Annotated in this window: 104 protein-coding genes and 1 tRNA gene (2 of these 105 only partly in view); 68 read left to right on the top strand and 37 right to left on the bottom strand. The window is 63.0% G+C overall.

What is annotated here, in order from left to right; translation table 11 throughout:
* Positions 1-1345, top strand: partial view of a malate synthase A gene (gene aceB / locus AC3IQ7_RS17985; protein ID WP_099377399.1) — the 3' portion only. 254 nt of this gene lie to the left of the window's left edge; 1345 of the gene's 1599 nt are visible here — the last part of the coding sequence; the start codon falls outside the window, past its left edge; it ends in the stop codon at positions 1343-1345.
* Between the two features lie 79 nt (positions 1346-1424).
* Here the strand turns inward: aceB and gloB are convergent, their stop codons facing one another.
* On the bottom strand, positions 1425-2234 hold the full coding sequence (gene gloB, locus AC3IQ7_RS17980) for a hydroxyacylglutathione hydrolase (RefSeq protein ID WP_489206886.1): 810 nt from the start codon (positions 2232-2234) through the stop codon (positions 1425-1427).
* A gap of 19 nt (positions 2235-2253) precedes the next feature.
* On the opposite strand from gloB, the gene AC3IQ7_RS17975 reads away from it, so the two are divergent.
* The 4 genes from AC3IQ7_RS17975 (at position 2254) to AC3IQ7_RS17960 (ending at position 4432) form a co-directional block, all read left to right on the top strand.
* Positions 2254-3030, top strand: a complete 777-nt coding sequence (locus AC3IQ7_RS17975; RefSeq protein WP_099377397.1) for a class I SAM-dependent methyltransferase — start codon at positions 2254-2256, stop codon at positions 3028-3030.
* A complete protein-coding gene (rnhA, locus tag AC3IQ7_RS17970; RefSeq protein ID WP_099377396.1) occupies positions 3023-3472 on the top strand; it encodes a ribonuclease HI in 450 nt (149 codons plus the stop codon). Before AC3IQ7_RS17975 ends, rnhA begins: the two co-directional genes overlap by 8 nt.
* An 87-nt stretch (positions 3473-3559) precedes the next feature.
* Positions 3560-4276 (top strand): DNA polymerase III subunit epsilon, encoded by a 717-nt coding sequence (dnaQ, locus tag AC3IQ7_RS17965; protein ID WP_099377395.1) that lies wholly within the window; start codon positions 3560-3562, stop codon positions 4274-4276.
* An 81-nt stretch (positions 4277-4357) separates the two neighbouring features.
* A tRNA-Val gene (locus AC3IQ7_RS17960) sits at positions 4358-4432 on the top strand.
* A gap of 103 nt (positions 4433-4535) precedes the next feature.
* Here the strand turns inward: AC3IQ7_RS17960 and AC3IQ7_RS17955 are convergent.
* Positions 4536-4694 carry a tyrosine-type recombinase/integrase gene (locus tag AC3IQ7_RS17955; RefSeq protein ID WP_233516087.1) on the bottom strand — a complete coding sequence of 53 codons (159 nt, stop codon included), beginning with the start codon at positions 4692-4694 and terminating at the stop codon, positions 4536-4538.
* Positions 4695-4711: 17 nt separating this feature from the next.
* A complete protein-coding gene (locus AC3IQ7_RS17950) occupies positions 4712-4978 on the bottom strand; it encodes a hypothetical protein (protein ID WP_233516086.1) in 267 nt (88 codons plus the stop codon).
* A gap of 150 nt (positions 4979-5128) precedes the next feature.
* Here AC3IQ7_RS17950 and AC3IQ7_RS17945 point away from each other — a divergent pair, with 150 nt between their 5' ends.
* Positions 5129-5830 carry a major capsid protein gene (locus AC3IQ7_RS17945; protein WP_324847114.1) on the top strand — a complete coding sequence of 234 codons (702 nt, stop codon included), beginning with the start codon at positions 5129-5131 and terminating at the stop codon, positions 5828-5830.
* A 16-nt stretch (positions 5831-5846) separates the two neighbouring features.
* Here AC3IQ7_RS17945 and AC3IQ7_RS17940 read toward each other — a convergent pair whose 3' ends face one another.
* Positions 5847-6509, bottom strand: a complete 663-nt coding sequence (locus tag AC3IQ7_RS17940; protein WP_233516084.1) for a PEP-CTERM sorting domain-containing protein — start codon at positions 6507-6509, stop codon at positions 5847-5849.
* Between the two features lie 102 nt (positions 6510-6611).
* Between AC3IQ7_RS17940 and AC3IQ7_RS17935 the strand changes: the two genes are divergently transcribed.
* Positions 6612-7124 carry a DnaT-like ssDNA-binding protein gene (locus AC3IQ7_RS17935; RefSeq protein WP_099377394.1) on the top strand — a complete coding sequence of 171 codons (513 nt, stop codon included), beginning with the start codon at positions 6612-6614 and terminating at the stop codon, positions 7122-7124.
* Between the two features lie 681 nt (positions 7125-7805).
* Here the strand turns inward: AC3IQ7_RS17935 and AC3IQ7_RS17930 are convergent.
* The 9 genes from AC3IQ7_RS17930 to AC3IQ7_RS17890 all read right to left on the bottom strand — a co-directional run bounded on the left by AC3IQ7_RS17930 (position 7806) and on the right by AC3IQ7_RS17890 (position 20336).
* Positions 7806-8195: a hypothetical protein gene (locus tag AC3IQ7_RS17930; RefSeq protein ID WP_099377393.1), complete on the bottom strand. Its 390-nt coding sequence runs from the start codon at positions 8193-8195 to the stop codon at positions 7806-7808.
* 691 nt (positions 8196-8886) lie between these two features.
* On the bottom strand, positions 8887-9162 hold the full coding sequence (locus AC3IQ7_RS17925) for a PEP-CTERM sorting domain-containing protein (RefSeq protein ID WP_489206885.1): 276 nt from the start codon (positions 9160-9162) through the stop codon (positions 8887-8889).
* Positions 9072-10235, bottom strand: a complete 1164-nt coding sequence (locus AC3IQ7_RS17920; protein WP_099377390.1) for an MFS transporter — start codon at positions 10233-10235, stop codon at positions 9072-9074. Before AC3IQ7_RS17920 ends, AC3IQ7_RS17925 begins: the two co-directional genes overlap by 91 nt.
* Positions 10236-10326: 91 nt before the next feature.
* Positions 10327-10908, bottom strand: coding sequence for a violacein biosynthesis enzyme VioE (gene vioE, locus AC3IQ7_RS17915; RefSeq protein WP_489206884.1), 582 nt, complete (start codon positions 10906-10908; stop codon positions 10327-10329).
* Between the two features lie 10 nt (positions 10909-10918).
* Positions 10919-12037 carry a flavin-dependent violacein biosynthesis monooxygenase VioD gene (vioD, locus tag AC3IQ7_RS17910; protein ID WP_489206883.1) on the bottom strand — a complete coding sequence of 373 codons (1119 nt, stop codon included), beginning with the start codon at positions 12035-12037 and terminating at the stop codon, positions 10919-10921.
* Positions 12037-13326: an NADP-dependent violacein biosynthesis oxygenase VioC gene (gene vioC, locus AC3IQ7_RS17905; RefSeq protein WP_489206882.1), complete on the bottom strand. Its 1290-nt coding sequence runs from the start codon at positions 13324-13326 to the stop codon at positions 12037-12039. Before vioC ends, vioD begins: the two co-directional genes overlap by 1 nt.
* Before the next feature lies 1 nt (position 13327).
* Complete coding sequence (gene vioB, locus AC3IQ7_RS17900) at positions 13328-16345, bottom strand: iminophenyl-pyruvate dimer synthase VioB (protein WP_489206881.1); 3018 nt, start codon at positions 16343-16345, stop codon at positions 13328-13330.
* Positions 16342-17652: a flavin-dependent violacein biosynthesis tryptophan-2 monooxygenase VioA gene (gene vioA / locus AC3IQ7_RS17895; RefSeq protein WP_322428824.1), complete on the bottom strand. Its 1311-nt coding sequence runs from the start codon at positions 17650-17652 to the stop codon at positions 16342-16344. The genes vioB and vioA overlap by 4 nt, the downstream gene beginning before the upstream one ends.
* Before the next feature lie 530 nt (positions 17653-18182).
* A complete protein-coding gene (locus AC3IQ7_RS17890; protein WP_489206880.1) occupies positions 18183-20336 on the bottom strand; it encodes a TonB-dependent receptor in 2154 nt (717 codons plus the stop codon).
* A 364-nt stretch (positions 20337-20700) separates the two neighbouring features.
* Between AC3IQ7_RS17890 and AC3IQ7_RS17885 the strand changes: the two genes are divergently transcribed.
* Positions 20701-22932 carry an NADP-dependent isocitrate dehydrogenase gene (locus AC3IQ7_RS17885; RefSeq protein WP_489206879.1) on the top strand — a complete coding sequence of 744 codons (2232 nt, stop codon included), beginning with the start codon at positions 20701-20703 and terminating at the stop codon, positions 22930-22932.
* 95 nt (positions 22933-23027) lie between these two features.
* Here AC3IQ7_RS17885 and AC3IQ7_RS17880 read toward each other — a convergent pair whose 3' ends face one another.
* The 3 genes from AC3IQ7_RS17880 to AC3IQ7_RS17870 form a co-directional block, all read right to left on the bottom strand.
* Positions 23028-23471: a DUF411 domain-containing protein gene (locus tag AC3IQ7_RS17880; protein ID WP_099377381.1), complete on the bottom strand. Its 444-nt coding sequence runs from the start codon at positions 23469-23471 to the stop codon at positions 23028-23030.
* Positions 23472-23541: 70 nt separating this feature from the next.
* Positions 23542-23928, bottom strand: coding sequence for a hypothetical protein (locus tag AC3IQ7_RS17875; RefSeq protein WP_099377380.1), 387 nt, complete (start codon positions 23926-23928; stop codon positions 23542-23544).
* 47 nt (positions 23929-23975) lie between these two features.
* Positions 23976-25319 (bottom strand): sensor domain-containing protein, encoded by a 1344-nt coding sequence (locus tag AC3IQ7_RS17870; RefSeq protein WP_489206878.1) that lies wholly within the window; start codon positions 25317-25319, stop codon positions 23976-23978.
* A 256-nt stretch (positions 25320-25575) separates the two neighbouring features.
* Here AC3IQ7_RS17870 and AC3IQ7_RS17865 point away from each other — a divergent pair, with 256 nt between their 5' ends.
* Positions 25576-27198, top strand: a complete 1623-nt coding sequence (locus AC3IQ7_RS17865) for a hypothetical protein (protein WP_489206877.1) — start codon at positions 25576-25578, stop codon at positions 27196-27198.
* A gap of 78 nt (positions 27199-27276) precedes the next feature.
* Here AC3IQ7_RS17865 and AC3IQ7_RS17860 read toward each other — a convergent pair whose 3' ends face one another.
* Entirely contained in the window at positions 27277-28641 is a 1365-nt protein-coding gene (locus AC3IQ7_RS17860) for an amino acid permease (protein ID WP_322428819.1), read from the bottom strand.
* Between the two features lie 153 nt (positions 28642-28794).
* A complete protein-coding gene (locus tag AC3IQ7_RS17855) occupies positions 28795-29235 on the bottom strand; it encodes an acyl-CoA thioesterase (protein ID WP_489206876.1) in 441 nt (146 codons plus the stop codon).
* Between the two features lie 136 nt (positions 29236-29371).
* Between AC3IQ7_RS17855 and AC3IQ7_RS17850 the strand changes: the two genes are divergently transcribed.
* On the top strand, positions 29372-30094 hold the full coding sequence (locus tag AC3IQ7_RS17850; RefSeq protein ID WP_489206875.1) for a GntR family transcriptional regulator: 723 nt from the start codon (positions 29372-29374) through the stop codon (positions 30092-30094).
* Positions 30087-30824 (top strand): SDR family NAD(P)-dependent oxidoreductase, encoded by a 738-nt coding sequence (locus tag AC3IQ7_RS17845; RefSeq protein WP_489206874.1) that lies wholly within the window; start codon positions 30087-30089, stop codon positions 30822-30824. The genes AC3IQ7_RS17850 and AC3IQ7_RS17845 overlap by 8 nt, the downstream gene beginning before the upstream one ends.
* Before the next feature lie 41 nt (positions 30825-30865).
* Here AC3IQ7_RS17845 and AC3IQ7_RS17840 read toward each other — a convergent pair whose 3' ends face one another.
* The gene (locus AC3IQ7_RS17840) at positions 30866-31339 is read right to left on the bottom strand and encodes a heme-degrading domain-containing protein (RefSeq protein ID WP_116744637.1); all 474 of its coding nucleotides are present in this window, start codon (positions 31337-31339) and stop codon (positions 30866-30868) included.
* A 94-nt stretch (positions 31340-31433) separates the two neighbouring features.
* On the opposite strand from AC3IQ7_RS17840, the gene alkB reads away from it, so the two are divergent.
* The 6 genes from alkB (at position 31434) to AC3IQ7_RS17810 (ending at position 37116) form a co-directional block, all read left to right on the top strand.
* Positions 31434-32096, top strand: a complete 663-nt coding sequence (gene alkB, locus AC3IQ7_RS17835; protein WP_489206873.1) for a DNA oxidative demethylase AlkB — start codon at positions 31434-31436, stop codon at positions 32094-32096.
* Between the two features lie 90 nt (positions 32097-32186).
* Positions 32187-33107 (top strand): GTP cyclohydrolase FolE2, encoded by a 921-nt coding sequence (folE2, locus tag AC3IQ7_RS17830; RefSeq protein WP_489206872.1) that lies wholly within the window; start codon positions 32187-32189, stop codon positions 33105-33107.
* Between the two features lie 24 nt (positions 33108-33131).
* Positions 33132-33290 (top strand): hypothetical protein, encoded by a 159-nt coding sequence (locus AC3IQ7_RS17825; RefSeq protein ID WP_158301156.1) that lies wholly within the window; start codon positions 33132-33134, stop codon positions 33288-33290.
* Positions 33291-33377: 87 nt separating this feature from the next.
* Positions 33378-34196, top strand: coding sequence for a class D beta-lactamase (gene blaOXA, locus AC3IQ7_RS17820; protein ID WP_489206871.1), 819 nt, complete (start codon positions 33378-33380; stop codon positions 34194-34196).
* Positions 34193-34588, top strand: coding sequence for a hypothetical protein (locus AC3IQ7_RS17815; protein ID WP_322428812.1), 396 nt, complete (start codon positions 34193-34195; stop codon positions 34586-34588). The genes blaOXA and AC3IQ7_RS17815 overlap by 4 nt, the downstream gene beginning before the upstream one ends.
* A 74-nt stretch (positions 34589-34662) precedes the next feature.
* Complete coding sequence (locus AC3IQ7_RS17810; protein ID WP_489206870.1) at positions 34663-37116, top strand: penicillin-binding protein 1A; 2454 nt, start codon at positions 34663-34665, stop codon at positions 37114-37116.
* 188 nt (positions 37117-37304) lie between these two features.
* Here AC3IQ7_RS17810 and AC3IQ7_RS17805 read toward each other — a convergent pair whose 3' ends face one another.
* Together AC3IQ7_RS17805 and AC3IQ7_RS17800 are read right to left on the bottom strand one after the other, a co-directional pair.
* Positions 37305-38039, bottom strand: a complete 735-nt coding sequence (locus AC3IQ7_RS17805) for a hypothetical protein (protein WP_489206869.1) — start codon at positions 38037-38039, stop codon at positions 37305-37307.
* Complete coding sequence (locus tag AC3IQ7_RS17800) at positions 38036-38602, bottom strand: hypothetical protein (protein ID WP_489206868.1); 567 nt, start codon at positions 38600-38602, stop codon at positions 38036-38038. The genes AC3IQ7_RS17805 and AC3IQ7_RS17800 overlap by 4 nt, the downstream gene beginning before the upstream one ends.
* A 156-nt stretch (positions 38603-38758) precedes the next feature.
* Here AC3IQ7_RS17800 and AC3IQ7_RS17795 point away from each other — a divergent pair, with 156 nt between their 5' ends.
* On the top strand, positions 38759-39709 hold the full coding sequence (locus AC3IQ7_RS17795; protein WP_489206470.1) for an IS481 family transposase: 951 nt from the start codon (positions 38759-38761) through the stop codon (positions 39707-39709).
* Between the two features lie 14 nt (positions 39710-39723).
* Here the strand turns inward: AC3IQ7_RS17795 and AC3IQ7_RS17790 are convergent, their stop codons facing one another.
* Positions 39724-40011, bottom strand: a complete 288-nt coding sequence (locus AC3IQ7_RS17790) for a putative quinol monooxygenase (RefSeq protein WP_489206867.1) — start codon at positions 40009-40011, stop codon at positions 39724-39726.
* A 93-nt stretch (positions 40012-40104) separates the two neighbouring features.
* On the bottom strand, positions 40105-40677 hold the full coding sequence (locus AC3IQ7_RS17785; protein WP_489206866.1) for an FMN-dependent NADH-azoreductase: 573 nt from the start codon (positions 40675-40677) through the stop codon (positions 40105-40107).
* A gap of 162 nt (positions 40678-40839) precedes the next feature.
* Between AC3IQ7_RS17785 and AC3IQ7_RS17780 the strand changes: the two genes are divergently transcribed.
* Positions 40840-41235 carry a winged helix-turn-helix transcriptional regulator gene (locus AC3IQ7_RS17780; RefSeq protein WP_489210475.1) on the top strand — a complete coding sequence of 132 codons (396 nt, stop codon included), beginning with the start codon at positions 40840-40842 and terminating at the stop codon, positions 41233-41235.
* Positions 41236-41241: 6 nt separating this feature from the next.
* Here the strand turns inward: AC3IQ7_RS17780 and AC3IQ7_RS17775 are convergent, their stop codons facing one another.
* Positions 41242-42138 (bottom strand): LysR family transcriptional regulator, encoded by an 897-nt coding sequence (locus AC3IQ7_RS17775; RefSeq protein WP_489206865.1) that lies wholly within the window; start codon positions 42136-42138, stop codon positions 41242-41244.
* 145 nt (positions 42139-42283) lie between these two features.
* On the opposite strand from AC3IQ7_RS17775, the gene AC3IQ7_RS17770 reads away from it, so the two are divergent.
* From AC3IQ7_RS17770 to AC3IQ7_RS17745, 6 genes are all read left to right on the top strand, one after another.
* On the top strand, positions 42284-43498 hold the full coding sequence (locus AC3IQ7_RS17770) for a 3-hydroxybenzoate 6-monooxygenase (RefSeq protein WP_489206864.1): 1215 nt from the start codon (positions 42284-42286) through the stop codon (positions 43496-43498).
* Complete coding sequence (gene gtdA, locus AC3IQ7_RS17765) at positions 43495-44547, top strand: gentisate 1,2-dioxygenase (protein ID WP_489206863.1); 1053 nt, start codon at positions 43495-43497, stop codon at positions 44545-44547. The genes AC3IQ7_RS17770 and gtdA overlap by 4 nt, the downstream gene beginning before the upstream one ends.
* Before the next feature lie 21 nt (positions 44548-44568).
* Positions 44569-45276 carry a fumarylacetoacetate hydrolase family protein gene (locus AC3IQ7_RS17760; RefSeq protein ID WP_489206862.1) on the top strand — a complete coding sequence of 236 codons (708 nt, stop codon included), beginning with the start codon at positions 44569-44571 and terminating at the stop codon, positions 45274-45276.
* 64 nt (positions 45277-45340) lie between these two features.
* Positions 45341-46702, top strand: coding sequence for an MFS transporter (locus tag AC3IQ7_RS17755; protein ID WP_489206861.1), 1362 nt, complete (start codon positions 45341-45343; stop codon positions 46700-46702).
* Complete coding sequence (maiA, locus tag AC3IQ7_RS17750) at positions 46699-47343, top strand: maleylacetoacetate isomerase (RefSeq protein WP_099377359.1); 645 nt, start codon at positions 46699-46701, stop codon at positions 47341-47343. Before AC3IQ7_RS17755 ends, maiA begins: the two co-directional genes overlap by 4 nt.
* A gap of 24 nt (positions 47344-47367) precedes the next feature.
* The gene (locus tag AC3IQ7_RS17745; protein ID WP_489206860.1) at positions 47368-48459 is read left to right on the top strand and encodes a porin; all 1092 of its coding nucleotides are present in this window, start codon (positions 47368-47370) and stop codon (positions 48457-48459) included.
* 4 nt (positions 48460-48463) lie between these two features.
* Here the strand turns inward: AC3IQ7_RS17745 and AC3IQ7_RS17740 are convergent, their stop codons facing one another.
* Entirely contained in the window at positions 48464-49504 is a 1041-nt protein-coding gene (locus AC3IQ7_RS17740; RefSeq protein WP_489206859.1) for a helix-turn-helix transcriptional regulator, read from the bottom strand.
* A gap of 222 nt (positions 49505-49726) precedes the next feature.
* Between AC3IQ7_RS17740 and AC3IQ7_RS17735 the strand changes: the two genes are divergently transcribed.
* Positions 49727-51718, top strand: coding sequence for a glycoside hydrolase family 3 protein (locus AC3IQ7_RS17735; protein ID WP_489206858.1), 1992 nt, complete (start codon positions 49727-49729; stop codon positions 51716-51718).
* An 11-nt stretch (positions 51719-51729) separates the two neighbouring features.
* On the opposite strand, the gene AC3IQ7_RS17730 is transcribed toward AC3IQ7_RS17735, so the two are convergent.
* On the bottom strand, positions 51730-52917 hold the full coding sequence (locus AC3IQ7_RS17730) for a phytanoyl-CoA dioxygenase family protein (protein ID WP_489206857.1): 1188 nt from the start codon (positions 52915-52917) through the stop codon (positions 51730-51732).
* Between the two features lie 114 nt (positions 52918-53031).
* Between AC3IQ7_RS17730 and AC3IQ7_RS17725 the strand changes: the two genes are divergently transcribed.
* From AC3IQ7_RS17725 to AC3IQ7_RS17690, 8 genes are all read left to right on the top strand, one after another.
* Positions 53032-54081, top strand: coding sequence for a LacI family DNA-binding transcriptional regulator (locus AC3IQ7_RS17725; protein WP_489206856.1), 1050 nt, complete (start codon positions 53032-53034; stop codon positions 54079-54081).
* Positions 54082-54248: 167 nt separating this feature from the next.
* Positions 54249-54704: a homoprotocatechuate degradation operon regulator HpaR gene (gene hpaR / locus AC3IQ7_RS17720; protein WP_233516081.1), complete on the top strand. Its 456-nt coding sequence runs from the start codon at positions 54249-54251 to the stop codon at positions 54702-54704.
* A gap of 365 nt (positions 54705-55069) precedes the next feature.
* On the top strand, positions 55070-56236 hold the full coding sequence (locus tag AC3IQ7_RS17715) for a porin (RefSeq protein ID WP_489206855.1): 1167 nt from the start codon (positions 55070-55072) through the stop codon (positions 56234-56236).
* Positions 56237-56264: 28 nt separating this feature from the next.
* A complete protein-coding gene (locus tag AC3IQ7_RS17710; RefSeq protein ID WP_489206854.1) occupies positions 56265-56789 on the top strand; it encodes a sugar dehydrogenase complex small subunit in 525 nt (174 codons plus the stop codon).
* Between the two features lie 9 nt (positions 56790-56798).
* Positions 56799-58409 carry a GMC family oxidoreductase gene (locus AC3IQ7_RS17705; protein ID WP_489206853.1) on the top strand — a complete coding sequence of 537 codons (1611 nt, stop codon included), beginning with the start codon at positions 56799-56801 and terminating at the stop codon, positions 58407-58409.
* A complete protein-coding gene (locus tag AC3IQ7_RS17700) occupies positions 58406-59806 on the top strand; it encodes a cytochrome c (protein ID WP_322428793.1) in 1401 nt (466 codons plus the stop codon). The genes AC3IQ7_RS17705 and AC3IQ7_RS17700 overlap by 4 nt, the downstream gene beginning before the upstream one ends.
* Positions 59807-59919: 113 nt before the next feature.
* Positions 59920-60372: an RrF2 family transcriptional regulator gene (locus AC3IQ7_RS17695; RefSeq protein ID WP_489206852.1), complete on the top strand. Its 453-nt coding sequence runs from the start codon at positions 59920-59922 to the stop codon at positions 60370-60372.
* Entirely contained in the window at positions 60359-61348 is a 990-nt protein-coding gene (locus AC3IQ7_RS17690) for an NAD(P)/FAD-dependent oxidoreductase (RefSeq protein ID WP_489206851.1), read from the top strand. The genes AC3IQ7_RS17695 and AC3IQ7_RS17690 overlap by 14 nt, the downstream gene beginning before the upstream one ends.
* Here the strand turns inward: AC3IQ7_RS17690 and AC3IQ7_RS17685 are convergent.
* On the bottom strand, positions 61276-62043 hold the full coding sequence (locus AC3IQ7_RS17685) for an SDR family oxidoreductase (protein WP_489206850.1): 768 nt from the start codon (positions 62041-62043) through the stop codon (positions 61276-61278). The two genes, AC3IQ7_RS17690 and AC3IQ7_RS17685, sit on opposite strands and share 73 nt — an antisense overlap.
* Positions 62044-62166: 123 nt before the next feature.
* Between AC3IQ7_RS17685 and AC3IQ7_RS17680 the strand changes: the two genes are divergently transcribed.
* The 4 genes from AC3IQ7_RS17680 (at position 62167) to AC3IQ7_RS17665 (ending at position 68267) form a co-directional block, all read left to right on the top strand.
* Entirely contained in the window at positions 62167-63090 is a 924-nt protein-coding gene (locus AC3IQ7_RS17680) for a LysR family transcriptional regulator (protein WP_322428789.1), read from the top strand.
* A gap of 289 nt (positions 63091-63379) precedes the next feature.
* Complete coding sequence (locus AC3IQ7_RS17675; protein WP_489206849.1) at positions 63380-65572, top strand: hypothetical protein; 2193 nt, start codon at positions 63380-63382, stop codon at positions 65570-65572.
* Positions 65573-65583: 11 nt separating this feature from the next.
* The gene (locus AC3IQ7_RS17670; protein ID WP_489206848.1) at positions 65584-67539 is read left to right on the top strand and encodes a hypothetical protein; all 1956 of its coding nucleotides are present in this window, start codon (positions 65584-65586) and stop codon (positions 67537-67539) included.
* 29 nt (positions 67540-67568) lie between these two features.
* A complete protein-coding gene (locus tag AC3IQ7_RS17665; RefSeq protein ID WP_099377343.1) occupies positions 67569-68267 on the top strand; it encodes a hypothetical protein in 699 nt (232 codons plus the stop codon).
* A 41-nt stretch (positions 68268-68308) separates the two neighbouring features.
* On the opposite strand, the gene AC3IQ7_RS17660 is transcribed toward AC3IQ7_RS17665, so the two are convergent.
* The 7 genes from AC3IQ7_RS17660 to AC3IQ7_RS17630 all read right to left on the bottom strand — a co-directional run bounded on the left by AC3IQ7_RS17660 (position 68309) and on the right by AC3IQ7_RS17630 (position 75614).
* On the bottom strand, positions 68309-69436 hold the full coding sequence (locus AC3IQ7_RS17660; protein WP_489206847.1) for a metallophosphoesterase: 1128 nt from the start codon (positions 69434-69436) through the stop codon (positions 68309-68311).
* Positions 69437-69508: 72 nt separating this feature from the next.
* On the bottom strand, positions 69509-71023 hold the full coding sequence (locus AC3IQ7_RS17655; protein ID WP_489206846.1) for an ATP-binding response regulator: 1515 nt from the start codon (positions 71021-71023) through the stop codon (positions 69509-69511).
* The gene (locus AC3IQ7_RS17650; RefSeq protein ID WP_489206845.1) at positions 71010-72833 is read right to left on the bottom strand and encodes an ATP-binding protein; all 1824 of its coding nucleotides are present in this window, start codon (positions 72831-72833) and stop codon (positions 71010-71012) included. The genes AC3IQ7_RS17655 and AC3IQ7_RS17650 overlap by 14 nt, the downstream gene beginning before the upstream one ends.
* Positions 72830-73915: an ATP-binding SpoIIE family protein phosphatase gene (locus tag AC3IQ7_RS17645; RefSeq protein WP_489206844.1), complete on the bottom strand. Its 1086-nt coding sequence runs from the start codon at positions 73913-73915 to the stop codon at positions 72830-72832. The genes AC3IQ7_RS17650 and AC3IQ7_RS17645 overlap by 4 nt, the downstream gene beginning before the upstream one ends.
* A complete protein-coding gene (locus AC3IQ7_RS17640) occupies positions 73912-74346 on the bottom strand; it encodes an ATP-binding protein (protein WP_322428783.1) in 435 nt (144 codons plus the stop codon). The genes AC3IQ7_RS17645 and AC3IQ7_RS17640 overlap by 4 nt, the downstream gene beginning before the upstream one ends.
* Before the next feature lie 10 nt (positions 74347-74356).
* Positions 74357-74719 (bottom strand): STAS domain-containing protein, encoded by a 363-nt coding sequence (locus tag AC3IQ7_RS17635; protein WP_034785745.1) that lies wholly within the window; start codon positions 74717-74719, stop codon positions 74357-74359.
* A 7-nt stretch (positions 74720-74726) separates the two neighbouring features.
* Positions 74727-75614 (bottom strand): STAS domain-containing protein, encoded by an 888-nt coding sequence (locus AC3IQ7_RS17630; protein WP_099377339.1) that lies wholly within the window; start codon positions 75612-75614, stop codon positions 74727-74729.
* A gap of 219 nt (positions 75615-75833) precedes the next feature.
* Here AC3IQ7_RS17630 and AC3IQ7_RS17625 point away from each other — a divergent pair, with 219 nt between their 5' ends.
* From AC3IQ7_RS17625 to AC3IQ7_RS17610, 4 genes are all read left to right on the top strand, one after another.
* Positions 75834-76247, top strand: a complete 414-nt coding sequence (locus AC3IQ7_RS17625; RefSeq protein WP_099377338.1) for a hemerythrin domain-containing protein — start codon at positions 75834-75836, stop codon at positions 76245-76247.
* 35 nt (positions 76248-76282) lie between these two features.
* Positions 76283-77464, top strand: a complete 1182-nt coding sequence (gene hmpA, locus AC3IQ7_RS17620; RefSeq protein WP_489206843.1) for an NO-inducible flavohemoprotein — start codon at positions 76283-76285, stop codon at positions 77462-77464.
* A gap of 128 nt (positions 77465-77592) precedes the next feature.
* Complete coding sequence (locus AC3IQ7_RS17615) at positions 77593-77901, top strand: DUF485 domain-containing protein (protein WP_225241489.1); 309 nt, start codon at positions 77593-77595, stop codon at positions 77899-77901.
* Entirely contained in the window at positions 77898-79580 is a 1683-nt protein-coding gene (locus tag AC3IQ7_RS17610; protein WP_402718432.1) for a cation acetate symporter, read from the top strand. The genes AC3IQ7_RS17615 and AC3IQ7_RS17610 overlap by 4 nt, the downstream gene beginning before the upstream one ends.
* A 62-nt stretch (positions 79581-79642) precedes the next feature.
* On the opposite strand, the gene AC3IQ7_RS17605 is transcribed toward AC3IQ7_RS17610, so the two are convergent.
* A complete protein-coding gene (locus AC3IQ7_RS17605; RefSeq protein WP_219309648.1) occupies positions 79643-80098 on the bottom strand; it encodes an RrF2 family transcriptional regulator in 456 nt (151 codons plus the stop codon).
* A 351-nt stretch (positions 80099-80449) separates the two neighbouring features.
* Here AC3IQ7_RS17605 and ppc point away from each other — a divergent pair, with 351 nt between their 5' ends.
* From ppc to AC3IQ7_RS17545, 12 genes are all read left to right on the top strand, one after another.
* Complete coding sequence (gene ppc / locus AC3IQ7_RS17600) at positions 80450-83203, top strand: phosphoenolpyruvate carboxylase (RefSeq protein WP_489206842.1); 2754 nt, start codon at positions 80450-80452, stop codon at positions 83201-83203.
* 165 nt (positions 83204-83368) lie between these two features.
* Complete coding sequence (gene gap, locus AC3IQ7_RS17595) at positions 83369-84379, top strand: type I glyceraldehyde-3-phosphate dehydrogenase (RefSeq protein WP_070291450.1); 1011 nt, start codon at positions 83369-83371, stop codon at positions 84377-84379.
* A gap of 86 nt (positions 84380-84465) precedes the next feature.
* Complete coding sequence (gene pyk / locus AC3IQ7_RS17590; RefSeq protein WP_199534285.1) at positions 84466-85926, top strand: pyruvate kinase; 1461 nt, start codon at positions 84466-84468, stop codon at positions 85924-85926.
* Positions 85927-86047: 121 nt separating this feature from the next.
* A complete protein-coding gene (locus AC3IQ7_RS17585) occupies positions 86048-86257 on the top strand; it encodes a hypothetical protein (protein WP_489206841.1) in 210 nt (69 codons plus the stop codon).
* Positions 86258-86341: 84 nt separating this feature from the next.
* The gene (locus AC3IQ7_RS17580) at positions 86342-86617 is read left to right on the top strand and encodes a hypothetical protein (RefSeq protein ID WP_489206840.1); all 276 of its coding nucleotides are present in this window, start codon (positions 86342-86344) and stop codon (positions 86615-86617) included.
* A gap of 81 nt (positions 86618-86698) precedes the next feature.
* Positions 86699-87259 carry a sigma-70 family RNA polymerase sigma factor gene (locus tag AC3IQ7_RS17575; protein ID WP_489206839.1) on the top strand — a complete coding sequence of 187 codons (561 nt, stop codon included), beginning with the start codon at positions 86699-86701 and terminating at the stop codon, positions 87257-87259.
* Complete coding sequence (locus AC3IQ7_RS17570) at positions 87256-88236, top strand: FecR domain-containing protein (protein ID WP_489206838.1); 981 nt, start codon at positions 87256-87258, stop codon at positions 88234-88236. The genes AC3IQ7_RS17575 and AC3IQ7_RS17570 overlap by 4 nt, the downstream gene beginning before the upstream one ends.
* A gap of 136 nt (positions 88237-88372) precedes the next feature.
* Positions 88373-90832 (top strand): TonB-dependent siderophore receptor, encoded by a 2460-nt coding sequence (locus tag AC3IQ7_RS17565; RefSeq protein ID WP_489206837.1) that lies wholly within the window; start codon positions 88373-88375, stop codon positions 90830-90832.
* A gap of 74 nt (positions 90833-90906) precedes the next feature.
* A complete protein-coding gene (locus AC3IQ7_RS17560) occupies positions 90907-91275 on the top strand; it encodes a hypothetical protein (protein ID WP_489206836.1) in 369 nt (122 codons plus the stop codon).
* Positions 91272-91928: a hypothetical protein gene (locus AC3IQ7_RS17555; RefSeq protein WP_322428773.1), complete on the top strand. Its 657-nt coding sequence runs from the start codon at positions 91272-91274 to the stop codon at positions 91926-91928. The genes AC3IQ7_RS17560 and AC3IQ7_RS17555 overlap by 4 nt, the downstream gene beginning before the upstream one ends.
* A gap of 359 nt (positions 91929-92287) precedes the next feature.
* The gene (locus tag AC3IQ7_RS17550; RefSeq protein WP_489206835.1) at positions 92288-95995 is read left to right on the top strand and encodes a PAS domain S-box protein; all 3708 of its coding nucleotides are present in this window, start codon (positions 92288-92290) and stop codon (positions 95993-95995) included.
* 13 nt (positions 95996-96008) lie between these two features.
* A complete protein-coding gene (locus AC3IQ7_RS17545) occupies positions 96009-97004 on the top strand; it encodes a response regulator (RefSeq protein WP_489206834.1) in 996 nt (331 codons plus the stop codon).
* 149 nt (positions 97005-97153) lie between these two features.
* Here the strand turns inward: AC3IQ7_RS17545 and AC3IQ7_RS17540 are convergent, their stop codons facing one another.
* Together AC3IQ7_RS17540 and AC3IQ7_RS17535 are read right to left on the bottom strand one after the other, a co-directional pair.
* Positions 97154-99019 (bottom strand): esterase/lipase family protein, encoded by a 1866-nt coding sequence (locus AC3IQ7_RS17540; RefSeq protein ID WP_489206833.1) that lies wholly within the window; start codon positions 99017-99019, stop codon positions 97154-97156.
* Between the two features lie 13 nt (positions 99020-99032).
* Entirely contained in the window at positions 99033-99803 is a 771-nt protein-coding gene (locus tag AC3IQ7_RS17535; protein ID WP_099377321.1) for a DUF481 domain-containing protein, read from the bottom strand.
* Between the two features lie 257 nt (positions 99804-100060).
* Between AC3IQ7_RS17535 and AC3IQ7_RS17530 the strand changes: the two genes are divergently transcribed.
* The 14 genes from AC3IQ7_RS17530 to AC3IQ7_RS17465 all read left to right on the top strand — a co-directional run.
* Entirely contained in the window at positions 100061-100747 is a 687-nt protein-coding gene (locus tag AC3IQ7_RS17530) for a winged helix-turn-helix domain-containing protein (RefSeq protein WP_099377320.1), read from the top strand.
* The gene (locus AC3IQ7_RS17525) at positions 100740-102092 is read left to right on the top strand and encodes a sensor histidine kinase (protein WP_489206832.1); all 1353 of its coding nucleotides are present in this window, start codon (positions 100740-100742) and stop codon (positions 102090-102092) included. Before AC3IQ7_RS17530 ends, AC3IQ7_RS17525 begins: the two co-directional genes overlap by 8 nt.
* A 165-nt stretch (positions 102093-102257) precedes the next feature.
* Positions 102258-103160 (top strand): VirK/YbjX family protein, encoded by a 903-nt coding sequence (locus AC3IQ7_RS17520; RefSeq protein ID WP_489206831.1) that lies wholly within the window; start codon positions 102258-102260, stop codon positions 103158-103160.
* Positions 103161-103272: 112 nt separating this feature from the next.
* Entirely contained in the window at positions 103273-104247 is a 975-nt protein-coding gene (hemB, locus tag AC3IQ7_RS17515; protein ID WP_099377317.1) for a porphobilinogen synthase, read from the top strand.
* 76 nt (positions 104248-104323) lie between these two features.
* Positions 104324-105667 carry an MBL fold metallo-hydrolase gene (locus tag AC3IQ7_RS17510; protein WP_489206830.1) on the top strand — a complete coding sequence of 448 codons (1344 nt, stop codon included), beginning with the start codon at positions 104324-104326 and terminating at the stop codon, positions 105665-105667.
* A 66-nt stretch (positions 105668-105733) separates the two neighbouring features.
* A complete protein-coding gene (gene msrA, locus AC3IQ7_RS17505) occupies positions 105734-106243 on the top strand; it encodes a peptide-methionine (S)-S-oxide reductase MsrA (protein ID WP_489206829.1) in 510 nt (169 codons plus the stop codon).
* A 10-nt stretch (positions 106244-106253) separates the two neighbouring features.
* Positions 106254-107072 carry a helix-turn-helix domain-containing protein gene (locus AC3IQ7_RS17500; protein ID WP_489206828.1) on the top strand — a complete coding sequence of 273 codons (819 nt, stop codon included), beginning with the start codon at positions 106254-106256 and terminating at the stop codon, positions 107070-107072.
* Between the two features lie 175 nt (positions 107073-107247).
* Positions 107248-108576 (top strand): MFS transporter, encoded by a 1329-nt coding sequence (locus AC3IQ7_RS17495; protein WP_489206827.1) that lies wholly within the window; start codon positions 107248-107250, stop codon positions 108574-108576.
* Positions 108577-108597: 21 nt separating this feature from the next.
* Positions 108598-110277 (top strand): FAD-dependent oxidoreductase, encoded by a 1680-nt coding sequence (locus tag AC3IQ7_RS17490; protein WP_489206826.1) that lies wholly within the window; start codon positions 108598-108600, stop codon positions 110275-110277.
* Positions 110278-110289: 12 nt separating this feature from the next.
* A complete protein-coding gene (locus tag AC3IQ7_RS17485) occupies positions 110290-110475 on the top strand; it encodes a DUF2783 domain-containing protein (RefSeq protein WP_099377313.1) in 186 nt (61 codons plus the stop codon).
* Entirely contained in the window at positions 110472-111776 is a 1305-nt protein-coding gene (gene hmgA / locus AC3IQ7_RS17480; protein ID WP_489206825.1) for a homogentisate 1,2-dioxygenase, read from the top strand. Before AC3IQ7_RS17485 ends, hmgA begins: the two co-directional genes overlap by 4 nt.
* Positions 111777-112093: 317 nt before the next feature.
* Positions 112094-113776 (top strand): amidohydrolase family protein, encoded by a 1683-nt coding sequence (locus tag AC3IQ7_RS17475; protein WP_489206824.1) that lies wholly within the window; start codon positions 112094-112096, stop codon positions 113774-113776.
* Between the two features lie 53 nt (positions 113777-113829).
* Entirely contained in the window at positions 113830-114693 is an 864-nt protein-coding gene (locus tag AC3IQ7_RS17470) for a hypothetical protein (RefSeq protein ID WP_489206823.1), read from the top strand.
* A gap of 179 nt (positions 114694-114872) precedes the next feature.
* On the top strand, positions 114873-115343 hold the beginning of the coding sequence (locus AC3IQ7_RS17465; RefSeq protein ID WP_489206822.1) for a sigma-54 interaction domain-containing protein. Its footprint extends 720 nt past the window's final position; the window shows 471 of its 1191 coding nt (coding positions 1-471); the start codon lies at positions 114873-114875; its stop codon lies off the right edge, out of view.

Raw genomic sequence — 115343 nt, 5'->3', positions numbered from 1 at the left:
GAAGGCGCTGGAATGCCGTCGCGTGGAAATCACGGGCCCCGTCGAGCGCAAGATGGTCATCAACGCCTTCAATTCCGGCGCCGACAGCTACATGACGGACTTCGAGGATTCGAACACGCCAAACTGGGATAACCAGCTGACGGGCCAGATCAATATGTTCGATGCCGTGCGCAAGACGATTTCGCTGGAGCAAAATGGCAAGTCCTACAAGCTGAACGACAAGATCGCGACACTCGTCGTGCGCCCGCGCGGCTGGCACCTTGATGAAAAGCACGTGCTGGTCGATGGCAAGCGCATTTCCGGCGGCATCTTCGATTTCGCCCTGTTCATGTTCCATAACGCCAAGGAACAACTGGCGCGCGGCGCCGGCCCGTACTTCTACCTGCCAAAGATGGAATCGCACCTGGAAGCGCGCCTGTGGAACGATATTTTCGTCATGACGCAAAACGAATTGGGCTTGCCACAAGGCACGATCAAGGCGACCGTGCTGATCGAAACCATCCTGGCGGCCTTCGAGATGGATGAAATTCTGTACGAGCTGAAAGAACACAGCTCGGGCCTGAACGCGGGCCGCTGGGATTACATCTTTTCGTGCATCAAGAAATTCAAGCTGGACAAGGATTTCTGCCTGGCCGACCGCGCCAAAGTCACGATGACGGCGCCCTTCATGCGCGCCTACGCCTTGCTGCTGCTGAAAACCTGCCACAAGCGGGGCGCGCCAGCCATTGGCGGCATGGCAGCCTTGATCCCGATCAAGAACGATCCGGAAAAGAACGACATCGCCATGGGCGGCGTGCGCAACGACAAGGCGCGCGATGCCACCGACGGCTACGACGGCGGCTGGGTTGCCCATCCGGGCCTGGTGGAACTGGCCATGGGCGAATTCACCAAAGTGCTGGGCGACAAGCCGAACCAGATCGAGAAGCAGCGTCCCGACATCGACGTGAAAGCGTCGGATCTGCTGAACTTCCAGCCGGAAGCGCCGATTACGGAAGCGGGCTTGCGCTACAACATCAACGTGGGCATCCACTACCTGGGCAGCTGGCTGGCTGGCAACGGTTGCGTGCCCATCCACAACCTGATGGAAGATGCGGCTACGGCCGAGATCAGCCGCTCGCAAGTGTGGCAGTGGATTCGTTCCAGCAAGGGCGTGCTGGAAGATGGCCGCAAGGTGACGGCCGAGATGGTGCGCGCCATGATTCCGGAAGAGCTGGCCAAGGTACAGCGCGATGCGCCGGGCGGCAACGGCCCGACCTATGTGCGTGCCGGCCAGATTTTCGAGGAAATGTCGACCTCGGAATCGTTCGCCGAATTCCTGACCTTGCCGCTGTACGAAGAAATCTGATCCTGATCAAATAGCAGCATAAAAAATCCCGGCGATGCCTTAGGCATCTGCCGGGATTTTTTATTGTGGAAGAGTTCGCCTAAAAATTATTCTTCCACATTCGCAAGGCTGCAAACGCTTCCACGGGCGAGGCGTCCGCCGTCAGCTTGCCTTCCACCTTCAGGCTGCTCAAGATCGCCGGTTCGCGATAGCGCAGGAAAGGATTCGTGGCTTTTTCCAGGGCAATGGTCGACGGCACGGTCGACAAACCCTGCTGGCGCTTTTCCGTGTCGATGGCGATGCGTTCCTGCAAGGCCACATTGCCCGGCTCGACAGCGTTGGCGAAGCGCAGATTGGACAAGGTGTACTCATGCGCGCAAAATACCTCGGTATCGTCGGGCAGGGCGGCCAGTTTGCCCAGCGAGTCGGCCATCTGGCCCGGCGTGCCTTCGAACAGGCGGCCGCAGCCGCCCGCAAACAGGGTGTCGCCGGAAAACAGCCACGGTGCGCCGCTGCGCTCGTCGCGCTGGCGCACATAGGCAATATGCCCCTTCGTGTGGCCGGGCACGTCGATGACGGTCATCTGCAAGCCGAGCTCGGGCACATGGGCGACATCGCCTTCGGCAAGCGGTTCCGTGATGGCTGTGATAGCCTCATTGCGCGGGCCGAAGACGGGGATGGCGAAATGCTGCAACAATTCAGGCACGCCACCCGTGTGGTCGGCGTGGTGATGCGTGAGTAAAATGGCGGACAAGGTCAATTGATGGGCTTGCAGCGCATCGAGGATGGCCGTCGCGTCGCCGGGGTCGACCACGGCGGCATGGCGGCCGTCATGGATCAGCCACAGGTAATTGTCGGCAAAGGCGGGCACGGCAAGTACCGATAAAGCGTGTTCAGGGGATTGTGTCATGAGCAAAAGAGAAAACTGAATGGACAGTGTGGCATCCGAAAAATCCATTATAGCGCTTGACGGCTGGCTGCAGACGCCGGCCGGTCTGTATGTGCGTGCCTGGGAGCAGCAATGCCTCGACAGTCTGACGGTCGATATCTTCGGTTTTAATGCCGTGCAGATCGGCTTGCCCCAGCTCGATGCGCTGGCGGCCAACCGCATGCCGAACAAATGGTTGCTCGATGCGCGCCTGCCGTCGCGTCCGTCACAAGAGAGCCGTTTGACCCTCGTGTCGGCCTTCGACGAGTTGCCGTTCGACTCGCAAAGCCTGGACCTGGTGGTCTTGCCGCACGTACTCGAATTTGCCGCCGAGCCGCACCAGGTCTTGCGCGAGGTCGAGCGCGTGCTGATCCCGGAAGGGCGCGTGATCGTCTGCGGCTTCAATCCGGCCAGCCTGTGGGGCATGCGCCAGGGGCTGGGACGGGTCACGGGACGCCATTACCTGCCGCAGGCAGGCGAGCTGATCTCTATGCCGCGCATGAAAGACTGGTTAAAATTGCTCAACATGGGCGTCAGCCAAAGCTACTTCGGCTGCTACGCACCTGCCTGCAGGACAGAAAAATGGCTGCGCCGCAACGCCTTCATGGACAAGGCCGGTGCGCGCTGGTGGCCATATCTGGGCGCAGTGTATATAGTGCAGGCGATCAAGCGCGTCAAAGGGATGCGTTTGATCGGTCCGGCGTGGACCAAGAAACCGGCGACGGCGCCCGCAGGCGCACCGGTCACGAATAAAAGGCGGGAACAGCAAGATGGCTAAGTTTGAAGATAAGGTAGAGATTTACGCCGATGGCGCATGCAAGGGCAATCCCGGCACGGGCGGCTGGGGCGCGCTGATGGTGGCCGATGGCGCCAAGAAAGAAATTTACGGCGGGGAACTCAATACGACGAATAACCGCATGGAATTGAAGGCCGTGATCGAAGCCTTGACGGCGCTCAAACGTCCCTGCCAGGTGGTGCTGTATACCGATAGCCAGTACGTGCAAAAGGGCATCAGCGAATGGATCCACGGCTGGAAGGCGCGCGGCTGGAAAACGGCGGCCAAGGCGCCCGTGAAAAACGTCGACCTGTGGCAAGCCCTCGATGCGGCCCAGGCCGTCCATGAAGTGGAATGGCGCTGGGTGCGCGGCCACAATGGCCATCCGGGCAACGAGCGGGCCGATCAGCTGGCCAACCTGGGCGTGGAAACCGTGCGCGCGTAAGAACACCCAAGGTCGCTAGTTGTAATCGCAGGGCACAGGTTTGCTATACTGTGCCCTTCGCTTTTTGCTTTTACGAATGAATCCGCCATGCGTCAAATTGTTCTCGATACTGAAACCACCGGCCTGAACCCGCGCACGGGCGACCGCATCCTGGAGATCGGCGCGGTCGAACTGAACAACCGCATGTTGACGGGGAATAATTTCCACCATTACATCAATCCCGAGCGCGACTCGGAAGAGGGCGCATTGGCCGTCCACGGATTGACGACGGAATTCCTCAGCGACAAGCCGAAATTCGCGGAAATCGCCGAGGAGTTTCGTGCCTACATCGCTGACGCCGAACTGATCATCCACAACGCCCCGTTCGATATTGGCTTCCTGAACGCGGAATTCAAGCGCCTGAACCTGCCGCCCGTGCATGAGCAAGTGGTTGGCGTGATCGACACCCTGGTGCAGGCGAAGGAAATGCATCCGGGCAAGCGCAACTCGCTGGACGCCCTGTGCGACCGCTATGGTGTCTCGAACGCCCACCGCAAGCTGCACGGCGCGTTGCTTGACTCGGAATTGCTGGCCGACGTCTACCTGGCCATGACGCGCGGGCAAAACAGCCTGAGCATGGAAGAGGAAGTGGAAGTGGCCGCCGATGGCGCCGCCCTGGAAATCGTGCCGCTGGCCGAAGTCATCTTCCAGAGCGCCACGGCCGACGAACTCGCCGCCCACGAAGCCACCATCGCCGGCCTCGACAAGGCCGCCAAAGGCCAGTGCATCTGGACCGCCGTCATGGCCCCGCCAGCGGCCGCCTGAGAAAAAGCGCGGGTATGGTAAATTTCCTCTCGCCAGCCCTTGCAGATGCCGCAACACCTATGCGATAATTCGCCTCGCTTCGGGAGGTTAGCTCAGGGGTAGAGCACTGCATTCACACTGCAGGGGTCGCAAGTTCGAAACTTGCACTTCCCACCAAGAATTCGCAATACAATCAAGTACTTATATTAAAGCCGACACATTTATGTAGTCGGCTTTTTTATTGGGTGTAATTTACTTCGCCACCACCAGCGCCGATAGCTTATCCAGCGCCAGGCGCTGAGCATCCACACTGCAAGTGTGCGTAACGCTGGGTTGTTTGCACATTGGCATGACCGAGAATTTTGCTGATGGTGTACAGGTTCACGCCCAGGCCCAGCATGATGCTTGCGCAAGAATGGCGCAGGTCGTGGAAATTCACGTGAGGTATGCCTGCCTTCACGCGCGCGCGGCGCCACGACGACTCGCACACCGTACAAAGTCATATTCAATGGAAAATACTTCAGCCATGGCCGCCAACGCCGGAATGATCGGCACCACGCGCATACGAAGTGTTTTAGTATTGCTGGCAGGGAAGGTGGTCGAATCCTTCCCAATATGCTCACGCTGAATCTGGAACAGTTCTCCGCGGCGCGCACCGGTCAGTAGCGCCGCCCATATCGCAGCCTGCGCGATCGGCGTGCAGAAGGCGGAGATCTTCCTCACTTGCTCACCTGTGCCGCCGCAGGAGCTGCATAGCGCGCGCATTTCGGCGCAGGTGTCGGTACCGATGGTTCCGACATCATCAGCAACCTCAACACGATCAACGGCAAAGATTGCATCGAAACGACGATGCAGGTCGACTAAACCTTCGGCCTGGGCTTGAAGGGCTACACCTGGGACGAAGCTTCAGGCGGCAAATCGCCATCCGATGCTGCGCTGGGCACCGGCGCCAACTGGGACCAGGTGGCCACCAGCGACAAGCATACGGCTGGCGTGATCACCATCGGCGACGCGACCAAGTTAGCCACCGCCGCGCCTTTACACGGGGCGCGGCTTCTTCCATCAAGAAAAAGAACTGAGTTCCAAATGGAAAAAGTGCCGGCAAACATCTGGTATTTGGCAGGACCGATGTTTCAGTACAACGAGGACGTCAAGGCGCTCGCACGCCAGGCTGGCCTCAAAATCATCGATGCAAACATGGCTGTTGGCCGCGCCAATGCCGCTGAAGACATGCAGGAAGTCACGATTAAGGCTGAATACACTGATCAGGGCGCGGGAGAGCGCATGCCGACCGCAGCCGAGTTAACGGCTGCCCGTGCTGATCTGCTGGCCGCGCACGATGACCTGCAGCAACGTGAACGAGAGCTAGCAGCCGAGAAAGAGCGCGTTGCCAAGCAGGCGCATGAAAATGAGCTTGCCGCGACCTGCAACGCGGAGCAGGCTGCAGCGAACGAAGCCGAAGCCCAGCGCCTGCGCGACGAAGCCGTGAGTCTTCAGGCCGCCAAGAGCGCTGCGGCTACTGCCACTGTTGCTGCTGCCTCCGCCGAAAAGCCAGCTAAAGCGGCCAAGAATTAAGTTTTGGCCGTCACCATCAAGCCGACTTAAGCCTGCGTCGGCCAGCGAAACCGACTATGCCCAAGCCGGCCAGTAACATGGCGTAGGTTTCTGGCTCAGGAACAGGAATGGTGTTATTTGTGAAATTTGCCGTAAATCTCATGTAAACCGTCTTGTCCACACCCCAAGGCTGACTCGCGTTAAGGGGATCCTTGGCATTCGAATAAACGTGGTTCCCTGTTAAACCGCCATTGTTGTTGGATCCTTGCGGCCTAATGAAATGAACTGGATTCTCGATGCCTGCAACTGTTAAGTATGCTACGTATTCTTTATTAAGTGGCAATGCCAGATTGAGTCCAGTTGCTTCAAATGCTGCATTTTTGCCACTGTATGGCATTGGAGCACTCGTGTACAAGGCGGGACCGACGGCTTTGGTTCCGTCCCATGCTGCAATCCCGAATCCGATATAGCCGGTGCCATAATTTGAAGTGCCATAACCTGAAGACGCATAGAGGGTGAAATCGTTCAGCACTCCGCCCGGAGAAGTGAAAGTTTCTCCATAAGTAACCACACCTATTGCGCCCAAGTAACCTAATTCGCCAGAGTTGAACTCGTTGGAAAAGGTTGTTGCTTGCACGTGGAAGGAGGCGCACAAAGCAATGTTCGTAAGTGCAATTTTGATAATTGTATGTAAGCTCATCATTTTCCTTATATTGATGCAAAAAAGATATGAAAATTAATTATACGATAATTTTTTCTAAATTGCAGCAATTGAATATTTATTAAAAATGTAGGATTTCTTATGCTTACGATTGAAACTGGCGCAGGTCTGGCCGAAGCCGAATCCTATGCCAGTGTCGCCGCAGCTGATGCGCGTTGCGCCAGCCTGGGCCTGACCGCTTGGGCTGCGCTGACCGAGGCCGATAAAGAGATCGCCTTGCGCAGGGCTACGCTGTTCATGGCGACCTACCGCACGCGCTGGGCCGGCCGCCGGGTGTATCAGCACCAGGCGCTGGACTGGCCGCGTTACAACGTGGCAGTCGACGGCTTCATCGTGCCCAGCACCATCGCGCCGCTGGACATCGTCAATGCCTGCATCGATCTGGCCGTGCGCGCCGGCAGCGGCGAGGATCTGCTGCCCGACCTCGACACTGGTTCCAACGCCATCAAAAAAGACAAGACTGGCCCACTGGAAACGGAGTATTTCCAGAACACCACTGACGCACGCGAGCGCTTCGTGGCAGTTGATACGTTGCTCGCGCCTTATTTGGGCTCGGCCGGCTGCGGCAACGCGATGAAGTTGATACGAGCATGAGCGCATACCCCGCCGTGAAGATCGATGGCTGTTTCGTCGCCGATAACACATACAGTTCCGATGGAAAGGTATGGAACGTCACAAACCCGATCGCGCGCGCCATGAATTTGGAGCCGTTCGACCTGCCACTGGCGGCGATCTACTCCGCGAGGTCTGGACTCCTGTCGGTTCGGCCTAAGGCATCGCGCACGACCAGCAATTGCTGCTGTTGCCGTTGCAGCGCAAAGGGGGCGCCAATGCCGGCACCGACGGCGGCCGAGGTGCTAGATCGCACCTTTAGAGCGTTTTTTTGAGGGGAGAGGTGATCCGGCTTACTCTGCAGCAGGCGGTGCGCTTGGCGCGGGCTGAGCGGCAATGCATGGCGGACGAAGAATTCAGGCGCTCGGCTTGCAGGCGCTGGACTGCTCCAAGGTATGAGTCTTGGCCAAGATCGAGGCAGGTATATCCGTGCTTCCGTTTCAGTTAATGATGCTTACTCTGCTTATGAATTCTTTAGAAGAGTCAGAGGCATATCACATCTTGATCAGCTGCCAATGGAGAATATTTTATTTTGGAAATAATTGCTATAGGGTGGTAAGTTAATCATCACTAAATATAACGATTTTTTATGCGACTGATATTGTCTATCTTGGCTGAGCAGTTACATAAAATAACTACTTTATTTCGTTCTGCCGCTGCTAATTAGCCGATTGCGAAACGCAAGGTACCCAGGCTGCGTACCTGGACCACGCCATCTTGATTGACGAATGAACGAACGCCTTCTGCAAGGATGCTATTGTCGGTCTGGTATGCCCCGTTCCACGCATCGCTGATGCAATATGGCCGACCGTTAGGACGAGCACTTCCGCCAAAACTGATAACGAATGGCGCCACGCCATCCTTGCCTTGGGCCTTGTTAAATACCCATGAATAGTGTCCGATATTGCCTTCGGCGGTCAGTGGGCCGACAGGACTATAGCTTGCGTTATACACGCCGCTGATGACGCCATTCGAGGAATCGGCCGAACTGATTTTAAATGTAAAATTCTTATCTTCAGAAACATAGTTTCCGGGTACTGGTACATTGCTCATGATAAATTACCTTTCAATGTAAAAGAAAAGAAATGTAAATGCTCAGCTGAATGGAATGCTACACCACATTATTGTTGCAAAACATTATTTTTGAAAATAATTATATTTATTGCTGATGCGCTTCTGAAAATGTCACGTAAATACTCGCTTTGTCACCAAATATAACTGCCACAGCTTAAAATTATGTCCAGTGATGCGGAATAATCCGGATGATAGTATTTTCCATGATAATCTCCAGCGCCTGATGAGGTTCCCGAACGTTCTTGTTCCAATTCATCAGAGTTTCTTTACTATTGAAACCAGGCTTGAGATTGCTAGTGCACGCTTTGATAATCTTTCCGCTTATCAACTCGGCGCTGAATGTGCGAATCTTGTGTCTGACACATATTGAGGATTGTGTGTTTTCGCTAAACGCGAAGTCCGCCAACGGCACGCTTAACTGCATGTGAGAGGGCAAGTAACAGAATCTGGCGCAGCTGGACTGTCGAGGCGATCGAGTGCGGCCGGGAAGTCGCTGGCACACCGGCTGGACGGCAAGTGCAAGGGCTGCGCTTTGCGCCACCGATAGCTGGAACTCGCGACAGTACTGGGACCCAGCATTGGATCTGCTCGCCCTGCATGTGCCGTTCACCACGCAATATGGTCGTGGCAGCAAAAAAAAGAAGCCACCTTTTGGGTGGCTTTGCCATTGTTACGCTTGATTCTTGCTACGCCATAGTATGAAGCCCAGCAGGCCTAGGCTCGCCAGCAGCATGCCGTAGGTTACTGGTTCTGGGACGGGGGTAACAGTGCCATCGTCGACGTTAAATGCCTGAATCAGCGTTATCGGACGGGTTTCCCCAAAGAAAAATGAATCTGGCCCAACCGCCCCAACGATCAATGCGACAGCACCGAACCGCGCGACCTGTGCCCCAGGTAGGGCAGCAAGCTGATGAGGCCAAGCACGGCCAGCGCGACACCGACCCACAACGGGGAGCGCAAGCCGTAGCCGGCGGCAATGCCGAGGCCGCCGAGCCAGGAGCCGGCGCCCAGGCCGATGTTGATGACGGACGTGTGCACCGTGTTGACCAGCGGCCCTGGGTGGGCGGTCTTCATCACGCGGGCGATGATGGCGGGATTCATCGACATGCCGACCAGGCCCGTGACGACCAGCAAGGCGACGCTGATGGTTTTGTCGTGCGCGAAGACGGCGAATAGCGCCAGGCTGATGCTCAGGATGATCATGCCCCAGACCATGATGACGGTGGTGTAGCGGTCCGCATAACGGCCGACTACGCCATTGCCCACCACGTTGGCGACGCCGTAGATACCCAGCAGCCAGGGGATGTCGGAAGCTTGAAATCCTGTAATTTCCGTCAGGATGGAGGCGAAGTAGCTGAAGGCCGCGAAGATCGCGCCGATGATGAGACCGCTGCTGGCATACGCTGCCCACAGGTGGCGGTTGCGGAATTCCCCCAGTTCATTGCCGAGGCTGACGACTTCGGATGGCTTGGCGCGCGGCACCAGTACGGTGATGAGTGCCAGGCACAGGAGCGCCAGCAGCACCACCAGCCAGAAGCTGGCGCGCCATCCCAGGTGCTGGTCGATCAGCGTGGCGACCGGCACGCCAACCACGGAAGCGAGCATGAGGCCGCCGATCACGACGGCGGCGGCGCGTCCGCGCGCATTGGGAGCGACGATGTCGGCACAGATCGCCAGGGACAGGCCAAAGCAGGTGGCGGCGACCACGCCGGTGACCACCCGCGCGATGGCCAGGATGTCATAGCTGGTGGCGGACGCGGCAACGGATTGGGCAAGGACATAAAAGCCCAGCAGCCACAGCAGTCCCTGCTTGTTCGGCACGCGCAGCTTGAGCAGGGCGATGGTGCTCAGCGGTCCGCCGATGACCATCCCCATGGCGTAGAGCGAGATCAGATAGCCGATCCGTGTCACCGGTTCGTCCATGGCCAGGGCCAGCGACGGCATCATGCCCGCCACCATGAATTCGGAGGTGGTTAACGAAAAGATCGTCAACCCCAAAATGTAAACAACCAGCGGCATAGCAATATCCTTCGAGAGTAATAACAAAAACGCCAGCCAGGCGTGGCGCGGGCCTCGGCCTCATGCGGCCCTTGCGCGCGCCACGTCCTGGTCAGGTGTTGCAAGACGTAAAGACGCTGTCCGGAATATCACCGACAAACAGGTTGGGAAAGTCGCGTACCGACCGGTGCTGCGGGTCGTTGCCTGTGACCATGCGCAGCAGGCGGTTGCCACCGGCCTCCAGGTAAAAGACCGATGGCGGCTTGCCCGTCCGCTCCACTACCCAGGCGTCCGCCTCCCGGCCCAGCACGCTGTGGCGGCCGTCGTGACGGGCACCGCCGTCCAGCAGCACCGCTTGCGGCAGGAACAGGTCATGGAACGGGATCACCTCATCGGCCAGTGCCGTGCTGTGCAGCTGCTCGCCACTGGCCTCCGCCTGCCTTGTGTAGGCCACTTTCTGCTTGCGGCTTTGTTCGCGCCTGGCGTCACCGATTTCCGACATCCACAGCAGGTGTCCATGTTCCTTTTCCGGCCAGGGATTGAACAGACCATCGATGCGGCAGATGTTGCGCGCATAGTCGAACCAGCAATAGCCGGACGTGACCTGGTCGTCCTCCCGCATCGGCGTCCAGTAGGAAATATAGGCGCTGCTCCATTGCAGCGGCAGCAGCGGCGGGGCGAGGTGTGTCGGCATGGTATCTTCCTTAGCGGCCCAGTGCGTAGCCAAGACTGGCCATCAGAGTTTCTTGCAGCGACGGCAAGTCCTTGCGGCGGGCGTCGAAGCTGGCGGTCAGCTCTTCATTGCTCAGTTCGATACGTTCGCCCACGCTTTCAAACCACAGGCGGCTGCTGTTGGCATGCTCCTTGAATAAGTGCACCAGGGGCACGGCGCGGGCATTGAAGCTGTCCAGGGCGGCGGACGTGTTGGCTTCGGTATTGAGGACTTTGACCAGCAGCAGGGCCGCCACCACGGCCATGGTGGTGCCATGGCCGATGGAAAAATGCCCCGATTGCAACGCATCGCCGAGCAGGACGAACTTGCCGTCGCAGGCCCGGTCGCGGCTGAGGGTCATGAAGTTGCGCCAGCCCTGGCCCGGTTGGCTCTGCAGTCCGTGCTCGCCGAGTTCGGCTTTGAACGTCTTGGCGATATACGCGGCGGCGTCGTGCTCGGACAGCGCCTCCAGCCCGGCCTTCGCGTACGTTTCTTCGCTGCATTCGACGATAAAGGTGCTCATCGTGTCCGAATATTTATAGGCATGGCCGATGAAAATGCCGTGTTCATTGCTGCGGAACACCAGGTTCATCTGGTCGAACAGCTGGGTGGTGCCGTACCAGATGTATTTGTTGCGGCCGAAATCGATGTGCGGCGCCAGTGCTGGCGGCAAGTCCAGCGATTTGTAATTGACGCCATTCGACACCACCACCAGGTCGTACTCGGCTTCCAGTTGCGCCTTGTCCGCCGGCGGCGTTTCGTAGCGGATATCGATGCCGGCTGCTACGCACTTGGCGCGCAGGGCCTGCACGAGGGCCTGGCGTCCGACGCCGCACAGCGTCACGCCGGTGCCCATCAGGTTGGGCTGCTCGTGGTGCACGAGCTTGAATTCTTCCAGGAACTGCGGATTGAGCCGTTCCGGCTGCTCCAGGTAAGAGAGCGGATTGGCCGGATGGCGCGGCGGCCGTCCCGGCAACACCACGCCCCAGCCCAGCACTTCTTCCGGGGTATTCTTTTCCGTAATGCGGATATTCCAGCCGGGCTGGGCCTGTTTCATCTGACTGGCGAAGAGCAGTCCTGCGGGACCGGCGCCGATGACGAGAATGTTCATTAATTTACCCTCCCAAGTTTGTACCAAACGTTTTGTTTTTTCTGAATTTGCTGCAGTTCATCGTAAGGAATCGATGTAAAGAACAATTTATCCGCCATGTCGGGTGGATAAATACGGGGGAATTTCTGGTGCATAAAGCGGTTGTAGCGCGTCTGCAGGAAGAAAATCAGATTGGGGTTGCTCAGCGCTTCGTAGTTGGCGATCGCCATATCCTGCATGGCGTCGGCCTGTACCTTGCGCTGCTGCGTGAACTCGGCCAGGGCGGGCACCAGCGCATTGCCGTGCTTTTCCAGCAAAGTGACGAAGATATAGGTGTCTTCCAGCGCCATGTTCATGCCCTGGCCGAGGAAGGGGGCGGTGGCATGCGCCGCATCGCCGATCAGCAGGACATTGCCCTTGTAATGGAAGGTGCTCGAGCGGACATTGATGAGGTCGTTGCTGGGCAGGGCGATGAACTGGTTCACCATCTCTTGCCGGCTGGCCGCCGGCAGCTTGTCGTAATAGCGGTCGAAGAAGGCCGCCATGGTTTCCCGGTTCAGCGTGTTCAGGCTGGGCGTGCCGGAGTAGGGCAGGCAAATGACAAAGCTGACGCTGCCGTCCGGAATGGTGGCTGCGCGGCCGGCAAACTGGCCCTTGGAAGCCATGCCGAAGAAATACAGCAAATCCTTCCTGAAACCCAGGCCCTCCGCATTCGGTAACACGAGGGTCTTGTAGCCATGGCGGAAGAAGCTCTGCTTGAATTCAAAGCGCCGCATGCCGCTCTGCATGGCGCGCCGCACGGCGGAATGGGCGCCATCGGCGCCGATGATCAGGTCGCCATCCAGGTGCTGCAGGGCGCCGTCCGGACCCTGGATCAGCACGACTTTTCTTTCCAGGTCGACATCCAGGCATTTATGCTCGAAGTAGTATTTCACTTCGTGCCTGGCGGCGTAGGTGTTTAACAGGCGCTGGAAGGCGGACCTGTCCAGCGATAGTGGGAACAGGCCTTCGCGCTGGTCCAGTTCGCGCACCTTGAATGTACCGCCGACGGAAAACGCCATGCCAAGGATGCGTTCGCCGCACAACTCCAGCTCTTGCCTGCTGATGCCGGCCGCCAGCACCGCCTTGACGCCGCGCACGGTCATGGTGACGCCGATGGCGCGCGAGTTGACCGGATCGGCGTTGGCGTAAGCTTGCTGCAGCGGATCGCCGCGTTTTTCGACAACGTGGACTTCGTGTCCCCGTTGCGCCAGATAAATGGCGCTGAGGCTACCTGCCAGGCCTCCGCCGACGATAATGATTTTATGCATTTCAGGCCTCTCTTGACATCTTTCCCCGAGATAAATCGGTAAGTTGCTGATTAAAAAACTCCAACATTTCTATCGGCGCCATGCCGATGACATCGCTCTCAAGGCCGCGCGCGTACCGTGCCAGCGCCAGGCATTTCTGCGCCAGCATGTCGCAACCCAGGCTGTAGTCGCTGCTGACCCGGCTGCTGACCGGCTCGGGCACGGGCGGTCCCGCATGGCGGCCGGGCACGCCCGATGGTATGTTCATCAGGGCGGCCGACAGAGGGCGCAACAGGCCGGTCATGATGTCGATGGAGGCGTTCATCAGGCGCGAGCGGCGCAGGCTGCCCAGCGGCTGCTGCGCGAAATGGTGCGCCATCATCAGGAAGGTCAGTTCGTAGCAGCCCTGATACAGCTGCATCAGCGCGCGCGCCTTTTGGTCGGTTACCACCGTGCAGTCCGCGCGTGCTTCCAGCACGGGATTCTTCAGCGCCGGCACGGCCGGCTCGAACGGCTTGCCGCAGGCCGCAAACTTGCCGGCGATGGCGCGCAGCCGCTGGAAGTGCGACGAGGCGAAGTGCGGCGAATCGACGGCCACGCCTTCCCCCTGTTCCGTGACGAAGTCGATGGCGAACAGCGCGCTGTCGCGGTCCGACACTTCCAGCTGGTAGCCGGGATAGGCGCGGTTGGTCAATTCTTTCAGGAACAAATGGTGCTCGCCGCCGCGCTTGCCGCCGCCGCTCTCGAACAGGCCGGGCAGCTCGGCCACGGCCTGGCGGATCGCGATATAGAAGGTGGCAATCGATTTGCCCGGCGTGGGAAGGTAGTCGGGCCATTCGAAACGCACGAAGCGGGCCAGCACGTGTTCGGAAAATGGTTCGAACGCAAATTCCGTGTCCAGGCCGAAGCGCCGGCGCGCCTGCAGGCCCAGCAGCGGGGTACCGCTATAAAACGCTTCGCCTAGCGCCATCAGCACATTGTTGACTAATAAGTAGTGAATCATTTCTTCATGCGCGATTTCCAGCAATGCGCCGCGCGTGCCACTGTTGCGGCGCCGGTCTTCGGCGCCGCAGGCCAGTTCCAGCTCGGCCGGCAGCCAGCGGCCGGCCTGCACCAGCGCCGCACCCTGCGCGTAATTGGGAATCGAATACGCGGCATACAGGTATTGCAGCATCAGCGACAGTTCCAGGTCGATGGCCTTTTTCAGCTCATCGATCAACTCCGCCTTGCAGCCGATGACATGCGGCGTGGCCGCTTCCGGCACCGCCGCCTTGGCCGCGGCTGCCGCCTCGACCTGGGTCAGGTATTTGAGGAACAGGCGCGACTTTGGCAGCGACAGTTCGCGGGTGCTGGGCATGTAGTAGCTTTTTTCGCGGTTCTGCGGATCGCACATCTGCCACATCAGGCGCGAATACGTTTCGCACTTGCACTGGTCCGCCAGGCTGAAGACCTTGTCCGACATGAAGGGATACACGAGCTCGTAGTAGCTCATCACATGCCTGTAGAGAAAGGCGTAGTCGACCTGTTCGGCCGGTACGTCGTCGAGGTCCCAGTCGTCGGGCAACACGCGCACGCCGAGGTATTGTTTATCCTGGCCTGTGCTCAGCACGATGCGGGTCGCGCCCGGCTGGCGTCCCGTCAGGGTCAGCGCCGTGTAGCCATGCCCGAGCGGCGACGGCTGCTGCTGCACGGCCAGCAGCGCGCCGTCTTCCGCTTCCGCCAAGGATGGGGGGGCCGCCAGCTCGCCGCGGAAGCGGCTTTGCACGGTGATGGTCTGCGGAAATTGCTCGTGCTTTTTATGGTTCGGCGCTTCCAGGTACAGCTGGTTGCTGTCCGATTGCAGCACCCAGTCGGCTTCATCCCACTGCGCCTGCGCGCTGCCCAGGCTGAGCGAACCCGGGGCGGGGGGATGTTGCAGCGGCACATCGAAGACGCCGTGGTGGCGCCAGTAGTCGCGGTACAGCGATTCCGGAATCCGTGCCAGCAAGGTGCCTGTGTCATCATGCAGCAGCAGGTCGCCGAGCGCCTGCTTGCCGCCCAGCGCATGCGTGGGATGCTGTTCCGAGACGGCGCCCGCGTCGCGCGTGGTGAATGGGATGGCGGTCGGCATGTTGAACGCGACGCGATCCGCATGCAGCTTTACCAGCACCGGTCCCAGGCTGGCCTGGCGCGGCTGCAGCAGGCGGCCGGCCGGATAGGTGGCCAGCTCGTCGCGTCGCCACAGGCCGATGCTGCCGGCCAGGTCATAGAACACGGGCGAGTCGGGTTTTTGCGGCGTCGACATATTGAACAGGCAATACTGCACCGTCAGGCCCAGCACGTCGTCATCTGCCAGGGCTTGCTGCAAAGCACGCATACTTGCCGGCAGCGGCAGGTCCGCATTGAACAGGAAATGCGGGTCTTGCTTGGCCACGGAAAACTGGAACAGCCTGGAGCGGCCGAATTCCTCGTCCAGGAAATGCCCGCTGCGTTCCGTGATATGGCCGCTGCCGAGCCAGCGCACCGAGTGCGCCTGCGCGATGTCGGCGGTAAACAAAGTGGGCGTGTTGGGCGTGGCCAGCTTGTCGCTCAAGGTGAACTGGCCGGCGTAGATCAGCGTGGTGTCCGGCTGGGCCGGGTTATTGTCGATCCACCTGGCGCGGTTGAACGTCGTGCGCAGGTACTCGTTGTAGTGGCCCCACAGGCCCAGCTTGGCGCCCACCAGCGGATCCTGCGTATCGACCTCGCCATGACGCAGCTGGACGCCCGTGATCCTCGCGTTTTCCCAAGAGAAATGATTATTCCCGCCAAAATTGTGACCTGCCGCCAGGCTGAAGATACCGTCCGGATCCGGCTTGCCCTCCGCATTGAAGCGGGGGGCAAGCTGTTTCAGGTGTGCATGGAATTCGGCCGGCGGCCGGCTCAGGTCGACAGCTTCGCCCGCCATCGATACCGCATTCGTGGCGATATCGATGTTGCCGTGCGTATTGCGATTCCCGGTCGGCACATTGGCGCGGGCAAAACCCCGAAAATGCAGGCGGGGGAAGTCAAGTAGGCTCATGCGCGCTCGGTCGAGGAAGTGATGAAGGTATCGTTGGCGGCGGCGACCACGTCTTCCCGTTGATCGAGCCGCTGCAGCAGCAGGCCGCTGGCGTGCTGGGCGCTGATCAGGCTGCCTTCCATCCAGCCGCAGTGCGCGGTATACGCATCCGAGCAGGAAATGATGCCGTCCTGGTGCAGCAGGACGGCCGGGTGCTCGGCTTCCGGCTCCACGCAAAACTCGACGCCATGCGGCCAGAACTTGTGGAAATGCGCCTTGATCGGCGGCAGCGGCTGGCCATCGAGCGGCAGGATTTCTTCCAGGTGGCTGCGGACACGCGCCAGGTACACGTCTTCACCGAGTTCCAGGCTGTCCCGCCAGTAGGTGGCGCTTTTGCTGTCGGTGTAGAACAGCACATATTTGTCGCTCTTGAAGTAGACCTTGCGCAGGGGATTTTCCGCCATCAGCACCTTGTCGGTCAGCCCCAGCGCATCCCACCAGGCCGTGTCGAAGGTGAAAAATCCCTTGAACAGGGGCAGCGAGTCGTACTGGAACGGACTCCAGGCGGCAGGAAAATCCAGGTTCAGGCGCGGCATGGCGGACGGCGGAATGGTCATCACCAGATGGCGTGTGCGGTGCATATGCGTGTCGCCGTGGTGGCTGAAGGCAAGCACATGCTCGGCGCCCGATTTTTCAACGGACAGCAAGCGATGTTCGAGCCGGAATTCCACCCCGGCGGCCTGGGCCTGGTGCTGCAACTGGCATAGCAACGCGTGGTAGCCATCGGTGGCGTAGTGCCACTGGTTGGCGGCGTTCTCCGTAAAGTGCTGCGTTTCCGGGTGTTTCTTGATGATGTCGTAGGCCATGGCCGCCGACACCATCGGCAGCAGCAAGGCGTCATAGCCGGTCGCCTTGATGATGTGGGTGGCCTTGGCGGCGCCCAGGTAATGGCTGACGAACTCGAGGAAGGAGTCGTTCGGATGCTCTTTCAGCATCGGGCTCAGGTCATCGAGCGTTGCCTTCAGCTCTTCCAGCACGCTGTCGTGCGAGATGACCTTGGTGAACGGGTAGACGGCATGCGGCAGTCCGCTGCCCTGCATCAGTTGCTGGAAATGCGGATGCAGCTGCGGCGAGTAGCGGGCGGCGCCGAGTTCGGCGATTTCCTCGCCATCTATTTTTCGCGACTGGATGCGGCCGCCGACGGTGGGATTCAGGTCGAAGACCCGGATGCGCAGCTTCCTGCTGGCGGCGGCGTCGATCAGTTGATTAGCGCAAGTCAATCCGCCTATGCCGGCGCCAACGATGCAAATGTCAGAATACGTGCTCATACGAAATTCCTTTTTAACGTGCATTAATCAAAAAGCTGCAAAATCGCTAGCAAAAGTTTCCCCGGCACGTACAGGCAAGGGAGGGGGAACGCTGGGTGTTACCGCACTTGGCGAGCGTTATCGGCTGGGGAATGAAGAGCCTGGCGAGAACTGGCGTTGTGTCTGGAATGGTCGATTCTTGGCAGCAGAGTTTCTGTTTCAAATCAAAGATGGCACCGACAGTAGCCCACGCATCGGGCAGTCAATTTGATAAATATCAATGTAGTTGTCGTTCGTGGCTGCACCGCTGCTGATGCGGCGATGCATGCGCGATGGCGGCGGCAGTGTGCCGGGCGGTAGCCGGGAGGACTGGAATGCGGTGTGGTGCGGCTTCTCCGGCCACTGCCCTGGTCTGTTAGACCGCAGTCATGCGGGGAGTTCCGCCGTGTGCGATGGCGACAGGACCAGCAGTGGGTTCTGTCGCCATCCATGGTGAGATGGTCTGCTTTTTTGCTATTTTTTGCTGTTTTTTACTTTGCTACCGGTGCCCGTCAAAAATCCACGGCGGCCGACAGTTGCACGCTGCGGGGCGCTGATTGCGAGACGGTGCCATACGAGGCCACGCCGGCCCAGTAGTGGCGGTCGAAGGCGTTCATCAGGCCGCCGCGCAAGGTCGCCGCCTTGCCGGCGATGGCCGTGCGGTAGCGCAAGCCCAGGTCGACCTTGGTCCATGACGGCACCGATTGCTGATTCGTCTGGTCGACAAACTGTTTGCTCGTGTAGCTGACGGCGCCCGTGGCTGTCAAGCCCGGCCAGTACGGCATATCCCATTCGCCGCCCAGGTTGGCCATGGACGTGGGCACGCCGACGGGACGCTTGCCCATGGTGGCGGCGTTGTTGGTCTTTACCAGGCTGCCATCGAGCAGGGTGATGCCGGCCAGCAGGCGCACGGCCTTGCTGGCGGCGCCGGACAGGTTCAGTTCCAGGCCCCGGTTGCGCTGTTCGCTATCCATGCTGTACACCTTGCCATACAGCTGGCCGCTGGGTTTACTCACCTGGAACACGGCCAGGGTCGCCAGCACCACGCCGAAATCGGCCTTCGTGCCCACTTCATATTGCTTGCTCTTGTAGGGCGCGAAGACCTGGCCCGCGTTGTCGGCGATGTTCGGCGCGATATCGCCCTTGCTCAGGCCCTCGATATAGTTTGCGTACAGCGACACGTGGCGCAGCGGTTTGACGACGATGCCAGCCAGCGGCGTCAGGGCGCCCTGTTTGTAATGCGTGGTCAGCGCGCCGCTGGTGGCGTGGTAGTTTTTCGATTCGACCAGCTGGCGGCGCACGCCCAAGGTCAGTTGCACGCGCTGGTCCAGCATGTCCAGCGTATCGGCCACGGCCAGGCTGGAAAGCGTGGAGGCCGACAGTTTCGGCGCGCGGACCGGAGCGGGAATTCCTGGGTCGGCCACGGCGACAGGGTGGTAGATATTCGAGGTGATGAGTTTGCCGGAATTGCTCACGCTGCCAAATTCATCGCGGTAGACATTGCCCATCACGACCAGCGCATGCTCGATGCCGCCCGTGCGAAAACGCGTGCGTACGCCCGTGTCGCCGCTGGCGCGCCGCACGCGGAATTTCCAATTCATGGGCGTGACCGTCATGTCGCCCGCCGCGCTGGTGATGGTCGGCGTCTGGTCCGAATAGCGCGACACGTCGGAGCGCGTGCCGCCCACGTCGGCAAAGATGGTGACCTTGTCGTTCAGGTCATATTCGAGCTTGCCCAGGGTGGCCAGGTCGTTCGACTTCCACCAGCCCCAGGACTGGGCGATGTTGCGCCGGCCATCGGGCGCTTGCGGCACCGGCAGGCGCGCGGCCACGAGGAAGGGGCGCGTGGGCGCGTCGATCCACTGGTATTGCTCGATCACGTCGAGCGAGGCGCGCAGCCGTTGCCCCTGGTAATCGAGGGCGATAGCGGCCACTTCCGCGCGCGAGGTCTGGTGGTCGAGTGGCGTGCGTCCTTGGCGGTGCAAGCCATTGAAGCGCACGCCGAAGCGCCGCTCTTCGCCGAAGCGGCGGCTGACGTCGATGGCCGCGCCAGCCTGCGAGCCCGAGCCGTAGTCAAAAGTCAGTCGCGTCAGGTCGCGCGGCAAGGAGCGTTTCGGCACGGCATTGACGACGCCGCCCACGCCGCCATTCGGCGACATGCCGTACAGCAGGGCGGCCGGTCCCTTGAGCACTTCCACGCTCTGCAGGTATTCCGTAAACAGGTGGTAATTGGGCGACACGCCATACACGCCGTCGAACGCCACTTCGCTCAGATTGCCCTCGTTGAGGGGAAAGCCGCGGATGAAGAAGGAATCCGTGACGCCGCCGATCTGGCCCGTGAAGCGGGTCGATGGGTCGCCGCCCAGCACCTCGGCCAGGGTCAGCGCTTGCTGGTCCAGCATGCGTTGGCTCGTGTAGCTGTTGACGCTGAATGGCGTATCGAGCAAGTCTTTTTCTCCCAGCATGCCGGCGCGCGCGCTTTTGGCGATCTGTCCGCCGGCATCCGCTTCGGCCTGGCCATTCACCAGCACGGTGGCGAGCGGGGTCGATGCATCGGCCGCGGCCTGGGCGAACGCCTGCGGCGTGACGCTGGCAACGAGCAGGCCGGCGAGGATCAGCCGGGTGGTGAGGTGGGGATGGGCGAGTGGGGAATGTGGAATGGGCATCAAGGGCAGCGTATAAAGTTAGTAGGGAGGAATTGCATGCACGACATTATAAATGAGAATCATTACGATTTATAATGATTAAAATAGTCGTTGCTGCCAGGCTCATGACCATGCCGTGCGCGGGCCTGGAGGGCATTTCAGCGTGGAAAATGGCCATCCTGGGCCTTCAGATCCCGATATTTGCTGTCTTATATAAGATTCGTCGCCATCGGATACACAAACAGCGGCAGGACAGTCTAAAATACGTGGTGGGCAAGCACGGCGTCACCGCCGGCACACTAGCCGTCCAAAGCAAGGCTAACCGTCCTGTGTTTGGAATGAAGAAAGTTAACCACCAGGCATCACCGCATACAAGGGAATGAACATGGCAACACAAAAATCCAAAATCATCTACACGCTGACTGACGAGGCGCCGCTGCTCGCGACGTATTCCCTGCTGCCAATTATCAAAAAATTCACCGCGCCGGCTGGCGTGGACGTGGTCGCCAGCGATATTTCGGTGGCGTCGCGTGTACTGGCTGAATTTCCAGAATTCCTGACGGACGCGCAAAAAGTCCCGAACACCCTGGCTGAACTGGGCAAATTGACCCAGAATCCGGACACCAATATCATCAAGCTGCCGAACATCAGCGCTTCCCAGGGCCAGTTGATCGCCTGCGTGCGCGAATTGCAAGGCCGTGGCTACAAGCTGCCGGACTACCCGGAAGATGCGAAGACGGACGAAGAAAAAGCCCTGAAAGCCCGCTACGGCAAGTGCATCGGCAGCTCGGTCAACCCGGTCCTGCGCGAAGGCAATTCCGACCGCCGCGCACCGAAGGCTGTCAAAGAGTACGCACGCAAGCACCCGCATTCGATGGGCGAGTGGAGCCAGTCGTCGCAGACGCACGTGTCGCACATGCACCATGGCGACTTCTACCATGGCGAAAAATCGCTGACCCTGGAAAAAGCGCGCGACGTCAAGATGGAACTGGTCACGGCCTCGGGCAAGACCATCGTGCTGAAACCGAAGGTTTCCCTGCAGGCGGGCGAAATCATCGACAGCATGTTCATGAGCAAGAAAGCGCTGTTGGAGTTCTACGAGAAAGAAATCGACGACGCCTTCAAGACGGGCGTGATGTTCTCGCTGCACGTCAAGGCGACCATGATGAAGGTCTCGCACCCGATCGTTTTCGGTCACTGCGTGCGCATCTTCTACAAGGACGCGTTCGCCAAGCACGCTGCCCTGTTCGACAAGCTGGGCGTGAATGTCAACAATGGCATGAGCAACCTGTACGACAAGATCGAGACCCTGCCGGCGTCGCAAAAAGATGAAGTGCTGAAAGACCTGCACGCCTGCCACGCTAACCGTCCGGAACTGGCCATGGTCGATTCGGCCAAGGGCATCACCAACTTCCATTCGCCGAACGACATCATCGTCGACGCGTCGATGCCAGCCATGATCCGTATCGGCGGCAAGATGTGGGGTGCCGATGGCCGTCCGAAAGACGTCAAGGCAGTCATGCCGGAATCGACTTTCGCGCGCATCTACCAGGAAATGATTGGCTTCTGCAAATGGCATGGCAACTTCGATCCGAAGACCATGGGCACCGTGCCGAACGTGGGGCTGATGGCGCAGCAAGCGGAAGAATACGGTTCGCACGACAAGACGTTTGAAGTGCCTGAAGGCGGCATCGCCAACATCACCGACCTGGAAACGGGCGAAGTGCTGCTGACGCAAACGGTGGAAGAGGGCGATATCTGGCGCATGTGCCAGGTCAAGGACGCGCCGATCCGCGACTGGGTCAAGCTGGCCGTCACGCGCGCGCGCAACTCGGGCATGCCTGCCGTGTTCTGGCTCGATTCCTACCGTCCGCACGAGAACGAAGTCATCAAGAAGGTACAGGTTTACCTGAAAGAGCACGATACCAAGGGCCTGGACATCCAGATCATGTCGCAAACGCGCGCCATGCGTTACACCCTGGAACGCGCCTTCCGCGGCCTGGACACCATCTCGGTGACCGGTAACATCCTGCGCGATTACCTGACCGATTTGTTCCCGATCCTGGAACTGGGCACGTCCGCCAAGATGCTGTCGATCGTGCCGCTGATGGCCGGTGGCGGCATGTACGAAACGGGCGCCGGCGGTTCGGCACCGAAACACGTCAAACAGCTGGTGGAAGAAAACCATTTGCGCTGGGATTCGCTGGGCGAGTTCCTGGCCCTGGCCGTGTCGCTGGAAGACATGGGCATCAAGACGGGCAATGCGAAGGCGAAAATCCTCGCGAAAACCCTCGACGAAGCCACCGGCAAGCTGCTGGACAACAACAAGTCGCCATCGCCACGTACCGGCGAACTCGACAACCGCGGCAGCCATTTCTACCTGGCCATGTACTGGGCGCAAGCCCTGGCTACGCAGAAGGACGATGCGGAACTGGCAGCGCATTTTGCGCCAGTGGCCAAAGCCCTGGCTGACAACGAAGAAAAGATCGTTGCCGAGCTGAAAGCAGTACAAGGCAAGGAAACGGATATCGGCGGCTACTACCTGCCAGATCCGGCGAAGACGGAAGCGGTCATGCGTCCTAGCGCCAGCCTGAATGCAGTGCTGGACACCATCTGATGCAGTCTTGACAGGCGGCAGGTTTTTTACTGCTGCCTGACACAAAAAACGCCGCCGGAAGCGATTCCGGCGGCGTTTTTCATTGCCCTTCAGTGTTATTGGTAGTGCTTGTAGACACTGGTGCTGCCATTGTTCTTGACCAGCAAGACGTCATACGCATCCTTGCGCGGTCCTTCCATGCCTGGCGAGCCCATCGGCATTGCCGGGACGGCCAGGCCCTTGGCCTTGGGTTTCTCGCGCAGCAGCTGCTTGATTTCGCTGGCCGGCACGTGGCCTTCGATGGCGTAGCCGTTGACGAGGCCCGTGTGGCAGGAGCCGAGCGCGTCGGGAATGCCGGCCAGCTTGCGGTATTGCGCCGGCATCTCGACATTTTTCGCGCGCACCGTAAAGCCGTTCGTTTCCAGGTGCTTGATCCAGTCGGCACAGCAGCCGCAGGAGGCGCTCTTGTAGACTTCGATGACGGGCAGGGCCGCCATGGCGAACGTGGGCAGGCCCAGCATGGCGGCGCAGGCGCCGCGCAGCAATAAATGTTTGATCATGGTGTTGCTTTCAGACGAATAAGGTCTATCGTGGCCACTTTGGTGGCCTGCTTGGTATTTAAACTGCTAGCTAAGCGGAAAGCGGTCTCGGCGGCCGGCGCGGGCCGTCGGGAATGAATCCCGTCAGCAAGGTGGCCGTTGCGATGGTGACTTGTTGCGCGCCGCTGCAGGACGCGGCGGGCGGGGTAATGCCAGGTGGCATCAGCGCGCCCAGGCAAAAGCTGGAGCAGGCGCCGCATGCGGGATGCTTGGCTGGGGTCTTGTTTTCTTCCGGTGTGCTGGCGCTGTCCGGAACGGCGGAGGATTGCGTGGCGTCATGCTGGCAAGCCGCTGTCATCGCGGCGGCAGGCGCGGCAGCGAACGGCGCGCACGCCAGCATGGCGCCCGCAGCGGCCGCCTGCAGCGGCACCGCCGTGATCAACAGCAGTATCAGCCATGTTTTGAAGAGTCTCAGCATCGCCGGAAAGTATAGCATGCGGGACTGTCGCCAAGGGCGGGCATGGGCTAGCGCGAGGCGGCGGCCAGCACCTTCGAGGCGTACATGGCCCGGTCCGCATGGCGCAGCAACTGCTGCATGGTATCGCCATCTTCCGGATAGTGGGCCACGCCGATGCTGACGGCGATCTGCAATTGTTGTCCGTTGCCCAGGTGCAGCGGTGCAGCCAGGGCCGCGTGGATCTTTTGCTCGATCAGGCTGACGTCCCCCGGCGTGGCATTGCTTTCCAGAAGCACGACGAATTCATCGCCGCCCATCCTGGCAAGGGTATCGGTTTCGCGCATGCAATCGCGCAGGCGGCTCGCCACCGTTTGCAGCAGCAGGTCGCCACAGGCATGGCCGTGCTCGTCGTTGACCCGCTTGAAGTTGTCGAGATCGAGGAACAGCAGTGATAGACGACCTTCCTGGCGGTGCGCGCGCGCGAAGGCCGTATGCAGGCGGTCGTGGAACAGGCGGCGGTTTGGCAATCGGGTCAGCTCGTCGTGCATGGCCATGAACTGCATTTGCGTCTGCAACTGGCGCCGCTCGATGGCGGTGGCAAGTTGCTTGGCGACAAATTGCAGCAAATCCTGGTCTTGCGCCGAGCCGATGACGGCATCCTGGCCCCCTTGCAGGGCCAGCGCGCCGATGCTGCCCAGAGAAGAGTACAGCGGCACGGCCAGCCAGCACGAGGACAGGGCGCAGGCCGCCGTTTGCAGCGCCGCCGGCAGGCCGGCCAGTTGTCCCGATTGCAGCAGCAGGGGACGGCCGCTGCGCAGGACTTCGTCGCACAGCAGGCTGGCCAGGGACGATGTTGGCTGGGGCGCGCTGTCGTCGGCATGCGAGGTCATGGGAGCCTGGGCGCCGTGTTCGTCATGCAGCAGCAAGGTCAGGCTGCGTGCCGGCAAGTGATCGCCGATGATGTGCTGGATGCGGTGCAGCAAGGCGGGCAAGTCTTGCGTCGCCTGCATGGCTTCGGAGATGGCGTACAGCGCGGCCTGCTTGGCCTGCGCCTGTTTCAGCAAGGTGACGTCGCGCGCCACGGCCACGCGCAGCTGGTCGGCGGCGGACCAGCGGGCCGACCACATGATGTGCGCCAGGCTGCCATCCTTGCGCAGGTAGCGGTTCTCGAAGTGCGTCTGCGCATGGCCATCCATGATGGCACGCGCGGCGGCCAAGGTGCGCGCGCGGTCGGCGGGGGCGACCATGTCGAGCATGAGCTTGCCGATCATTTCCTGCTGCGTGTAGCCGAAGATGCGTTCGCAGGCGGCGCTGACGAAAACAAAGCGCCCCTCCACGTCGACCATGCACACGGCATCGAGCAACAAGTCGGTAAAGCTGGCCAGCGGCGCGCGCAGAATCTTGTGTTCCATAGTGGCATTTTAATGGACATTCCCGGCTGTGATTCAACTTGTTGGGGCAGGCGAGGTCTGCGGCATGAAAATGTTTCATTTCCCCGACGCTCATGCTTTTCCGTTTCTTGCCGTTAATGCAGTATTGCCATGCAGTACTTGCCTTCACGCCAGATAACGTGAGGCCAGGTTTGCCTAGCGCCAGGAAATTGCAAAAAAACTAACCATATCGAACTTTTATGATGCATCTTCTCTCCATTTGCAAGGTGACAGCGCCATGACCTCCATTTCTCCACTGTCCAGCTGGAATAGCGCCCCGTCACGGGCTTCCTCCGCCGCGTCGAACCGCACGGAGGCGCCGTCCCCGTCGCCCGCATCCACGCCGTCTGCCATCGTTGCGCTCAGCCCAGAGAGCGTGAGCGACAGCAAGCCGGCAGCGTTCGTGAAACCGCCGATGGTGTGGGAAAGCGCTACGCGCGACAAAGTGAGCGAGGCGATGACGAAGAGTTTCTCTTCGTACGCGTTTGGCGGCCGCTTCAGCGGCCTGGGCGCGGCCATGCTGGGACAGGCCAAGCTGGGAAACTATAATTTCTCGCAGGCGATGCGGCAGCCGCCGCCAAGCACCACGCCGAATATCTATGGCGCATCCGGCATCGCGCCCGGCAGCCTGCATGGCAATGGCGAAGACCGGGTGTCCCTCAGCATCACCACCAGGAGCGGCGTGGAAGTCAAGCTGTCGCTCGACAGCCAGGGCGACGGCCTGGCCGTGAACATGACGACCAGCGGCGAGCTCAGCGACGCTGAGGCGAGCGCCCTGGGCGAACTGGCGAAAGGTTTTCAGGAAGCCATCGATGGCATGGGGCAGAGCACGCCGAAAATCAAGCTGGAAGGCTTGATGCAGTTCGACCAACAGGTGCTCGAGTCGGTGAAGCTGCATGCGGAAGTGAAGGTGCGCGGCGAGCCGGAAAGTGTTCAAACCCTCGATTTCCAGGCTGATGGCGCGCAGCGCAAGGTCAGCTTCAGCGGCGAGGCCGGCAGTCTGGACCTGAAGGTCGACGCCAGCCAACTCAATACCTTGGGCAGCAAGGAAAAGCAAGCCAAGGCGCTGGACAGCTACATGAAGCAGTTCGACCAGGCGGCGTCGCGCGGCCATGGCGACGCGGGCCTGGTGGCCATGCTCAAGGATAGCTTCACTGCCTTGCACAGCAATGCCGCCGCGCCGCAAGTGGCCACGGACAATCCCGCAACGGGCAAGTGGCGCCTGGCGGCCGAGGACAAGTCCATCCTGACGGGACTGGCCGATTTCAGCGCCTCCGTGTCGCAAACCGTGAAATTCAGCAATCCCATGCGCAGTGCGGAAAGGGATGGCTTCAATTATGAAGTGTCGCAAAAGACGGAGCAGGCCGGCGCCAGCCAGGACGAGCGGTCGATCAGGCAGCAGCAACAATCGAAGCTGAGCGCCAGCTTCCATGAAACACTCGTCCCCGGCGTGCCGCTGCGCCTGCTGGACAATACGGAATCGCAGAACTACACCTATCACCAGATCGAGGATACGGCCAGCAGCGATGCGCAAGTGGCGTACAAGGATGGCAAGATGGTCAAGGCGAGCTTGCGGCAGGAGGGCAACCAGTCCGAGCGCGTCATGAAGTATTTCCTGGGCAAGCTGGAATCGGACAAGACCACGCCGGGCAATTATTCCGTGCTGCGCGACCTGCTGCCCGTGCTGGGGCCGTACAAGTCGGGCGAAAAGGAGATGACGCCCGAGGCGCGCCTGGAACAGCGCAAGCAGGCGTTGCTGACCTTGAACGACGATGTGCTGCTGCAGTCGTATGCGGGCCGGACCATCAGCCTGTGGCAAGCCGATGTGCTGCCGGAGCGGGACAAGGCCGTCGTCGCTTAGCGATTGAGCACGCTCAATGCAAAAAGCCCGCCTTCCTGCGAAGACGGGCTTTGTGCTTTTGATGCGGCGCGAGGCAGTCTAGGCCTTGGCCCTACTTTGCTTGATCCAGTAACCGACGCCCAGCGCGGCGAGCCACACGGGTATGAGGTAGACGGAAATCCGCAGGCCCGGCGTCAGGTACATGATCACCAGGATGCCTGCCAGGAACACCAGGCACAGGTAGTTGGTAAACGGGTAGCCAAGGCTCTGGAACAGGGTCGTCTTGCCTTCGATTTTTTTCTGCGCGCGGAAGCGCAAATGGATCCAGCTGATCATGGCCCAGTTGATGATCAACGCCGACACGACGAGCCCCATCAGCACTTCGAACGCTTCGCCCGGCATGAAGTAATTCACCACCACGCAGGCACCCGTGGCCAGGGCCGAGACGCCCAGTGCCACCAGCGGCACGCCGCGGCGGTTCAGGTGCAGCAGCGCGCGCGGCGCATTGCCTTGCTTGGCCAGGCCGAACAGCATGCGCGTGTTGCAGTACACGCCGCTGTTGTAGACGGACAGGGCGGCCGTCAGCACCACCACGTTCAGGGCCGTGGCCACCAGGTTGCTGTCGAGCGCATGGAAGATCAGCACGAAGGGGCTGCCGCCGGTGACGACGTTTTGCCACGGGTACAGCGACAGCAAAATGCCCAGCGCGCCGATGTAGAAAATCAGGATGCGGTAGATGGCCTGGTTGGTGGCGCGCGGAATCGTCGTGCTCGGGTCATCCGCCTCGGCCGCCGTGATGCCCACCAGTTCCAGGCCGCCGAACGAGAACATGATGACGGCCATGGCCATCACCAGTCCCTGCCAGCCATTCGGGAAGAAGCCGCCGTGCTGCCACAGGTTGGCTACCGAGGCTTGCGGACCGGCGTCGCCGGAGGCCAGCAGCCAGGCGCCGAAGACGATCATGCCGATGATGGCGACCACCTTGATCAGGGCGAACCAGAACTCCATCTCGCCGAAGGCTTTGACATTCAACAAACTGATGGCGTTGATGACGCAAAAGAAGATCAGCGCCGAAACCCAGGTGGGCACGCCGGGCCACCAGTATTGCACGTAGATGCCGACGGCCGTCAGTTCGGCCATGCTGACGAGCACATACAGCACCCAGTAATTCCAGCCCGACAGGAAGCCGGGCAGGTGGCCGCAGTATTTGTCGGCGAAATAGCTGAAGGAGCCGGCGACGGGTTCGTCGACCACCATCTCGCCCAGCTGGCGCATGATCAGAAAGGCGATGACGCCGGCGATGCCGTAGCCCAGCAGGACCGAGGGGCCAGCCATCTTGATGGTTTGCGCGATGCCCAGAAACAGGCCGGTGCCGATGGCACCGCCCAGGGCGATGAGCTGGATGTGGCGGCTTTTGAGGCCGCGCTTGAGCTCTTGTGGTTCGGTATTCCCGACTGCCGTCATATGTTTTATCCTGTTTTTACGGGGCTGAGGTCGCTGATTCTAAAGCATGCACGGGCAAAGCAGGAGCGAAATGCATGTTGCACTGCGGAGGCGCAAGAAAAGCCCCGCATCTTCGCCGAACGGCGCGCAAAACGGCGCTCCAGGCGTCCGCTTTTACGCGCCGGCCGCGACGATGGCTGGTTCGTACACGGCCAGAAACTCGGGCGGCAGGCGGCGCGCGCGGCCGCTGCTCAATTCGATGCAGATCAAGTTCCAGCGTCCGCGCACGACGGTGGCGCCGTCGCTGTCGCGGATCAGCTGGAAGCGCCGTTCCATGCTGGAGCGGCCATCGCTGGCGCACAGCCAGGTGGCCAGGGTCAGCGCTTCGCCGGCCCGCGTCGGCAGCAGGTAGTCGTATTCGCCGCGGCGTATCGCCATGGCCCGGTCCAGACGCCGGTAATCGTCGAGGTCCAGCCCCAGGGTGGCCGAGTGGTGCCAGGCGATATGTTCGCACCAGCGCACATAGACGGCGTTATTCGTGTGCTGCAAGCCGTCGATGTCGCCCGCTTCGGGCGTGACGGGCAGGGTATGGGCGTGCGGATAATCCCAGTTCAAGTGCATTCCTTTCGAGACGGTGGCGGCTGATTGTACGGTCTGGCAGCGCGTCCTGTCTTCTGTGCACGCCATGAAAAACACTGTTTTTCACATTGATGTATGATGCATCATAATTTCTCAACGATCAAGAACACGTATGAACCATCAATTGGACAGTCTGGTGCACGTCAATCTGGGCAAGTCCGTGTACGCCATGCTGCGCGAAGCGCTGGCGGCCGGGCGCTTCCAGCCGAATGACCGGCTGCGCATCCGCGAACTGGCGCTGCAGCTGGGCACCAGCGTCACGCCCGTGCGCGACGCGATGCTGCAGTTGGTGCAGGAAGAGGCGCTGGTGCTGCGTTCGCCACGCGACTTCCGCGTGCCCGTGCTGAGCGTGGCGCGCTACCTGGAAATCCGCGCGCTGCGCCTGGAACTGGAAGGCTTGGGCGCGTTTGAAGCGGCGCAGCGCATCGACGCCACCACCCTGGCCGACCTGGAGCGCCTGCTGCAGGCGAATGAAGAGGCCATCGCGCGCCACGACCTGGCAGCGGCCCTGCAATGCAACCAGGCGTTTCACCTGGGGCTGGCGCAGGCGGCCGGCATGCCGACCTTGAAACGCTTCGTCGACCACCTGTGGATGCAGACGGCGCCGCTGATCGCCGCCGGCTACGCCAGCTTTTCGCCCGACATGCGGGTCGGCCACCACCATGCCATCATCAGCGCGCTGCGCCAGCGCGACGGCGCGGCCGCGCGGCGCGCCATCGAACAGGACATCCTCGACGGCGGCACGCAGATGCTGGCCTATGTCATGCGCCAGGAGCGCCTCCACGCCGGCACAACCGGACAAGAACAGGATAAGGAAGAACAGGAACATGAGTGAACAAAAAACCGCCATCGTCACGGGCGCCAGCCGCGGCATCGGCCACGCCGTGGCGGAACGCTTCCGCAGTCTGGGCTGGAGGGTCATCACCGTCTCGCGCAGCCCGATTCCCGGCGGCTGCCCGCGCAGCCAGGAGCACAACACGCATGTGTGCATGGATTTGTCGGACCTGAGCCAGATCGGGCAGATGGTCGAGACGCTGCGCCCCATGCTGGGCGACTCGAAACTGCACGCCCTGGTCAACAATGCGGGCGTGTCGCCGAAAGGACCGGGCGGCTCGCGCGTCAATTCGCTGACCACCGACATGCAGACGTGGCAGGAAATGTACAACACCAACTTTTTTGCGCCGCTGGCGCTGACGCGCGGCTTCGCGCAGGAATTGTCGAACGCGCGCGGCTCCGTCGTGAACCTGTGCTCGATCGCCGGCTACCGCGTGCACCCGTTTGCCGGCTCGGCCTATGCCAGTTCGAAGGCGGCGCTGGCGTCGCTAACGCGCGAAATGGCCAACGACATGGCGCCGCTGAATGTGCGCGTCAACGCGATCGCACCGGGCGAGATCGACACGGCCATCCTGTCGCCTGGCACTTCGCACATCGTCGACACGCAAATCCCCCTGCGCCGCCTGGGCACGACTGCCGAAGTGGCCGATTTGGTGGAGTTTTTGTGCAGCGAGCGCGCTTCGTACATCACGGGGGCGGAAATTCCCATCGACGGCGGCCAGCGCATTTAGAGCCTGTCCCGGTTGCCGGCGCGGATGGCGCCTGCGAGGCGTCAGTGCGCGTCCAGCTGCGCCTGCAGCGCGGCCACCACCAGCGCGTGGTCGTCCGCCTGCGCCAGGCCGGAAACGGTGACCGTGCCGACCAGTCCCACGCCGCGTATCAGCAGGGGGAAAGCGCCGCCGTGGCCCGCGTACTCGATGTCATCGAGGTATTTCACGTCTTCGAAGGTGCTGCCGCGGCTTTTATACGAGATGCCCATGTAGTAGGAGCTGCGGCAAAAGCGCTGTACCGTATTGTTCTTGCGGCGTATCCAGTCCGCCTGGTCCGCCGTGGCGCCCGTCATGGCGTGGTGGAACAGCACTTGGCCATTGCGCGTGATGTTGACGGTGACGGCCTTGCCCCGCTTGCGCACTTCCTCGACGATCCACAGGCCCACGGCCAGCGCGGCGTCGTTGTCGAAGCGTTCGAATTGCAGGGATTCTTCCTGCTGCGCCAGGGTTTGCAGCAAATCGGCGTAATGATCCATCGTGGAGGCGGGTGGTAGTGGCTGGAAGCGCTACTGTAGCGCACCATGGGGCGGCCGCGCGCGCTTTTTCCATGGCGCGGCTAAAATAGGCGGCATGAACCTGTCCCTGTTCGCCGATGAAGAACAAGTCCCGGCCGGCCCCGTGCCGCTGGTGCCGGGTTCGTGCGCGTCTATCCTGCTGCGCGCTTTCGCGCTGCCCTGCCTGGACGAACTGCTGCCGGCGCTTGACGCCATCGTGCTGGCGGCTCCCCTGCGCCACATGGCCACGCCGGGCGGCTTGCGCATGTCGGTTGCCATGAGCAATTGCGGCCCCCTGGGCTGGGTCACGGATGGGCGCGGCTACCGCTATGCGCGGCGCGATCCGGACAGCGGTCTTCCCTGGCCGCCGATGCCGCCCGTGTTCCTGCGTCTGGCGCATGAGGCGGCGCTCGCGGCCGGCTATCCGGGCTTTGTTCCCGACGCCTGCCTGGTCAACCGCTATGCGCCCGGCGCGCGCATGGCCCTGCACCAGGACCGCGACGAATGCGATTTCAATGCGCCCATCGTTTCCGTCTCGCTCGGTTTGCCCGCCACCTTCCTGTTCGGCGGCGCCGGGCGGGCCGACAAGGCGGCGCGCATCGGCCTGCTGCACGGCGATGTGGTGGTGTGGGGCGGCGCCGACCGCCTGCGCTTCCACGGCGTGGCGCCCCTGAAGGAAGGTGAACACGCGGTGCTGGGCGCGCAGCGCATCAATCTGACGTTTCGCAAGGCCAGCTAACCCGTCAATATGCTCCATTAATGCAAGTTGCTTGCAAATGCGAGGATTTTTCTTCATGATATGCAACTTGTTTGCATATGGAGTATCACCATGAAGCGCGATTCCCTATCCTCGCCGCTGCCCGATGTGGCGGCCGGCCCCCATCTGGGCAGCCCCTTTCCGCTCGAGTGGGTCGGCATGCAAGGCATCGCCTTGCCCCTGTGGCTGGAAGAGGGCGGGCAGGCGCAGCAAGTGCATGCCTGGGCCGACGTGCAAGTCGATTTGCCCGACCCGCACGTCAAGGGCATCCACATGTCGCGTTTGTATCTGCTGCTCGATGCGTTTGCCGCCGCGCAACCGCTCGATGCGAGCGCCCTGGCCGCCGTGCTGCGGCGCATGGTGGACAGCCATGCCGATTGCGGCAGCACGCAGGCGCGCCTGGCGCTGGCCTTTCCCCTGCTGCGGCGCCAGCCGGCGCTGCTGACGGCGGGGCTGTCTGGCTGGAAATCGTATCCCGTGCGCCTGCAGGCCAGTGTTACTCCGCAGGGCTTTGCCCTGTCCCTGACGGTGGAGGTCGGCTACTCGTCGACCTGTCCATGTTCGGCGGCGCTGTCGCGGCAATTGCTGGCCGACGCCTTCGCGGCGCAGTTCGGTGCGGGCGGCATCGACGGCGCGGCCGCGCACGCCTGGCTGCAGGAACACGCGAGCCTGGCCACGCCGCACAGCCAGCGCAGCACGGCGACGGTCACGGTGCCCTTGACGGAACAGGCGGAGCTGGACCTGTTTCCCCTGATCGACCTGGTGGAAGCGGCACTGGCGACACCGCTGCAGACGGCCGTGAAACGGGCGGACGAGCAGGCGTTCGCGCGCCTGAATGGTGCTAACCTGATGTATGTGGAAGACGCGGCCCGCCGCGTGCAGGCGGCGCTGGCGCCACGCCATCCGCAGGCGCGTGTTACCGTACGGCATATGGAAAGCCTGCATCCGCACGATGCCGTGGCGCAGGCGGGCAAGCTTGCCGGAGAATACTAGTCAACCACCGTGAAGGAGGGCAGCATGCCGGAGAAAATCGAGCGGGACGTCAACGATGACAGCCTGGAAGAAGAAGTGGAACGCGAACGGCGCGAGCATGCGCTGATCGACGAGGAAAAGCTGGGCATGGACGAGCTGGAAGAGGAGCGGCTGAAGCGGGAGCGCCAGCCGGGCGGTCACTAACGTCAAGGCAATGTTATCAGCGCTGGCATCGCGCCGTGCTGCCCGGTACAATTTCGCTTTGTCCTTCTCCCCCAACCCCGGAGGCCCATGAAATATCGCGCATTGTTCCAGTTTATCCTCGGCCTGACGGCCGCCACCCTGGCCGCTTCGCAGGCCCAGGCCGCCACCATCTGCACCGCCATGGCCGACGCCAAAACAGGCGCCGTCTTGCTGCAAGAGGGCAATTGCCTCGACAGAGTCACGCCCGCATCCACGTTCAAGATCGCGCTCAGCCTGATGGGCTATGACGCCGGCTTCCTCAAGGACGAGCACAAGCCGGCTCTGCCGTACCGCCAGGGCTATGTGGACTGGGGCGGCGAAGCCTGGCGCCAGGATACGGACCCGTCGCGCTGGATGCAGTATTCCGTCGTCTGGTATTCGCAGCAGATCACGCAGGCGCTGGGCGCCGAGCGCTTCCAGAAATACGCGAAGGCTTTGCGCTATGGCAATGCGGACGTGTCGGGAGATCCGGGTAAGGAGAACAGTCTGGAGCGTTCGTGGATCAGCTCTTCTCTGAAAATTTCACCATTGGAACAGCTGGGCTTCTTGCGCAAGCTGGTCAATTACCAGCTGCCCGTGACGAAACAGGCGATGGAAGCAACGCACCGCCTGACCCGCCTGGCGGACGTGGGCGGCTGGCAAGTGCATGGCAAGACGGGCGCCGCCTTCCCGCGCAAGGCCGACGGCAGCTTTGACGAAGCGCATGGCTACGGCTGGTTCGTGGGTTGGGCCAGCAAGGGCGAGCGCAGCATCGTCTTTGCGCGCCTGGTGCAGGATGACAAGAAGGGTGAGCAATCGGCCGGCTTGCGCACGCGCGAGGCCATGCTGAAGGAATTGCCGGCGCTGCTGGAGCAGGCGCAGAAGTGACGGCCAGCATCGTCGCCGCCACCTTCATCGCCACCGATGGCGAGTACCTGGAAGCCGTCATCGACGTGGATGGCCAGCGCCTGCACGTGATGGACGAGTTCGGCGGCAGGCAGATGGCCGCCGGCACGCAAGTCCAGCTCGAACTGTGGCCCATGGCCAGCGAACTTGACGACTGGGACGCCATCTTCCGCGCCAACCCCGGCCGGGAGCAGGGCTTGCGTCGCCTCGATGGCTGGCGCTACCTGGCGCTGGGCGTCGTGACCCAGGTCGATCCCGTCATCTGCGACTGCGGCCTGCTGCAACTGGAAAACCCGTTTACGACGCATGACGCGCGCTGCGTGGGCGCGTATGTCGGCGTCACCCTGGCGCGCCTGGATGCTTGCCTGGCGTAAATTCCGGCCCGCTTTGTTGCCCGCCCTATATACTTGCTGAAACGGATTTTCCGGCATCAGACAAGGTTACAAGCATGGCATCAGGCATGGAGCAGTTTCAGGAAAAAGCACGGCAGGCATGGACATGGGCGCGCGCGCAAGCCTTGCGCGTGGCGGGAGTGACGTGGACAAAGGCGGTGGCGCTGTACCGGCGCGGCCACGCGCACCTGATGACCCTGCCGCCCGTGCGGCGCGCGCTGGTGCTGGGGCTATGGTCTTTCCTGGCCGTGCTGGCGCTGCTGACCTTGTACATGCTGCTGCTGATTCCCCTGACGCCGAGCATCCACGACTTGCGCCAGGCGCGCGCGGCCGCGCCGAGCACCATGGTCAGCGCCGATGGCGAGGAACTGGCCCGCTTCGACCAGGGCTTGCAGGAACGGGTCACGTTAAAGCAGATTTCGCCGAACGTGATCAGCGCCTTGATCTCGACGGAAGATCACCGCTTCTACGACCACCACGGCATCGATTTTACGCGCACGGCGGGCGCCGTCTTGCACACCGCAAGCGGCAACCCCCAGGGCGGTTCCACCATCACGCAGCAACTGGCGCGCAATATGTTCCCCGAGGAAATCGGCCGCTCGCGCAACCTGAACCGCAAGCTGAAGGAACTCATCACGGCCCTGAAAATCGAGGCCACCTACAGCAAGACGGAAATCCTGGAAGCGTATTTGAACACTGTGCCTTTCCTGTACAACACCTACGGCATCGAAATGGCGGCCCGTACCTATTTCGACAAGCCAGCCTCGCGCCTCGATATCCTGGAAAGCGCCACCCTGGTTGGCATGCTCAAGGGCACGAATTACTACAATCCGGTCGGCAATCCCGAACGTTCTTTACAGCGGCGCAATGTGGTGCTGGGGCAGATGCGCAAGCATGACGTCATCGACGAGGCGCGCTACAAGCAGTTGATCAAGCGTCCGCTGCGCCTGCATTTCGAGCGCCAGAGCGAGCGGGCGCAATCGGACAGCCATTTCACGGCCTATGTGCGCAAGTGGCTGATCGACTGGGCCGACGAGAACGACTACAACCTGGAGCGTGACGGCTTGATCGTGCACACCACGCTCGACCATGACTTGCAGCAGGCGGCCGAGCGCGCCGTCGAACGCCAGGCGAATGCCTTGCAGGCGATCGCCGACGTGGAATGGAGCCGCGCGGGCGTGCCGTCGTCCACCTCGACAGGCATGTACGCGGGCATGCAGGGCGGCAGCGTGCCCTTCGATTATTTCTGGAAATCCCACCCGGCCTTGCTTGACGCCTTCGTGCGCGAGTCGGGTGACTACCGCAAGCTGACGGCCGCCGGTGGCACGCCGGAGGCGGCTTTGGCACAGCTGAAGGGCGACCGCGCCTTCATGGCGGCCCTGCGCAAGTCGAAGACGCGCCTGGAAGCGGGCTTTACGGCCATGGACCCTGCCACGGGCGCCGTGCGCGCCTGGGTGGGCAGCCGCGACTTTGCGCGCGAACAATTCGACCACGTGTCGCAGGCGGCGCGCCAGCCCGGTTCCACATTTAAACCCATCGTGTATGGCGCGGCGCTGGAAAAGGGCTTGAGTCCCGAGCACGTCTACCGCGATGCCGTGATGGATATCAAGGCGTCCGATGGCACGATTTGGCGCCCGACGGACATGAGCGGCACCACGGGGCGCGACATGACCATGCGCGATGGTCTCGTGTATTCGAAAAACACCATCACGGCGCAGGTGATGCAAGACGTGGGCTTGCCGCCGATCATCAAGCTGGCGCGCGCGCTGGGTATTCGCGACAGCAAGCTGGAAAAAGTGCCGTCCCTGGCGCTGGGCACCAGTCCCGTCACCTTGCTGGAAATGGTCAACGCCTACGCCAGCATCGCGGCCCAGGGCGAAGCGCGCCTGCCGTTTGTCGTCACGCACATCACCGACCGCGAAGGCAAGGTCATCGCCCGCTTCGGCGAAGACAAGCCCAAGCGCGCCATGCAGGAAGCATCGGCCGCCACCCTGACGGACATGATGCGCGGCGTCATCGACCGCGGCACGGGCACGGCCATCCGCAGCCGCTTTGGCATCCGCTCCGACGTGGCCGGCAAGAGCGGCACCACGCAAAACAATGCGGACGGCTGGTTTATTTTGATGCATCCGGAACTGGTGGGCGGCGCCTGGGTCGGCTTCAATGACGCGCGCGTCACCATGCGCAGCAATTACTGGGGCCAGGGCGGCCACAACGCCGTGCTGGTGGTGGGCGACTTCTTCAAGACGGCGCTCGACACGGGAAAACTGTCGCGCGACGCCATCTTCCCCGGCGGCAAGCCACCCCCGCCGCTGCGCCACGTGGAGCCAGTCGACGAGCCCGAGGATGAACCGGTGGAAGAGCCGGGTGACTTGCTGCAAGAGGGCGCGCCGCCGGCGCCGCTGGCCATGCCGGCCGAAGGCGAGGGCGGGCAGGAGTCGCATGGCAAGGCGGTGCAGGAGCCGGCTCCCGCACCGGCTCCTATGCCGCAGCCGGTGCCGCAAGGCTGAGCGGCGAGAGCCTGGCGAAGTTCTCTGATCGGCCTGAACCGCGTGTACGAGATTCTCAATGGCACGCGCCAGCTGACCCTGCCGATGATCCGCCGCCGGCATGAGGAGTTGGGTATTCCGGCCGAAGTGCTGATACGGCAGGCGGCGGCTCAGGCTTAGCTGGCCAGCCTGTGTTCTTGCCTATCTTTTTACACCGTATTGCGCCGCAACCCCGCTTCGCGCACGAACACTTGCAACGCGGCCATGGTCTGCTGGTGCAGCGTTTTCAGTTCCGCTCGCAGCGCGGGCGTGATGGCCAGGTTGCCATTCGCTTCCTTGCGCACTGGCAGGCCCAGTACCTGCGCCATTTCCACCGGGTAATTCGTGAAGTCGCCATACGGCCGCTTGCCGTCGACGGACGGAGTGGGCCAATAGCCTTCGGCCAGGTAGTCTTCCGCCGCCATGCCCAGCATTTCCAGCGGCATCCACGACTGTTGCCGCAGCAGTGTCACATGCTGCCTGGTCAGGGCGAAGGGTACCTTGCCGTTGGCATAGCTGCCAGGCTTCAGGTCGGCCATCTGCACGAAGTGGGGCAGCAGCAGCGCCGCCTCCATCAGGCGCTGCGCGGCCAGCGCCGCATCCTTGCTGGCAATGGCCTGCATGGTCAGTTGCAGGGTATCGCCCTTGCCCAGCGGGTAGGCCGGATTGAGCATGGGCGCGCCGCTTTCCACGGGCGACCAGCCGATGTTGAAGCGTCGTATCAGCGCCAGATGCTGCACATTGAGCACCGTGGGCAGCGGAGCGTCGAGGGTGGCCAGGATGCGCTGACGCACGGCGCTGGGCAGGTCCTTGTCTGCCGCGCGTGCGAGTACGGGCGAACACAGCAGGACGCCGGCGAGGCGCAGCAGCTGGCGGCGCAGGGGCTGGATCAGGCGCGGCATCATGGCGTCGTCAAGTCCTGGCGCTGGAATTCGATGCGGTTTTCCTGGTAATCCCACTTGGTGTAGGGCCCGAACACGCGACGGTTTTCCTTGCTGTCGGCATTCGACAGTTCGCGCTTCATGCGCCGTACCAAAGCGGGATCCGTGAGCGGCGCCGTCGTGGCGGCGAACACGTCGTGCCGCACGCTCTGTTTGGCGTCGGCGCCGCGCGAGATGATGGTGAGCTTGCGTGAAGCAGGATCGAAGTACACGCGCATGGCGAAGGTATTCATGTCCTGCAGATACAGGCCGTCGTCGCGCTGCTGGGCGTGGAAATAATCGCCGCAGACTGCCTTCGGCTCGCGTTTCCATTCGCAGGACAGGGCGATCAGCAGGTGCCGCTCGTCGAGTTGCTTGACCGAAATGCGTCCTTTGGAGTAACCCCAGGTGCTGGCCGGCACGGTTGCCGACGAGGCAAGATTGTATTCGCCCACCAGCTTGGTCAGGGGCGCTTGCGCCGACGCGCCGGCGCAGAGGATCAGGGCGGCGGCCGCAAGGGCGCCTTGTATCTTGGAAAATGGTGTCATGATGGCCATAAAGAAAAGTTGCCATATTATAGATGGCAACTTTCCAATATGGCCACGCGCTAGCTGTGATGTTTCAATAGGTTGTTGTGGTTCATTCGGATTGGATTTGAGACACTGGAAATCGCCAAACCCCCAGTTCTCAAGGAAACCAACCGAATGAACATCCATAAGAATGCCCGATTAACGCTGATTCGTCGAGTCGAGATGGTCGAAGACGTACTACATCACCGCCTGCCGGTCTGCCAGGCCGCTGTCCGCTATGCCGTGAGCGAGGCGACCGTGCGCAAATGGCTGGGGCGCTTCCTTGCCGAAGATCGGGATGGTTTGATGGATCGCTCGTCGCGTCCCGCGCATAGCCCTTTGGCTCTGGACGCAGGCAAGGCGCTGACCGTTGTCGAGCTACGCAAGAAGCGCATGACGCAGGCCAGGATCGCCCAGTACCTGCAGATATCGAAGGCCACAGTTAGCCGTGTGCTGGCGCGCGCCGGCCTCTCCAAACTGAGCAATCTCGATCCCGTCGAGCCGGTGCAGCGCTACGAGCATGCAGAACCAGGCGACCTGATTCATATCGATACCAAGAAGCTCGGGCGCATTGAAACCACCGGCCATCGTGCGACGGGAGACCGGCGAGACCGTACGCGCGGCGCCGGCTGGGAAGTCTTGTTTATCGCCATTGACGACCATGCCCGCATCGCCTTCACGGAGCTCTATCCTGACGAAACCCAGGAGAATGCCAACCGATTCCTCGCCAATACCCATGCCTATTTCTGCTCACTCGGGGTGCGCCCCAAAGCGTTGTTGACCGATAACGGCTCAGCCTTTCGCTCCAAGTCATTCAAGGCCACTTGTAGCCAGATAGCATTGAAGCACCGCTTTACACGGCCCTATCGGCCACAGACCAATGGCAAGGCCGAACGCTTCATCCAGTCAGCCTTGCGCGAATGGGCTTACGGCTTTGTTTATAACAACTCACTGGAGCGGGCCAACATGCTCAAAGAATGGAACCATCACTACAACTGGCACCGGCCGCATCAGGGCATTGCTGGCAAGGCCCCAATGTCACGGCTCAGATCCGGCCAGAATAACCTCTTGCAACTTCACACCTAGCGCAGTGCCGGCCGTTACTTCAGCTTGCTCAACTCGGCCACGTCGATCTTGACGGTCTTGTCGCCCACGGCGGCCACCAGCGTCTTGAAGTGGGGCGTCGCGTAATGCGCCGTCAGCGCGTCCTGGTTGCTCCACTCTTCCAGCATGATGAAGCGCGTAGGAATCTTGTTGTCGAGGTGTAATTCGTAGCGCAGGCAGCCGCTTTCCGCGCGGCTCGGTACTACGACGACTTCCAGGGCGGCGCGCACGGCGTCGATATGGTCAGTTTGGGCATCGATGGTGGCGACGACGATCAGGGTCATGGTGGTCCTTGTGGTTGGGGTGCCAGCAGCTTAGCGCATCTGGCGCTTCCTTGCCGGCTGCGCCGCGACGGCTTGCGGCGCAGCCGGCACTCCTTACGCGGCTTGCAGCGCCCCGATCTGCTCGAAGGCCCCCGTCAACGCTTGCGCCCTGGCTGCGTCGCTGACCTTGACGCCTTCGGCGCGCACGATCTCGATCTGCGTGACGCCGAGGAAACCGAGGAAGGCGCGCAGATGGCTTTCCTGGTGTTCCAGGGCCGCCATCGGCGTGTCGGCGCCGTAATAGCCGCCGCGCGTCGAGGCGATGATCACGCGCTTGCTGCCCAATAAACCTTCGGGGCCGTTGGCGCCGTACTGGAAGGTTTTGCCGGGCACGGCCAGCGCATCGAGCCACGATTTGAGCTGGCTGGGGATGGCGAAGTTGTACATGGGCGCGCCGATGACGATGACGTCGGCGGCCAGCACTTGCTCCAGCGCGCCAGCCAGCGCCAGGCCGTCGGCGGCGCTCGGTGCTGCCGTAAATTGCGGCAATGGTTGCGCGGCCAGGTCATGATACTGGACGGTGGCGCCGGGCGCGGCCGTTTGCAGGCGGGCGACGATGGCGGCGGATAATTGGCGGCTGAGGGAATGCTCGCCGAGGATGCTCGAATCGATGTGCAGGATGTTCATGTGGGCCTTCTTGGGTGGTATGATCGGGTGGTATGCTTTTGTAACCGAGTTAAATATAGTGACTATCAAATGAACGCACAAGAAGGCACTTTTTCCACACTGGGGCACACGGATGTGACTATGGGCGATGCCGCCGCGCAAAGAGCGGAGCTGGAACGGCGCATGCGCGACGAAGGCGGCCATGCGGGCGTGGCCGCTTCCTGCCGCCCGATCACGGATATCCTCACGCGCGTGGGCGACAAATGGAGCGTGATGGTGGTGATATTGCTGGGCAATGGCACCAAGCGCTTCAACGAGATGCGCCGCCTGATCGGCGGCATCTCGCAGCGCATGCTGACGTTGACCCTGCGCGGGCTGGAGCGCGACGGCCTGGTGACGCGCACCGTGTTTCCCACCGTGCCGCCGCGCGTCGACTACGCCTTGACGGACCTGGGGCGCTCGCTATTGATCCCTATCAGCGCGCTGAGCGCCTGGGCCCATGGCCACCGCGACGCCATCGATGCGGCGCGGCTGGCGTTTGACACCCGGACGGCGAACCATTTGCTGTCCGGCGAATAAGTCACCTCAAGCCGCGCCAAACAGCTGCGCCATCGTCTGGCGCAGCCAGCGGTTCGACGCATCTTCATGGTAGCGCTCGTGCCAGTGCTGCTTGACTGAAAAGCTGGGCAGTTGTACGGGCAGGGGCAGGATGCGGAACGCTTCATGGTCCTGCATCTGCAGCGCGTAGCGGTACGGTACCGTGACGATGTACTCGGTTTCGGCGACGATGCGTGATACACCGAGGAAACTGGGCAGTTTCAGCACGATGCGCCGCTGCACGCCAGCCGCCGCCAGTACTTTTTCCACGATGGAATGGCCCGTGCCCGAGCTTTTCACTTCGATATGCCCTTCCTGCAGGAACTCTTCCACCGTCATCGTGTCGCGGATGCGCAGGTGGCTGCTGGCCACCAGGCAGACAAAGTGCTGCTCGAACAGTTTTTGCTGATAAAACCCCGATTCCAGGTGCGGCATGAAGCCCACGGCCAGGTCCACTTCGCCTCCCTCCAGGCGCTCGGGCGTGTCGGTGGCGATCTTCGACACGTCCAAGGTGATGCCGGGCCCGATCTGCTGCAGGTGGTTGAGCAGGGTGGGCAGCAGCACGATTTCACTGATGTCCGTCATGCAGATGGCAAATTCGCGCGTGCTGGCGGCCGGGTCGAACACGGGCTGGTCGGCCAGCGCATGCTGCCAGGCGGCGATCGCGGCGCGCACGTCCTGCACCGCGTTCTGCGCGCGCGGCGTCGGCTCCATGCCTTTCGAGGTGCGCGCAAACAGGCGGTCGCCGAAATGCGTGCGCAGCTTGCCCAGGCCGATGCTTACCGTCGATTGCGGCAAGCCCAGGTTTTCCGCCGCGCGCGTCACATTGCGGCTTTTATAGATCTCGTCAAAGATGAACAGCAATTCGATATCGAAGCGCGACATGGGGAGCACCATTATTTAAAAACTTGATTGTGGCTATTGTATTCCATCGCTTTACCAAATATTGACCTGTCGGCACACTGCTTGCCATACCAAGAGCACGGCAAACGTGCATCGCGCAAGCACACAGATCAATTGGAGGAAAGAAATGGAACATACCCACAAGCCGTCCGTGCTGATCGTCGGCGGCGGCATCGGCGGCATGGCCGCCGCGCTGTCCCTGTCGCGCCTGGGGCTGGCCGTCACCGTGCTGGAACAGGCGTCGGCGCTGGGCGAGATCGGCGCCGGCATCCAGCTGGCGCCCAACGCCTTCGCCGCGCTCGACGCGCTGGGCGTGGGCGAACGCACGCGTGCCAAGGCCGTGTTCACGGAGCGCCTGGTGATGATGGACGCCGTCGACGCGAGCGAGGTAGGCACCTTTGTCGTCGACGCGGCCTTCCGCGAGCGCTTCAGCAATCCCTATGCCGTGATCCACCGCGCCGACATCCACGGCGCCATCCTCGACGCCGTGCGCACTTCGCCGCTGATCACCTTTGTGACGTCGTCGCAGGTGACGGACGTGGTGGAAGGTGCGGACGGCGTCACCGTGCAGGATGCGGCGGGGCGCAGCTTCCGCGCCGATGCGCTGATTGGCTGCGACGGCGTCAAGTCCGTGATCCGCGAGCGCATCGTGGGCGACCAGGTCCGCGTTTCCGGCCATGTGGTCTACCGCGCCGTGGTGCCGGCGGCCGACATGCCGTCCGACCTGCGCTGGAACGCGCCCGTTGTCTGGGCCGGGCCGAACTGCCACCTCGTGCACTACCCGCTGCGCAATGGCGAGCAATACAACCTGGTGGTGACCTTCCACAGCCGCGAGCAGGAAGAATGGAGCGTCACGGACGGCAGCAAGGAAGAAGTGCTGTCCTACTTCGACGGCGTCCATGCGCAGCCGCGCCAGCTGCTGCACAAGCCGACATCGTGGAAACGCTGGAGCACGGCCGACCGCGACCCCGTCGCCAACTGGAGCACGAAGCGCATGACCTTGCTGGGCGACTCGGCCCACCCGATGCTGCAATACCTGGCGCAGGGCGCCTGCATGGCGCTGGAAGACGCCGTGACCCTGGGCGAAGCCGTGCGTGCATGCGACTTCGACATGGCTGCCGCCTTCCAGCTGTACCAGCGTTCGCGCATCGCCCGCACGGCGCGCGTGGTGCTGTCGGCCCGCGAGATGGGCCGGCTGTACCACGCCAAAGGCGTCGAGCGCCTGGTGCGCAATGACCTGTGGCGCGGTCGCACGCCCGCGCAATTCTATGAGGCGCTGGCCTGGCTGTATGGCTGGACGGCGCAAACCTGTCTGGCCACCACCGAGAAGGACGCAGCATGACTTCCCATCAAACGCCCGAACGCGAAGCTTTATATGCAGCCCTGAGCGGCATGCATTTGTCGCCGCTGTGGCAATCCCTGCACACCCTCGTGCCGCCTCGTCCGACGGCGCCGTATGCTCCCGCCCTGTGGCGTTATGCCGACATCGCGCCGCAGCTGGCGCGCGCCGGCGAAGTCATCACGGCCCACGAAGCCGTGCGCCGCGTGCTGGTGCTGGAAAACCCGGCCTTGCCTGGCCGCGCGTCCATCACGCAATCGCTGTACGCGGGCCTGCAGCTGATTTTGCCGGGCGAAGTGGCGCCCTCGCACCGTCACAGCCAGTCCGCGTTGCGCTTTGTGATCGAAGGGCAGGGCGCCTACACGACGGTGGCGGGTGAGCGCACCACCATGCACCCGGGTGACTTCATCATCACGCCGTCTTGGACCTGGCATGACCATGGCAACCTGGGTATCGACGGCGTCTGCGAGCCGGTGGTGTGGCTCGATGGCCTCGACATTCCCATGCTGCGCTATTTCGACTCGGGTTTCGCGGAAAACGACACGGAAGACAGCCAGACCGTCACCCGCCCGGAAGGCCAGAGCCTGGCCCGCTACGGCTACAACATGGCGCCCGTGAAGCAGTTGCACCAGGGCGCGACCTCGCCCATCTTCAACTACCCGTATGCCCGTTCGCGCGAGGCGCTGGAGCTGCTGTCGCGCACGGACGCCATCGACGACTGGCACGGCTACAAGCTGCGCTACACGAATCCGCTGACGGGCGGCTCGCCCATGCCCACCATGGCCACCTTCCTGCAGCTGCTGCCGAAAGGGTTTGCCGGCAAGCGCGCGCGCAGCACGGACGGCACCGTCTACAGCGTGGTCGAAGGCCGCGGCACGGTGACGATCGGTGCGCAGGTGTTTGACTTCGCCCCGCGCGACACCTTCGTCGTGCCGTCGTGGGCTGCTGTCTCCTTCGACTGCCCGCTGGACGACGTCGTGCTGTTCAGTTTTTCCGACCGCCCAGTGCAGCTTGCCATGGGCGTGCTGCGCGAGCAGTTTTTGACCGATTGATTTTTCACACAGGATTTCACCATGACCAACTTCATCTTCGCCCCTCAAGCCATCGCCGGCCTGCCCATCGTCGGCAGCGACAGCCAGTTTCCCGTGCGCCGCATCTACTGCGTGGGCCGCAACTACGCCGCCCATGCGCGCGAAATGGGCTTCGATCCGGACCGCGAACCGCCATTCTTCTTTTGCAAGCCGAATGACGACAAGTCCGTTGTGCCCGTGCCGCCCGGCGTGACGGCCACCGTGCCATATCCGGCGCAGACGTCGAACTACCACCATGAAATCGAACTGGTGGTCGCCATCGGCAAGGGCGGCAGCAATATCGCCCTGGAGGACGCGGCCACGCACATCTTCGGCTATGGCGTGGGCCTGGACATGACGCGGCGCGACCTGCAGATGCGCATGCGCGAACAGGGGCGGCCATGGGAAATCGGCAAGGCCTTCGACTATTCGGCGCCCATCGGCGCGCTCACGCCCATCGCGGCGTCCGGCGAGATCACCACGGGCGCCATCGTGCTGGAAGTCGACGGCAAGGTCGTGCAGACAAGCGATTTGACGCACCTGATCTGGTCCGTCAATGAAGTCATCGCCAATCTGTCGACCCTGTTCGAACTGCAGCCGGGCGACATCATCATGACGGGCACGCCCGAAGGCGTGGGCGCCGTCACCGCCGGCCAGACGATGGATGCGCGCATAGGCGGTTTGACGCCGATCACCGTCGCCGTCAAGTAAACCACCGGGCCAGCGCGGCACAGATCGCGCAGCCCAAGCGAACAATAACAACGGAGACAAGATAATGACTACCCACGCCGGCACCGACGTCCAGCACTTCCTCGACAGCCACCCGTTTTCCCGCTACCAGAAACTGATCCTCTGGCTATGCTTTCTGATCGTCGCCATCGACGGCTTCGACACGGCCTCGATCGGCTTCATCGCGCCGGCCATCCGCGCCGAGTGGGGCTTGACGCCCGCCGCGCTGGCGCCCCTGTTCGGCGCAGGGCTGTTTGGCCTGATGGCGGGGTCGTTTTTGTTCGGCCCCCTGGCCGACCGCTATGGCCGGCGTCCCGTGCTGATCGTCTCCGTGGCCTTCTTCGGCGCGGCCAGCCTGCTGTCGGCCTGGTCGACGGATCTGACCATGCTGCTGGTGCTGCGCTTCCTCACGGGGCTGGGCCTCGGCGGCGCCATGCCCACGTCGGTGACCATGACGTCCGAATACTGCCCGAAGCAGCGCCGTTCCGGCCTGGTGACCATGATGTTCTGCGGCTTTACCATCGGTTCCGCGCTGGGCGGCCTGGCGTCGGCGCAACTGCTGCACCTGATCGGCTGGCGCGGCGTGCTGATGCTGGGCGGCGCCTTGCCGCTGCTGCTGGTGCCCGTGCTGCTGCTGGCGCTGCCCGAATCGCTGCGCTGGCTGGTGCTGAAAGGCCGCGATGGCAGCCAGGTGCTGAACATCGTGCGCCGCATCGCGCCCACCCTGGCCGCCTTGCCGCGCCTCGTCGTCAGCGACAAGAAACTGGCCGGTTCGCCGATGGCGGAATTGTTCCGTCCCGGCGTGCTCGGCGGCACCTTGCTGCTGTGGTCCACGTTTTTCATGAGTTTATTGATCATCTATTTGCTGTCGAGCTGGATGCCGACCTTGCTCAACGGTAATGGCCTGTCCCTGTCGAACGCCTCGCTCGTGACGATGATGTTCCAGGTGGGCGGCACCGTCGGCGCCATCCTGCTGGGCCGCTGGATGGACCGCTACAGCCCGCATAAAGTACTGAGCATCGCCTACCTTGCCGCCGCCGGCTGCATCGTCGTCGTGGCCCTGTCGGGCAGCAGCCTGGCCTTGCTGGTGCTGGCCGTCTTTGGCGTGGGTTTTGGCGTCAGTGGTTCGCAAGTGGGCGCCAATGCGCTGGCCGCCGCGTTTTACCCGACGTCGAGCCGCGCCACGGGCGTCAGCTGGGCCGCCGCCGTGGGGCGCAGCGGCTCCGTGCTCGGCTCCATGGCCGGTGGCCTGATGCTGACCCTGAAACTCGATAACGAAACCATCTTCTTTTTGCTGGCCATTCCCGCCGTGCTGGCGTCCCTGGCCTTGCTGGCCATGGGCCGCCTGATGCGCACCCGAAATGCCGCCGGCGCCGTTCCTGTCACCCTGAAAGAAAGCACCGTATGAAATTGCATGGCTATTACCGCAGCTCCGCGTCCTACCGCGTGCGCATCGCGCTGAACCTGAAAAACCTGCATCCCGACACGGCGTATGTGCACCTGAGCCGCAATGGCGGCGAACAGTTTACGCCGGCGTTTTCCAGCCTGAACCCGCAGCACCTGCTGCCCGTGCTGGAGGACGGCGGCGCCGTGCTGACCCAATCACTGGCCATCATCGAATACCTGGACGAGACGCAGGAGGGGCAAAAACTGCTGCCGGCCGATGCCCTGGGCCGCGCCCGCGTGCGTCAGCTGGCCATGGTGTGCGCCTGCGACATCCATCCGCTCAACAACCTGCGCGTCCTCAATTACCTGACGGGACCCCTGGCCCTGTCGCAGGCGCAGAAAAACGCGTGGTACCAGCACTGGACCAATCTGGGCCTGGCCGCGCTGGAAGCGGAACTGGCAAATAGTCCCCACACGGGCCTGTTCTGCCATGGCGACACGCCCACCCTGGCCGATTGCTGCCTGGTGCCGCAGGTATACAACGCGCTGCGCTTCCAGTGCGACCTGGCGCCGTATCCCACGATACGCCGCATCGTCGCGCACTGCGAGGCGCTGCCGGCATTTCGCGAAGCGCACCCCGATGCGCAGCCAGACGCAGAATAAATAAATACAAAAACGGAGACAAGCATGAAAAAAATCAAGGCCATCACCATGGCGCTGCTGGGCGCGTGCGCCTGCAGCACCGCCTATGCGCAAGGCAGCGTCACCCTGTATGGAGTGCTCGACAGTTCGCTGGCCTACACGACGAATGCCAATGCGGCCGGCGACAGCGTCACCAAGATGCCCACTTTGACCGGTTCATTGCCGTCGCGTTTCGGCTTCAAGGGCGTGGAAGACCTGGGCGGCGGCTTGCAGGCCATCTTCGCGCTGGAATCGGGCTTCGGCGTCGATACGGGCGTTGCGGGGCAAGGCGGGAGACTGTTCGGCCGCCAGTCGTGGGTGGGCCTGAAGGGGCGCTATGGCAGCGTGATGCTGGGGCGGCAGATGAACATGTCGTTCTGGGCCACGCAAAAGTCCGACATCATGGGGCCGGCCTTGTTTTCCATCAGCAGCCTCGATCTGTACCTGCCGAACGCCCGCAGCGACAACGCCGTCGGTTACCTGGGCACGTTTTCCGACGTGACCGTGGGCGCCACCTACAGCCTGGGACGCGATGCCTCGGCGGCGGGCGGGCCGGCAGCCACGGGCTGCGCGGGCGAAGTGGCGGGCAATGCCAAGGCCTGCCGCCAGATTACCGCCTTGCTGGGCTACGACACGGGCCGCTACGGCGCCACGGCGTCGTACGACATCATGTACGGCAACGCAGGCGCGGCCAACGGCCTCACGTCGAGCCGCAACTTCGACCGCCGCGTGATTGCCAGCGCCTATGCCATGTTTGATCAACTGAAAATCGGCGGCGGCATCATCGACCGCACCATCCGAGCCGCCGGGGGGGCCGTCGACTCGCAACTGCTGTATGTGGGCGCCGCCTGGCCGCTCGCGCCAGCGCTGGTGCTTGACGGCCAGGTGGCCAAACTGGCCGTGAAGGACAGCCCGAACGATGCCACCCTGGCCACCGCGCGCCTGACCTATCACCTGTCCAAGCGCACGGCCATCTACGGCGCCATCGGCCGCATGGACAACGTTGGCGCGGCGGCCGTGGCGCTGGACGCGGGCGGCACGGTGGGTGCGGGGCGCACGCAGAATGGCGTGATGGCGGGCGTGCGCCATTTCTTCTGACGTCCTATGAGCTGCCTTGCATGTCGTGCCGGTAGCGCGCCGGCGGCAGCTCGAACTGGGTCTTGAAGAAGCGGGTGAACGCGCTTTGCGAGGAAAAGCCCAGGCGTTCGCCGATTTCCACCACGCTCAGGCTCGTTTCGCGCAGCAAACGGCGCGATTCGCGGCTCTTGGCGCGCAGTTCCAGCGCGCGGAACGAGGTCTGCTCCTGCTGTAATTGACGTTGCAAGGTCCAGCGGTTCATCGCCAGGCCGTCGCACAGGGCCGGCAGCAGCGAGGCGCTGTCGGCGTCGCCCGCGCCTTGCCGGCCCAGCAGATCGATGATGGCTTGCTCCACGCGGGCCGAAAACAGCTGCGCGCCCTGCAACTGCTGCAATTGCCCTTGCGCGTGCCGCAGCGCGTGCGGCGCCAGCATGGCGTTGAACTGGGCGAAAGGCCGGTCCAGCGCCGGTGCGTCAAACGTCAAGGTATTGCGCGCCTGGCTAAAAATGGCGGTGGCGCCGAAGCACTCGGAAATGGCCGACGCGAACCACGGCGCCTTGCCCTGGAAGCCGGCATGGAAGGCGGTGGGCGCGCCATCGTCGTAGGCGCGCGCCACCAGCGACAGCATGCGGAAATTGGCCAGCGCCTGCATGGCGCCGCCTAGCGAACAGAATTCGGACAGGTATTCGATCTCGATGCGCGTGCCATTTTCACTCATCAGCATGAAGTCGAATTCGCCGATCAGGCCCCGCAAGTGCAGCAGCTCGTGCAGCGCGCTGCGCAGGGTGGGGCGGTTGAAGCAGACGTGGGCGATGCCCGAGTAATGCGCGAACCAGTGCGTCACGTCGAGGTCGAGAATCGCCCGGTGCTGCGGCAGTTGCTGCGCATAAGCCGTCATGCGGCGGTGACGCTCGGCGTTGATGCGCCCGCCAGGCTCGTTCAGCTGCGCCGGCGTGATGCCGGTCTGCCGGAAGAAGTCGGCGGGGTCGTGCCCATCGGCTTGCATGGCGCGCGCGCATTGCTGCGCAATCCGGTTCGAAACCGTGCGCGTATCGGGTTTGTGCAAGGGTGTCTCCTGCTTGTTGTAGTAATTTTTCACAAATATTAGCACTTTGTAGGAGATTGTTGGTTGTCATGCCGTCTAACCAAAAATTGTTCTCGCGGGTATAAAACGCGTGCTGTGCGGTCAAGAAACTCACGCATTCTCACGCTATATTGATTTCGGGCTGGCCCTGATGCCACCCGGATACCTACAAAAACAGTCTTGGAGATAATGATGAATTGCACTATGAAACCGATGGCCCGCATGGTCGCCGGCTGCGTCGCCACGCTTGCCCTGGCCGCCTGCGGCAATAACGGCAGCGAGCAATACACGCAGCCCGTGTTTGGCGCCACCACCTACAGCCAGATCCAGGTCGACGGCTATACCTTCAAGGACATGAACCGCAACGGCAAGATCGACCCGTATGAAGACTGGCGCCTGCCAGCCGAAGCGCGTGCCGACGATTTGTTGTCCCGCATGAGCCTTGATGAAAAAGCGGGCCTGATGATGCACGGCACGGCGCCCACCGTGTCCGACCCTTCCGGCATCGGCCAGGGCGGCGCATACGACTTGACGGCGCTGCAAGACCTGATCGTCAAGCAGTATGTCAACACCTTCATCACGCGCATGGCGGGCGACGCGGCCAATATGGCGGCGCAGTACAACAAGGTGCAAGCCCTGAGCGAAACGTCGCGCCACGGCATTCCCGTGTCCATCAGCACGGACCCGCGCCACCATTTCCAGTACACGGTGGGCGCCAGCGCCGGCACCAAAGGTTTCTCGCAGTGGCCTGAAACCCTGGGCCTGGCCGCCATCGGCGACGATGCGCTGGTGCGCCGCTTCGGCGACATCGCGCGCCAGGAGTACCTGGCCGTCGGCATCACGCAGGCACTGTCGCCGCAGGCGGATCTGGCCACCGAGCCGCGCTGGTCGCGCATCAACGGCACCTTTGGCGAAGATGCGGACCTGGCCAAGCGCATGGTGCAGCACTATATCGAGGGCTTCCAGGATGGGAACACGGGCCTGCATGACGGCAGCGTGGTAGCCGTCGTCAAGCACTGGGTCGGCTACGGCGCCACGAAAGAGGGCTTCGATGGCCACAATTACTATGGCCGCTACATGACTTACCCGGGCAACAACTTCGCCTACCACGTGAAGCCGTTCGAAGGCGCGTTCACGGCCAAGGCGGCCTCCGTCATGCCGACCTACGCTCTGCCGGACGGCAATATCACCATCGACGGCATCACCTTGGAACAGGTGGCGGCCGGCTTCAGCAAGACCATGCTGACGGATCTGCTGCGCGGAAAATACGGCTTCGAGGGCGTGATCCTGTCCGACTGGGGCATCACGTCCGACTGCGACGCCAACTGCCGCAACGGCACGGCGCCCGGCGTCGCGCCTTCCTTCATGGGCTTCGGCACGCCGTGGGGCATGGAAGACGCCACCAAGGCCGAGCGTTATGTGAAAGCTGTGACGGCGGGGATGGACCAGTTTGGCGGCGTGACGGAAGCGCCCTACCTGACGCAAGCCGTGCAGCGGGGCCAGCTGACGGAAGCGCGCATCAATGCGTCGGCGCGGCGCATCCTGATCCAGAAATTCAAGCAGGGCCTGTTCGAGCATCCGTTCGTCGATGCGGCCAAGGCGGCAGCCACGGTGGGCAAGGCGGACTTCGTCGAGGCTGGCCTGGACGCGCAGCGCCGCTCGCTGGTCCTGCTGGAAAACAAGGACAAGGTCTTGCCGCTGGCGGCCACCGTCAAGAAGGTCTACCTGTACGGCATCGATGCGGCCGTGGCCAAGCAGTATGGCTACACGGTGGTCGCCACGCCGCAGGAAGCGGACGTTGCCCTGCTGCGCGTGGCCGCGCCGTATGAAATCCTGCATCCGAACTACATCTTCGGCAGCATGCAGCACGAAGGGCGCCTGAACTATGTCGATGGCGACGCCGACTACGAGGCGATCAAGAACGCGGCGAAGTTCGCGCCGAAGACGGTGGTGACGGTCTACCTGGACCGCCCGGCCATCCTCGGCAACGTGCAGGACAAGGCCAGCGCCATCCTCGCCAACTTCGGCGTGAGCGACGGCGCGCTGTTCGATGTCCTGACGGGCAAGGCCAAGCCGCAAGGCAAGCTGCCGTTCGAACTGCCTTCGTCGATGGCCGAAGTGCAGGTGCAGAAATCGGACGTGCCGTATGACACGGCCCATCCGCTGTACAAGTTCGGCTACGGGCTGGCGTACTAAAACGCTGCTGTTCAGGCTTGCTGGCGCCAGGCTTGGCTGTCGAGCGCGTCGAGGAAGCGCGCGGCGGGCCAGTCCTGCGCCAGCGCTTCGTGCATGAGCTGCTGCTGCGTGGGCGGCGCCATGCCGCCGATCGGTTGATCACGATCAAGGTTGCTGGGGAAGGCATAGCCTTCTGCGCAGGCGGCAATCGCGTGAACAATCCCATCGGCGGACAGGGTTTCCTCTGCCCGCAAGGCCTGCAGGGCCGGATACAGCGCGGCGCTCATGGCGCGGCGGTCCAGCGCTTCCATGGCGCGACCGAACGGCGACGACACCTGCAGCAGGTTCGCCATGCGGCGGATGTCGGGCGAGCGGTTATGGCCCGCCGCATGGAACAGGGCGGGGTTGAAGAACACGGCGTCGCCTTGTGACAGCGGCAGCTGCACGCAATGCCGGGCAAAATAGTCGCGGAAAGGCCGCTGCTGCCAGGCGAGGAAACCGGCCTGGTAGCGCTGCGAATAGGGCAGGTACAGGGTGGGGCCGGATGCCAGCGGCATGTCGCAGTGGGCGACGGCGCCCTGCAAGGTCAGGAGGGCCGACATCTGGTGCACGGGCGCGGGATAGGCGGCGCAGCTGGCGGCGCTCTGGAAGCCCAGGTGATAGTCGCGGTGCGGCGCCTGTGCGGCACCGCCCGGGTTGACGACGTTCACCTGCGCCGTCATCTGGTAGGCGGGACCGAGCCACGCCTCGGCGATCCAGGCCAGGACGGGATTGCTGTAGTAGCGCGCGAACGCTTCGGGTGCGCGCAGACACAGTTTTTGCTGGGCGTTCCAGATGCGGTCATTCGCGCCCGGTTTGGCGAAATGGTCGCCGCCCGCCTGGCCGCTGGCATGTTGCTCGGCGATCAGCGCACGAAACACGCCGCTGACCTGTTCCAGCGTCGCCGTGTCGTCGACGGCGCGCTGGAGCACGATGACGCCGGGACCGTCCATCAGCGCCTTGCCCCATTCGGCCTGCAGCGCGCGCAGCGATGCCGCGCTGGCGGCCAGCGCCCGTACCTGGTCGCAGTCGTAGACGAGGATATTTGCATCGACCGACGCGGCGTGGGGATAGTCGGCCAGCGCCGTGTCTTGGCTGACGGTGCGGATGAACTCATCGAGCTGGCAGTCTTGCTGCGACAGCCAGAAGGGCGCGGACGGCGCGGCGTCTTGGGTGATCATGCGGTGTCTCCGTTGTTTAAGTTGTAGAATCAGTATAGGGATGAAACTCCACATTTTTCATCAGGAAATCCATCAAAAAACCATCAATAAACGATCAATTACCATGGACATGGCATGACGCATCCGTTTCCCGTCAAGGTCGTGGCGCTGCAGGCCGGCGTCAGCGTGGCCACCGTCGACCGCGTGATCAAGCAGCGCGGGGGCGTGCATGCCAACACCGTGCGCCGCGTGATGCAGGCGCTCGATGAACTGGCGCGGCAAAGCACGCAAATGGGCCTGTCCGGCAGAAAATTCATGCTCGACGTGCTGATGGTGGCGCCGCGCCGCTTTACGGACGCCGTACGTGCAGCGCTGGAGGCGGAGCTGCCGTCCTTGCATCCGGCCGTGCTGCGCTCGCGCTTTCACCTGCATGAAACCCTGGAGGTGAATGGCATCGTCGAGCAGCTCGAACGCATCCGCAAGAACGGCAGCCACGGCGTGCTGCTGAAAGCGCCGGACTTGCCGCCCGTGGCCGAGGCGGTGAACCGGCTGGCGGCGGCCGGCATTCCCGTGGTGACTCTGGTGACGGATTTGCCCGCTTCCGCGCGCCGCAGCTATGTGGGCATGGATAACCGCGCCGCCGGCGAGACTGCCGCCTGCCTGATCGGCCAGTGGCTGGGGGCGGGCAAGCGGCCAAGGAAACAGCATGTGCTGGTCACCCTGAGCAGCAACCGCTTTCACGGCGAGGAAGAGCGCGAGATCGGCTTTCGCCGCGCGCTGCGCGAAAGGCACCGCCATTTATCCATCGTCGAAGTGAGCGAAGGCCACGGCATCGATGGCGCCACGGGCGCGCTGGTGCGGCAAGCCCTGGCCGGGCATGCGGACATCGCCGCCGTGTATTCGATCGGCGGCGGCAATGCCGCCATCGTGCGGGCATTCGCGCAGGCGGACCGGCCTTGCCAGGTCTTCATCGGCCACGACCTGGACGCGGACAACGTGGCACTGCTCAAGTCGGGCGCCATCCATGCCGTGCTGCACCATGACCTGGGCCAGGACATGCGCCGCGCCTGCCAAGAGGTGCTGCGGGCGCAGGGCGCGCTGCCGGCCCTGGCGCAGCCGGCGCCCTTGTCCTCCATCCAGGTGGTCACGCCGTGGAATCTGCCCGCGTTGAATTACCTGACTTGATTGCCGTTTTCTCCGCTCGAATTGATGGTGAGCCGCGACCTCTGTTACGGCGCGCTGATAGCGGCGGAAGGACGGACGTAGCGAAAAATACATCGTTGCCAGCCTGCCGTTTGCACTGGGCGGGCCGTATAATGACCTTCATTTGCCGGCCATCCAGGGAGTTCCGCTTGCAGCTACCGATCCGTTATCCGAACATGCCGCAACTGCTGCTGAAGGCCCGCGACAGCCTGCTCCAGCATTTCCGCCCCATCCTCAATCACTTCGGCGTGACGGAGCAGCAGTGGCGCATCATGCGCGCGCTGAATGAAAGCCCGACCCTGGAACCGCGCGAGCTGTGCGAGATCTGCCAGATATCGAGTCCCAGCATGAGCGGCATCCTGGCGCGCATGGAAGAAATCGGCTTGATCGGGCGCAGCAAGTTCGAAGGCGACCAGCGCCGCCGCAAGGTGCACCTGTCGGAAGCGGGCGCCAGTCTGCTGATGCAGATGGGTAAACTGATCGACCTGCAGTATGCCCACCTGGAAGCGGCTTACGGCAAGCAGGTGTTCGAAGACATGCGCCGCACCCTGGAAGCCTTCATTGCCCTCGAAACTTTGCCAGTGGCGCCCGCCATCCTGCGCTGAACTTCCCAGTTCCCCCGTTTTTCTGTCTGCCTGGACATCCACAGGGCGCGTGTTTTCCGACACGCGCAGCCGCTGCTTTCCCCATATCTGTTCCGCGCATTTCCGCACGTTGCGGGGCGTGCGGCCGCACGCCTGCCGATTTTGCTATAAGACACAAGAAAGTTTTGCTATAAGACTACGCCTTACAGTCAATTACTTACATGTGAGTAAATAAGCGTATAATTTGCTCCACTTGATTCAAATCAAGAAGAACAGCGGACGCCCCACTCGTGGGAGGGGGGAGCACTGCGGCGCCACGCCTGTATGTCGCCATCACGGCGGCAATACTTGTTGGACGTACAATAAAACAGGAAAATCAGGAAAAAATGAACATTACACGCATGCGCGCTGCGGCGCTGGCCGTCTCCACGCTCATCGGCGCAAACGTTTGCGCCCAAAGCAATGTCACGATTTACGGCGTGGTCGACGCGGCCATGGCGTACACGAGCAACCAGGGCGGCAATTCGAACACCTACATGCGCAGCGGCAGCTTGTCCGCCAGCAAGATCGGTTTCCAGGGCGTGGAAGACTTGGGCGGCGACCTGAAGGCGCTGTTCCTGCTGGAAAACGGTTTTGAAAGCGACACGGGCGCCATGAGTTCCGCCGGCACCCTGTTCAACCGCCAGGCTTACGTGGGTTTGCAATCGTCAGCCTACGGCAGCGTGACGGCCGGGCGCCAGTACACGCCGTACTACCTGCTGGTGGGTTCTTTGGCGTCGAGCAACGTCTTGACGGGAGCCACCGGTGCCCACCCGGGCGATATCGACGGCCTCGATACGACCGTGCGCATCAGCAATTCCGTCACCTACAGCATGCCCGCCTGGCGCGGCCTGCAGGCCAGCGCCCAATACGGCTTCGGCGAAGCGGCCGACGGCAATGCCGTGGGCAGCAGCTTCAGCGCCGCCGTCAAATACAGCACTGCGCCGGCCGAATTTGCGCTTGGCTACCTGAAACTGAAAAACGGACAGAATGGCGCCGGCTGGAGCGACAGCGCATCGGGCAGCTTCGGCATCTCTGCCCTCAACCGTGGCTACGCTTCGGCGGACAGCATCGCGTTCATCGCCGCCAGCGCGCGCTACACCATGGGCAAGTGGATGGTGGGCGCCAACGCCAGCAACGTGCAATACCAGGCGGGCAGCCGCTCGGCCTTCCGCGACACGGCCATCTTCAACACGGCCGGCCTGATCTCGAGCTACCAGCTGACGCCGCAATGGTTCCTGTCCGCCGGCTATAGCGACACCTTCGCCAGCCACGCCAACGGCGTGTCGGACCGCGCGCGCTACCGCCAGCTGTCGTTCGAACAGAATTATGCGCTGTCCAAGCGCACGGCGATCTACCTGATCGAAGCGCGCCAGCTGGCGCGCGGCCAGACCCTGGGCCAGGGCGGCGCCATCGTCAACGCCGTCGCTTCGGTCGGCGATTCGCAAAACGGCACGCCGTCGTCGAACGGCGGGCAGACGGTGGTCATGGTCGGTCTCAAGCATTCTTTCTGAACGGTTGCTGAACTCACGGGAGCTTCAATTGGACGCTACACATCACAAGGAGGGCCGCGGCCCTCTGAATCCCGGCCGCCGCATGGTGCTGGCCGGTTTGCTGTCGGCGTCGGCCGCGGCGCTGATTCCCTGGGCGCTGGCCGCACCGGTCGCCAATGCGGAGCAGGGCGCCTTCCTCGGCGTGTCGGCCATGCTGGTCGGGCGCCAGGTGCTCGACCCCGTGCTGGCCAGGCGCCTGTATGACGCACTGGTGGCGCAGGACGCCGCCTTCCCGGCGAAGGTGCGCGCGCTGCTGGCGCTGATCAACGCGCAGGGCTTGCAGGCGGTCGGCCTGCAGGAAGCGCTCGACGGGCTCGATCCGGCCCAGTCGCCGCTGGCGGCCTTGCCGCGCCAGATCGCCAGCGCCTGGTACCTGGGCATCGTCGGCACGGGCGAGGCGGCCGTCTGCGTCGCCTACGAGCAGGCGCTGAACGCTGCCGTCGTGGCCGACGTGCTCAAGCCTCCCACGTATTCCTACGGCGCCTACGGCAGCTGGGCCAGAAAACCAATTTAAGGAGCCATCATGGCTGAAGAACTCTCCGCCGATTACCTCGTGATCGGCTCCGGCATCATCGGTTCCCTGGCCGCGCGCAAGCTCGCGCTGGCGGGTGCCTCGGTGCTGATCCTGGAAGCGGGGCCGCGCGTGTCGCGCGGCGAAATCGTCGCCCGTTTCCGCAACACGACGCGCCGCAGCGACTGGATGTCGCCGTATCCGTCGGTGGCCACGGCGCCGCACCCGATCTACCAGCCGACCGATAACGGCCACCTGGTGCAGGCCGGCCCGTATCCGTACCCGGCCGAATACATCCGCCAGTTCGGCGGCACCTCGTGGCACTGGGCCGCGCAGGCGTGGCGCAATGTGCCGAACGATTTCCGCATCCATACCCTGTATGGCGTGGGCGTCGACTGGCCGATCAGCTATGCAGATCTGGAACCGTTCTACCAGGAAGCGGAAGAAATCATGGGCGTCTCGGGTGCCGACAATACGGGTTCGCCGCGCAAGCAGGCCTTCCCGATGGACCCCGTGACGGAGCCGTACGCCATGCGCCGCGTTCGCGAACGCCTCGACCCGTCGTTCAAGGTCGTCGGCAACACGGTGGCGCGCAACAGCGTCAGCTACGATGGCCGCCCGGCCTGCTGCGGCAACAACAGCTGCCAGCCGATCTGCCCTATCGACGCGCAATACCACGGCGGCATCGCCGCGCAGCAGGCGGAAGACGCGGGCGTCAAGATCGTCTGCAACGCCAACGTCTACAAGCTGGAACACGATGCGCAGGGCCGCATCACGGCCGCCCTGTACTACGACGTGGACAAAAACAGCCACCGGGTCACGGCCAAGACTTTTATTCTGGCGGCCAACGGCATCGAAAGCCCCCGTTTGCTGCTCGTTTCCGCCTCGGACACATATCCGAACGGCCTGGCCAACAGCAGCGACATGGTGGGCCGCAACCTGATGGACCACCCGAGCACGTCGATCACCTTCGACGCCGATGAAGACCTGTGGCTGGGCCGGGGCCCGCAAAGCCCCAATTCCATCAACACCATGCGCGATGGCGACTTCCGCAGCCAGCATTCGCCGTACCGCCTGGATTTCACGAACATTTCGAGAGTCGATGGCGCCACCAGGGAACTGATCGGCAAGGGCGTGTTTGGCGAAGAGTTCGAACAGCAGCTGCGTTTCCGCTCGGCCCGTGAAATGAGCCTGAAAAACGTGCTGGAAGTGCTGCCGAACCCGGAAAACCGCATTGCCCTCAGCAGTGAAAAGGATGCCATGGGCATCCCCAAGCCGCAGGCGCATTATGCGATCGATGAGTACACCAAGCGTGGCCACGAGCGTTCGAAGCAGGATTTCGAGCAGATCGCCAAGCTGATGGGCGGCACCAACCTGCGTCACAGCAAGGAAGGCGTGTTCGCCAACAACCAGCACATCTGCGGCACCCTGTCGATGGGTTCCGACCCGGCCAAGGCCGTGTGCGACCAGTGGGGCCGCACGTTTGATCATGCCAACCTGTTCCTGTGCAGCACCGGCGTGCTGCCCACGTCCGGCACCTGCAATTCGACGGAAAACGGCCTGGCCGTGGCGCTGCGCACCGTCAAGCACATCCTCGATGAACAGCAGGGAGGAACGGCATGATGGCGGCCTACCGACTGGCGGCGGGTGCCGCCTTGCTATCCCTTGCGGCCTTGCCGGTGCTGGCGGCGCAAGCGCCGGGCGCGGACGTGCAGTCGATCGAACGTGGCCGCTACCTGGCCACGGCGGGCGACTGCATCGCCTGCCATAGCGTACCTGGCGGCAAACCGATGGCGGGCGGCCTGGCCCTGGCCACGCCATTGGGGGCCATTGTCGCCACCAACATCACGCCGTCGACAACGCATGGCATCGGCAACTACACGCTCAAGCAGTTTTCCGACGCCGTGCGCCATGGCGTGCGGGCCGATGGCGCGCACCTGTATCCGGCCATGCCCTACACGGCCTACGCCAAGGTGACGGATGACGATACGGCCGCCCTGTACGCCTACTTCATGCATGGCGTGGCGGCGGTGGACACGGCGCCGGCGCAAACGACGGACTTGCCGTTCCCGTTCAACATCCGCCTGTCGATGGCGGGCTGGAATCTGCTCTTCCTCGACAAGAAGCCCTTCGTGGCCGATGCGTCGAAAAGCATGGAGTGGAACCGCGGCGCCTACCTGGCACAAGGCCTGGCCCACTGCACCACGTGCCACACGCCGCGCAATGCGCTGATGGCCGAGCAACTGTCGAAGGAGCTGGGCGGGGCCGACCTGGGCACTTGGTACGCGCCGAACATCACGTCGGACGCCAACAGCGGAGTGGGCGGCTGGAGCCAGCAGGAACTGGCCGGCTACCTGCGCACGGGCCGCGCGGCCAACAAGGCGCAGGCGGCCGGACCGATGGCCGAAGCCATCGACCATAGCCTGAAGCACCTGAGCGATGCGGACTTGAACGCCATCGCGCACTACATCAAGAGCGTGCCCGCCATCCGCGACAAGGCGGACGTGAAGCCTGTGACGCAATGGGGCCAGGCGGGCGACGAGTTGAGCAGCATACGCGGCGTGCCGCTGCCGCAAAATCTGAACAGGATGTCGGGCGCGCAGCTGTACGATGCGCAGTGCGCCAGCTGCCACCAGGCCAGGGGCGAGGGCAGTTTCGACGGCAGCTTGCCGCCGCTGTTCCACAACTCGGTGACGGGCCGCAGCAACAGCAACAACCTGGTGATGGCGATCCTCGATGGCGTCGAGCGGCAGGATGGCAGGGGTGCCCATGCGGGTCATTTGATGCCTGCCTTCCGCCAGACCCTGTCGGACGAGCAGATCGTCACCTTGGGCAATTACGTGCTGAAGATGTACGGCAATCCCGCCATCAAGGTGACGGCGGAACAGGTGACGACCTTGCGCAATGGCGGCGCGCCGTCAAACCTGATCGGCCTGGCCCGCGCGGGCATCATCGTCGGCGTGCTGGTGTTGCTGGCCTTGCTGGTATGGTGGCGGGGACGGCGGCGCAAGCCGGTGTAAGCGTGAATTGATCGCATAAGCTGGGGCCAGGCCGCAAAGTCTGGCCCTTTTTTTATGCCGCAAAAATCGCAACTCAATTGCATCTGCATAGATTATGTACTATCATTAGTTACATGAGACGCGACAGCAAACTATCATCGATCCTCCATGTGCTGCTGCACATGGCCCACGCGGGACGCCCGATGACGTCCGAGGAACTCTCCGGCTACCTGGACACCAACCCCGTGCTGGTGCGGCGCGTGATGGCCGGCTTGCGCGAGCGCGGCTACGTGGCGTCCATCAAGGGCCATGGCGGCGGCTGGCGCATCGTCTGCGACCTGCACCGGGTGACCCTGCAAGACATCTACGTGGCCGTGGGGTCGCCCACCATCTTCGCCATGGGCAACCGCGTCGACCAGCCGGGCTGCCTGGTGGAGCAAGTGGTCAACCAGTCGCTGGCCGGCGCCTTTGACGAAGCCGAGGCATTGCTGATCCGGCGCTTCGGCGCCGTCACCCTGGCCGACCTGGCTGACCGTTTCAGCCAACAATACGCCACCCACAAAGGAGCACCGCATGCACATTCCTGAATCGCCTGGCATTCCGTTCGATGCCATCATCGTCGGCGGCAGCTACGCGGGCCTGTCCGCCGCCACGCAACTGGCGCGCGCCCGCCGACGTGTGCTGGTGATCGACGGCGGCCGGCGCCGCAACCGCTACGCCAGCCATTCCCACGGTTTCCTGACTCAGGACGGTAGCGGCACGGCCGCCATCGCGGCCGAAGGCAAGGCGCAGTTGATGGCGTATGCCAGCGTCACATGGCTGGACGGCACGGCCGTGCAAGCGGTGGCGAGCGGTGATGGAGATGGTTTCGACGTGACCCTGGCGGACGGCCATGTCGTCCACGGCCGCCGCCTCGTGCTGGCCACCGGCGTGATCGACGAACTGCCGCCCGTCGATGGTCTGGCCGAGCGCTGGGGCGGCAGCGTCTTTCACTGCCCGTACTGCCACGGCTATGAACTGGAGCAGGGCGCCATCGGCGTGCTGGCCACCGGCCCCCTGTCCATGCACCACGCCCTGATGCTGCCCGACTGGGGCACGGTCACTTTTTTCCTGAATGGCGCGTTCGAGCCTGATGTCGCGCAGCTGGCGCAGCTCGATGCGCGCGGCGTCACGCTGGTGCGCACGCCCGTGGCGCGGATCGACGGCGTGGCCGACGTGGTCATGGCCGACGGCAGCCGCCACGCAATGGCCGGCCTGTTCGTGGCCACCCGTACCCGCCTGGCCAGTTCCCTGGCCGGCGAATTGGGCTGCTTGCTGGAAGAGGGACCCATGGGACCGTTCGTGCGCACCGACGAGCAAAAGGCCAGCAGCGTGCCTGGCGTGTTTTGCTGCGGCGACGCGGGCCGCATGGCGGGCAGCGTGGCGTTTGCGGTGGCCGATGGCGCCATGGCAGGCGTGGCAGCACACCGCTCGCTGCTGTTCGGACTGGATCAGGCGGCAAAACCGCCATCGATCTTCAGCCCGGCACCCGTGACGAACGCCGCTTCCGAGCTGGCCAGGTAAGCCACCATGCCGGCGATTTCATCGGCCGTGCCATGGCGGGGCAGGGCCATCAGGCCGTGCATCAGGTCGGCAAAGTCGCCCGTCGGCGGGTTCATGTCCGTGGCGACGGGGCCCGGTTCCACGTTGTTGATGGTGATGCCGCGCGGGCCCAGGTCGCGCGACAGGCCTTGCGTCAGGCCGCTCAGCGCCGATTTGCTCATGGCATAGGCGGCCGCGCCGCCGAACGGCATGCGGTGCGCATTCGTGCTGCCGATGTTGATGATGCGCCCGCCCGTCGGCATGTGTGCCACGGCCGCCTTGATGGCCACGAACACGGCACGCACGTTGACGTTCAGGGTCTTGTCGAAGTCTGCCAGCGAAAAGTCGTCGATGGCGCCGGGCAGGAACACGCCCGCATTGTTGACGAGGATATCGACACGGCCGAACTGCGCCGCCACCTTGTCGATGGCGGCCGTCAGGGCGGAGGCGTCGGCCGCATCGGCTTGCACGCCCAGGGCCTTGCCGCCTGCCGCTTCGACTTTGGCGGCCAGCGCCTGCGCTTCGGCGGCGGAACTTTGATACGTGAAGACGACGTTGGCACCCTGGCTGGCAAGGCGGCGCACGATGGCGGCGCCGATGCCGCGCGAGCCGCCCGTCACAAACGCGATCTTGTCTTGCAGTGGTAAAGAGGTGCTGGTGGTGGCTGGGGTTTGCATGATGTGCTTTCTGTGTGAGGAGTCGAGGAATTCAGTATCTGCCTTTCATTCCTGTCGCGCTAGCCATCAATCCCTACAATCACTTTCAACCATTACTATCAAATGGACGGGTAGAATAGGGGCATGGAAGCCCTCAATCACTTGCAATCGTTTGTGCTGTCCGCCGAGCTGGGCAGCTTTTCGGCCGCCGCGCGCCGCCTGGGGTTGACGCCGGCGGCCGTCAGCAAGAATGTGGCGCGGCTGGAAGCGAGCCTGGGACTGCGGCTGTTCCAGCGCAGCACGCGCCGCCTGACCCTGACGGAAGGGGGCGAGCGCTTCCTGCAGCAGATCGGCGGCGCCCTGTCCACCTTGCGCGAAGCGATCGCCGGCGTGGCGGAAGAGGGCGGCCAGCCGGCCGGCATACTGAAAATCAGCATGGCGCCATCGTTCGGGCGTAGCTACGTGGTGCCCTTGCTGGGCGAATTCATTGCGCGCTATCCTGGCGTCATCCCCGACTGCCATTTCGACAACCGGCAAGTGGACTTGATCGGCGAAGGGTTCGATGTCGCCATCGGCGGCGGCATCGAACTGACGCCGGGCGTGGTGGCGCGGGAATTGGGCCACGCCCACATCGTCGCCACGGCGTCGCCCGCCTTCATGCAGGGCAAGGCCATGCCCGCGCATCCGTCGGACCTGGCGCACTTCGACGGCGTGGCGCGCCGCTCGGCTGGCAGCGGCAGATTGCGCAGCTGGATATTGCGCGACGGATCCGGCGGCGAAGGCGTGGCCGAATGCCGCCCGCGCGCCATCTTCGACGACCCGGAAGCGATGGCGCAGGCAGCCATCCTCGGCGTCGGCGTGGCGCTGCTACCCATGCCGCACGCGCTGGCCCATTTGCGCAGCGGCGCGTTAATCCGCTTGCTGCCCGGCTGGCATGCTGATTCCGGCCCCCTGTCCGTGTACTATCCCAGCAAGAAACTGCTGCCCGCGAAGACGCGCGTGTTCGTCGATTTTTTGCTGGAGCAGTTCCGCCAGCGTGATTTCGCCGCGCAGATACGGCCCGATTAATGCATGGCGATGGCTCTTGTCGTCAGCGCAGCCTGGGCTAGCCGCCGCGTTGTTGTAAATATACTTTTTTTCACAAATAACATGATATGGCGGGTGGTAGCGACACGATCTGTCGCTATGCTTGTGTAAGATGAAAACATTCTGAAAAGAAAGTTTTTGTCTGTGCCGTCCATCCCTGACAGACCCCATCCACGAATTGCCGCATGCGCTTGCCGCACGACTATAGGCATGGGATCGACATCGCCTGGAGCGCAGTTGTTTAAACCGTTGTCGATAGAAAGTCCTCACGATGCATTCTCCTGAAATTTTGCTGCAAGATTTGAACGCCGCCTTACGCGAATTGCATGGCGCCAGTCAGTTGATTAACGACGAGCGCCTGCGCACGGACATGCCGCTGATCATGCGCCGCCTGTTGCTTGCCGAAGTGCTGGGCACGACGTCGATCCTGGCGATCGGCGGCTCACAAGGGGCGGGAAAAACTACGCTGCTGCGCTCGCTGTATGCGCTGGATGGCGAGGCGGCGCAATGGCTGCAGCCCAACGAAGGCCGCGGCGAAAAGCTGCCCGTGCTGGTGCTGGAAGATGCGTCGCACACCGAAGTGCAGGGCGCGCTGCGCTGCCTGCGCAAGCAGGGCGGGCAATACGTGCTGGTAGAGGACGACGTCGATGTCGCCGCCTTCCAGAAAGCCGTATGCGACCCGGAAATGGATGTGCTGCTGCCCGTGCTGAAGGTGCCGCAGCGCTATTTCAACCGGGCGAACCAGGCCTGGCTGCTGCTGCCTGGCTACGAGACGCAGGACCGCGAGAATAAATCATGGCAGGAGCTGATGCGCCAGGCCCTTGTCGGGGCGGTCGGTTGCATCGTCGTCACGGACGAGACGCGCATGGCCAACCAGCAGCAGGTCGACATCGTCACCGACATGCTGCAAGGCGAACTGGGCGGCGCGCAAACCCTGGTGGTCATCAGTAAAACGGAAGCCGCCCGCGGCAAGCCGGAGCGCCTGCAGGCGTTGCGCGATACGGCGGCCCATGTGTTCAAGGTGCCAGCCGACTTGGTCGAGACAAGAATCATTTGCGTCGGCGCGGATGACCCGGACTACCGTGAAGTATGGCTGAAGCCATTGGCCAAGGCGATCCAGGACCTGTCCTGCTCGGGCGGCGGCGACCGCAAGGCGCAACTGAGCCGTCTGGCCGGGGTGCTGAGTCGTGACCTGACCTCGGTCCTGGGACTGGTGCACAATAAAACCAAGCTGCTCTTTCATGAGCGCGAGAGCGGCAATGAAGGCTTGCAGGCAGTGCGCAGCTATCTGGAGGCATTCGACGAGGCCAGGGATAGTTTGCGCGAGGACTATCTGGAAGGCGTCGACCACCTGCTGCAAGCGCATCTGGGTGCGGCCTGGAAGACGCTCGAAGGCAGCTTGATCAGCGATCACGAGGGTGTGGTCAACAAAATCAAGGACTTCGCCAGAACGGCCACGCAAAGTCACCAGCACATAGCGCAGAGCGTGAGCGCATCGTGGGGTGGCCAGGCCGACGTGCTGGAAAAGCACACCGTCATGATCGGCGGGCTGACGCAGAAGAAACTGCGCGGTGAGCAGGGTCAGCAAGTCCTCGCCATCGCGCACGGAAGCGATGCGACACCGATGCAAAAACTGGGCTATGTCGATGCAAAGCAGCAAGTGCTTGCCTGGCAGCGTCCGGACGAGGACGATCAGAAAAATCTGCGGGTGATTCTGGGTGTGAAGGGGGCGCCGGAAGGGCAGGCCCAGCTGGTGACCAAGGATGTCGTCAGCGCGATCAAGCTCTTGCCGGCCCTGACGCTGGAATATGCGCGGCTGGCCAGCATGATGCCAGCGCTGGTGGGCCTGACGCCGGAGTTGAAGGTGGCAGAGGAGTCCGATCAAGCCGACATGATGAAAAAGGCGGTGCAGCAATTGGGCGACGGCGTGACCTTGGGCAAGACGGTCTTGCGCAGCATTGCCACCGTCTTTGCCGTCGATGTGCTCAGCGATGGCGATGTCGACGTGATCCCAGCTCTGATGAGCATGTTCAATCCGGCCAGCGCCTCGGCCGCGGCTGCCGGCAGCGGCACCGGCGGGACGGCGGCCGCCGGTGCCGCCATCGGCGGCGTTGGCGCGGCCGTGGTCGGCGTGGTGGCGGTGGGGTATCTGGCGTATTCCGCCATGCAGGCCACGCGCATCCATGACGAGAAGGCGCGGCTCGTGTCGCAATCGATGTTGCAGAGCATACAAGCACACCACCACAAGCATTTCATCCACCATTTCAATCAGATGATGGGCCAGATGCGGGGCCGGCTGGAACAGTCATTGCGCGCGCGTTACCGTCTGGATGAAGCGTTGATGGAAAAAGACCGCCTGGCGAAGGCCCTGGCCGATGTGCGTTCGCTGCAGCGTGACCTGCTGTTTGAACTGAGCCGGTCCGGGCATACGATGGCGCTGTTCCAAGTGGATGCGGCCGCGTGAGCCGGGGCAGCATGGCGCCGGCGCAAGCGTCCGGCGTGCGCGCGGCATGGGCACAGCATGACCAGGAGCGGCTGGACTGGGCCTTCCGGGCATATACACGCTTTGCGGAATCGCTGAGCCCTGAAATCCGTGACCGCCTGGCCAGCAAGGATCAGCAGGCGGAAGCCTACGTGGTCGTTTTCGGCAAGACCCAGGTCGGCAAAACCACCTTGCTGATGGAGTTGATGGGAGTGCAGGCGACGCAGATGCCGCGCGTGGCGGGGGTTTTGCGGGGTGGACGCGCGGCCGGGCAATCGGCCACCGCCACCACGATGGAATACCGCCGTTCGCCGGATCAGCGCTGGGGACTGAAAGTCAACGACACGGCCACCGCATGGTACGACGATGACCTGGCCATGGAGGCGGAACTTGGCCGGCTGCGAACGGCGATGGAAATGCGCCAACTGGTCGCACATGCGCCATGCGTCGTGTTCGTCCCGCTGGAATGCTTTGATGCCGATGCCGCGCAGTCGGGCGTGCGCATGCTCGATCTTCCCGGCGACAAACCGGCAAACGCGGCAGAGCAGGAGCATGTGCATGCGATGGCCCGCAAATATGTGCCGCTGGCGGACCTGATCCTGCTGGTGGGGCGCGGTGATGACCTGTCGTTCCTGCAGGGGGGCGGCCTGACGCTGCCGGGCATCGAGGACTGGCAAAGCGCGCCGCGGCGATTTCGGATTGTCACCACCTATTCCTTCACGGCGCAGTCGGTGCGCGACATGGTGCGCGAGCATGCGGGTGAGGCCGAAGTGCCGCTGTACCGGCGGCGCCTGGTCGAACAGATTGAACGTTCGATACCGCTGAGTGACGATGTCAAGCGCGCGGCGAACTTTTTCCCGCTCGAGTTCGGGCAGTCGTGGCTCGATGCCCGCGAAGCCGAGCCCCTTCTGTATGCGCGGGTACAGCCGATGATGTTGACGCTCAAGCAGCAGTTGCTGAGCGATATACAGGCGTCGACCACGCCATTGGCGCGTCTGCGCGTTGCCGTCGATGCGCACATGGTGATTGCCAGGGTGAAGAAAAAACGCCAGGAAGTGCTGGGCGCCGAGAGCGAGGCGCTGCAAGCGGTACTGGGGCGGGCGCACGACGAACAACGGCAGGCGCAACTTGCGGCCGAGAATATCGGCAAACAATGCGCCAGCCTGGAGCAGTCGCAGGAAGCATTGACGGACGAGGTTTTGTCGAAAGACATAGCGCGGCATTTTGTTTTTGCTGTGACGGCGCCTGGCGATCCATACGAAAGCGTCGACGGCTTCAAGGCCGTGATCCGGCGCGCGAAGTCGTCCATGAAGCAGGCCTTGCTGGCCAGCCATCCCGACACGGCACGGATGTCAGGCACGCAGTCGTTCTGGCGCCGTGTGGCGTTGCAGGATGGCGCCCGCGGCAGCGACGACATACTGGACGATGCGTTCAGCAGTTTCCTCTCCACCCTCAATGCCTACTGGGTGGACAAATACTGGAGCACCGGCGAGGGCAGCGACTATGCCAGGGATATCAGGACCTTCAAGCGCTGTGTCGACGATGCCCAGGCAGAGCTCAAGGCGCTTGCCCGCACACGCTGGCTGGCCGCCGCGCACGCCTGGCGGGAAGGCCTGCTGGCGGAGCTGGAGGAGCAACGCTACAAACGCGACGACTTTCAACGGCTTGCCGACGGCGGCATCGCGCCGATCAAGCTGCTGGAGGAGAAACTGGCACAGCACACGCAGGCGCGCGAGCTGTTTGAACAGCGGATGGAAAACGACCTGGTGGAGAGCCGCCGCTTTGCGTCGCTGCTCGACGCGGAATATGTCGCTGAGCTGGAACAGCGGCGACAGGCGATCTGCACCGCCGGCAACCGCGTCACCGCCTTTCTGGGCTTGCTGGCTGCCGTGCGGCTTGTGGACGTACGCAAGCAAGTCCTGCTGCACATCGAACCCGCCGCCATTTAATTCACTTTTACTTCATATTGACCAAGGCCATGAACAATCAACACGATATCGCACGCCAGGAACACGAATTTCAGGAACTATTGCAAAAAGTAATGCAGGAACCGCTGGCGCCTGTTACGAAGTCGGTCCGCGAGCTGGACAAGCGGCTGAACCAGTTTGAATCGATGCTGGAAGATTTACAGGCCATTATCCAGGGCACCAATATGAGTGCGGATGACGCGCTCATGCAGATTCGCTCGCTCAAATCGCTGGCCGAAGAGACGCCGCGCGAAATTCGCCTGTCGTTGCAACCCATGCTGCACCAGGTCCAGAATACGCTGGAACAGGGCACGGTGACCGCTCACCGCGACTCGGTGGAGAAGTTGTCGGGACAGCTGGTGCAGCAAGGCGAGTCCGGCAAGCAATCTTTTGTTCAGCTGCATGAACTGATGGCGCAGCAGCGCCATGAGCTGGGTACGCAGACGGCGGCGTCGCTCATGGAGGTTGCCCGCCTCAACGAGGCCGGGATGGCGCCACTGGTGCAGTCCGTGGCGCAGATGCAATTGGCGTTTGCCGAGCAGCAAATGCAATTGACCGCGCTGGCGATGCAGCAGGAGGCGTGGGCCGCCACATGGGCGGAACAGCTAGCGTCCTCGACACAATCTGTGCGGCGCTGGCTGATTGCCACCTTGGTCGTGGCCAGCGCAGGCTGTGCCACCGGCATTGCCTTGTTTGCCGGCAGGGTCTGACCGCTGCAGCGATGAAGAAACTGGCCATGCCCCAGGCCTGGTCAGGCGCTGGGTGCCACCAGCCTTAACCGCGTAATCTCCGCCGGCGCGCCGATGCGTTTCGGCGGACCCCAGTACCCGGTGCCGCGGCTGACGTAAATCCACAGGCGGCCTTGCCGGTGCAGGCCGGCCACGTAGGGCTGCTGCAGCGGCACGAACAGGTTCCATGGCCAGAACTGTCCGCCGTGCGTATGGCCCGACAATTGCAGGTCGTAGCCGGCCGCTTCGGCGTCGGGCGCGCTGCGCGGCTGGTGCGCCAGCAGGATGCGGGGGATATCGGCGGGCGCGCCGGCGATGGCCGCTTGCGGGTCGCTTTTCTGAGCAGGGTCGAAACTGGCCGCATTGAAATCGGTGACGCCGGCCAGGGCCAGGCGCGCGCCGTCGTGTTCGAGGACCGCATGTTCGTTCATCAGCACGCGCAAGCCCAGGCGGCGGAACTCCGCCACCCACGGTGCTGCACCCGAATAGTATTCGTGGTTGCCTGTGACGAGAAAGACGCCATGGCGCGCGCGCAGCTCACCCAGCGGCGCCGTATGGCTGCCCAGTTGCGCCACCGTGCCATCGACCACGTCGCCCGTGATGGCGATGATGTCGGGCCGCAGGCCGTTGGCGCGCGCGACGATGGCTTCCACGTAGGCGCGCTTGATGGTGGCGCCCACGTGGATGTCGCTCAGCTGCACGATGGTCAGCCCTTGCAGCACCTGCGGCAGGCCGGCAATCGGTACCGTTACTTCGCGCACGCGCGCCACCTTGCGGGCGTTGAGGTAGCCGACGATGGTGGCCAGCAGCGCCAGGAGCAGGACGGCCACGGCGGACGCCTGCGCGTGCGGGCGCATGGCGGGAATCAGCATCAGCAGTTCACGCAGCACGGTGAGCACGAACAGCGAGGAAAAAAAGCCCATGCACAGCGAGCCGGCCCAGCTCAGGCGGTCGGCCAGACGCGCATCGTTGGTGACGGCGCGGGCGAAGATGGTCATCGGCATCAGCATGGTCGAGGCGAGCAAGACGGCGCCGCCCAGCAGCCAGCCAGCCAGGCCGACAGGCAGCGCCGGCAGCAGCAGCCAGCCCAACAGGGCGTGCAGGGCGCCCAGTATCATGGTGATGCGCAGCAGCGGCGTGCGGGTTTTCATGTCATGGTTCCAGAGGTGAGGCGGCCGCCGATTATAGCCGACGCCCTGGCAACACGCAGCCGCCATCCCCGCTCATGGAGCGATATGCAATCCCAGCATGGCTAGCTTGCCGAAATCGACAGGCTTGGCAAAATGTTCATTGAAGCCCGAGGCCAGGGCCGCCTGGCGGTCGTGTTCCTGGCCGTAGCCGGTCAGCGCGACGAGCAGGAATTGCTGCGGTATCGGCAACTGGCGCAGTTTGATTGCCACGTCGTAGCCGCTCATGTCGGGCAGGCCGATGTCGAGAAAGACGATGTCGGGCTTGAATTCCAGGGTGCGTTCGGTCGCTTGCGTGCCCGTGTAGGCCGTGCGCACCGTGTGGCCGTACATTTCCAGCAGTTCGGCCAGGGTGTCGGCCGCATCGCAGTTGTCGTCGACGACGAGGATGCGCTGGCTGCCGCCGGTGGCGGTCTGCGGCGCGGGCGCGGCCGGCAGCGGCACGTTGGCGTCGAGCGGCAGGAGGACTTCGAAGGTGCTGCCCAGCCCCACGCCGGGGCTGTGCACGCTGACCTGGCCGCCGTGCAAGGTCACCAGGTTGCGCACCAGCGACAGGCCGATGCCCAGGCCATCCTGTACCCGGTCGGGCGAGTGGCCGCTTTGCTCGAACAGGCCGAAGATGCTGTCGATATTGGCGGCGGCGATGCCGATGCCGTTGTCGCTCAGGCGGATGCGCACGTTGTCGCCTTCGCGTGCGGCAGTAATGGCGATGCACCCGCCCGGCGCCGTGAACTTGGCCGCGTTGAGCAGCAGGTTGGCGACGATCTGCGACAGGCGCACGGCGTCGCCGCAGACCCACAGTTCTTCCTGGGGCAGGTTCACGTCCAGCGCATGGCCGCGCGCCTCGACGCTGTGCGAACTCGTTTCCAGCGCGCTGCGGATGACGCTGGCCAGGCTCACACTTTCCCACTGCAGCGAGATTTTGCCTTGCGAAATGCGCGACACGTCGAGCAGGTCGTCCACCAGCCGCACCAGGTGGTCCGTGTGACGGCCGATGGTGCGGCGCGCATTGTCCTGCACCGCCGGCACGACTGGGTCGAGCTTGCACAGCAGGGCCAGCGCCGTGCGGATGGGGCCCAGCGGGTTGCGCAATTCGTGCGCCAGGGTGGCCAGGAATTCATCCTTGCGGCGGTCCACGTCGCGCAGCGCGCGCTCGACCCGTCCCAGGCGCAGCAGCGCCTTGACGTTGGCGATCAGTTCATCGGCCTCGATCGGCTCGACCAGGTAATTGTCGGCGCCGCCGTCCAGGGCGCGGATCTTGTCGGCCGTGCCGATGCAGGACGCGGACGTTTGCAGCACCAGGATGGTGCTGGTCTCGTCGCCGCCCTTCAACTGGCGGCACACTTCCAGGCCGTTGATGTCGGGCAGCTTGACGTCGAGGAGGATCAGGTTGGGGCGGTCCTGGCGGGCGCGCAGCAGCGCGTCGCCCCCGTTCGAGGCTTCGATGACCTTGAAGCCGGCGCGTTGGAGGATGCGCGATTTGGCGTAGCGTGCGCCATCGCTGTCATCGACGTTCAGGATCAGAGCATCGCTGTTGTTATCCGGTAGCATGCGCATTGTCCCAGGTGGTTGTGCCTTGCGGCGGAGCCGGCTCTTGCCGGTGGTGTGGATTGCCGATCAGCGCGCGCAGGGTGGCCAGCAATTGCTGGCGCGACAGCGGCTTGACGTAGTAGGCATCGGCGCCCAGGGCCAGGCCCTTGCGCACGTCGTCGATCTCGGTGGCGACGATGACGGGCACCTGGCGCCGCAGCGGGTCGTTTTTCAGCTCGGCCAGCCAGTGCCAGGTCGTTTCGCCGTGCAGCAGGATATCGAGGATGACGGCGGCGGGGCGCTGCTGTTCCCAGCGCTCCTGCGCCTCGCGCACGCTGCGCGCGGGAACGACGCGAAATTCGCTGCCTGCCAAAAATTTTTCATACAGCAGGCGCACGGGCGGATTGTCTTCTACCACCAGCACGGCGATGCGCTGGTCATTGCCATTGTCGTTGGCCGGCGCGCACGGCGGCAGGGTTCCTTCGGGTGCATGGTAGCTGGCGGGCAGGACCACGGAAAACAGCGAGCCCTGGCCTGGCGTGCTTTCCACGGCCACCGTGCCGTTGAGCAGGGTGGCCAGGTTGCGGCACAGGGGCAGGCCCAGGCCCGTGCCCTTGACTTTGCGCTGCATGTGGTTTTCCACCTGGCTGAATTCCTCGAAGATCATCTGCACGTCTTCGGCGGCGATGCCCAGGCCCGTGTCGGAGACGGAAAAGCGGATGGCATCCTGCTCCGGCAAGGGCGTGGCGCTGACGATGATGGCGCCGGCTTCCGTGAACTTCAGGGCGTTGGCGATGAAGTTGCGCAGGATTTGCGACAGTTTGCCTTCATCCGTGTGGATGTGCAGCGCCGGGTCGGGATCGATGAAGGTCAGTGTCAGCGACTCGGATACCAGCAGCGGGCGCAACATGCCGCGCAGGGCGCTGAACAGGTCGGCCACCTGGAAGCTGTTGGCGTGCACGTCGACCTTGCCCGCCTCGATCTTGGCCAGGTCCAGCAGGTCGTTGACCAGGTCGCTCAGGCTGACGGCGCTTTGCAGGATGAACAGCACCTGCTTTTCCTGTTCCTCGGACAGCTCACCGTCGATGCGGTCGAGCAACAGCTTGGACAGGGCGCGAATGGAGCTGAGCGGCGTGCGGAATTCATGGCTCATGTTCGACAGGAAGCGCGATTTCATCTGGTCGGCGCGGCGCAGGTGGTCGGCTTTTTCGTCGAGTTCCGCGAACAGCGCCACCACGCCGCGGTTGGTGTCTTCCAGTTCGCGCGTCAGCTGCAGCAAATCGTCCTGGCGCGTCTTCAGTTCGGCCAGGGTGGTCAATAGTTCGCGGTTCTGCTGCTGCACTTCGGACAGCGTGATATCCGGCGGCAGCGCCTGTAGGCTGCCGGACAGCGCGCCGACGCTCTGCCCGTCGAGCAGGGGCGCGTCGCGCGGGAACAGCTTGTGCAGCGTGATGTGGGTGCCGTCGCCCGGCGTGCTGTGGATATGGCAGCGGTCCATCAGGCGCTGGGCGCCCAGGATGCCCAGGCCCATGCCCGTCGGCGAGCGGTAGGTGCCGGCCAATATTTTGTCGAGCTGCGCGATGCCGGGGCCCTGGTCTTCGATGCGGATGCTGAGCACCTGCGGCGCCGTCTGGCCATCGATGGCAAAATGCACCTTGCCGCTGCCGGCGTAGTTGTAGACGTTGCGCGCCAGTTCCGACACGGCCGTGGCGATGCGCACCTGGTCCTGCACGCCGAAGCCGCACAGGGCGGCGATCTGCCGCGCGCGCTGGCGTGCGCCCACGACATCGAGTTCGCTGCCGATATGGGCTGTCAATATGCGTTGTGTCATGGCGTGTCGTTCCTTTCCGCACCGGCAGGCCGGTGCTCCTCATGTTCGCGCAGCACCACTACCGTGACATCGTCGCGCCCGCGCGCGAAATCGCGGTACAGCACGGCGGCGACGAGGCTGGGGTGGCATTGCGCCAGGCCTGGATACTGTTCCAGGTCCCAGCGTGTGTGCAAGCCGTCGCTATGCATGATCAGTGTCGCGCCCGGCTGCCATGGATAGCAGAATTCCTGCACCTTGCGCAGGTTGCTGCCGACGATGCCGTTATGCGACAGCAGGTGCCGGCGCTGCCGCGCATCGAAGGCGCAGGCGGCGATATTGCCCACGCCCGCGTAGCGCAATTGGCGGCGTGCGCTGTCGATATGCGCCAGCGCCAGGGCCGCGCCGCGCGTGGCGCGCAGGGCGCCGTGGGCCAGTTCGATGAAGGGGGCGGGCAGCGGTGGCAGTCCCGGCGTGTCGTGTTCCAGCAGCGCGCTGGCGCGTTCCGACGCGCGCGCCGCCAGCGGGCCGTGCCCCAGTCCATCGGCCACCATCAGGCTCAGTTCATGGCCTTCGCACACGACGTTCCAGGCGTCGCCGCATACCTGTTCCGAGGCCAGCGGCAGGCACACGGCGCCGATGCGCCAGTTCGGACTGGGCGGGATGGCGCTGCTGGCGTTTGGCCCCCAGACCACCACCATCAGCACCGTGCCCTTGCCTGGCGCCGTGTACAGGTCGAATTCCTGGCTCAGGCGGCGTATCGCGCCCAGCCCCACGCCGTAGGTGCCCGTGGTGGAATGGCCATCCTGCATGTGCTGGCGCACGTTGGCCATGCCGGGGCCGTTGTCGATGGCCAGCACTTCGATGCCGCTGGTGCCGCCGCGCAGCACCTTGCGCAGCAGGATTTCGCCGCGCTGCGCGTGCTTGACGATGTTGGTGGCCGCTTCGCTGATGATGATGGCCAGCTGGCCCGTGCGCACATCGTCGAAGCCGATGTGGCGCGCCAGTTCGTTGCCGGCGCGGCGGGCCGCGGCGATCTCGCTCGGTTCGCCGACGGGGAAACTGCGTTGCCTGAGAATGTCAGGTTGTGGTTCCTGGTGGTTCAAAACAGCTTCCATTTCGCGATGGTGACGGTGGTGCCCGCGCCGGGCGCCGTGTCGATGTGAAAGGCGTCGGCCAGGCGCTTGGCGCCGCCCAGCCCCAGTCCCAGCCCGCCGCCGCTGGTGTAGCCATCGGTCAGCGCCAGGGGGATATCGTCGATGCCAGGTCCTGCATCGACAAAGCGTAGCTCCAGTCCCTGGCGCGCGCCATCGCAGACGCGCGCGATGCGCGCTTCGCCGCCGCCGCCGTAGCGCAGGGTATTGCGTGCCAGTTCGCTGGCCGCCGTGATGATCTTGGTCTGTTCGATCAGGCCAAAACCCATGGCGACCATGCTGTCGCGCACCTGCTTGCGCAGCCGCACGACGTCTTCGTCGCTGTGCAGGGGCAGGATCTGCTGCACCTGTTGCACCCCCGCCTGCGCCTGCGCGCCTAGCACGGCGCCCCCGTCATGCGCATGCGCCGCCCCGTTCCAGCAGCTTGATGCCCAGCTCCACGTTCAGCGCCGTGCTCACGCCTTCCAGAGTCAGCCCCAGTTCCACCAGGGTGATGGCGACGGCTGGCTGCATGCCGACGACGACGGTGCGCGCGTCGAGGATTTTCGCCATCGCCGCCGTGTTGCTGATCATGCGGCCGATGAAGGAGTCGACGATGTCGAGTGCGGAAATGTCGATCAGCACGCCCGTGGCGCGGTCCGTCACGATGCGGGTGGTCAGGTCGTCCTGCAAGGTCATCGCCAGGCGGTCATGCATGTCCACCTGGATCGTCACCAGCAGCAGCCGGCCCATGCGTAAAATGGGGATTCTTTCCATAGGCGCCTCAGTGTTGTTGCTGCTGGTAGGTGATGCTGGAACCCGTGCGTTTCAGGGCCACGACGAAGGCGTCGGCCAGCGTGGCCTTGGTCATCACGTCTTCCAGGTTGACGCCCAGATGCACGATGGTTTGCGCGATCTGCGGACGGATGCCGCTGATGATGCAGTCGGCGCCCATCAGGCGTGCTGCGGCGATGGTTTTCAATAGATGCTGCGCCACCAGGGTGTCGACGGTGGGCACGCCGGTGATGTCGATGATGGCGATCAGGGCGCCCGTATCGACAATCTTTTGCAGCAGGCTTTCCATCACCACCTGCGTGCGCGCGCTGTCGAGGGTGCCGATCAGGGGCAGGGCCAGCACGTTTTGCCACAGCTGCACCACGGGCGTGGACAGCTCCAGCAATTCCTGCTGCTGGCGCAGGATCACCTGTTCGCGCGCTTTCTGGTAGATGGCGATGGTCAGCAGGCCCAGTTCATCGAACAGCTTGCTGGTGCTGACGATGGCGTCGCCCAGTTGCTCCGGATGGGCCGTGATTGCCTTGCGCAGGTAGGCGAACAGCGGCTCCTTGAGGGCAAACATGAAGCTGGCCGTGTCGATCGGCGAATAGCCCTGGCGCACGCGCGACTGCGATATCTCCGCGATCAGCTGGCGCGTATCGTCCCAGGCGCCGCCCTCGATGTCGAATGAGTCGCCGCTTTCCACCGCACTGGCCAGCAGCGGCAGGAATTGCGATGCCTGCTGGCGCAGCTCGTTCTCGGCGATCTTGTCGCGCCGCACCAGGCGGGCGATCAGGCCGGCCATCCAGCCGTCCAGCAATTCCGTGTGGTGCGCGTTGATGATGCCGGCCAGTTGCTGCGCCTGGCCCGTGCCCGTCTTGGCAGTGTCCGTCTTCATTCTCATACTCATCCTTGGCTGGAGTGGAGGGTGCGGCACGGCCGCAAACGGGCCCGCGCTGTGATGAATAAATTATAAGCAGACATGGCCGTAGCTTGTGTTCCATGCCGCACATAGTGGCCATGTCAGTATGAAATACTGGCTATTTAAAGATGCATGTAATTTGCATGTTTAAGTGAATTCCGCTACACTGGGAACACTCAACAAGAGAAACACGCCATGAATATCGACAAATTCAAACAGCAGCACCTGGACATCCTGGCCGCCATCGACGACTTGCGCGAGCTGGCGCGCGGCGGTGTGGCCGCGCAGGCGCGGGCCATTGCCGACCAGATCATCGCCATGAGCGGTTTGATCAAGCTGCACCTGGCCGTCGAGCAGCGCTACCTGTATCCGGCCGCGCAAGCGTCCGGCGTGGCCAGGGTGGCACAACTGGGACGTCAGTACGAAAACGAAATGCACGGCATCGCCGGCGCCTACCTCGATTTCGCCGGCCGCTGGAATACGCCCGTGCGCCTGGAAGCGGAACCGGAAGCCTTCCGCAGCGAAGCCAATACCGTGCTGCACGCGCTGTTCCAGCGCATGCGCCGCGAAGACCACGAGTTATATCCAGCCGTTGAAACGCTGGCCTGAGACCGCTTACAAATAAATATACACAGGAGTTTTACATGCTGACCCAAGAACAACGCGCCATCATCACGGCCACCGTCCCCATCCTCGAGCAGGGCGGTGAAGCGCTGACGCGCCACTTTTACAAGAATCTGTTCCGCGACCATCCCGAAGTGCTGCCGTACTTTAACCAGGCGCACCAGCACAGCGGCGACCAGCAGCGCGCACTGGCCAATGGCGTGCTGATGTATGCCAAACATATCGATAAACTCGATGCGCTCGGTGACCTCGTGGCCACCATCGTCAACAAGCACGTGGCCCTGCAGATCCGCGCCGAGCACTATCCGCTGGTGGGCGCCAGCCTGCTGCAAGCGATCCGCGAAGTGCTGGGCGAAGAGGTCGCCAGCGACGCCGTCATCGATGCCTGGGGCGCGGCGTATGGCCAGCTGGCCGACATCCTGGCCGGCGAAGAAGGGCGCATCTACAAGGCGCAGGCGGCCGCACCCGGCGGCTGGAGCGGCGCGCGCGATTTTCTGGTGCAAAGCAAGGTCGTGGAAAGCGGTGAGATCACGTCCTTCCTGCTGGTGCCCGCCGATGGCCAGCCCGTGCTCGACTTTGCGCCAGGCCAATATATCGGCGTGCTGGCCACGGTCGATGGCGTGCCCATGCGCCGCCAGTACTCCTTGTCGGCCGCCAGCAATGGCCAGACGTACCGCATCAGCGTCAAGCGCGAAGCGGGCGGCAAGGTGTCGACTTTCTTCCACGATCACGTGCAGGCGGGCGACACCGTTCAGCTGACGCCGCCATCGGGCGACTTCGTGCTGACGGATAGCGACAAGCCGCTGGTGCTGATCAGCGGCGGCGTGGGTATCACGCCGACCCTGGCCATGCTGACGGCGGCCCTGCGCGGCAAGCGTCCCGTGCATTTCATCCACGCGGCGCGCAACCACGGCGTGCATGCATTCCGCGCGCAGATCGATGCACTGGCCGCGCAGCATCCGCAGTTGCAGCGTTATTACTGCTACGCGGAACATGGCGGCGAGCAAGATGCGCCCGATGCCGTCGGCTTGCTGAATAAAGAGCAGTTGAATCACTGGCTGCCGGCCTCGCGCGACATCGATGCCTATTTCCTGGGACCGCAGCCATTCATGCGGGCCGTCAAGCAATACCTGCGCGAGTTGGGCGTGCCGTTACAGCAGACGCACCATGAGTTCTTCGGACCGGCTGCCGCCTTGAACTGATTTTCTGCCTGCCTTGTGTTGTCCCTGCGAGAAAAAACGCTGCCGTAAGGGGCGGGTAAGCCTCGCGCTGTACTGTGAATCCAAGCTCGCACAAAAGAGCACGCTTTTACATAACAGGAGGCAACACAATGCATGACGATCTGGTTCAAAAAATCAAGGGCGACCCCAGCTATCATCAGCTGGTCAAGGTGCGTTCCCGCTTCGGCTGGGCGCTGACGGGCCTGATGATGCTGGTGTATTACGGCTACATTCTGCTCATCGCCTTCAACAAGGAATTCCTGGCCACAAAAACGGGTGCAGGCGTGATGACCTGGGGCATGCCGATCGGCCTGTTCGTCATCGTGTTTACCGTGGTCATCACCGGCATTTATGTGCGCCGCGCCAACAAGCAATTCGACGACCTGACCAGCGCCATCCAGGCACGGGTGCAGGCATGAGCGCCGCCAAGCATGTGCTGCGCGGCGTGTCCTGTCTGAGCGCCTTGGCCTTGCTCGGTGCCAGCAACGCCGCGTTCGCGGCCGGCGCCGATCTGGGCCAGGCAGTCAAGCAACCGACCAACTGGACGGCGATCATCATGTTCGCCGCCTTCGTCATTTTTACCTTGTTCATCACCAAGTGGGCGGCCGCGAAGACCAAGTCGGCTTCCGATTTCTACACGGCTGGCGGCGGCATCACGGGCTTCCAGAATGGCCTGGCGATTGCCGGCGACTATATGTCGGCGGCATCGTTCCTCGGCATTTCCGCCGCCGTCTTCTTGAACGGCTACGATGGCCTGATCTATGCCATCGGCTTCCTCGTCGGCTGGCCCATCATCACCTTTTTGATGGCCGAGCGCTTGCGCAACCTGGGCCGCTACACGTTTGCCGACGTGGCCGCCTACCGCTTCAAGCAGGCGCCGATCCGCATCTTTTCCGCTTCCGGCACCCTCGTCGTCGTGGCGTTCTACCTGATCGCGCAGATGGTGGGCGCGGGCCAGCTGATCAAGCTGCTGTTCGGCCTCGAATACTGGATCGCCGTCGTCCTGGTCGGTACCTTGATGATGATTTACGTGCTGTTCGGCGGCATGACGGCCACCACCTGGGTGCAGATCATCAAGGCCGTGATGCTGCTGGGCGGCGCCACCTTCATGGCCGTGGCCGTCCTGGCGCAATTCAATTTCAGTCCGGAAGCGCTGTTCGCCAAGTCGGTGGACGTGCACGCCACCAAGGAAGCCATCATGGGTCCTGGTAGTTTCATCAAGGATCCGATCTCGGCCATCTCCTTCGGCATGGCGCTGATGTTCGGCACGGCCGGCTTGCCGCACATCCTGATGCGTTTCTTCACGGTGCCGAGCGCCAAGGAGGCGCGCAAATCCGTGTTCTGGGCCACCACCTGGATCGCCTATTTCTATATTCTGACCTTCATCATCGGCTTTGGCGCCATCGTGCTGGTGAGCACGAATCCCGAGTTCAAGGATGCTGCCGGCAAGCTGCTGGGCGGTAACAACATGGCGGCCGTGCATCTGGCCAAGGCCGTGGGCGGCAACGTCTTCCTCGGCTTCATGTCGGCTGTCGCGTTTGCCACCATCCTGGCCGTCGTGGCGGGCTTGACCCTGTCGGGCGCGTCGGCCGTGTCGCACGACCTGTATGCGACCGTCATCAAGAAGGGCAAGGCGACGGGCGCCAATGAATTGAAAGTGTCGCGCGTGACGACGATCGTGCTGGGCATTATCGCCGTGGTGCTGGGCATCGCCTTTGAAAAGCAGAACATCGCCTTCATGGTGTCGCTGGCCTTCGCCATTGCCGCCTCGGCCAACTTCCCCGTGCTGTTCATGTCGGTCCTGTGGAAGGATTGCACCACGCGGGGCGCCACCATCGGCGGTTTCCTCGGTTTGACCACGGCCGTCGCGCTGACGGTGGTGTCGAAATCCGTGTGGGTTGACGTGCTCGGTCATGGCGAAGCGCTGTTCCCTTACGCCTCGCCGGCGCTGTTCTCGATGACGGCCGGCTTTGTCGGCATCTGGCTGTTCTCCGTGCTCGACAAGAGCCCGCGCGCGCGCATCGACCGCGCAGGCTACGAAGCGCAGCAAATGCGTTCGGAAACGGGTATCGGCGCGGCAGGCGCCAGCGCGCATTGATGTAGAGGAGTTGCTGAAAGAGACAATGCCCGGTTCGCCGGGCATTGTTGTTTTTGGCGCGCTTACTTTGCCACGCGCAGGGGAATGACGCCCGCCGCCAGCGCGGGCGCGCCCGGCGTCGCTTCGAGTATCGAGGCCAGGGTCACCGTGTCGAGCACGGCCAGAAAGGCGGCCGTGGCCTGGCCCAGCTTGGCCTTCAGCAGGCAATCGGGCGTGAGCGGGCAGGTATTGTTTTCCTTGTTAAAACATTCCGCCATGAAAAAATCGTTTTCCGTCTCGCGCACGACGGTGCCGATATTGATCTCGGCCGGGTCGCGCGCCAGGCGCAGGCCGCCATTTCTCCCACGCACCGTTTCCACGATGCCTGACAGGCCCAGCTGGTGGACCACCTTCATCAAGTGATTCTTCGAGATGGAGTGCAAGTCGGCGATGTCCTGGATGGTCACGAGGCGGTCGCGGTGCACGCCCAGGTACATCAGGGTGCGCAGGGTGTAGTCAGTGTAGGCAGTCAGTCGCATGGGCTTCGTTCATAAGATGTGGATTACATCCTTGTTTCAACCGCAGCATACAGGAGAGGGCCGGCCCTGTGTGTTGCCTGTGTGTTGCGCCGTCACTTTTCAGCCTCGAAAGACAAAAGTTGATTGCCTTTCGCCTAAATGCGTAGTAAATTTTCATATTGTTGCCTTGGCAAACAGCTCGTAAGCCCTTGCTGGTCCTTTGGGTGGGATTTTTATTTATGGAAATCAAGAGGATGGTGAAGCAATAAGGTAAATTTACTACAAATTCGACGATGGGCGTTTCCCGGGCCGGGAAGCGCGAACTACGCAATCTGTGCGGTGCCGCCGTGGCCGCCCCAGGAAATACATACCATGCAAATGAATGAAGTGAAAGACGAGCTGCTGAGCAGCGATATCCGCCAGCTGGGCCGTCTGCTGGGCGACGCCATCCGCAACCACCTGGGCGACCCCGCCTTCGAGCGTATCGAACATGTGCGCCAGCTGGCCATCCGTTTCCGCCGCGACAATGATGAAGCGGCGCGCGCGCAACTGTCGGACGCGCTGCAAGCGCTGTCGCAGGAAGAAACCACGCAATTGACGCGCGCTTTCAGCTATTTCTCGCTGCTGGCCAATATTGCGGAAGATCAACATCACATCCGCCGCACGCGCGCCCATTTGATCGCCGGTTCGCCGCCGCGCCAGGGTAGCCTCAGCCATGCCGTCGGCAATGTGTTTGACGCCGGCAAGGCCGATGCGCTGGAAACCTTCTTTGAAGATGCGTTCGTCAGCCCTGTCTTCACGGCGCACCCGACGGAAGTGCAGCGCAAGAGCATCCAGAATTGCCAGATGGCCATCGCGCGCCTGTTGAGCGAGCGCGACCGTGTGCAAATGACGCCGGAAGAAGCCGAGCAAAACGAAGAAGCGCTGGGCCGCGGCATCGTCACCCTGTGGCAGACGCGTCTGCTGCGCACCAGCAAGCTGTCCGTCATGGATGAAGTGGCCAATGGCCTGTCATTCTACGACCACACGATTTTGCGCGAATTGCCGAAATTGTATTCCTCGCTGGAAACCATGCTGGCCCAGCGCGATGCCCGCTGGGAAGATGCGGAATTACCCAATTTCATGAAGGTCGGCAGCTGGATCGGCGGCGACCGCGACGGCAACCCGTTTGTCACGGCCGACATCCTGCGCAGCACCCTGCAAACGCAGGCCGACAAGGTGCTCGATTTTTACCTGGGCGAATTGCGCAAGCTCGCATCGCAGCTGTCGCTGGCGCAAATACTGAACGCCTGCAGCGAACCGCTGCGCGCGCTGGCGGAACGCTCGGCCGATGCGTCGCCGCACCGCGTGGATGAGCCGTACCGCCGCGCCTTGCATGGCATCCATGCGCGCCTGGAAGGCACGCGCGTCGTCTTGTGCGGTAAAGGCAAGCAAGCCGACGGCGTGCAGCCCTACGCGGCCGCTGCCGAGCTGCTGGCCGACCTGGACGTGGTCCAGCATTCGCTCGTCAGCAATGGCTTGCGCGCGCTGGCCCGTGGCCGGCTGCGCCAGTTGCGCCGCGCCGTCAAGGTTTTCGGTTTCTCGCTGGCGCCGCTGGACTTGCGCCAGAATTCCGACGTGCATGAGCGCATCGTGGGCGAACTGTTCGCCGGTGCCCAGCCGGGCCTCGTCTACCTCGACCTCGACGAAGAACAGCGCATCAGCTTGCTGCTGGCCGAGCTGGAGTCGCCACGCCTGCTGACGTCGCCGTATGCGCAATACTCGGAAGAAACGACGTCCGAACTCGACATCTTCCGCGCCGTGCGCGAAGCCCATGTCAAATACGGCAAGGAATCTGTGCCGAACTGCATCATCTCGAAGGCAGCCAGTGTCTCGGACTTGCTGGAAGTGGCTTTGCTGCTGAAAGAAGTGGGCTTGCTGCGCCAGGACAGCCGCGAAGTGGATGTCAACATCATTCCCCTGTTTGAAACCATCGACGACTTGCGCGCCGGCCCCGCCATCATGGCACGCGCCTTCGGCTTGCCGTTCTACCGTGGCTTGCTCGAATCGCGCGCGGACCAGCAGGAAGTCATGCTTGGTTATTCGGACAGCAACAAGGACGGCGGTTTCCTCACTTCCGGCTGGGAACTCTACAAGGCCGAAATCGAGCTGGTGACGGTCTTCAAGCAATACCAGATCAAGCTGCGTCTGTTCCACGGCCGTGGCGGTTCCGTGGGACGCGGCGGTGGACCCAGCTATGAAGCCATCCTGGCCCAGCCGGCCGGCGCCGTGCAGGGACAGATCCGCCTGACGGAGCAGGGTGAAGTCATTACGGCCAAGTATGCGAACCCGGAAGTGGGGCGCCGCAACCTGGAAGTGCTGGTGGCCGCCACCATCCAGTCGACCCTGCTGCCGCAGGCACAGCTGCAGCCGAAGGCTTCGGCCGGCGCGGGCCACCTGGCCGCGATGGAAGAGCTGTCCGGCACGGCCCTGAACGCCTACCGCGACCTCGTCTACGGCACGGAAGGCTTTGAACAGTATTTCTGGGAATCGACGGTGATCGCGGAGATTGCCGCCCTGAATATCGGCAGCCGTCCCGCCTCGCGCAAGAAATCCACGTCCATCGAGGATTTACGCGCCATTCCCTGGGTCCTGAGCTGGGCGCAATGCCGCTTGATGCTGCCGGGTTGGTTCGGTTTCGGTTCCGCCGTGCAAGCCTACCTGGCTGCCCATCCCGCCGATGGCGCGGACGTGCTGCGCGGCATGTACACGGACTGGCCCTTCTTCACGTCCTTGCTGTCGAACATGGATATGGTGCTGGCCAAGAGCGACATCGCCATTGCCGGCAAGTATGCGGAACTCGTCAAGGACAAGGCCTTGCGCGAGGCCATCTTCACGCGCATCCGCGCCGAATACGCTGCCACCCTGGACGCCTTGAAACTGATCACGGGCCAGGAAGAGTTGCAGCAAGCCAACCCGCTGATGCAGCGGTCCATACGCAACCGTTTCCCGTACATCGACCCGCTCAACCACGTGCAGGTGGAGCTGTTGAAACGCTTCCGCGAGGGCAAGCAGGATGCGGCGGCGCGCACGGGCATTCATTTGTCGATCAATGGCATCGCGGCGGGGTTGCGCAATAGCGGTTAGATGGCACCGAACCAAACCTACTGCGCGTCGTGATTCGCGGCCTGCGATGCTCACTGTGCTCAAGCACAGTTCCGCTTCTCGGCCACAACTCCCTTCCGCTCGCTACGGTTTTGTTCGGTACTGTAAGTGTTGGGTAAAGCATTCAAACAATATCAAGGAGACAGCATGACCATCAAAGTTGCCATCAATGGCTATGGCCGCATCGGCCGCAATGTCTTGCGCGCGTTTTATGAAGGCGGCAAGCAGCAGGATATCGAAATCGTCGCCATCAATGACCTGGGCGACGCCAAGTCGAATGCACATCTGACGCGCTACGACACGGTACACGGCAAGTTTCCCGGCGTCGTCACCATCGATGGCGAGAACATGCTCGTCAATGGCGACCGCATCCGCGTCTTCGCGCAGCGCGATCCGGCCCTGATACCGTGGGGAGAGTTGGGCGTTGATGTGGTGCTCGAATGCACGGGTTTCTTCACGACCAAGGAAAAAGCCTCGGCCCATTTGAAGGGCGGCGCGAAAAAAGTCATCATTTCCGCACCGGGCGGCAAGGACGTGGACGCCACCATCGTGTTCGGCGTCAACCAGCACGTGCTGAAAGCCACGGACACCGTGATTTCCAACGCGTCGTGCACGACGAATTGCCTGGCGCCATTAGTGAAACCGCTGAACGACGCCATCGGCATCGAATCGGGCCTGATGACCACCGTGCACGCTTACACGAATGACCAGGTGCTCTCCGACGTGATGCATGAAGACTTGCGCCGCGCCCGTTCGGCCACGCATTCGATGATTCCCACCAAGACGGGGGCGGCGGCCGCCGTCGGCCTGGTCTTGCCGGAACTGAATGGCAAGCTCGATGGCTTTGCCATCCGCGTGCCGACGATCAATGTGTCGCTGGTCGACCTGTCTTTCATCGCCAAGCGCGACACGACGGTCGAGGAAGTCAACGCCTTGCTGAAAGCGGCGTCGGAAGGCGCCCTGAAAGGCATCCTGACGTACCAGACGGAACCGCTCGTTTCCATCGATTTCAACCACAACCCGGCTTCGTCGAACTTCGATTCGACCCTGACCAAGGTTTCGGGCCGCCTCGTGAAAGTGTCGTCGTGGTACGACAACGAGTGGGGCTTCTCGAACCGCATGTTGGACACCACGGTCGCCCTGATGGCGGCCAAGTAAGAACGTAGTACCGCTGATCCAGCGCACCAGGACGGCCGGCCCACAAGGCTGGCCCTTGTAGCAACTTATTTTAGAAAGCAGCAACCATGACCATGCAAGTACAGCAACGCGCCACCAAGATCGTTTCCACCATCGGCCCCGCTTCGAACGACATCGATACCCTGGTCCGCATGTTCAAGGCCGGCGTCGACGTCGTGCGCCTGAACTTTTCGCATGGCAAGGCGCAAGACCATATCGACCGCGCCCGCATGGTGCGCGAGGCGGCAGCCCTGTGCGGCCGCGAAGTGGCCATCATGGCCGACTTGCAAGGCCCGAAAATTCGCGTGGGCAAGTTTGAAGAAGGCAAGATTTTCCTGGAAAACGGCGCCAAGTTCATTCTCGACGCGAAATGGGGCGAGAACGGCGAACTGGGCAACCTGGAGCGTTGCGGTCTCGACTACAAGGAATTGCCGCGCGACTTGCGCGCCGCCGACGTATTGTTGCTCAACGATGGTCTCATCGTCTTGACGGTGGACAAGGTTGTCGGCAGCGAAATCCATACGACCGTCAAGATCGGCGGCGAATTGTCGAACAACAAGGGCATCAACCGCCAGGGCGGCGGCTTGTCCGCGCCGGCCCTGACGGCGAAAGACATGGAAGACGTGAAGACGGCGATGAGCTTCCAGGCCGATTACGTGGCCGTGTCGTTCCCGAAAAATGCCACCGACATGGTCATGGCGCGCCAGCTGGCCAACATCGCCGGCGAAGCGTGGGACCACAAGCCGATGATGATCGCCAAGATCGAGCGCGCGGAAGCCATTCCAGCGCTGCAAGAAATTCTCGACGCTTCCGACGGCATCATGGTGGCGCGTGGCGACCTGGCCGTGGAAGTGGGCAACGCGGCCGTGCCCGCCTTGCAAAAACGCATGATCAAGATGGCGCGCGCGTCAAATAAACTGGCGATCACGGCCACGCAGATGATGGAATCGATGATCGTCAACGCCGTGCCGACCCGCGCGGAAGTGTCCGACGTGGCGAATGCCGTGCTCGACGGCACGGACGCCGTCATGACGTCGGCGGAAACGGCCTCGGGTCGCTACCCGATCGAAACGGTGGAAGCGATGGCGGCCATCTGCCTGGACGCGGAAAAGTGGGATACCTGCAAGCTGGACGCCGATTTCCTCAACGCCACGTTCTCGCGCATTGACCAGTCGATCGCGTATGGCGCCCTGTTTACGGCCCATCATTTGCGCGTCAAAGCGATTGCCACCCTGACGGAATCGGGTTCGACGGCACTGTGGATGAGCCGTTGCAACATCGATATCCCCATCGTCGCGCTGACCCCGAGCGTGGGTACGCGCCGCAAGCTGGCCCTGTACCGCAACGTCAGCACCCTGGAACTGACGTCCGGCACGGACCGCGACAAGGTCTTGCAGCAGGCGGAAGATTTGCTGGTGGAACATAAAGTCGTGACCAAGGGCGACACCGTCGTGCTGACCTGGGGCGAGCCGATGGGCAAGGTCGGCGGCACGAATGCGCTGAAAATCATGAAGATCGGCCAGCACTGACCGTCTCGCCCGCCGCCAGTTGCCTGCAGCCTTAAGAATGGCTGAAAAACAGGCGACTGGCCGCCCGCCGCAATGGCAGATGCCCAATCTGCCATTGCGGTCGCCACATTTTCGTGTCAGCATGGCTTTCCTGCCTTCCAAGGCGCATCCGGAGTTCATGATGATCGAGTACTTGCCTGCCTTGATCTGGTCGCTGTCGGCCTTCGCTTGCCTCTTCATCGCCAAACGCCGCGCCTTACGAATAACGGCCATCCGTGCCGTCATGGTGACTTTCCTGGGGCCGTTTGTCATTCCTTTCGTGCTGGCCGCAAGGCCCGAGATGCACGGCTAAGCGTGTGGCCTGTGCGCGTTCCTCTTTGCTATATTCAAGTTTTTAGCTGAGGACTGCCCATGCAGCGCAGCGCGCCACGGGGCTGTGGAAGGTGACGCCCGCCACCTCGCCATTTTCCTGGGAAATCTGCGTCGACCACGCGCGCGTCCGGACGCCAGGCTGGCCGTCACCTTCAAGGGCGACCTGGCCAGGGCATATACCTTGAGCGCCGACGCCACCGTGCAAGTCAATGGCAAGAGCAAAGTGCAGCGCACGGAACTGGCGGCCATGTTCCAGGGCGCTTGTCCGGCGGGCTTGGCGCCGGGCGCGAAGAAAATGCGCGGCGGCATGCTGATGAAGAGCTTGTATACCGACCGCTAGAAGATTGCAGCCACGCTGAAACAACAGTTTCCAGGGATAGGCAGGCATTGGCATTGACGCCGGAGGCCATGATTTGTGATAATGAGAATTATTATCAATTGGCCGCGCCTTGCCTTGCGCGCATCGGAGTCCCCAGTGAACATTGCGCAGTCCAGCGAGTCGATAGCCGGCATTTACAGCCACCACCATGGCTGGCTGATGCGCTGGCTGCGCGCCAAGCTGCAGTGCGCCGACCATGCGGCCGACCTGGCACAGGATACCTTCGTGCGCCTGCTGACGGCGCCGCCGGAGAACCGGCAAAGCTTGCGCGAGCCGCGCGCCTATCTGACGACCGTGGCGCAGCGCCTGCTGATCGACCATTACCGACGCCTGTCGCTGGAACAGGCCTGGCTGGAAACCCTGGCGCAACAACCCGATCTGCTGATGCAGTCGCCGGAAGAGCGTTTGCTCGTGCGCGAAGCCTTGCAGCGCATCGACGCCATGCTCGACGGCTTGCCGCCGCTGGTGCGCAATGCCTTTCTGCTGGCCCATGTCGACGGCCTCGGCTATGGGGAAATCGCCCGGCGCCTGGCCGTGAGCGAGCGCAGCATCAAGCGCTACATGGTGCAGGCGTTCGAACGTTGCATCCTGCTGATCCTGTGAGCACCACCAGCACGGCGGCCATCGATCCCCGCGCCGCGCGCGCGGCAGCGCAATGGCTGGTGCGCCTGCACGCGGGCGCCTTGACGCCCGACGAGCAGCAAGCGTTCCAGGCCTGGCGCGCCAGCGAACCCGCGCACGAAGCGGCCTGGCAGCGGGCCGAGCTGGTGTGCAGCACCCTGTCCAGCGTGCCGTCCGCGTTGCGCCAGGCGGCGGACGCGGTGCCGAAGTCGCCGCAGCGGCGTGCCGTGCTCTACGGCCTGGCGGGGTTGATCGCGGCCGGGCCGGCGCTGTGGCTGGCCAGCCAGTCGGCACCCTGGCAAGCATGGCGCGCCGGCATCCGCACGGCCAGGGGCGAAATCCGCCACATGACATTACCTGACGGCACGCAGCTGGTGCTCAATACGGACACGGCCATCGACGTGCGTTTTGATGACACGGCACGGCTGGTGGACTTGCATGCGGGCGAACTTCATATTGCCACGGCGCACGACAGGGCCGTGCCGGCCCGTCCCTTCCTTGTGCGCAGCAGCAATGGTGCCGTGCGCGCACTGGGCACGCATTTCAGCGTGCGCCAGCGCGGTACCGTGCTGGCGCCGCGCACCGAGGTGAGCGTCAGCGAAGGCGCCGTCGAGATCGCGCCGTCGCGGGCGCCCGAGGCCTTGCGCAGGGTCGATGCGGCCCGGCAGGGCAGTTTCGACGACGTGGCCGTTTCCGCCTTGACGCCGCTGTCACCTCATGCGGATGCCTGGCTGCAGGGCGTGCTGATCGCCGAGCGCATGCCGCTGGGCGAGGTGCTGGAGCAGGTGGCGCGCTATCGCTATGGCGTGCTGCGCTGCGATCCGGCGCTGGCGGCCATGCCCGTGGACGGCATTTTCCAGTTGAACGACCCGGACAACATCTTGCTCTTGCTGCAAGGTTCTTTGCCGATCCGGCTGGCGCGCCGCACGCGCTACTGGATCAGTGTCGAGGCGGCGTAAGCCGACATGCGCGCAATTTGCTTTTTCCCTGTCCCTTTTTTCGGATTGCTTCGTCATACAAGGTAGAGAACGAACAATCCGAACCATCGAAAGGGTCCACATGGCTTTGCAGCACCGCAGTTTGACAACAGCACGCATGACGCTCCATCCCACCACCGGCGCCGTGCGCGCCGCGCTGGTCCTGCTGCTCGCCGTGGGCACGGCCGGCGCCACCTTGCCGCAAACAGCGCTGGCCGCGGAGGCCAGCCCGGCCGCCAGCCAGCGCGACTACAGCATTCCCGCTGGCAACCTGCGCAGCGCACTGGCATCGTTTGCCATCGCCGCCGGCGTCAACCTGTCCACCCAGGGCGTGGCGCTCGACGGCCTGGTGACGCCGGGCTTGCAGGGGCGCCACGGCGTTTCCGCCGGCCTGCAAAAACTGCTGCAAGGCAGCGGCCTCGAAGTGCTTGATAACGGCAATGGCAATTACCTGTTGCGCAAGATCAATGCCAGCACGGCCGATGGCGGCCTGACCAGCATGCCGGCCGTGGTCGTCAGCGCCGAGGCGGACCGCGCCACGGAAGGCACTGGCCTATATACGGCCCGTAATATGTCGACGGCCACGGGCTTGAACCTGTCGCAGCGCCACACGCCGCAAACGGTCAGTGTCATTTCGCGCCAGCAAATGGAAGATTTCGATCTGACCACCCTGCAGGATGTGGCGCGCGCCACGCCTGGCCTGTATGGCAAGACGCAGGGCGTATCCGACCAGGAAACCAGGTATTTCGCGCGCGGCTTCGCCTTGAGCCATGTGAATGTCGATGGCTTGCCGCTCGACGTCACGGATTTCAATGAGCGCAACGTCTCGGCCGACATGCTGATGTACGACCGCGTGGAAGTGGTGCGCGGCGCCACCGGCCTGATGGAAGGGGCGGGCGCGCCGTCGGGCAGCATCAACATGGTGCGCAAGCGTCCCACGGCCACGCCCTTGCTGGACGCATCCATTCACCTGGGCAGCTGGAAGGACCGGCAATTGACGGTGGACGCCAGCAATGCGCTGAACGACTCGGGCAGCGTGCGCGGGCGCGTGGCGGCCAGCCTGCGCGACAGCGACAGCTTCGTTGACGTGGTCAACAACAAGAACAGCACCGTGTATGCGATCGTCGAGGCGGACCTGACGCCATCGACCACGGCCGGCATCGGTTTTTCGCGCCAGCACAGCCGCACCGGCGGCGTGTTCGTCGGCTTGCCGACCTTGCCCGATGGCCGTCACATGGACTTGCCCCGCTCGACTTTCCTGAACAATGCTGATTCCTTCCAGAAACGCGACAACAACGTCGTCTTCGCCGACCTGGAAACGAAGCTGGAGAAGGGCTGGCGCAGCCGCTTCGCCATCACGCATATCGACGCCTCTTCGGACACGCGCAATACCACCAACAGCCGCGTCGCTGGCGAAACGTATTTGCTGGAACAGTCGGAAACTGGCTGGAAGTACAGCACGGAACAAGTGGTGGCGGACTGGCGCTTGAGCGGCCCCGTCACCTGGTTTGGCCGCCAGCATGACGTCATCGTCGGCGCCAGCTACCGCCATGACGATTCGGATGCGGCCCAGAGCTGGGAAGGCGCGCAAACGCGCGTGATCGATATCCGCCACTGGAATCCGCGCGCCTACCGCATGAACGGCGCGCCATTTGAGCCGTACAACTGGGGCCGCAAGACGGACGAGAAGGGGCTGTATGCGGCAGGCAACTTCAGCCTGGCCGATCCGCTGCGCCTGGTGCTGGGCGGGCGCTTCGGCTGGTATGCGCAGGATGTCACGGGCTGGTATGCCACCAATCCGACGTGGCGCCGCAGCCTGACGGAGAACGCGAAATTTACGCCGTACGCGGGCCTCGTCTACGACCTGGACCAGCACCACTCCGTGTATGCGAGCGGCACGCAGATCTTCCAGCCGCAAAGCGTGCTCGATGTCAAAGGCAATACCTTGCCGCCGTTGAGCGGCACCAACCTGGAAGTGGGCGTCAAGGGAGAATATTTTGGCGGCAGGCTCAACGCCAGCGGCGCCTTGTTCCGCATCCGGCAAAACAACCGCGCCATGACCGATGAAGTCAATTGCCCCACGGGCGGCCCCATCTATTGCGCCCGCGCGGCCGGGCAGGTGCAGAGCGAAGGCGTCGACTTGCAATTGTCGGGCTCGCCATTGCCGGGCTGGCAGATCTCGGGTGGCTACACCTATGTGCTGGCCAAGTACACGAAGGATAGCGTGGCCGCCAACGTCGGCCAGCGCATCGCTACCGATGAGCCGAAGCAATTGTTCAAGCTGTACACGAACGTGCAGCTGAGCGGCAGCCTGGCGCAATGGAACCTGGGCGCCTCCGTGTATGCGCAGGACAGGATCGACCGCCGCGACAAGGCTTACCTGACGCAGCAGGGTGCTTACGCCATCGTCGGGCTGACGGCTGGCTATCGCATCAACGAGCAGCTGCAGCTGCGCGTGAACATCGATAACGTGCTCGACCGCCGCTACTACCAGGCGCTCGGCTATTCCTGGTCGGGCGGCCTGGAGCGCTACGGCGCGCCGCGCAGCGTGCTTGTCTCGCTGAACTACAAGATGTAGCGGCTGCGCCAGCAGAGCGCGCCCGTCCAGGCGCCTCTGCTACACTGCCGCCGTCTTTATCTTTCCACTTTGCCATGACCGCCATCCCTGTCCTTACGCCCCTGAAAAGCGCCTTCCAGCAATCGCGCGCCGAGAATAACATCGAGCTGATCCTGCCTGAACTGCTGGCCGCGCAATTTCACGTCGTTATCGGCGGGCAAAGCGAGCAGATCGACCTGTTCCTCGTGCCGTCGCCGAATCCCGAGCGCCAGTGCGTCACGGTGGCGGAAGATATGGCCTTCCTGGCCGGTATCAATTTCCCCAAGATTCCCGTCACGGGCGCGCAGCTGATCGCCTCGATTCCGCCCGAGATCGAAATCGTCCTGCTGCATGGCGATGGCGCCAATTACCTGACGCGCGAGCAACTGGCGTGGTTCCGCGGCATGCTGGCGCAGAACGCTTGAGCGGCATTCCCGCCAGGCGCTTCAAGCCGGCGCGTGCGGAATGGATACGCTTTGCGCCGGCCGACGATGCAAGCTCGCAAGCGGCGATGATGGCCAATCTGCGTCCCGTGCTGTGGCGCAGCGTGCTGCTGGGCGGCTGCGCCCTGATCCTCGCCTTTGTCGGGCAAGCCGTCTGGCGCGATGCGGCATACGCGGGCGAGGCAGTGCTGCTTCTCCTGCCGGCGCTGGCCGCATGGATCGTCGCCCTGTTCGTGCTGACTGGCCCCGCTCTGTCTTTTCATGTCGAGATCAACGACGCCGGCCTGCTGCTGCGCCGGGTGACGCGGCGCCTGCCTGGCCATGACAAGGTGCTGCAACTGGCGCCGCGGCAGATACGCGCGCTCGAGGTGGTCACCTACGCGGGCGCCGTGAATGTCTACCGCGGCGGGCCGCCGATGGCGCGCGTGGAGCTGCTGCTGCACACGACCCTCGGCGACTGTCCGCTGATCCGCGTGGTGGGCATGGATCTGCCCGTGCCGCAGCGCTGGTCGTTGCGGCAGATCAAGGACGAGCTGAGCCGCCGCTGTACACTGGCCGGTATCCCTGTGGCCGTGCGTGCCGGTCCGACTTATCAGGCATCTGCCGCCATACGCGCGCAGTGGCCGCCAGCTTGAACAGACGAGCGCTGTCGCATCGCAACCTCAGAATATTGCATTTCTTGTCATAGTATTGCTGAAGTCCTATGAATATGTTCGCAAAGCAACTATACTCATGGCTCTTTAAAAAATCATCGTCACGCTGGCGGCCAGCCATCCGCGCCAGAGTTCGTACGCATTCCGCTTTTTCCCTCTGTAAAAAGCACCTTTCCCCCGCGCGGCAGGCGCGGGCGTGATGACCGAGCCTTGCCCTGGTCGACTGCTACCGTTGTCTTTTCCGCTGTGTTGCCGCTTTAGTAAAAAGCGTGGCGCCGGCGCGCGCGGTGCGCCGTCATGTTTTGCGACGTCACGTTTCACTCTATTGAGTTCACGACAGTATGCTGAGTTCCATCTTTGCCGTATCGACCGATACCATGCAGTACATCTATGGCACGCACAATGCGTGGCTGGTGCTGTTTTCCATCGGCATCGCCATCTTTGCCTCGTTCATGGCCTTGCAGATCGCCGGCATGGCGCGCAGCAGCGAGCGCGGCTTCCAGCGCCAGACGGCCATCATCACGGGCGCCATCGCGCTGGGCGGCGGCATCTGGTCGATGCACTTCATCGGCATGCTGGCCTTCGACATCTGCACGCGCGTGTCCTTCGACCCCAGCCTGACCCTGCTCTCGATGCTGCCCGGCGTGGCGGCCTCGTGGGTGGCGCTGCACATGCTGGCGCGTCCGAGCATCAACTGGCGCCAGCTGGTGGTGGGCGGCGTGCTCGTCGGCGTGGGCATCGGTTCCATGCATTACAGCGGCATGGCCGCCATGCAGACCTCGCTGACCCTGCATTATCAGCCGTGGCTGTTCGCCCTGTCGCTGGTGGTGGCGGTCGTCATGGCCATGCTGGCCCTGTGGATACGCTTCGGCCTGAGCGCCATGCGTTTGCGCCTCACTCCCCTGGCGTCGTTGCTGGTCAGCAGCGTCGTCATGGGGTTGGCCATTTCCGGCATGCATTACACGGGCATGCTGGCGGCGCGTTTTTCCGGCACGCCCACGGCGGGCGACAACACGATCACGGTGCAAGCGTCGTTCGTGGCCCTGGCCGTGGCCCTGATCACCGTCACCCTGACCGTCTTCGTGGCCGCCGCGAATGGCTTGCTGCGCTACCGCCAGCTGCTGCGTCATGCGAATGCCAGCGAATCGCGCCTGCGCGCCATCGTCGATACGGCGGCCGACGGCTTGATCACTATCGATGGCCAGGGCAAGGTGCGCTCCTTCAATCCGGCCGCGGAAAGCCTGTTCGGCTGGCGCGAAGCGGATATCGTGGGGCGCGACGCCAGCGTGCTGCTGCAGCAGGCCGACGCGGCCGAGTACGAGGGCTATCTGCGCGACTACCTGGAAACGGGCGCCTCGCGTATCCTCGACAGTGGACGCGAACTCGATGGCTGCCACAAGGATGGCACGGTGCTGCCCATGCGCGTGGCGATCGGCAAGATCGACACGCCGGGCCAGCCCCTGTTCGTGGCGTTTGTCACGGACATGCGCTCGTCGCGCAGCATGGAGCAGGCGCTGAAGGACAGCGAGCGCCAGTACCGCACCCTGATCCGCAATATCCCCGGCGTATCCTTCCACTGCAGCTTCGCGCCCGAATGGAAGATGATCTTCATCAGCGACGCCGTTTTCAACCTGACGGGCTGGATGCCGCAGGACTTCGCCGAAGGGCGCGTCAGGCTGTTCGACCTGGTGCACCCGGACGACCGCCAGCGCGTCAACGACACCTGCGTGCAGGCGGCCGGCGAAAAGCGCGACTTCGAGAACGTCTACCGCATGATCCACCGCGACGGGCGCGAGCGCTGGGTGCGCGAAAGCAGCGGCCCCGTGCTCGATAACGACGGCGTGGTGCGCTGGATCGACGGCGTCATCCTCGACATCACGGAAAGCGAATTGCGCAACGCCGAATACGAAGGCAAGGTGACGGCCATCTCGCGCGCGACGGCCGTTGCGGAGTTCGACCTGCAGGGGCGCATCCTGGCGGTCAACCAGAACTTCCTCGACCTGGTCGGCTACCGGCTCGACGACGTGCTGGGCTTGCACCACAGCATTTTCTGCGAGGCGGGCTATGTGACCTCGCCCGATTACATCGCATTCTGGCAGCACCTGGCGCAAGGTGAATTCAATACGGGCGAGTACAAGCGCATCGGCAAGGATGGCCGCGAAGTGTGGATACAGGCCTCGTACAACCCGATCTTCAACACGGACGGCAAGCCGTTCAAGGTGGTCAAGCTGGCCACGGACGTGAGCGAACGGCGCGCCATGCAGGAAAACCTGCGCGCAGCGAAAGACCGCGCCGAGCTGGCCGCCGAATCGAAGACCAGCTTCCTGGCCAACATGAGCCATGAAATCCGCACGCCGATGAACGCCATCATCGGCTTCACGGAAGTGCTGCTGGGGACCGCCCTGGACAGCCTGCAGCGCCGCCACCTGGGCACGGTGCGCCAGTCCGCCCGTTCGCTGCTCGAGCTGCTCAACGACATCCTCGACACGGCCAAGCTGGAAAAGGGCGCCACCGAGCTGGAACTGGTGGACTTCTCGCTGCCCGACCTGGTCGATCACGTGGCCGCGTCCCTGCGCGTCACGGCGCATGCGCGCGACCTGGTGCTGCATGTCGATGTCGATCCCGGCATGGGCCAGTTCTTCCTGGGCGACGCGCGCCGGGTGCAGCAGGTGCTGACGAACTTGATCGGCAACGCCGTCAAGTTCACGGAAGTGGGCCATGTGCGCGTGGCTGTCGACATGCAGGGCGAGCAGGTGCATATCGCCGTGCACGACACGGGCATCGGCATCCCGGCCGACCGCCTGGATAAAATCTTTGCCCCGTTTACGCAAGCCGATTCCTCGATGAGCCGGCGCTTTGGCGGCACAGGACTGGGCACGACGATTTCGCTGCAGCTGGTCGAGCTGATGAAAGGCACCATCACCGTGGAAAGCACCCTGGGCGTGGGCAGCGTGTTCCACGTGCTGCTGCCGCTGGCGCCGGGCAAGGCCGTGGCGCGCCGCAGCGAGCAGCCCGTGGTTGCCTTGCCGCCGCTGCGCATCCTGGCGGCCGACGACGTGCCGCAGAACGTGGAGCTGCTGTTGATCAGTCTGGGCGCGGCCGGCCACCAGGTGATCGCCGCCAGCGATGGCGAGAGCGCCGTGCGCGAGTTCAGCAAGGGCAGTTTCGACATCGTCCTGATGGACGTGCAGATGCCACGCATGGATGGCCTGGAAGCGACTCGCCTGATCCGCGTATTCGAGCGCGAGCAGGGCCTGAAGGCGACACCCATCATCGCCTTGACGGCCAGCGTGCTGGAACAGGACCGGCGCGCCGCGCAGACGGCCGGCATGAACGGCTTTGCTTCGAAGCCGCTGGAAATGCACAAGCTGACGGCGGAAATCGCCCGCCTGCTCGATATCGCCGTGGCCATGCCGCCGCCGGCATCGGGCGCGGCGGCGAGAGTGGCGTCCGGCCAGGTCGACTGGCAGCGCGGCATCGCCCTGTGGGGCGGACGCGAAGCCTTGCAGCGCGCGATTGGCCGTTTCGTGCAGGCCAATGGCGATTGCGCCGCCATGCTGGCGGCGGAACTGGAACGCGGCGGCAGCAGCGTGGCCGGCCATCTGCTGCACCGTATCAAGGGCGCGGCGGGCAACCTGTGCCTGGTGCAGCTTGAAAGCCTGCTGGGACGCATCGAGCAAGCCATCGCGCGCCAGTTGCCGGTGACGGAATTGCTGGTGCAGCTGGCGGCCGCCTTCATGGCACTGGCCGGCGAGCTGGAAGAGGTGGGCCTGCCCGCCGTGGCCATGGCGGCGCCGGCCGCCAGCGCGCCCCTCGATGCCTCCGCTGCGGGCGCCTTGCTGCGGCAAGCCATCGCCAGCCTGGAAGGCGGACAGCTGGACGACGCCTTGATGGCGCAGATTGCTGCCGTGCTGGCGCCGCACGGTCAGCAGCCGCGCCTGCAGGCGCTGGCCAGCGCCATCGACGACTTTGAATTTGCGCGCGCCGCGGGCGTGCTGCGCCAGCTGCTGGCATGGCTGGAAGCGCCAGCGCCGGCCGACCTTTCCTGATATTGGGCTAACGATGACCTTACACGAAGACAAACCGATCCTGCTGCTGGTCGACGATGAAGCGACGAATCTGCAGGTGCTGCGCCAGATCTTGCAGGACGATTACCGCCTGCTGTATGCCAAGGATGGCGAGAAGGCGCTGGAACTGGCGCAGAACAATCCCGTCGAACTGATCCTGCTCGACATCATGATGCCCGCCATGACGGGCTATGAAGTGTGCCGGCAATTGAAGGCCATGCCGGCCACCGCGTCCATCCCCGTCATTTTTGTGACGGCCCTGTGCGACGTGAAGGACGAGGCGGACGGCTTTGACGCCGGCGCCGTCGACTACATCACGAAACCCGTCAGCCCGCCCATCGTGCGCGCCCGCGTGCGCACGCATCTGTCGCTGGTCGACGCCGAGGAATTGCGCCGTTCGCGCCTGCAGGTGATCCAGACCCTGGGCCAGGCGGCCGAATACAAGGACAACGAGACGGGCATGCACGTCATCCGCATGAGCTATTACGCGCGCCAGCTGGCACTGGCGGCCGGCTACAGCGCGGCCAGGGCGGAAGATTTATTGAATGCGGCGCCCATGCACGACGTGGGCAAGATCGGCATCCCCGACGCCATCCTGCAAAAGCCGGGCAAGCTCGATGCGGACGAATGGCAAGTCATGCGCCGCCACGCGGAAATCGGCGCGGCCATCATCGGCGAGCACGCGGGCGGCCTGCTCAAAATGGCGCGCACCATCGCCCTGACGCACCACGAAAAATGGGATGGCAGCGGCTATCCGCAAGGCTTGAAAGGCGAGGAAATCCCCCACGAAGGCCGCATCGTCGCCATCGCCGACGTCTTCGACGCCCTCACCAGCGAACGCCCGTACAAGCGCGCCTGGACCATCGACGAAGCCATCGCCACCATGCAGCGCGACAGCGGTACGCACTTCGACCCGGACCTGCTGGCGCTGTTTGTGGAACAGCTGCCAGCGATGCTGGAGATCAAGGACAAGTGGCGCGAGCCGGTGTGATGCTATGCCCGTAGCCTGGTAGGTCGGATTAGCGGGGCAAAGCCCCGCGTAATCCGACAACGTTGTTGGCGCTGCCCAAAGTGAAGCTAACAATGTTGTCGGATTACGGCTTCGCCTAATCCGACCTACGCTGCTATCGCCCTGGCGACTTAATCCGGCATGCGCAAAATCCGCCGTATCTCCAGAATCGCCTGCGGACTTTCCTGCACGCTGTGCCACGAAGGGATGACTTTTTCCGACAGGGCGCCGTCGAGGTGGGCGCTGGCGTAGGGCACTACGCCGTCGCTCGATTCCGCCAGGGGCAGCTCCGGCGTGTCGTTACCCATGATCGAGTAGTAGCGCACGTTCGGACTGATGGGCAGGTCGGCCACCAGGCGCACGAACGGGTCCTTGTCGCTGAGGTTATCGATGCTGTTGGGGATGCGCAGCGGTTCGCTGCTGCCCGTGTCGAGCTGGGCCAGACTGCCGGCCGCATCGGACAGCTGGTCGAGCATGTTGATGGGCAGTGTGATCAGGTTGGCGATCCAGCGCGCCACCTTGTGGTTGGCGAACGAGGTGCCGCGGTGCGGCGCGGCGATGAAGATGGCGCGGTTCACTTGCGGCATGGCCGTGAAATTGAGGTAGGGCGCCAGGCCGGCGCGCACTTTTTCCGCCTTCTTGCCCTTCAAATTGTATTCTTCCGTAATGGCGTCGAGCAGGGTGTTGCTGGCGTCGGAGACCATCAGGCGCGCCAGCACGCCGCCCATGCTGTGGCCGATCAAGACCATGTCGTTGGCCGCGTCGGCCTTGGCCGAAGGGTCGAACTGGGCCAGCGTCGCGTTCAGTGCCTTGCGGATGGCGGCGTTGTTGGCCGCCAGCGGCGCATTGCTCGGGTAGTACACTTGCCAGATCTGGTAGCGGCGGCGCAGCTGCTCGTCGCCCATCAGTTCATTCGCCACATTGATCCACGCTTCCGGGCTGCTGGCCAGGCCGTGCAGCATGACGATGGTGCGCTTGTTCGGGTCGTAGGGCTGCATCAGGTGCACCTGCGGGCGCGAGATGCCGTCGGCGCGGCCGAACAGCGTGCGCAGCGCTTGCACGCCGAAGCCGGAACGGGCCAGCCACAAACCATAGCCGGCCGTGAAATTGGCGGCCACGGGCAGTTCCTGGCCCGCCATGCGCGTCGATTCGCTGCGCGTCGGGTCGACCAGCATCACCAGCAGCTGCTGCGTGGCCAGCACTTCCTGCAGGCTGTTGCCGTCGAAGCGGATCAGCGCCGTGACGACGGGGAAGCGGGTTTCCTGATAGGGCACATACTCGCCTTTCGACGCCTGGGGCTTGGGCATGACGGCCACCAGGTCGGCGCCGAAGCCGTCGCGCCGGTACACATTGCGCAGGCCGGAAAACGACAGCGAGGTGGCCGGCAGCAGTTCTTCCGGCAGGGTGCCGTCGTCGGGCAGGCGCAGGGCCGACAATTCGCTGTCGATCTGCCAGCCGGCGACGCGGATCACATGGCCGTCCGGGCGGTATTCGCCCCGGTGGCGGAACAGGTTGCCGACGGCTTTTTGCACGGCATAGTTATAGTAGTCGCGGATTTGCGTCTGGCGTTCTTCGAAGGCGCGCTGGCCCGGCGTGCGCGTCGTGTAGAACAGGTAGGCATACGCATAGCGGGCCGATTCGAGCCAGGCGGCCAGCGTTTCCGCACTCGGGTGGCCGCCCTGTTTTTCTTCCGCCAGCGCGCTTTCCAGCCACAGTTCGGACAGGGTGGCCAGGCGCTGCTCGTCGCTGAGCAGCTCGGAGCGGGCCAGGTCGGCGCGGCAGCTGCCCGTATTGGCTTCGCAGGCGGCGATGTCGCTGCCGATGATGCGCAGCACCTCGCTGGCCGAGGCGCTGAGTTTGCCCGTGGTGAGGATGTCCCCGCGCCGCTGCTGCAGGTAGTCGGCCGGCGAGATCGCGCTGACGGTGACGGCGGCGCAGCCGCTCAGCAACGCCGCCGCGCACAGGAGGGCGCATACGCGCAGACGCCGCATCAGCATGGCCGGTGCGCGCCTAGAACGAGTAGACCAGGGTCAGCGACGTTTGCGTATCCGTGTTCTTCTTGTCATCCGGTACGCGCGTGTCGTTGCGGGCGCTGAAGGCGGCCTTCATCTGCATGGTGCCGTTGATCTTGGTGCTGAGCGCTGTTTCGGCGATCGAGTGCGTATTCGATGTGCCCCGTTCCACGCTGATCGTCTGCGTAAACATGGCTGACTGGCTGATCTTCCACTTCATGGCGGCCGCGCCGCGCACCGTCAGGCCGTGTTCCGATTCGCCCGCGTCGTTGGTGCCGCTGAAATAGCCAGGACCGACTTCCACGTCGACGCTCTTGTCGCTGGACTGGTACCAGCGCGAGCCATGACCGACGGCCAGGGTCGAGTACTTGGTGTAGGCGCCGAACTTGTCGTTCACGTGCGAGGCCAGCACGAACAGTTTTTCATGGTCGGCCATCAGCTTGTATGCGGCCTTGGCGGAGGCGGAAAAGCGTTCGGCCGAGCGTTCGCGCACTTTTTCGCCGTCGTCGTTGGTCGTTTCGTCTTCCTTGAAGTAGCCGCTGAAGATGTACTGGTTGCTCCAGTCATCGAGTTCCTGGCGCGCGTCGATCTTGCCCGTGACGGAGGTGCCGACCGTGTTGCCCGAGGTGGTGATGGCGCCCAGTTCGGCGGAGGTGCTCCAGCTGCCGATGGGGATTTCATCGAACAGCATGCTTTGCTTGGTGTCTGCGGCGGCGGCGCTGCCGCAGGTCATGGCCAGCGCCAGTGCGAGAGAGTGGGTCGATTTCATGGCTGTATTGGTTTTTGGCGCGCGCCAGGCGCGCCTGATATTCGTTAGTGGCAGTGGTGGTTTGCAGGCCGCGGCAAGCCGGGAGGCGCCGAAAACATGCGCACATCAGCATGCGCGCGCGGGCGCGGCCAAACATTGTCGAGGCTGTATTGTACCCGACCCTGTCATCGCGCGCCGCACGCGGCGGGGCTGGCAAGTGGCGCGCGCCTGGCGTATGCTGCGCATGTTTGCTGTCCCGATCTTTACAAGGAACTCCCGTGCGCTGCCTGGTCATCGAAGACGAAGCTGAAACTTCCCGCTATATCTGTGCCGGCCTGCGCGAGGCTGGCCACGACGTCACCGCCTGCGACAATGGCATCGACGGCATGCGCCTGGCCTGCGGCGAAGACTGGGATGCGCTGGTGCTCGACCGGCTGCTGCCCGGCGAGATCGACGGCCTGGCCATCGTCGCGCGCCTGCGCGGCTTGGGCCGCAACACGCCCGTGCTGGTGCTGTCGGCCCTGTCCAGCGTCGACGAGCGCGTGCGCGGCCTGCGCAGCGGCGGCGACGATTACCTGTCAAAGCCGTTCGCCATCGCCGAACTGCTGGCGCGCATCGAGGCACTGCTGCGGCGCGCCGCGCCCGTGCCCGAATCGACGCAGCTGCAGGTGGCCGACCTGGTGCTCGACATGCGCACCATGCGCGTGACGCGCGCCAACCGGCAAATCGCCCTGCAGCCGCGCGAATTTCGCTTGCTGGAATACCTGATGCGCCACCAGGGCCAGTCCGTCACGCGCGCCATGCTGCTCGAAGCCGTGTGGGACTACCATTTCGACCCGCAGACGAACGTCATCGACGTGCAGGTAAGCCGTTTGCGCACCAAGGTGGACAAGGAATTTTCGCCGCCGCTGATCCACACGGTGCGCGGCGTTGGCTACACCCTGGGCGTGATCGACAGTGCGTAACTGGCACCGCTCGATCGCGGCCCGCCTGGCGCTCGGCTACGGCGTGCTGGTGGTCGTCTCGATCAGCATCGTCTGCGCCGTGTTCTATTTCGGCACCATCGGCGTGCTCGATCGCAGCGTGGACCGCAAGCTGACCCTGCTCTCGGAGCGCCTCGCCGCGCTGTACCAGCAGGGTGACAGCAGCCGCACGACGGCGGAAATCGCCCATCTGCTGACCGACCGCACCGACAGCGACACGGAGATCTTCTTGCTGGTGGGCGCCGATGGCCGCCGCGTGGCGGGCAATCTGTCGTCCTGGCCCGACGTGGACAGCCCCGTGGGCCGCTTGCTGCACCGCGACGTCACGCGCGAAGGACGCCGGGTGCCCGCGCGCATGCTGATCCGCGACCTGGAGGGCGGCGCGCGCCTGTTCGTCGGGCGTGACATGGAAGAGGGCAAGTCGATCCGCTCGCTGGTGCTGCGCTCGCTGGCCTATGGCGGCGGGGTGGCCATCCTGCTGGTGGTGGCGGGCGCGTGGCTGTTCCGCCGCCAGCTCGAGGCGCGCATCGGCCAGATCCGCCGCACGGCGGGAGAAATCGAGGCCGGTGACCTGAGCCGGCGCATCCCTGTCGCCAGCGAAGATGAATTCGGCTTGCTGAGCCGCGACATCAACCGCATGCTCGACCGCATCGAACACTTGATGGAAGGCGTGCGCCACGTGTCGAACGCCATCGCGCACGACCTGCGCACGCCGCTGGGCCGCATCCGCAACAAGCTCGATGGCGCCTTGCGCCAGCAGCCGGGCGTGGCCGGCTACGAGAGCGCCGCGCAGGCGGCCATCGACGATATCGACGACCTGACGCGCGTGTTCGACAAGCTGCTGCAGATCGCGGCGGCCGAATCGGGCATGCGCCCGGAGAATTTCGATGACATCGACCTGCAGCAGATCGGCGCCGACATCGTGGAAATGTACGAAGCCACGGCCGACGAGCAGGGCGTGCTGCTGGTGCAGATGTATGGTGAGGGCGTGCCGGCGCGCGGCGACCGCAACCTGCTGGGCAGCGCCCTGGCCAGCCTGGTCGACAACGCCATCAAGTACGCGGGGCCGGGCGCCACGGTGGAAGTGTCGGCCGGCAGCGATGAACAGGGTAGCTGGCTGGCCGTGCGCGACAACGGCCCCGGCGTGCCAAACGAAGAATTGCCGAAGCTGACGCAGCGTTTTTACCGGCTCGACAAGAGCCGCCATTTGCCCGGCAATGGCCTGGGCCTGTCCATCGTGGCGGCCATCGCGGCCCTGCATGGCGGCAGCCTGGAGATCGAGGATGCGGCGCCGGGCTTGCGCTTGCGTTTGCGGCTGCTGCGCTAGCATGGCGTATCGGCACATTACCAACTTGTAACCCCCTTCATTTTCACCTCCCCCTATCATCCGTTCTACCCGGCGTAGAGCGGCTGCGTGCGCGCAGCCGCCTGTTCCGGGCTGCCCGCGGCCTGCCGCGGCTTGCCTGTTCCGACACGTCGTAGAGCTGTTTTCATGCATACTTTTACCGCCACCGGCGACAACGCCGCGCCGCAGCAGGCGCCACTGCGCCAGCATGGTCACCGGATCAAGGCTGCGCTGGGCGCCATCGTCTTTCCCGTGCAGCGCGCGCGCTGGCAAGCGGTCATCGTCGGCACGCCGGGCCTGGCGGCGCTGGCGCAAGCCCATCCCAGCCTGCTGTACAAGATTTATCGTCCCTACGCCAGCCGCCGGTTGGGCTGCGCGGCGAGGGTGGACCTGCTGTGCGGCCATTACCGTTTCCTGTGGCAGGCGGGCGCACGGGCGCTGGTGGAATACGCGGCGCGGCGCGCACTGGTGCTGGCAGCCATCGAGGGCAAGGATGGCGCCACCTACCGTTTGCAGCTGACGGCCATCCACGATAGCCACCGCGAAGGGGAGATGTGTCTGCGCCTGACGCGCGACGGCGTGCCGCTGTACCTGGCCAGTTTCCTGTTTCGGCCCCAGTCCGGCGGCGCCGTCATCCAGCTGGGCGCCTTGCAGGGTTTGCGCTCTCCCGCCGGCGCGCAGGCGGTGAAAGAGGCCACGCGGGCGCTGCATGGCTGCCGGCCGAAAAACCTGATGGTGACCGCCTTGCGCGACCTGGGCGATTTTTTCGGTTGCGGCCACCTTGACCTGGTCAGCAACGCCAACCGCATCGCGCTGAACTGGCGCCGGCGCCGGCATATCTCGTGCGACTACGACCTGGCGTGGCGGGAACTGCATGCGCTGCCCACCAGCGACGGCAATTACCGCCTGCCTTGCGGCCCTTGCCGGATGCCGGATATCGAGCTGGTGCCGTCGAAAAAGCGGGCGGACGCGCGCCGCCGCGGCGCCATGCTGGTGCAGATGGCGGCGGACATGCGCTGGCAAGTGTCGGCTCTGCTGCACGCGCAATGACGGCTCCGGGCGGGGTTTCTTGACCTGCGCGGCTTTTTTGCCGTGCAGCCCGGCGCAATCGGCGTGATCGGCGTATACTTGCTGGCGTTGTTAACCTGAAGCCAGTCACCCCATGCCAGCACACTACCCAACTTCGCGCATGCGCCGCCTGCGCGCGACCCCGCAACTGCGCGAGCTGTTCCGCGAAACCGAGATCAATCCGCGCGACCTGGTCTTGCCGATCTTCGTCGACGAAGGCAGCAGCGATTTCATCGACATCAAGTCTATGCCAGGCGTGCGCCGCATTCCCGAAGCGAAGCTGGCGCAGGAAGTCGAGCGCTACGCGCGCGCCGGCCTGCGCTCCGTCATGACCTTCGGCATTTCGCACCACAAGGATAGCCACGGCACGGACACCCTGAACCCGGACGGCCTGGTGGCGCGCATGTCGCGCATCATCAAGGACGCCGTGCCGGAAATGGTGATCATGTCCGACACCTGCTTCTGCGAATACACGGACCACGGCCATTGCGGCATCCTGCATGGCGATACGGTCGACAATGACAGCACGGTGCTCAACCTGGGCAAGCAGGCCGTCATCGCGGCCCAGGCGGGCGCCGACATCATCGCCCCCTCGGCGGCCATGGATGGCCAGGTGGCGGCGATCCGCAGCGCCCTTGATGCGGCCGGCTTCCACGATACGCCCGTGATGGCGTATTCGACCAAGTTCGCCTCCGGCCTGTATGGCCCGTTCCGCGACGCGGCCGGCAGCACCCTGAAGGGCGACCGCAAGACCTACCAGATGGACCCGATGAACCGCCGCGAAGCCGTGCGCGAGTCCTTGATCGACGAAGCCGAAGGCGCCGACGCGCTGATGGTCAAACCTGCCGGCGCCTACCTGGACATCATCCGCGACCTGCGCGAAGTGACGCGTTTGCCGATCGGCGCCTACCAGGTCAGCGGAGAATATGCGATGATCAAGTTCGCCGCGCAAGCGGGCGCCATCGACGAGCGCCGCGTGGTGCAGGAAACCCTGGGCGCCATCAAGCGCGCGGGCGCGGACATGATCTTTACGTACTTTGCGATGGATGTGCTGAATAATCCATATTAAGTCAACGCGGGGCAGGGTAGCCGCCTTTTCAGCTATCATGGCGCGCTGCCCAACCGGGTCTTATTTGTAGCTTCCCATGCCCCTGAAAATCTCCCGCATCCTGCACGCCGGCTATGTCTTCGAATGCGAAGGCACGGCCATCGCCTTCGACCCCATCGTCGAAAACCCGTTCAGCCGCAACTGCCACGCGTTTCCGCCCGTGCGCTTCGACCTCGACGCCGTGCGCCAGCTGCGCTGGGATGCCGTCTTCATCTCGCACTTCCATGACGACCACTGCTCGCTCGACAGCCTCGATGTGCTGGACCGCGCCACGCCCGTCTACCTGTACTGCGTCTTCGACGAACTGTTCGCCATGCTGCGCGCGCTGGGTTTTAGCCGCGTCGAGCGGCTGTACGTCGACGTGCCCGTGCAGGTGGGCAGCATCGAAGTGATCCCGCGCCGCGCACTTGATGACGATGTCGATTCGCTGTTCCAGGTGCGCGCCGCCGGGCTGAATGTGCTCAACGTCGTCGATTCCTGGATCGGCCCGGAAACCCTGGCGCAGCTGGCCGCCTATGCGCCGTGGGACATGGTGCTGTGGCCATTCCAGACCATGCGCGAGATCGCCGTCATCGCGCCGTCGCAGGCGCAGCCTGGCCCGGTCGAACTTCCCGACGACTGGGTGCCGCAGCTGCGCGCGCTGGCGCCCCGTTACCTCGTGCCCAGCTCCTGCCAATTCGTGCAGGAAGACTGGTCTTGGTACAACCACGCGATGTTCCCGATCACCTACCGCCAGTTCGCGCAGGAGATCGGCGCCGCGCTGCCGGACGCGCACATCTTCCGCCTCGACCCATCGACGTCCGTGCTGCTCGACGCGCACGGCATGGCGCCAGCCGCGCCGCTGCCCTGGGTCATTCCCATGGGGCCGCAAGAAGTGGATTTCGACTACCGCCCCGACGCGCCGCCGCCCGCCACGGCGGACATCGCCCGCCGTTTCGCCCCCTTGGGCGCGGATGATGCCGCACTGGTGCTCGATTTCTGCCGCAACGCTTTGCTTGAGCGCTACCGCGACATGGAACTGCCCGAGGATAGCTATTTCCAGGCTCCGCGTGTGTGGCGTCTGGCGCTGTATGGCCATGACGGCGCGGCCACCATCCTGCATTACCGCACGCATGGCGACTTGATCGACCTCGTGCCGGACACGGGCGAGGCGCCCGGCTGGACGACGGAAGTGCCGCTGGTGAAATGCCATGCGGCGCTGGTGCTCGGTGAATCGCTTACCTCAATGTACATGCGCATCAATGATGGCCCATTCGATGCGGCCACGCGGACCGGACTGGCGGAAGCGGACATCGTCGACGATCCCTTGATCCGCTGCCTGTTCAACGACGCCATCGGCGCCTACCAGGCGGCGCAGCTCAAGCGCTTGCTGGCCCGCTGAAGAAAACGCCGCGACAGGGTAAGATAGACGATTGATACCAGTATCTCAGATCAAGGAATGATCAACATGACACAAAACAACGAAATCGCGATCCTGGCCGGTGGCTGCTTCTGGGGCGTGCAGGACTTGCTGCGCCGTTATCCGGGCGTGATCGCCACGCGCGTGGGCTACAGCGGCGGCGACGTGGCCAACGCCACTTACCGCAACCACGGCACGCATGCGGAAGCCATCGAGATCATTTTCGACCCGACCACCATCAGCTACCGCAAGATCCTGGAATTTTTCTTCCAGATCCACGACCCCAGCACGGAAGACCGCCAGGGCAATGACCGCGGCACGAGCTACCGTTCGGCCATCTTCTACACCAGCGACGAGCAAAAACGGGTGGCCGAAGACACCATCCGCGACGTTGACGTTTCCGGCCTGTGGCCCGGCAAGGTGGTGACGGAACTGGCGCCCGCCGGCCCGTTCTGGGAAGCGGAACCGGAGCACCAGGATTATCTGCAGCGCTTGCCGCACGGCTACACCTGCCATTACATCCGGCCGGACTGGGTCTTGCCGCAGCGCGGGCAATAAGGAGCGAGGCATGCGTTACTGGCGCGTCGAGCGGCAGCCGGCGGAAGGGCAGCTGGACTTCGGGCGTACCCTGGAGTTGATGGCGGCCATCGGCCATGCGGACGTGAATGCCGTTGCCGGGGCCATCCTGAAGACGGTCAGCACGGTCGCACCGATTGCCCAGTGCACGATCTTTGCCTATGAATTCGGCAACCGCCCCCGCCCTGTCGCCGTGGCCGACCGGCGCGGCGGACGCTTCCTGCAGGATATTGCCGACAGCTATGCTCGCCATTACTATGCGCTCGATGGCAACCAGCGCGTGATCGCGCCGGCGCCGGGACGGAAAATCGATCCCGCCATCGTGCTGCACCAGCAGGCCAGCGACGAGATCGACCATCCCGGCTACCGCGCCGCCTGTTATCAAAAACCGCATGTCTCGGACCGGCTATCCTTGCTGGTGCAGCCGGCCGGCGATATCTGGCTGTCCGTCAATTTCTACCGCGACAGCAGCCAGGGCAAGTTCCTTTCCGGTGAAGTGGCGGGCATCGAAACCCTGTCACCGCTGTTTGCCCATGCCGTCAAGCACCATTACAGCCTGAACGGTCAGAATACGCAGGGCGTCGCGCCGATGATGCTGGCACGGTTGCGCCAGCATTGCCCCGCCTTGAGCAAGCGCGAACTGGACGTGCTGCGCTGCGTGCTCGAAGGCCTGACGGCCGTGGAAATTGCCGAGATCATGGGCGTGCAACCGTCCAGCGTGATCACTTACCAGAAACGCGCCTATAAACGCCTGGGTATTTCCAGCCAGCGCCAGTTGTTCGCGCTGTGCATGGCGCCAGCGCACGTCTAGTCCCTTCGGCGTAGGGATGGCTCCGCCTTCTTGACTGTTTTAGCCGCAAAACGTCCCCAAAATGGGGACAGCCGCCGGCATTGTCGTCTGCATACTGTGTTTCAAGCCGGGATCACCCGGCCGCTCTCACCCAATAAAATCAACAAGGGGAGGGCGACACCTTATGGAGACAAGCATGACCATCGCCACCACTGCGCCCGTTCCCGACGCGGCCGCCAACCAACTGGAACAGCAGGTGATGCGCAAGGTATCGCGCCATTTGCTGGGATTTTTGTTCCTGCTGTTCGTGTTTTCCTTTCTTGACCGCATCAATATCGGCTTCGCCGGACTGACCATGATGCAAGACCTGGGCCTGTCCGGCACCCAGTTCGGCTTTGCCACCACCCTGTTTTACATCGCCTACATCGCCTGCAGCATTCCCAGCAACATCGTGCTGGCCCGCATCGGCGCGCGTAAATGGATAGGCAGCATGATGATCGCCTGGGGTCTGGCCTCGACGGCGACCCTGTTCGCCAGCGGCCCGGCCAGCCTGTACGCGCTGCGCTTCCTGGTGGGTGTGACGGAGGCGGGCTTCTTGCCCGGTATGCTGCTGTATCTGACCTACTGGTTTCCCAGCGCCTACCGGGCGCGCGCCAATGCCCTGTTCATGATCGCCATGCCCGTCACGGCCGCTATCGGTTCCGCTCTGTCGGGCCTGATCCTGGGCCTCGATGGCCACTGGGGCTTGAAGGGCTGGCAATGGCTGTTCTTGCTCGAAGGTATGCCATCCGTGCTGCTGGGCCTGGCCGTGTATGGCTACCTCGACGATTCTCCCAACAAGGCAAACTGGCTGGGCAAGCTGGAACAGCAGGTGCTGGCGCGCATGCTGGCGGCCGAGCACAAGCCGGCTGCAGTGCACATCGCTCCCCGGCAGAACACCTCGGTGATGGCGGAAATGTGCTCGCCCACGGTATTGAAATTCGGCGTCGCCTATTTTTGCCTGGTGAATACCCTGGCGATGGTGGCCGTGTGGACGCCGCTGATCGTGAAAAGTTTTAATAGCAACGCCAGCAACACGCAGATCGGCTTGCTGGCCGCCATTCCGCAAGTGTGCACCGTGATCGGCATGATTGCCTGGGGCCGCCGCTCGGACCGCATGCAGGAACGCCGCTGGCACATCGTCTGGCCCATGCTGCTGTCGGCGGCCGGCTGGCTGTTCACGGCGTATTCCGGCAACCCGGTGGTGCAGCTGCTGGGCGTGTGCATGGCCTCGACGGGCGCTTACACGGCTATGTCCGTCTTCTGGACGACGCCGGACCGTGCGCTGAGCCTGGGCGCGCGCGCCATCGGCATCGCCGTCATCAATGCCACGGGCAATATCGGCTCGGCCCTGAACCCCGTCGTCGTGGGTTGGCTGAAGGATTTGACGCACAGCTTTGCCACGGGCTTGCTGTACGCCAGCGTGCTGCTGGTAGCGGGCGCGGCCATCGTGCTGACCCTGCCCATCGCCCGTAGCAGCAAATAATATTGTTGAAGAGGAAACATCATGAGCGATACATTCCACCCTTATCCCCATGTGCCGAAGGTCTATCCGCCCGGCAAACCGGCCGGCGCCGGCATCGAGCACGTGCCGGTCCTGATCGTCGGCGGCGGCCCCGTGGGCCTGGCCACGGCCCTGGGCCTGGCCCGCCATGGCGTGCGCTCGGTGCTGATCGAAGCGGACGACGGCGTCTGCACGGGCAGCCGCGCCATCTGCATCTCGCGGCGCAGCCTGGAAATCATCGAACGCCTGGGTGCGCTCGACGGTTTTCTCCGCAAGGGCTTGCCGTGGGCGGGCGGACGCAGCTTTTACCGCGACGAGGAAGTGCTGCACTTCACGATGCCGCAAGACGCGAACCAGAAGTTGCCACCCATGGTCAACCTGGCGCAATACCATATCGAACAATTCCTGCTCGATGCGGCAGAACGCCAGCCGAAGCTGATCGATATCCGCTGGCAATCGAAAGTGACGGGCGTGCAGCAGCGCGCCGACGGCGCCAGCGTGACGGTGACGACGCCACTTGATACATATCAAATCGATACGGACTGGCTGGTGGCGGCCGATGGCGGGCGCAGCGTCGTGCGCGAAGCGCTGGGCCTGAAATTGCAGGGCACCAGCTATGAAGGGCGCTACGTCATCGTCGACATCCATTTGAAGAGCGAACGCCCGACGGAGCGCCTTGCGTATTTCGACCCGCCGTCGAATCCCGGTTCCACCGTGCTGGTGCACAAGCAGCCCGACGATATCTGGCGCATCGACTACCAGTTGCGCGACGACGAGGATGCGCAGGCGGCCGTCCTGCTGGAAAACGTGGCGCCCCGCGTGGACAGCCTGCTGGCCATGATGGGCGAAACATCACCATGGCATCCCGTCTGGATCACCCTCTACAAGGCTAACGCGCTGACTCTGGAAAAATACCGGCATGGCCGCGTGCTGTTCGCGGGCGATGCGGCCCACCTGGTGCCCATCTTCGGCGTGCGCGGGGCGAACTCGGGCATCGATGATGCGGACAACCTGGCCTGGAAGCTCGCATATGTCGTCAAGGGCCAGGCGCCCGTTGCCTTGCTGGACAGCTATTCGGACGAGCGCGTGTTCGCCGCCCATGAAAACCTGCGCCACGGCACCAAAAGCACGGAATTCATGGCGCCGCCCACCTTCGCCTTCGAGCTGATGCGCACAGCCGTGCTGGGCCTGGCGGGCAAGCATGCGCACGTGCGCTCCCTGATCAACCCGCGCCAGACGAGCGCCATCGCGTACGCGCAGTCTGCCCTGAATGCACTGGATAGCGAGACGTTTGCCGCTGGCCCCACGCCGGGCACGGTCTTGCCCGAATGCCCGCTGGCGTTGCTGCAAGACGGCGCGCAGCAAGCGGGGTATATTACCGATTTGCTGAAATGCGTTGACGGCGATTTCACGGGACTGTACTTCAGCGAAGATGGGGCCGTGCCGGCGGAACTGCTGGCGCTCGGCGATACATTGCCGTTGAGTACCGTGGCGATCGCCCGCAGCGGGCAGCAAGGGCGCGCCCGGGATCACACGTCGCAGGTATTCTCGCTGTTCGACGCGCAGCCTGGCAGCTATTACCTGGTGCGCCCGGATGGGCACGTGCTGGGCCGCTGGCGGCAAGCGCAGGCGGGGCAGGTGGCGGCTGCGCTGGCGAAAGCCGGCATTGCCCAATCAAAGTAACAAGGAGACAACATGACCGATATCGAACTGGATAATTTGTACACCGAGCTGTGCCATACCATGGGCGGCCTGGGCGAGCAGCGCTCGCCCTTGTTCCTGGCCCGCTTCGCCTTGCTGGCCATGGGCGCCATCGGCAAGGCCGACGTGGTGCAGGGCTTGCTGCGCGACGCGGCCGACGGCCTGGCGGAGGGGGCATGATAGGCGCCGGCTACCAAAGCGGCTTCGGCAACGAATTTGCCACGGAAGCCGTGCCCGGCGCCTTGCCGCAGGGGCAAAATTCTCCGCAGCGGGCGCCATTGGGCCTGTATGCGGAACAACTCTCGGGCACGGCCTTCACGGCGCCGCGCGCGCAGAACCGGCGCTCGTGGCTGTACCGCATCCGTCCCGCCAGCCAGCATCCGCCATTTACCCTGGCTGAAAATACCCGCATCGTCAGCGATTTCCACGCCATGCCCCCCACGCCGCCGAACCAGCTGCGCTGGGACCCGCTGCCGCTGCCCGACAGCGCCACGCCGGTGGACTTCATCGATGGCTGGCAGACGATGGCAGGCAATGGCAGCGCAGAAACGATGAGCGGCTGCGCCATCCACGTGTACGCGGCCAACCGTTCCATGCAGCGCTTCTTTTATTCGGCCGATGGCGAATTGCTGGTCGTGCCGCAGGAGGGCAGGCTGGCGATCGCCACGGAACTGGGCCTGATCGAACTGGAACCGCAGGAAATCGCCGTGATTCCCCGCGGCGTGCGCTTCCGCGTGACCCTGCCCGATGGCGCGGCGCGCGGCTATGTCTGCGAAAACTTCGGCACGGCTTTTCGTTTGCCCGATATGGGGCCCATCGGCTCGAACGGCCTGGCCAACAGCCGCGACTTCCTCACGCCGCACGCGGCGTATGAAGATATCGACGGCGCATGCGAACTGCTGGCGAAGTTCGGCGGCCACTTGTGGCGCACGACTCTCGACCATTCGCCGCTGGACGTGGTGGCCTGGCATGGCAACTACGCGCCCTATAAATATGATTTGCGCCGTTTTAATGTCATCGGCTCGATCAGCTACGACCATCCGGACCCGTCGATCTTCCTCGTGCTGCAGGCGCCCAGCGAAAATCCGCTGTTCGGCGCCATCGACTTCGCCATCTTCCCGCCGCGCTGGCTGGCCGCCGAGCACACGTTCCGGCCACCGTGGTTCCACCGCAACGTGGCCAGCGAATTCATGGGACTGATCCACGGCGTGTACGACGCCAAGGCGGCCGGCTTCGTGCCGGGCGGCGCCAGCCTGCACAACTGCATGTCCGGCCATGGCCCCGATGCGCAGACCTTCGAAAAAGCGTCGCACAGCGACACATCCGCGCCCGTGAAGGTGGGCGACACCATGGCCTTCATGTTCGAGACGCGCACCATCCTCAAGCCGACACCATTCGCGCTGGACGGCGGCCTGCTGCAAAACGACTACTTCGCGTGCTGGCAAGGCTTGCGCAAGCATTTCGATCCGGACCAGGGGTAGTCAAATGTTGGTCACGCAGCCCGCGTCCCCGTATGCGGGCTGGCGAGCCCTTTGGCAACCGGTCATCTGTCGTGGTTGCTCCGCTGTTTGCCGCAGCACCTGTCCATGCCTGCGCAATAAATCTTGCCAAGTTGAAATTATCAATATACCATCCCCCTTGCATCGAGCACGCGATTTTTCTGTATTCCTTAGTCGAAGAAATGAACTGCTGAAAGGGCTGCATGGACCACTTTCCGGAGAATTTTTCCCGTCGTCGTGCCCTTCGAGGCATCGGTGCCCTTGCCGTTGGTACAAGCGTCGGCTTGTCAGGCTGTTGCTTGTTCAAGCCACGCCCTTTGGATTGCGTCAACAGTCCCGACATCAACCTGCCGACGGGGCCTTTGACCATCGATGCTCACTGTCACATTTTCAATGGCACGGATATTCCTGTCATGGACTTCGTGGGAAAAGTGATGGTTGGGGAGGCCAGCCCGCTGGGGCCTGCGGCAATGGCTGTCGGTGCGCTGCTACAAGGCCTTGCGTGGTCATTGGCGCCTTCCGGTGACATGGAGCTGGAGACGCTCCGGGAGTTGTCCCCAAAACTGGCCACTTGCACAAGCGAGCAGGCCAAGATGGAGGTCATTTCCCGGCTGCGGCGAGACGCATACGCAGCCGGTACTGCGTCCTTGAAAGCTGCTGCGGCTACCTCACCCCTATACTTGCCATTCATTCGAGAAAAGCAAAGCAAGCTTCTTATTCCCGATATGCAGACACGTCTGCAAGTCGAGGCCCTGGAAATTATTGACAAGCTTCCTGCCATGATTCCCGATCTGGATAAAGACTCTCCCGAGCCATTGGACATGCTGAGTGGAGACAGGTCGGTGATGGGTGTCATTAAATTCATCCTTCAGAATTTCCAATACCGGTATGTAAATATTCAGCAATATCTGCGCACATTTAATGTTCCCGGTGTGCGCATGGTGGATCTCCTCATGCCCAGCATGGTCGATTATTCGTGGTGGATATCAAAGGGGAAACCAACAGCGACTTCGCTCGAAACGCAGGTCCAGGTCATGGAGCAGTTGTCCATTCTGACGGGAGGGGGAATGCACGGATTCGTGCCATTCTGTCCGCTGCGAGAAGTGGCGTTCAGCAAGGGGAAATCAGCGACCAGTTCTTTTGACCTTGTCCAGCGCGCGCTTGAAGAACATGGATTTATCGGCGTCAAGCTATACCCGCCAATGGGCTTTGCCGCGCTGGGAAATCAGTATATTCAAGATGTGGAGCCGGATTTCTGGAGGCGTCGTTGGTTGCCGGAGTGGGTACAAAATACCCCTGATTTGGGAAAGTTGCTCGATGACGCCTTGCGCCGGCTATATGACTACTGTCAAAAGCATGGTGTACCGATCATGGCGCACACGGGTCTTTCTAACGGACCCAGCATGGCCTTCAAGAATCTGGCGGGTTCCAAATACTGGGCGTGCGTCTTGAAGGAGTTTCCACGCCTGCGTGTCAACTTCGGACATTTCGGCGATACGTCCATCGTGAAGGACCAGCGTGCAGGTTTCTCCCTTGCGGAAGCATTTGCAAAGGAGATGAATGCAAGCGGACCAGGAGAGTTCGCATACGCCGATGCCGGATTCTTTACCGAGGTGATATCGGACCAGCCTGAACTCAAGGCGGATCTGCAAAAGCTCTATAACCTTACCGCCCCAAAGGGCTCTGCATCGTTGGCGAACCGCTTTCTATATGGCACAGACTGGGAAATGAGCCTGACTGCCAGCTCAATTGGAAGTTATCTGAGCGACTTCATGAAACTTTTCAAAGAGCTTGAAGAACTGCCATCTCTTAGCGGCGAAACCGTGACGACGCTCTCGAACAAATTCTTTGGCGATAACGCTGTACGTTACGCTGGCTTGTCCCGAGGTGGGGAAACGCGGTTGAGGTTGCAGGCATTCTATGACAAACACGGCGTAAAGCCGCCTGCCTGGCTCTTGAAAGTGGATGGTCGATTCAGTTAGCGAAGCATGGTGCGGATGTCCGAAATGCCATTTTCAAAACTTGGAGATTATCGATGTTTAACAGATTCCAGCATTCGCTTGCCATCATTTTCTCGCTCATGGCTATGGGCGCCTCGGCAGCGGATATCGATATGGAAAAACTCCAGCAAGAAATTCCTGCGGCAAAAGATGAATCCATATCCGTTATTTGTGAGAGATGCAATTCTGATTTCAAGATAAGCGAGCATAAAATCCTTCTGGATGGCCTGAGCAGCCGGAAGTATGTGCGTCAAATGCAAATTGCACTCTACATGCAAGATATAGTGCATCAGACAGCATCAAAGGCCCACTTCGACAACTGTGATTTTTCCGGAGCGATCGCTTATATTGCGCAACTTAAAGCCGAGCTGGACGAGCACGCTGAAGCGGCCACGATTCTGCTCATGGCAAAGAAACCATTGTTGGTGAATCTGGAGTTGAATCTGGCTTTTCTATCCCTGGGACAGGCGCTGCATGGAATTCAGGACTTCTATGCTCACACGAATTATGTCGAAATCAATATCGATGATGCCAGCGCTTTATCGGACTTCAAGGTTGTCAAAACCTGGGGAAACCAGGCAGAAGAGAATGTGAAAAAATGGCAGGAGGCGGGTCTGACATCTGGATACGTGAGCTGGGGAACACCAAAAAAATGCGCGGCTCCCTACGAAACGCATGGAGAGATGGCGAAAGACTCAAAGGAAACTGATCGGGGGAAAAAAGCTATTTCAAAGTTTGGTAATGTCACCCATTTTGAAGTGGCTCAGCGACTTGCCAAAGATGCCTCAAGGCAATTTATTCTTGATGTATTCGCGGAGTGGCCAATTTTAAACGCGGTAAGCCAGGGAACGATTAAACTCGATGTGCTGGTCGACGGCAGAGCGACCGTTTTGAGGTAGCGGCGAAACAAATCCCGGCAAGGCCAGGGTTGAAGCCGGGGTAGATGACGCTATCGCCAAAGTGCACCGTTCACGACAAAACAGCGCCCGTTCCCGGCACTGTGCATATGCAAAATCCGGATAAGCAAGCGCAGCACCATTCGTTCACGCCTGGAGATGGCGCGCGGTATAGTCGGTCCATGGAACTCTTAGCCCACAATTTCAGCAGCGATTTCGCGCGCAGCGCCCACCTTGCCCGTGGCGCCAGCGCCGACGATGATGGTGCGCTCGTCGCCTTCCGCGACCCGCAGCAAATGAGCTTGCTGGTGCGCGCCACGGCCTTTGTCTTTGCCGACCCCCGTTCGCGCCAGTTGCACGAGCTGATCGAACGCATCGCCCCCAGCGAGGCGACGGTGCTGATCACGGGCGAAACGGGGACTGGAAAAGAACTGATTGCGCGCCACGTGCACGGCTTGAGCGGGCGCGCCGAACAGACCTTCGTGGCGATCAATTGCGGCGCGTTTTCCGAAACCCTCGTCGAGAGCGAACTGTTTGGCTATGAAAAAGGCGCATTTACGGGCGCCCAGCAGGGTAAACCCGGCTGGTTCGAGACGGCCAGCGGCGGTACCCTGTTCCTCGATGAAATCGGCGACTTGCCGCTGGCGATGCAG

Source organism: Janthinobacterium sp. GL_088 (genome assembly GCF_057837845.1).
Note: the sequence above shows the minus strand (reverse complement) of the source record. Positions and strands in the feature narration are given on the sequence as shown.

Excerpts from the sequence above, each read along its gene's own strand:
- gloB (WP_489206886.1), bottom strand. The coding sequence starts at position 2,234 with ATGACACAATCCCCTGAACACGCTTTATCGGTACTTGCCGTGCCCGCC.
- AC3IQ7_RS17975 (WP_099377397.1), top strand. The coding sequence starts at position 2,254 with ATGGACAGTGTGGCATCCGAAAAATCCATTATAGCGCTTGACGGCTGG.
- rnhA (WP_099377396.1), top strand. The coding sequence starts at position 3,023 with ATGGCTAAGTTTGAAGATAAGGTAGAGATTTACGCCGATGGCGCATGC.
- dnaQ (WP_099377395.1), top strand. The coding sequence starts at position 3,560 with ATGCGTCAAATTGTTCTCGATACTGAAACCACCGGCCTGAACCCGCGC.
- AC3IQ7_RS17940 (WP_233516084.1), bottom strand. The coding sequence starts at position 6,509 with ATGAGCTTACATACAATTATCAAAATTGCACTTACGAACATTGCTTTG.
- AC3IQ7_RS17935 (WP_099377394.1), top strand. The coding sequence starts at position 6,612 with ATGCTTACGATTGAAACTGGCGCAGGTCTGGCCGAAGCCGAATCCTAT.
- AC3IQ7_RS17930 (WP_099377393.1), bottom strand. The coding sequence starts at position 8,195 with ATGAGCAATGTACCAGTACCCGGAAACTATGTTTCTGAAGATAAGAAT.
- AC3IQ7_RS17920 (WP_099377390.1), bottom strand. The coding sequence starts at position 10,235 with ATGCCGCTGGTTGTTTACATTTTGGGGTTGACGATCTTTTCGTTAACC.
- vioE (WP_489206884.1), bottom strand. The coding sequence starts at position 10,908 with ATGCCGACACACCTCGCCCCGCCGCTGCTGCCGCTGCAATGGAGCAGC.
- vioD (WP_489206883.1), bottom strand. The coding sequence starts at position 12,037 with ATGAACATTCTCGTCATCGGCGCCGGTCCCGCAGGACTGCTCTTCGCC.
- vioC (WP_489206882.1), bottom strand. The coding sequence starts at position 13,326 with ATGCATAAAATCATTATCGTCGGCGGAGGCCTGGCAGGTAGCCTCAGC.
- vioB (WP_489206881.1), bottom strand. The coding sequence starts at position 16,345 with ATGAGCCTACTTGACTTCCCCCGCCTGCATTTTCGGGGTTTTGCCCGC.
- vioA (WP_322428824.1), bottom strand. The coding sequence starts at position 17,652 with ATGAGCACGTATTCTGACATTTGCATCGTTGGCGCCGGCATAGGCGGA.
- AC3IQ7_RS17890 (WP_489206880.1), bottom strand. The coding sequence starts at position 20,336 with ATGCCCATTCCACATTCCCCACTCGCCCATCCCCACCTCACCACCCGG.
- AC3IQ7_RS17885 (WP_489206879.1), top strand. The coding sequence starts at position 20,701 with ATGGCAACACAAAAATCCAAAATCATCTACACGCTGACTGACGAGGCG.
- AC3IQ7_RS17880 (WP_099377381.1), bottom strand. The coding sequence starts at position 23,471 with ATGATCAAACATTTATTGCTGCGCGGCGCCTGCGCCGCCATGCTGGGC.
- AC3IQ7_RS17875 (WP_099377380.1), bottom strand. The coding sequence starts at position 23,928 with ATGCTGAGACTCTTCAAAACATGGCTGATACTGCTGTTGATCACGGCG.
- AC3IQ7_RS17870 (WP_489206878.1), bottom strand. The coding sequence starts at position 25,319 with ATGGAACACAAGATTCTGCGCGCGCCGCTGGCCAGCTTTACCGACTTG.
- AC3IQ7_RS17865 (WP_489206877.1), top strand. The coding sequence starts at position 25,576 with ATGACCTCCATTTCTCCACTGTCCAGCTGGAATAGCGCCCCGTCACGG.
- AC3IQ7_RS17860 (WP_322428819.1), bottom strand. The coding sequence starts at position 28,641 with ATGACGGCAGTCGGGAATACCGAACCACAAGAGCTCAAGCGCGGCCTC.
- AC3IQ7_RS17850 (WP_489206875.1), top strand. The coding sequence starts at position 29,372 with ATGAACCATCAATTGGACAGTCTGGTGCACGTCAATCTGGGCAAGTCC.
- AC3IQ7_RS17845 (WP_489206874.1), top strand. The coding sequence starts at position 30,087 with ATGAGTGAACAAAAAACCGCCATCGTCACGGGCGCCAGCCGCGGCATC.
- AC3IQ7_RS17840 (WP_116744637.1), bottom strand. The coding sequence starts at position 31,339 with ATGGATCATTACGCCGATTTGCTGCAAACCCTGGCGCAGCAGGAAGAA.
- alkB (WP_489206873.1), top strand. The coding sequence starts at position 31,434 with ATGAACCTGTCCCTGTTCGCCGATGAAGAACAAGTCCCGGCCGGCCCC.
- folE2 (WP_489206872.1), top strand. The coding sequence starts at position 32,187 with ATGAAGCGCGATTCCCTATCCTCGCCGCTGCCCGATGTGGCGGCCGGC.
- AC3IQ7_RS17825 (WP_158301156.1), top strand. The coding sequence starts at position 33,132 with ATGCCGGAGAAAATCGAGCGGGACGTCAACGATGACAGCCTGGAAGAA.
- blaOXA (WP_489206871.1), top strand. The coding sequence starts at position 33,378 with ATGAAATATCGCGCATTGTTCCAGTTTATCCTCGGCCTGACGGCCGCC.
- AC3IQ7_RS17810 (WP_489206870.1), top strand. The coding sequence starts at position 34,663 with ATGGCATCAGGCATGGAGCAGTTTCAGGAAAAAGCACGGCAGGCATGG.
- AC3IQ7_RS17805 (WP_489206869.1), bottom strand. The coding sequence starts at position 38,039 with ATGATGCCGCGCCTGATCCAGCCCCTGCGCCGCCAGCTGCTGCGCCTC.
- AC3IQ7_RS17800 (WP_489206868.1), bottom strand. The coding sequence starts at position 38,602 with ATGACACCATTTTCCAAGATACAAGGCGCCCTTGCGGCCGCCGCCCTG.
- AC3IQ7_RS17795 (WP_489206470.1), top strand. The coding sequence starts at position 38,759 with ATGAACATCCATAAGAATGCCCGATTAACGCTGATTCGTCGAGTCGAG.
- AC3IQ7_RS17790 (WP_489206867.1), bottom strand. The coding sequence starts at position 40,011 with ATGACCCTGATCGTCGTCGCCACCATCGATGCCCAAACTGACCATATC.
- AC3IQ7_RS17785 (WP_489206866.1), bottom strand. The coding sequence starts at position 40,677 with ATGAACATCCTGCACATCGATTCGAGCATCCTCGGCGAGCATTCCCTC.
- AC3IQ7_RS17780 (WP_489210475.1), top strand. The coding sequence starts at position 40,840 with ATGCGCGACGAAGGCGGCCATGCGGGCGTGGCCGCTTCCTGCCGCCCG.
- AC3IQ7_RS17775 (WP_489206865.1), bottom strand. The coding sequence starts at position 42,138 with ATGTCGCGCTTCGATATCGAATTGCTGTTCATCTTTGACGAGATCTAT.
- AC3IQ7_RS17770 (WP_489206864.1), top strand. The coding sequence starts at position 42,284 with ATGGAACATACCCACAAGCCGTCCGTGCTGATCGTCGGCGGCGGCATC.
- gtdA (WP_489206863.1), top strand. The coding sequence starts at position 43,495 with ATGACTTCCCATCAAACGCCCGAACGCGAAGCTTTATATGCAGCCCTG.
- AC3IQ7_RS17760 (WP_489206862.1), top strand. The coding sequence starts at position 44,569 with ATGACCAACTTCATCTTCGCCCCTCAAGCCATCGCCGGCCTGCCCATC.
- AC3IQ7_RS17755 (WP_489206861.1), top strand. The coding sequence starts at position 45,341 with ATGACTACCCACGCCGGCACCGACGTCCAGCACTTCCTCGACAGCCAC.
- maiA (WP_099377359.1), top strand. The coding sequence starts at position 46,699 with ATGAAATTGCATGGCTATTACCGCAGCTCCGCGTCCTACCGCGTGCGC.
- AC3IQ7_RS17745 (WP_489206860.1), top strand. The coding sequence starts at position 47,368 with ATGAAAAAAATCAAGGCCATCACCATGGCGCTGCTGGGCGCGTGCGCC.
- AC3IQ7_RS17735 (WP_489206858.1), top strand. The coding sequence starts at position 49,727 with ATGAAACCGATGGCCCGCATGGTCGCCGGCTGCGTCGCCACGCTTGCC.
- AC3IQ7_RS17730 (WP_489206857.1), bottom strand. The coding sequence starts at position 52,917 with ATGATCACCCAAGACGCCGCGCCGTCCGCGCCCTTCTGGCTGTCGCAG.
- AC3IQ7_RS17725 (WP_489206856.1), top strand. The coding sequence starts at position 53,032 with ATGACGCATCCGTTTCCCGTCAAGGTCGTGGCGCTGCAGGCCGGCGTC.
- AC3IQ7_RS17715 (WP_489206855.1), top strand. The coding sequence starts at position 55,070 with ATGAACATTACACGCATGCGCGCTGCGGCGCTGGCCGTCTCCACGCTC.
- AC3IQ7_RS17705 (WP_489206853.1), top strand. The coding sequence starts at position 56,799 with ATGGCTGAAGAACTCTCCGCCGATTACCTCGTGATCGGCTCCGGCATC.
- AC3IQ7_RS17700 (WP_322428793.1), top strand. The coding sequence starts at position 58,406 with ATGATGGCGGCCTACCGACTGGCGGCGGGTGCCGCCTTGCTATCCCTT.
- AC3IQ7_RS17695 (WP_489206852.1), top strand. The coding sequence starts at position 59,920 with ATGAGACGCGACAGCAAACTATCATCGATCCTCCATGTGCTGCTGCAC.
- AC3IQ7_RS17690 (WP_489206851.1), top strand. The coding sequence starts at position 60,359 with ATGCACATTCCTGAATCGCCTGGCATTCCGTTCGATGCCATCATCGTC.
- AC3IQ7_RS17685 (WP_489206850.1), bottom strand. The coding sequence starts at position 62,043 with ATGCAAACCCCAGCCACCACCAGCACCTCTTTACCACTGCAAGACAAG.
- AC3IQ7_RS17680 (WP_322428789.1), top strand. The coding sequence starts at position 62,167 with ATGGAAGCCCTCAATCACTTGCAATCGTTTGTGCTGTCCGCCGAGCTG.
- AC3IQ7_RS17675 (WP_489206849.1), top strand. The coding sequence starts at position 63,380 with ATGCATTCTCCTGAAATTTTGCTGCAAGATTTGAACGCCGCCTTACGC.
- AC3IQ7_RS17670 (WP_489206848.1), top strand. The coding sequence starts at position 65,584 with ATGGCGCCGGCGCAAGCGTCCGGCGTGCGCGCGGCATGGGCACAGCAT.
- AC3IQ7_RS17665 (WP_099377343.1), top strand. The coding sequence starts at position 67,569 with ATGAACAATCAACACGATATCGCACGCCAGGAACACGAATTTCAGGAA.
- AC3IQ7_RS17660 (WP_489206847.1), bottom strand. The coding sequence starts at position 69,436 with ATGAAAACCCGCACGCCGCTGCTGCGCATCACCATGATACTGGGCGCC.
- AC3IQ7_RS17655 (WP_489206846.1), bottom strand. The coding sequence starts at position 71,023 with ATGCTACCGGATAACAACAGCGATGCTCTGATCCTGAACGTCGATGAC.
- AC3IQ7_RS17650 (WP_489206845.1), bottom strand. The coding sequence starts at position 72,833 with ATGACACAACGCATATTGACAGCCCATATCGGCAGCGAACTCGATGTC.
- AC3IQ7_RS17635 (WP_034785745.1), bottom strand. The coding sequence starts at position 74,719 with ATGGAAAGAATCCCCATTTTACGCATGGGCCGGCTGCTGCTGGTGACG.
- AC3IQ7_RS17630 (WP_099377339.1), bottom strand. The coding sequence starts at position 75,614 with ATGAAGACGGACACTGCCAAGACGGGCACGGGCCAGGCGCAGCAACTG.
- AC3IQ7_RS17625 (WP_099377338.1), top strand. The coding sequence starts at position 75,834 with ATGAATATCGACAAATTCAAACAGCAGCACCTGGACATCCTGGCCGCC.
- hmpA (WP_489206843.1), top strand. The coding sequence starts at position 76,283 with ATGCTGACCCAAGAACAACGCGCCATCATCACGGCCACCGTCCCCATC.
- AC3IQ7_RS17615 (WP_225241489.1), top strand. The coding sequence starts at position 77,593 with ATGCATGACGATCTGGTTCAAAAAATCAAGGGCGACCCCAGCTATCAT.
- AC3IQ7_RS17610 (WP_402718432.1), top strand. The coding sequence starts at position 77,898 with ATGAGCGCCGCCAAGCATGTGCTGCGCGGCGTGTCCTGTCTGAGCGCC.
- AC3IQ7_RS17605 (WP_219309648.1), bottom strand. The coding sequence starts at position 80,098 with ATGCGACTGACTGCCTACACTGACTACACCCTGCGCACCCTGATGTAC.
- ppc (WP_489206842.1), top strand. The coding sequence starts at position 80,450 with ATGCAAATGAATGAAGTGAAAGACGAGCTGCTGAGCAGCGATATCCGC.
- gap (WP_070291450.1), top strand. The coding sequence starts at position 83,369 with ATGACCATCAAAGTTGCCATCAATGGCTATGGCCGCATCGGCCGCAAT.
- pyk (WP_199534285.1), top strand. The coding sequence starts at position 84,466 with ATGACCATGCAAGTACAGCAACGCGCCACCAAGATCGTTTCCACCATC.
- AC3IQ7_RS17585 (WP_489206841.1), top strand. The coding sequence starts at position 86,048 with ATGGCTTTCCTGCCTTCCAAGGCGCATCCGGAGTTCATGATGATCGAG.
- AC3IQ7_RS17575 (WP_489206839.1), top strand. The coding sequence starts at position 86,699 with ATGAGAATTATTATCAATTGGCCGCGCCTTGCCTTGCGCGCATCGGAG.
- AC3IQ7_RS17565 (WP_489206837.1), top strand. The coding sequence starts at position 88,373 with ATGACGCTCCATCCCACCACCGGCGCCGTGCGCGCCGCGCTGGTCCTG.
- AC3IQ7_RS17560 (WP_489206836.1), top strand. The coding sequence starts at position 90,907 with ATGACCGCCATCCCTGTCCTTACGCCCCTGAAAAGCGCCTTCCAGCAA.
- AC3IQ7_RS17550 (WP_489206835.1), top strand. The coding sequence starts at position 92,288 with ATGCTGAGTTCCATCTTTGCCGTATCGACCGATACCATGCAGTACATC.
- AC3IQ7_RS17545 (WP_489206834.1), top strand. The coding sequence starts at position 96,009 with ATGACCTTACACGAAGACAAACCGATCCTGCTGCTGGTCGACGATGAA.
- AC3IQ7_RS17540 (WP_489206833.1), bottom strand. The coding sequence starts at position 99,019 with ATGCTGATGCGGCGTCTGCGCGTATGCGCCCTCCTGTGCGCGGCGGCG.
- AC3IQ7_RS17535 (WP_099377321.1), bottom strand. The coding sequence starts at position 99,803 with ATGAAATCGACCCACTCTCTCGCACTGGCGCTGGCCATGACCTGCGGC.
- AC3IQ7_RS17520 (WP_489206831.1), top strand. The coding sequence starts at position 102,258 with ATGCATACTTTTACCGCCACCGGCGACAACGCCGCGCCGCAGCAGGCG.
- hemB (WP_099377317.1), top strand. The coding sequence starts at position 103,273 with ATGCCAGCACACTACCCAACTTCGCGCATGCGCCGCCTGCGCGCGACC.
- AC3IQ7_RS17510 (WP_489206830.1), top strand. The coding sequence starts at position 104,324 with ATGCCCCTGAAAATCTCCCGCATCCTGCACGCCGGCTATGTCTTCGAA.
- msrA (WP_489206829.1), top strand. The coding sequence starts at position 105,734 with ATGACACAAAACAACGAAATCGCGATCCTGGCCGGTGGCTGCTTCTGG.
- AC3IQ7_RS17500 (WP_489206828.1), top strand. The coding sequence starts at position 106,254 with ATGCGTTACTGGCGCGTCGAGCGGCAGCCGGCGGAAGGGCAGCTGGAC.
- AC3IQ7_RS17495 (WP_489206827.1), top strand. The coding sequence starts at position 107,248 with ATGACCATCGCCACCACTGCGCCCGTTCCCGACGCGGCCGCCAACCAA.
- AC3IQ7_RS17490 (WP_489206826.1), top strand. The coding sequence starts at position 108,598 with ATGAGCGATACATTCCACCCTTATCCCCATGTGCCGAAGGTCTATCCG.
- AC3IQ7_RS17485 (WP_099377313.1), top strand. The coding sequence starts at position 110,290 with ATGACCGATATCGAACTGGATAATTTGTACACCGAGCTGTGCCATACC.
- hmgA (WP_489206825.1), top strand. The coding sequence starts at position 110,472 with ATGATAGGCGCCGGCTACCAAAGCGGCTTCGGCAACGAATTTGCCACG.
- AC3IQ7_RS17470 (WP_489206823.1), top strand. The coding sequence starts at position 113,830 with ATGTTTAACAGATTCCAGCATTCGCTTGCCATCATTTTCTCGCTCATG.